The organism is Rhodococcus sp. UYP9, from assembly GCF_040547235.1.
GTDB lineage: Bacteria > Actinomycetota > Actinomycetes > Mycobacteriales > Mycobacteriaceae > Rhodococcoides.
Genome location: NZ_JBEPPH010000003.1, coordinates 230,257 through 345,599, shown reverse-complemented (window position 1 = coordinate 345,599; position 115,343 = coordinate 230,257). Strand labels below are relative to the sequence as shown.

The window sequence follows — 115,343 nt, the reverse complement described above, 5'->3', positions numbered from 1 at the left end:
CGTGCTCCGGCCCGGAGACTGCGGCCTCGACGATGTCGATATCGATCCTATTCTTCGAGATCTCTGCCAAAGGCTCGTTCACGGCAATTCGCCTTCCTGTGTTTCGGCATGCAGACCATCACCGGCAACCTGCGCGAGCAGATGGTCGAGGATCGGCCCGAGAACCGAGAGTCCGTCCTTGACGCCCCCGGGTGACCCAGGCAAATTCACGATGACGGTCGTTCCTGCAAGCCCGGTCAGTCCACGACTCAATGTCGCATGAGGAGTGACGGTGGTCCCCTTGGCCCGAATCGCGTCGGCGATCCCGGGGAGTTCGCGATCGAGAACTGCTCGCGTCGCCTCCGGAGTGGCATCGGTCGGTGATACGCCCGTACCCCCGGTGCTGATCACCAGTGACGGCGCACCGGTCAAGGCGTCGTCCAGGCCGGATGCGATATCGGCGTCGGCAAATACCAGCGGCCCGCGAACAGTGAACTCACGCTCCTGCAACCACCGCACTATCACCGGTCCAGTGGTGTCTTCGCGGGTACCTCGCGCACCACCTGTCGACGCGACGAGTACAACAGCAGATCTAGTTCCAGCGCTGGGTGTTTCGTGGTCCTTCTCGACGCCCCTAGACCATCGCCCATGTTTTCCGCCCTCTTTGCTCAGCAGGCGCACATTGTTCATGGTTGCGGACGGGTCGACGGCCTTGACCATGTCGTGCAGGGTGAGACCGGCGACTGCGACGGCCGTCAGCGCCTCCATTTCCACTCCCGTCGGACCGGTGGTCTTCGCCGTTGCCTCGACAGTGATCGTCGTGTCGGTGAATCCGAAGCGCACATCCACCGAAGACAGTGCCAGTTGATGGCACAGCGGTATCAGCTCCGAGGTCTTCTTGGCCCCGGAAATACCCGCGATTCGAGCCGTGGCCAACACATCTGCCTTCGGCATTCCATCAGCGCGGACGAGGGAGACAACTTCGGCAGTGGTGACCAGTTCGCCTGCAGCGACTGCTATTCGGGTGGTGTCGGACTTGTGTGACACGTCGACCATGCGGGCGCGGCCTTCGGAATCGACATGGGAAAAACTTGTCATAACGGCACCACTGTCACTTCGGACCCTGCGGTCATCTCGGTCACTTCGACGGGCACATCCACCAACACGTCTGCCCATGCCATCGCGGCAACGAGGTGCGAACCTGCTCCGGCGATCAATGTCACGGTTTCTCCCTCCAGCTTCCCTCTCGAAAACTGCCGTTTGCCTGCGACGGAGGTGACGTCTGTCGCCAACTTCGCCACCCGGGTCGGCACCGGCGGTAAGCCTGCAGCGTCACGAAGCACATCACGTGCGAACACCAGAAACGAGACAACGGTGCTCACTGGATTACCCGGAAAGTTCAACACGGGAACGCCGTCGACGACGGCTGTACCTTGAGGTCCGCCTGGCTGCATCCGTACCGGCCCGAATTGTCCGCCCAGTGGGAGCAACACATCCTTCACGACCTCGAAATCGCCCATGGACACCCCGCCGGAGGTGATGATGAGCTCGGATTCGGCGGCGGCAGCGGTGACGATTCGAGTAAAGTCCGCAGGCTCGTCCGAGCTGCGGTGTACGCCCGTGACTTCGGCGCCGTTGCTCCGAAGATGAGATGCCAGTGCGATGCCGTTGGAATCGAAAATTTGGCCGAGCCGAAGCGACGAGCCCGCCTCGACGAGTTCGGCGCCGGTGGTGATCACGGCAACTCGTGGACGACTGCGAACCTGCGTGTGAGACAAGCCGACTGCGGCAAGGACTGCAATGTGACGAGGTTCGAGAAGCTGGCCTGCGTGGATCAGCGTGGTACCGGCGATGACGTCGCTGCCCTGCTCGCGAATGTAGTCACCGGGTTGCCGGGACACCTCGATCGTGACGGAATGCTCGTCACCCGCAGTCGTGTGCTCGACGGGCACGATGGTGTCCGCACCTTCCGGGACCGGGGCGCCGGTCATGATCTTGACGCTGGTCCCGGGTTGCACTGCACTCGGCCCCGTCGCTCCCGCGGCCACTGTGCCCGCAACCTCGAGGGTCACCGGAACCGTGGTGATCGCCGACGAGTGGACTGCGTATCCATCCATCTGCGAATTCCTGAACAGTGGAAGATCGACCGGCGAAGCGACGTCGGCGTAGGCCACACGGCCCAGTGCATCGCTCAGCAGGACCGACTCCGCGGTGCGTGTCTTCAAGGGATCGAGTAGGCGTCGAACGTGAGCGGCGTGGTCCTCGACCGAGGCCGCGCTCATGCTCCGCTCGCCTTCGGGGCCGACGTGGCGCGGGTCTTCATATAGTCGATCCTAGGCGTGCGTGTTTTCGAAATTGGAGACGGCCGAGGCCCCCCGTTCTGTGAGGAACGGCATACTGGACCACGTAGCGTTGTCGGAGCGAGGATTCGCTCTAGTTTCACGAGGAGGGTGCACATGACCGTCAGCAGTGTCGTCGGACTCGGTATCCCCTCGGTGAAGGGCCCCGAATCTTCCAATAACGCCGAATCTTCGAAGAGCCCTGCGGTGTTCTCGGTGGACGACCGGCCCGAGGTACCGGTTCTGATAGACCGGTTCGGCCGGGTGGCGCGCGATCTGCGGGTGTCCATCACCGAAAAGTGTTCGCTCCGTTGTACATATTGCATGCCTGAAGAAGGTCTGCCTGTCATTCCGGCCGAGAACCTGCTCACTGCCGAGGAGATCGCGCGAGTAGTATCCCTCGCGGTACATCGGCTCGGGGTCGAGGAAGTGCGCTTCACCGGGGGTGAACCGCTGATGCGGGCCGATCTGACCGACATTCTCGCCCGATGCGCACAGCAAGTGCCCGGCATTCCTCTTGCGATGACCACCAACGCCATCGGTTTGGAGCATCGGGCGGAGAGCCTCGTCGCAGCCGGACTGAGCCGAGTCAACGTCTCGCTCGATTCCATCGACCGCGCGCATTTCGCCGAACTCACCCGACGCGATCGTCTGCCGTCCGTCATGGCGGGAATCCGGGCAGCGAAGCGAGCCGGGTTGAACCCTGTCAAAGTGAACGCCGTACTCATGCCGGAGACGCTGCACGGTGCAGGCGACCTGCTCGAGTGGTGCCTGAACGAAGGCGTGGCCCTCCGATTCATCGAGCAGATGCCGCTAGACGCCGATCATGAATGGGCTCGTTCCAACATGCTCGACGCGCAGCAACTGCTCGATGTGCTCTCCACCCGTTTCGACCTGACCGAGGTCGGTCGCGAGGATCCGTCTGCGCCGGCCGAGGAGTGGGCAGTCGACGGAACCGACGCCACCGTGGGCATCATCGCGTCCGTCACCAGGTCGTTCTGCTCCGACTGCGATCGAACTCGGCTCACCGCCGAAGGAACAGTGCGGTCGTGTCTGTTCAGCGACGAGGAAACCGACCTGCGGGCGGCCATGCGCGGGGGAGCAACCGATGACGAACTCGCTGCACTGTGGCGGGGCGCAATGTGGAACAAATGGGCAGGACACGGAATCGACGCCGAAGGTTTCGTTCCTCCGACGAGAAGTATGGGAGCTATAGGTGGTTGAGGTTCGTTACTTCGCCGGTGCGGCGGACGCGTCGGGATGTGCCGTCGAGACTTTCGATCTGCCCGTGGGCAGCGATCTCGCGGCGTTGAAAGCTGCGGTAGCTCACAGGCACGGCGGAAAGGTGGCCGATGTTCTGCGCGTGTCTGCGTTTTTGATCGGTGACGATCTCACGCGCGATCCCACCGCGACGTTCGGTGACCGAGTCGACATCCTGCCACCGTTCGCAGGCGGCTAGCCCGAGGGCTCAGTTCTCGGTGGTCCACCAATCGTCGAACGGTGTGACGGGAACCGCGCGCTTGTGCCTGGAGTTCAAGAACATCCTTTCCAGTTTCTCGGCAACCTCCTCGGTCACGTCCTTGCCTTCGAGGTAGTCGTCGATTTGCGCGTACGTCACACCCAGGGCCTCCTCGTCGGGGAGTGCTGGACGATCGTCCTCCAAATCCGCAGTGGGCACCTTCTTCCACGTGCTCTCCGGTGCATCGAGTTCTCGCAGCAGCTCGGCCCCCTGACGCTTCGTCAGTCCGGTAAGAGGTGTGATGTCCACTCCGCCGTCGCCGAATTTGGTGAAGAATCCGGTGATCGCCTCGGCAGCATGATCAGTGCCGACCACGACGTAGCCGAGTTCGCCTGCGAGTGCGTATTGCGCCACCATGCGTTCGCGAGCCTTGATATTGCCGCGCACGAAGTCGCGAACCTCGTCGTTGCCCAGGGCGTCCGCCACCGAGGCGGCGGCTGCGTCGGCCGATGCTTTGATATTGACGGTCACGGTCCGGTCGGGATCGATGAACGACAGCGCGATGGATGCATCGTCCTCGTCGGCCTGCACACCGTAGGGGAGACGCACAGCAAGAAATCCGGCTTCGGCGCCTTCGCTGCGAAGTTCGGTGACCGCGCGTTGAGCCAGCTTTCCGGCCAAGGTGCTGTCCTGACCGCCGCTGATGCCGAGCACGAACCCTGTGGCAGGTGTCGAACGGAGGTAGTTCTTGAGAAAGTCGACGCGTCGGGTGATCTCGGAGGCAGGGTCGATGGTCGACTGGACCGCGAGTTCACGTTGGATTCGAGTGCGCAATTCCGAACGGATGAGAGACATCACGCCATCTTAGGTGCGCTCCGTACACTGCACGTGATGACAGCGAAGACCTTTTCGAAGTCCGATCGCAGTGCCCACCCTGACTTCTTCGCAGCCGAGGCCGCCGGGCTTGCATGGCTACGGGCGGGCGGCGGCGCGACCGTCGATGTGCTGGACGTCGGACCGACACATATCGATCTGGCCCGACTGGATCTCGGATCGCCGACGCAGGCCGCGGCCCGCGCGTTCGGGGCTGGGCTTGCCACCGTTCACAGTAGCGGAGCTCGTGGGTTCGGTTGTCCTCCAGATGGTTTCGATGGTCAGTTATTTATCGGGGCAAGGCCGATGTCGAGCGTCGAGCACCCGTCGTGGGGCTCGTTTTACGTCGAGGAGAGGGTTCGTCCGTTCCTGCGGGTAGCGCTGGAGGTGGGAAACGTGACGCAGAGTCAGGCGGCTGATATCGAGCGTGCGTGTGAGCGAGTTCGTGCGGGCTGTGTCGACGACGGCGAGCCGCCGAGCCGCATTCACGGAGATCTGTGGACCGGAAACGTCATCTGGACCGATTCCGCCGCGGTGATGATCGATCCGGCAGCGCACGGCGGCCACCGTGAAACCGATCTGGCAATGCTGGAACTGTTCGGCTGTCCACTTCTGACGGACATCGTCGACGGGTATCAGTCGGTGTTTCGACTGCGCGAGGGCTGGGAGACGCGTATTCGGTTGCACCAGTTACACCCTTTGGCCGTGCACGCAGCGGGACACGGCCCGTCGTACGGTGCGGCACTTCACCGTGCTGCGGAGGCGGTGGAGCTGCTCTCCTGACGGGTTGCTCGACGGACCAGGTCTTCCCAGCCGTCGGCAAGCCGTTGCTTCGACATGCCGAGGTCGCGGAATTGGTGCAGGACGAGTGTTGCTTCGAGCGGTGTCAGGAGTCCGTAAGCGAGGAGTTCGAGGTCGCCCTCCACGTGGGCAGTTCGGAGGAGGTTGAGAACGTGCGTGTAGTTGACCCTGTGTGCAGGTGCGGAATATCGCAGTTCAGGTGAGTTTTCGGCTGCGCGCATGACCTCTCCTTGGACTTCGACGAGGTTCAAGCGGGCGCGCCCGAACGCGACCAATCGGTCGATCGGGTCTGCCCCTGGGCCCAGCGGTGGGGGACCGAACAGGAAGCCGTGTTGCAGCTCCTTCTCGGTGTGGTCGACCAACGCTTGCATGAGTCCGGATCGGCTTCCGAAGCGGCGGAAAACTGTGCCTTTGCCCACACCGGCTCGGGCGGCCAGTGCGTCCATCGTGACAGCGTCCGCCCCGACTGTGGCGACGAGTTCGGTGGCCGCGTCCAGTAAGAGGCGGCGGTTACGTGCGGCGTCGCAGCGCTCGGTTTCCTCGCCGGCGATGGGGAGCATGAAATCGGTCACAAGCGACACCATACCTGCTCCCGGAACAGAAGTGGACCGGAGTCCGCTTGCGATGGTAGGAATGCACTTACACCCGCAGTCCAACTTCCGAAGGAATTTCTTTCATGTCGCAAGCGCACTTACTCGTTCTCGTCGGCAGTCTTCGCGTCGACTCCGTGAACAAGCAGATTGCAGAGACCGCCGCCGCGCTCGTGCCCGAGGGTGCCGACGCGCTCGTGTACGAAGGACTTGCGGATGTGCCGTTCTACAACGAGGACCTCGACGTCGAGGGCAAGGTGCCTGCGGCTGCACTGAGTCTGCGTGCAGCAGCCGAGGGGGCCACCGCGTTTCTCCTCGTCACTCCTGAGTACAACGGCACCATTCCCGCGGTCTTGAAAAACGCCATCGATTGGCTGTCTCGTCCGTATGGGGTGGGTGCCGTACAAGGAAAGCCGGTTGCTGTCATTTCCGCCTCGCCGAGCGGTAACGGAGCCAAGTGGGCTCATGACGACACCCGTAAGTCGGTCGGCATCGCGGGCGGAAAGGTTCTCGAGGACGTCGTGCTCACCATCGGCGGCACCATGGACAAGTTCGGTTCCGCGCATCCCCGTGAAAACGCAGAGGTGTCGGCACAGATTTCCGCTGTGGTGGCCGAGTTGGTCAAGGCATCGCACGAGCTCGTCGACGCCTGATTCGAAGCGCGCCGATCCCGGAGCGAACTGCTCGGTGGAGGCGTCGTGGCCGAGCCCCCGAATGTTGTGTTCGGGGGCTCTCTGCTGCCTACGGGTCGCAGATTTCACCCTTCAGGTGCAGCGTGTCGACTTGCGGTTGCATGGACGGCTCATTGGCGGCTGCGCGGCGTATGCGCACCAGGAAAAGTTGTGATGCACGACACGCCGAAGGGCCTCGACTTTTGGTCCATCTCGAGAGCGTGACCAGCGAATGTCATGCATGTTGTTCGCAACATCTCGTGTTCTAGCTATAAGTCGGACACTAGGTGTAGTGTCTGAACAACCGAGAGGCCACAACGCTCCCCGCCAAGAAAACCGGTACGGAGCCCGTGAAATCCCGCTCGGAACTGCTCGAATCCGGGTTCGTATCCGGAATCGACACACAGACGAAAAAGAAGTCCGAAAAGCTATTCCGCAGTGCATCACGAGCATCTCGGTGAACTCCGCGATGCTGGACAGTGAGAAGGGAACCCCATGAGCGTCACCGTCTACACCAAGCCCGCTTGCGTTCAGTGCAATGCCACCTACCGCGCCCTCGACAAAGAGGGTATCGAGTACTCGATCATCGATATTTCACAGGACACCGAGGCCCGTGACTACATCATGGCGCTCGGCTACCTGCAGGCGCCGGTCGTCGTTGCCGGCGACACTCATTGGTCGGGATTTCGCCCCGATCGCATCAAGTCGCTCACCGCAAGCGTTGCTTGAACAGAAGACGGAGATGAGCAGGTGTGACGTTCACCGGTCTCGATTCGGCTCGGCTTCCTGCCTCGACGCACCCACTGGTGTACTTCTCCAGTGCGTCGGAGAACACTCATAGATTCGTCACCAAGTTGGATCTTCCGTCGAGTCGGATACCGATTCACCGGCCGGACGAATTTCGGGTGGATCAGCCGTACGTTCTGATCGTCCCGACCTACGGCGGTGGCACCACATTTGCCGGCCGTGACACCAACTACGTTCCCAAGCAAGTGATCAAGTTTCTCAACGACAAGCACAACCGGTCCTTGATCAGAGCAGTCATCGCAGCTGGTAATACCAACTTCGGTGACTCGTTCTGTTTTGCGGGCGATGTCATCTCACAGAAGTGCGCTGTTCCTTACCTTTATCGCTTCGAACTGATGGGGACCCCCGAAGACGTAGTTCGTGTTCGGGACGGTCTCGGCGATTTCTGGGAGCGGGAGTCGCGACGAGCGGCGCACACCTACTGACATCAGTACGAGTTCAGCAGTACAAGACGCACGAAGAAAGTGGAGCACCCGCCGTGGCACCGACAATCACCGATACAGCACCCGCCCAGACAACCGTCCGCGCGGATGGTGATCTGGACTATCACGCGCTGAACGCGATGCTGAATCTGTATGGCCCCAATGGGGAGATTCAGTTCGAGAAGGACCGCGAAGCGGCCAACCAATATTTCCTGCAGCACGTCAACCAGAACACCGTGTTCTTTCACGATCTGGATGAAAAGCTGGACTATTTGGTCGAGGAAAACTATTACGAGGCAGAGGTTCTCGATCAGTACTCCCGCGAGTTCGTCAAGTTCCTCATCAACCACGCCTACTCGAAGAAGTTCCGCTTCCCGACGTTCCTGGGTGCATTCAAGTACTACACCTCGTACACGCTGAAGACGTTCGACGGCAAGCGCTACCTGGAGCGGTTCGAAGATCGCGTCTGCATGGTTGCCCTGACTCTCGGTGCAGGTGACGAAGCCCTTGCCACCGATCTGGTCGACGAAATCATCGCAGGCCGTTTCCAGCCCGCGACTCCCACTTTTCTCAACTCCGGTAAGAAGCAGCGCGGCGAGCCGGTTTCGTGCTTCCTGCTGCGCATCGAAGACAACATGGAATCGATCGGTCGATCGATCAACTCCGCACTGCAGCTGTCCAAGCGCGGCGGTGGAGTTGCGCTGCTGCTCAGTAATATTCGTGAAGCCGGCGCGCCGATCAAGCGAATCGAGAATCAGTCCTCGGGTGTCATTCCGATCATGAAGCTGCTCGAGGACTCCTTCTCCTACGCGAACCAGCTCGGTGCGCGTCAAGGTGCAGGCGCTGTGTACCTGCATGCGCACCATCCCGACGTCTACAAGTTCCTCGATACCAAGCGCGAGAATGCGGACGAGAAGATTCGTATAAAGACGCTCTCACTCGGAATCGTCATCCCGGACATCACGTTCGAATTGGCGAAGAAGAACGAAGACATGTATCTCTTCTCGCCGTACGACGTCGAGCGGATCTACGGGGTGCCGTTCGCGGACATCAACGTCAGTGAGACGTACTACGAGATGGTCGACGACAAGCGGATCCGCAAGACGAAGATCAAGGCACGCGAGTTCTTCCAGACGCTCGCCGAGCTGCAGTTCGAATCCGGATACCCGTACATCATGTTCGAGGACACCGTGAATCGGGCCAACCCGGTGAAGGGCAAGATCACTCACTCGAACCTGTGCTCGGAAATCCTGCAGGTCTCGACCCCGTCGACATTCAACGACGATTTGTCGTACAGCCACGTCGGCAAAGATATTTCCTGCAACCTCGGCTCGCTGAACATCGCCAAGACAATGGATTCGCCAGATTTCGGCAAAACCATCGCAGTGGCAATCCGCGGGCTCACGGCCGTGTCCGATCAGACTCACATCTTCTCGGTTCCGTCGATCGAGCAGGGGAACAACGACTCTCACGCAATCGGCCTCGGCCAGATGAACCTGCATGGATATTTGGCGCGCGAGCGGATTCACTACGGATCCACCGAGGGCATCGACTTCACGAACATTTACTTCTACACCGTGGTATTTCATGCCATCCAGGCGTCCAACCAACTCTCGATCGCGCGCGGTGAATACTTCAAGGGTTTCCCGGACTCCAAGTACGCATCGGGTGAATTCTTCGACAAGTACACCGACGAGGTCTGGGAGCCTGCCACGTCCCGCGTCGCCGCGTTGTTCGCCGACGCCGGTGTGCACATTCCGACGCAGGCCGACTGGTCCGCGCTGAAGGCGTCGGTGCAAGAACACGGCATCTACAACCAGAACCTGCAGGCAGTACCGCCGACGGGATCGATCTCCTACATCAACAACTCGACCTCCTCGATCCACCCGGTTGCCTCGAAGATCGAGATCCGCAAGGAAGGCAAGATCGGTCGCGTCTATTACCCGGCGCCGTACCTGAACAACGACAACCTGGAGTTCTATCAGGATGCGTACGAGATCGGGTACGAGAAGATCATCGACACCTACGCTGCGGCAACGCAACACGTCGATCAGGGGTTGTCCTTGACGTTGTTCTTCAAGGACACGGCCTCGACCCGCGACATCAACAAGGCGCAGATCTACGCATGGCGTAAGGGAATCAAGACTCTGTACTACATCCGCCTTCGTCAGATGGCGTTGGAAGGCACCGAGGTTGAAGGTTGCGTGTCCTGCATGCTGTGAAGCTTTCGTTGTCGTAGACCTTGTGTGTACCTGTCGGATACGCACAAGGTCTACCGCGCACATCTTGTGCTGAGGTTCAACTCTCGCCACAACAGGTAGTGTTCAGGTAGGCCAATATTGGCAGTGTTACACCGGTAGTGAAGGAAGCATCGTGAAACTCATCGATCGTGTCTCGGCCATCAACTGGAATCGCGTCCAGGATGACAAGGACTCGGAGGTGTGGGAGCGCCTGACCAGTAATTTCTGGCTGCCGGAGAAGGTGCCGGTTTCGAACGACATTCCGTCGTGGGCGACGCTGAATGCAGTCGAGAAGCAGTTGACGATGCGGGTGTTCACCGGGCTCACTCTGCTGGACACGATCCAGGGGACAGTCGGAGCGGTCAGCCTCATTCCCGACGCGATCACCCCGCACGAAGAAGCTGTCTACACGAACATCGCGTTCATGGAGTCGGTGCATGCGAAGAGCTACAGCTCGATCTTCTCCACACTGAGTTCCACGCGAGATATCGACGACGCGTTCCGGTGGTCCGAAGAGAACGTCAACCTGCAACGTAAGGCCGAGATCGTCCTGAAGTTCTATCACGGTGACGATCCACTCAAGCGAAAGGTCGCGTCGACCCTGCTCGAGTCTTTCCTGTTCTACTCGGGCTTCTACCTGCCGATGTACTGGTCTTCACGAGCCAAGCTCACCAACACCGCCGACCTGATCCGGTTGATCATCCGTGACGAAGCTGTGCACGGCTACTACATCGGATACAAGTATCAGCGGGGTCTGGAGAAGGTCACCGAAGCCGAGCGCGAAGAACTCAAGAACTACACGTTCGAGCTGCTGTTCGAACTGTACGACAACGAGGTCGAGTACACCCAGGATCTCTACGACGAGATCGGGCTCACCGAGGACGTCAAGAAGTTCCTGCGATACAACGCGAACAAGGCACTGAACAACCTGGGATACGAAGGGTTGTTCCCGAAGGACGAAACCGACGTGAACCCAGCCATCTTGTCGGCGCTCTCACCCAACGCCGATGAGAATCACGACTTCTTCTCGGGCTCGGGCTCGTCGTATGTCATCGGTAAGGCAGTCAACACCGAAGACGACGACTGGGACTTCTGACCTAGGGACGGTGTGGTGTGTTCGGCAACCGGACGGTAGCCGAACACACCACACCGGGTGCATCAAGTACGAAACCAGGCCTCCACCGAGTCGTCGAGTGCTTTGTCGATTCGCAAACGTGAAGTCTCCGAGAGGGTTTCCGGTAGCGCGTCGGACGCGAACCATTCCACTGCCAAATTTTCGTCGTCGGCGACGTACGCTTCCCCTCCAGTGCGGCGGGCTAGGAAAGTGAGATCGAGGTACTGCGCTTGGTCGCCGTTCGGGTAAGTGATCGGCCCGGTGACGTCGACGCTCGTCAACCGAATCAGTTCCGCATCGATCCCGGTCTCCTCGGTGATCTCGCGTAGTGCCGCGGGTCCGGGTTCTTCGCCGGGTTCGAGAATGCCCGACACCACTGCCCAGAGGCCGTTGTCGCGTCGCCTCGTGAGGAGTATCCGGTCGTTTTCGTCCAGGACGACTGCGCTGACGCCGGAGAGCCAGAGCGGGGCCGTACCCACTCGTCGCCGGAGCGAGAGGACGAACTCGGGTACCGGCACCTCAGGAAGCGTATGCGTTGAGGGAGTTCTGCACGTCCGCAAGAATCGCCCGCGCCGCGACGATGCCGCTCCCGGACCACACTGTGTCGTCTACGGCGAACACGCGGCCGTCCTTCACCGATCCGAGCTCGAGCCACGGATCGCTGCGCAGGACCTCGGTTCCGAACGATTCGCCCTCTTCGCCGTCGAAGCGCACGTAGACGATGTCGCCTTCTGCCGCGAGCAGATCGTCGGGCGCGACGGTGACTTCACCATCGCGTTGGGCGGGTGGGCGCTGAACGCCGATCTCCGCGAGCACCTGGCCGGCGAAGGACGTCGTGGAATCGGTGACGATGGAATCGGGAAGGAAACGCACGACGGAGGCTTGGGTCTGGGTGGCATCGATGTCGCGGCCGGCCCGCTGAGCGTCGGCACTGAATCGAGCGAGTTCGTCGAATCCGGTCCGACCACGTCCGAGGGCAGCAGCCGATTGCAAGAACGTGCCCTTCCAACCATCATCGGAGCTCGTGAAGACGGTGGGTGCGATATCGCTGAGAGCCGCGTAAGTATCCCGGCCCAGTGAATCGGACCCGATGATGAGGTCGGGGGCGAGAGTGGCGACCGCGTCGATGTTCGGAGCGCCGAGAGTTCCGACGCTCGGAACTCTCGCGATGCCCGGTCCTAGATACAGCTCTTGGTCACCGTCTCCACGAAAGTCGGGGTCGAGCGTCGACGCGCCGACGACTCGTTCCCAGACGCCCACCGCGCAGGTGGCATCGAGCGAGGCTGCGTCGAGCACCACGATGCGCATGGGGTCGGCCGGAACGTTGCTTATTCCTTCGCTGTGGCCGACCGGTCGTACCGATCCTTCTATGCCGGTCGGATCGAGCGGAGCAGGCTCGGGGCATAGACCAGCAGTCTTGCGGTCGTTGCCGACCACACCAGCTCCGGCGATATTGGTCGTGCTCCGGACAATGGTCGACGCGTCGTCCGAGGACGAGGGGGGAGTGGAGCACCCGGCTGTGAACAGGGCGACGCCGATGGCCAGAATCAGCCCGGCGCGCGGAGTCGAAGTCACGGTCGACAGGCCTGAGGTAGTGGACAACTCGTGCGTTTCCTAACGGGAGTGGGATGCGCTCACACCTTATCGGTCCGCAGCCGTCGGCCCCTTCACATGGTTGTGTGCGCGTGGATTGGTTTCGTTGTTCGGAGGTTCGTACAATCGAATACGACACACGGTAGGACCGGTTCGGCGCTGCTCTGTGGGACGGTCTACGATTCGTGGAGCGCAAGACACCAGGACGTCGCCTCGTGGTTCGAGGTACGACGCGCATTCAGGAGGATCAGTGACTGCCCTAGCGCCTAGGCCCACTCCCGCTGTGGAAGCGGTGAGGCCTTTTCCGCCGCGGATGGGACCCAAGGGTTCATTCGTTCACAAGGCGGTGACGACGACAGATCCCAAGGTGTTGGGGATCATGTACATCGTGACATCGATTGCGTTTTTCCTTGTCGGTGGCTTGATGGCGTTGCTCATGCGCGCCGAGCTGGCGGTACCGGGGATGCAGTTCCTGTCGAACGAGCAGTACAACCAGCTGTTCACCATGCACGGCACGATCATGCTGTTGCTCTACGCGACACCGGTCGTGTTCGGCTTCGCCAACTACATTCTGCCGCTGCAGATCGGTGCGCCGGACGTGGCGTTCCCGCGGTTGAATGCTTTCTCGTATTGGCTCTACCTGTTCGGTGCGTTGGTCGCCTCGGCAGGATTCATCACCCCCGGTGGTGCTGCTGACTTCGGTTGGACCGCATACACCCCGCTCTCGAGTGCATTGCATTCGCCGGGTGTCGGTGCAGACCTGTGGATCATGGGTCTCGCGATCGCTGGTCTCGGCACCATTCTCGGTGCTGTGAACATGATCACGACGGTCATCTGCTTGCGGGCGCCAGGTATGACGATGTTCCGGATGCCCATTTTCACGTGGAACATCTTGGTCACCAGCATTCTGATTCTTCTTGCTTTCCCGTTGTTGACGGCGGCACTGTTGGGATTGGCAGCCGATCGACATCTCGGTGCGCATCTGTTCGACCCGGCGACCGGTGGAGTGTTGTTGTGGCAGCACTTGTTCTGGTTCTTCGGCCACCCCGAGGTGTACATCATCGCGTTGCCGTTCTTCGGGATCGTGTCCGAGGTGTTCCCGGTCTTCTCGCGTAAGCCGATGTTCGGATACACCACCTTGATCTACGCAACGATTGCCATCGCTGCTCTCTCGATCGCGGTGTGGGCCCACCACATGTACGCCACGGGTGCGGTGCTGTTGCCGTTCTTCTCGTTCATGACGTTCTTGATCGCGGTGCCCACCGGTGTGAAGATCTTCAACTGGGTCGGCACGATGTGGCGGGGTCAGGTGACACTGGAAACCCCGATGCTCTTCGCTATAGGTTTCTTGATCACCTTCCTCTTCGGCGGTCTCTCCGGTGTTCTGCTCGCCAGCCCGCCGATCGACTTCCACGTCACCGACACCTATTTCGTAGTGGCGCACTTCCACTACGTGGTTTTCGGCACGGTGGTGTTCGCAACGTTCTCGGGCATCTACTTCTGGTTCCCGAAGATGACCGGCCGGATGATGGACGAGACGCTGGGCAAGTGGCACTTCTGGCTCACGTTCCTCGGCTTCCATGGCACTTTCCTGGTCCAGCACTGGCTCGGTAACGAGGGCATGCCGCGTCGCTACGCCGACTACCTGGCCTCCGATGGATTCACCACGCTGAACATCATCTCCACCATCGGTGCGTTCGTGCTCGGTGCTTCGACACTGCCGTTCGTATGGAACGTCTTCAAGTCCTATCGCTACGGCGAGGTGGTCACCGTGGACGATCCTTGGGGCTACGGCAACTCGCTGGAATGGGCCACATCATGCCCACCGCCGCGGCACAACTTCACGGAACTTCCGCGAATCCGTTCCGAGCGTCCGGCGTTCGAACTCCACTACCCGCACATGGTGGATCGGTTGCGTGCCGAGGCTCATGTCGGCCCGGGCAATCACGGTGGACAGACCACCGAGGTTCTCGAGCAGGCGCGTCGAGCTCCTCTCGCTACCAGCGACCACGAGCACTCAGGCGACACGGATCCCAAGTAAGTACCCGATCGATCTGAAGAGCCCCTCCCGGTATCCGGGTGGGGCTCTTCGCTTGCAACAATCATCGGGCAGACCAATCAAACTTTCGGCTCCTCTGCAGAGCGGGGTCGTGTGAAGGGAGAATCGGTGGCGTCATCGGACACCGCTGTACTCGTGACGGTGACAGGCCCGGACAAGCCGGGTGTCACCTCGGTCCTGTTCGCTGCGCTCTCACGGCACGACGTCAGCCTCCTCGACGTCGAGCAGGTCGTCATCCGTGGACGGCTCACGCTGGGCGTGTTGTTGACCTGCCCGAACGATCCCGAGGACCTGCAGGAAGAACTCGAAGAAGCCATGTCGACGGTGGGTGTTCACGTCGATGTCGAGATCGACGCGGACCCTGTCGGCAAGCACTCGTTGGCGACCCACGTGGTGGTCGTTCTAGGTCGCCCCGTCACAGCGCGGGCGTTCAGCACAATTTCTCGTGAACTGGCACGCCAAGGCGCCAACATCGACTCGATCCGTGGCATCGCCGACTACCCGGTCACGGGACTGGAACTCCAGGTGACGGCGACCGACACGACTCCCGATGCAGACCGCCGACTTCGGACCGGTCTGTCCGAGATCGCTGCCGGAGTCGGATGCGACGTCGCGGTGGAACGCAGCGGGATTTCTCGGCGGTCCAAACGCCTCATCGTCTTCGACGTCGACTCCACCCTCGTGCAGGGGGAGGTCATCGAAATGCTGGCGGCGAAGGCCGGCCGTGAAGAGGAGGTCCGCGCCGTCACCGAAGCAGCAATGCGTGGCGAGATCGACTTCGCGGAGTCCCTCACTCAGCGGGTGGAGGCCCTGGCAGGCCTGGATGCCTCGGTCATCGAGGAGGTAGGAGACGCGCTCGAGTTGACCCCGGGCGCTCGGACCACCATCCGCACCCTGCGCCGACTCGGATATCACTGTGGCGTTGTCTCGGGTGGATTCCGTCAGGTCATCGACGGTCTCGCACATGAACTCGAACTCGATTTCGTCAAAGCCAATACGCTCGAGATAATCGATGGAAAGTTGACCGGTCGGGTGATCGGCGAGGTCATCGACCGGGCCGCGAAGGCGACGGCATTGCGGGATTTTGCCGCGCAATGCGGTGTTCCGATGGAGCAAACGGTAGCTGTCGGTGACGGCGCGAACGACATCGACATGCTCACCGCAGCTGGGTTGGGCGTGGCGTTCAATGCCAAGCCCGCGCTGCGCGAGATCGCCGATACCGCGATCTCGCACCCCTATCTCGATGCGGTGCTCTTCATGCTCGGTGTGACGCGTGGAGAAATCGAGGCTGCGGACGCCATCGACGGTGGCGTGCGGCGCGTCCCGATCCCATGACCGAACCCGTGACCGAACCGGTGGACGCGCCAGTCCCGCCGCGAAGCTCTTTCGCCGAGCGTCACGCTGTGCTGGCCCTCGGATACGGGGGCATTCAAGACCCGCCCGACCCGGCGGATGTTCTCGCGATGCCGATCGTGCTTCATATTTCCAAAGCGGATCCGCCGATGCGCAGCGATCTGTTGGCGGCAGCGGCGATCGCAACGGTGCGGATCTGTCTCGATGAACGCGCCGGTCCGGGCGGCGAATGGGACGAGCAGTTTCGGGCGTGGACTTCGGCACGCATCAGAAAGGTGGCTCGTCGCGCCCGCGGCGCCCAATGGGAAGCCGCTCTCGCAGTCGACGGTGTCACCGCCGAAGTCGGTGCAGCCCAGGCCCGCGCGTTGGTCCCCGGGCGCGTCGGCGATCTCGACTCCCGAATCAAGAAGTTGCAGATCGGCGGGACCGATCTCGAGCACGACGATCCGGGGCCGCCTCGGCCAGCTGTGCCGGTGTTGTGGATCGACCGGTCGTTGGAGATGACGGTGGGAAAGGCCGCTGCACAGGTAGCGCATGCATCGATGTTGTTGGCGGCAGCGATGAGTGTCGAGCAAGCTCAGGCGTGGGCAGGGCAGGGTTTCGAGTGTTCGGTCCGAGACGCCGATCCAAAGCAATGGGCGAAGGCTCGTGCGCTCGTCGATGGAGATGGTGGAGGCGCGGTCGCAGTACGCGATGCAGGCTTCACCGAAGTGGCCCCCGGTTCGATGACCGTCATCGCACTCGCATCACCCTGACACCGGTAGAGGGTCCACTGGCTCGCGACTGGATGTTTGTGCCGCTACCAGTCTGGCGGACACTCGATGGATGTCTTGGATCGTCTCTGTGCTCGCCCGTGCTCGCCTGATCCACCTCGGGCGAAGACTCGTAGCGCTCTACGTGGGTTTGTGTCTGTACGGGTTCTCGATGGCGCTGATGATCACCGCCGGTCTCGGACTCGATCCGTGGGATGTACTACATCAGGGCCTGAGCGTGCACGTGCCACTGAGTTTCGGAGCGATCACCGCAGCGACCGGAGTTGCTGTGTTGCTTGCCTGGATTCCATTGCGGCAGAAGCCAGGACTGGGAACCATCAGCAATGTGGTGGTGATCGCGGTAGCAGTCGACCTGTCGATTCGATGGCTCCCGACATTCGACGCGATCGCCGTCCGAGCGGCCATGATGGCGACCGGCATCGTCGTCAATGCGTTCGCGACGGCCCTGTACATCGGCGCAGGAATGGGCCCCGGTCCACGAGACGGCCTGATGACCGGATTGGTCGCACGAACGGGGCTCTCGGTTCGCCTCGTCCGGACGTGTATCGAGCTGACCGTCGTCGCAACCGGCTGGATGCTCGGAGGAACCGTAGGTATCGGAACCGTGCTGTACGCCTTGGGGATCGGGCCACTCGTTCAACTGTTCATGCACTACCTGCCGTCGCTGCGCAGTACGAGGACCGTCGAACCAGTAAGGGAGATGGCCGATCCGGCGGGCAACGACGTCGTATCGGCGGGAACCCCGGTGGCGGTGGAGGAGTCGAACACGGGAACGAATCTGCTTGCGGCCCAGGAAGGACAGGCCAGTTCGATGTCGGTCGGTCCACCCGAATGCACGATCAACAATGAACTTGCATCCAGGACGGGCTGCCCGTCGGGATCGTAGGACCGAACGTCTGCGCCGTCCACCCATGCTTGCAACGTGCGCACCGAGTCGTCGTTCCACGAGTGCGAGGTCAGCTCGGCGCCATCGGCACCGAACCAGACCAGATCCGGCCTGCCCGATGGAGTGTCACGGCCTGTGAAGAATTCCTGTTGGCGCAGTGATGGAGCGCTGCGCCGGATTCGGAGGAGTCTGGCGACGAAGGCGATCAGGTCGTCGTCGACGTCGGACCAGTCGAGTGCCCACGATTGCGCAGCGGGTGCGTCGGTGGGAACGCAGTAGGCATTGTTGTTGCCGAACTGGGTGTGGCCGAACTCGTCACCTGCGAGGAGCATCGGAGTGCCGGTCGAGAGCATCAGCGTGGCGAGGAGTGCGCGGACATGACGGCCGCGTTCGGCGAGGATGACCGTGTCGTCGGTGGGACCCTCCGTTCCGTGATCGAGAGAGTAGTTGTTGTCGGTCCCGTCGCGATTGTCTTCGCCGTTCGCCTCGTTGTGTTTGGTTGAGTAAGAGACGAGATCGGCAATGGTGAAGCCGTCGTGTGCGGTCACGAAGTTGATCGATGCCCAAGGCTTGCGGGAACCACCGCCGTAGATATCTTCCGAACCTGCCATGCGGGAGGCGAGTTCGCGAACACCGGTGTGGCCGGCCCAGAATCGGCGCACGGTGTCGCGGTATCGATCGTTCCATTCGGACCACAGACTCCCGAAATTGCCGACTTGGTACCCGGCACCGGTCGCGTCCCACGGCTCGGCGATCAGCTTCGTACGCGAGAGAACCGGATCGGTCGTGATCGCGGTCAATAGCGGAGCGCGGGGATCGAATCGCCAGCCTCCTGGCCGGCCGAGGGTGCTGGCAAGGTCGAATCTGAATCCGTCGACGCCCATCTCGGTAACCCAATATCGAAGGCTGTCGCACACCATCCGAACCACGGCAGGGGACGCCGAGTCGAGCGTGTTGCCGCACCCGGTGAGGTCGACGTCGTAGCCACGTCCGTCCAGTAAGTAGTAGCCGGGGGCATCGAGCCCACGCCAGCTGATCGAGGGTCCGTCGACCCCGGACTCGCAGGTGTGGTTGTAGACGACGTCGAGGACGACTTCGATTCCGACGGAATGAAATGCTCGCACCATTGCCTTGAACTCGTCGATCTCGGCTCCCGGTACCGCTGCGAAACGGGGGTCGGGTGCGAAGTAGGCGCCGGTCGAGTAGCCCCAATGGTTGCGCTTGCCGCGGGCGCGTACACCGGGTTCGGTGAGCATCGCCTGAACCGGGAGCAGTTCGATGGTGGTCACACCGAGTCGGGTCAGATGTTCGAGCACAGCGGGTGCGGTCAGTCCGAGATACGTTCCGCGATGTGCGGCGGGAACGGCCGGGTTCGTTGCTGTGTATGAACCGACGTGCATCTCGTAGATCACTGTCCGATCCCAGGGGACGTCCGGAGCAGAACCGGTGTCGACAGTGGATCGGCCGGTGACGACGGAAAGTGGGATCGAGCCCAGGGAATCGATTGTGCTCGGGTGTCCGAACGGATCCTCGTCGTAGGGGAGTAGGGCCTGGGCCGAACCGAGGCTTCCGGTGATCTTGCGGGCGGCGGGATCGATCAGGATCTTGTGCGCATTGAACCGGCGGCCGGTGGAGGGATCCCAGCGCCCGTGCACCCGGTATCCATACCTCTGTCCCGGTCCGACGTCGGGAACGATGCCATGCCAGATCCCGTAGGTGCGGCTGCGCAGTTCGACCCTTCGCTCGGCTCCGTCCGGATCGATCAGGCATACCTCGATGCCGTCCGATTCGGGGGAGTGGACCGCAAATTGCGTACCACCGGCGTGGACGGTTGCACCGAGGGGGAGCGGCGATCCTGGCGGCGGAGTCTCTTCGCGCCAGGCGAGATGAAGGTTGGACGACACGCCTGCAGATCCTGCCGTGAAAGCCCGACGAATGTGGGACAAGATAGACACGTGTCTGAACCGGATCCCGATTTGCTCATCGATTTCAACAATGTTCTCGTCAGGCGGGGCGGGGTAACACTCGTCGGTCCCGTCACCTGGCAGGTAGAACTCGACGAACGCTGGGTCGTACTCGGGCCCAACGGGGCCGGCAAGACCTCGCTGCTGCGCATTGCAGCCGCCGAAGTGCACCCGACCTCGGGAACGGCTCACGTTCTCGGTGAAGTGATCGGCAAGGTCGATGTCGCCGAACTGAAAACTCGAATCGGCCTCTCGTCGTCCGCGTTGGCGCACCGCATACCCCCGGACGAGATCGTGCGCGATCTCGTGGTCTCCGCCGGCTACAGCGTGCTCGGCCGCTGGCGTGAGCGCTACGACGAGATGGACACCGAGCGGGCAGTGGAGATGTTGGAAAGCCTAGGGGCCGAGCATCTGGCCGATCGCACTTACGGAACGCTGTCCGAGGGCGAACGCAAGCGGGTGCTGATCGCGCGAGCGCTGATGACCGATCCGGAACTGCTGCTACTCGACGAGCCTGCTGCTGGGCTCGATCTGGGCGGCCGCGAAGAACTCGTCGCACGGTTGGCGGACCTGGCTGCCGATCCTGACGCTCCGGCAACGGTCCTCATCACCCACCATGTCGAGGAAATACCACCTGGCTTCTCTCACGCACTGCTGCTCAAGGAAGGGGGGGTCGTTGCTCAGGGACTTCTCGATGACGTCATCACCGCGGAGAATCTGACCGAAGCGTTCAGCCAGTCGATTGCGCTCGATCGTGTCGACGGGCGATTCTTCGCTCGTCGAACCCGCACGCCCGGTCAGCATCGCCGCTGAACGCGGCAGACCCGGTGCCGGGTAGGTTCTCGAACATGACATCAACTGGTGTGTCGGTGCCCGAGCAAGTCCCCGTCCGCGACGCGTCGACCGTCATCTTGGTTCGAGATGGTGCGCTCGGTATCGAGGTGTTTCTGCTCGAACGCGTCGGTGGAATGGCGTTCGCCGGCGGTATGACCGTCTTTCCGGGTGGTGGCGTCGACTTGTCCGACGCGGACGCCGACGTGGCGTGGTCCGGCCCCGGGCCGGCGTGGTGGGCGGACAGGTTCGGTGTCGACGAGCGCAAAGCGACAGCGCTCGTGTGCGCCGCAGCTCGCGAAACTTTCGAGGAATGCGGAGTTCTTCTCGCAGGCCCCACGCCGGACTCGACCGTCGCCGATACCAGTTGTTTCGCAGAGGATCGCGGCAAGTTGGAGCGGCGGGAGCAGACCTTCGGCCAGTTTCTCACCCGCAACGGGCTCGTGCTGCGGGCCGATCTGCTGCGGCCGTGGTCGAACTGGATCACTCCGATCGGAGAGAAGCGTCGTTACGACACGAGATTCTTCGTGGCAGTGCTTCCGGACGGTCAGGAGGCAGACGGAGCGACCAGTGAAGCGGCATCGGTGGGATGGCGTTCGTCGACGGCGGCATTGGCGGACTGGCGTCGCGGAGAGACGATCTTGTTGCCCCCGACGTGGAGCCAGCTGTCAGGACTCGAAGGCTTCGACTCGATCGCCGATATTCTCGACTCGTCGCCCGATATTTTGCCGATCCAACCCGATTTGCATCGGGTCGACGGAAAGATTCGGGTCGATTTCCCAGGCCAGGATGGGTACTACGCGGACAGTGCGCATCCGTGGTCGGATAGAAAACTCTAGGTCGGTCGTGGCGCCTACCCCTGAGTTCGCAGACCGCGAGCACAGGTAGCGTGTGTTCCCATGGCTGAGTTCGTAACTTTAGAGGTCGAAGACGGTATCGGAACAATTCGGTTGGCTCGTCCACCCATGAATGCGTTGAATCGGCAGGTCCAGGAGGAACTGCGGGCAGCAGCCCGCGCGGCGACCGTCGATTCTTCGGTCAAGGCGGTCATCGTGTACGGCGGCGAGAAGGTCTTCGCGGCCGGTGCCGACATCAAGGAGATGGCAACGCTCACCTTCGGTCAGATGAGCGACATCGCCGGTGAGCTGCAGTCGGCGATCGGGTCCTTGGCCGACATTCCCAAACCTGTCGTCGCCGCAGTCACCGGATACGCACTCGGTGGCGGACTCGAAGTAGCGCTGAGCGCGGACCGCCGAGTCATCGGAGACAACGTCAAACTGGGTGTGCCGGAAGTGCTGCTCGGCGTCATCCCCGGCGGCGGCGGCACACAGCGTCTCGCTCGCCTGATCGGGCCGAGCAAGGCCAAGGATCTCGTGTTCACGGGCCGTTTCGTCGGTGCGGAGGAAGCACTGCGCATCGGTCTCGTCGACGAGGTCGTGGCCCCGGACGAGGTGTACAACGCGGCGCGAAAGTGGGCTTCCCAATTCGTCGGAGGCGCGTCCAGGGCGTTGGCAGCCGCCAAAGCATCGATCGACCAGGGGCTCGACGCCGACTTGAACACTGGCCTGAAGATCGAGGCCGGCCAGTTCGCATCGCTCTTCGCCACGGCCGATCGCACCATCGGGATGGAATCTTTCATCGCGAACGGACCTGGCAAAGCCGAGTTCACCGGCGAGTGAAAAGATACAAGAAACTAGAACTTGTTCATTTCCTACCGGATAGTAGGCTGCCCTCATGACTGCAAGCCCCCACGACGGCAAAGATTCGTCGACCGGCAGCGCTGACACCAGCCTGCGAGCTGTCCCCGACGCTTCGAGCGACCCGACGCCCAACCCACATGCCACCGCCGAGCAGGTGGAGGCGGCACGGTCCGATACCAAGCTCGCCCAGGTGCTCTACCACGACTGGGAAGCCGAAACGTACGACGACAAATGGTCGATCTCGTACGACGAGCGTTGCATCGACTACGCGCGTGGTCGATTCGATCAGGCTGTCAGTGGGCAAGCAGGCGCCCAGGAAGCGCTGCCGTACGGACGAGCACTCGAACTCGGGTGTGGCACCGGTTTCTTCCTTCTCAACCTCATGCAGGCCGGTGTGGCCGAGAAGGGCTCGGTCACGGACCTGTCGCCCGGAATGGTCAAGGTTGCATTGCGCAACGCAGGCCATTTGAATCTCGACGTAGATGGCCGGGTCGCCGATGCCGAGACGATTCCGTACGAAGACAACACGTTCGATCTGGTCGTAGGACATGCGGTGCTGCACCACATCCCCGACGTCGAGCAGTCTCTTCGTGAGGTGCTGAGAGTGCTCAAGCCCGGTGGGCGTTTCGTGTTCGCCGGTGAACCCACAACCGTCGGCAACTTCTACGCCCGCTGGCTCGGCCGGCTGACGTGGGAGGCGACCACTCGCACGACCAAGCTGCCTTTCCTGAGCAGCTGGCGCAAGCCGCAGGAGGAGCTCGACGAGTCGTCCCGCGCAGCGGCGCTCGAGGCAGTTGTCGATCTGCATACGTTCGATCCAACGGATCTCGAGAACATTGCCGTGTCGGCAGGGGCCGTCCACGTCCAGGCTCGGACCGAAGAATTTGCAGCAGCTCTGCTCGGTTGGCCGGTCCGCACTTTCGAGGCCGCCGTGCCTGCAGACAAGCTCGGATGGAACTGGGCCAAGTTCGCGTTCGGTAGCTGGAAGACGCTGAGCTGGCTCGATGAGAAGGTGCTCACGCACGTCGTTCCGCGTGGATACTTCTACAACGTGATGATTACCGGAGTGAAGTCGGACTGATCCAGCGTTCACCCCGGTACTGCACATGGCTTATCTTTTCGGCGACGCCGACATCGACTATCTCGTCAGCGATGTCGGCGTCGCTGCGCTGGCAGATGTCGACCGCTATGCGTTGACGCCGAAGTCGATGTTGGCCGACATCGGGGCGATCAGGTCGGCGCACTCCGATCATGTCGCAGCTCTCGTGGAAACGGTCACGCTTCGTCGTCGCGCTCGCGTGAAGTTGACCGACGCCGAACGATGGCTGTTGACCGACGATGCCGTTCAACAGGCGACACCGTCACTAGTCGCCGATCGTAGGGCTCGCCGTTTGGCAGGAAGAGCAGTGCACGATGTGACGTGTTCCATCGGCACCGAATTGGCCTCCCTGACCGGTGCAGGCAACGACACTGTGATCGGCAGCGATCTGGATCCGACGCGGCTGCGGATGGCCGCGCACAACGTGCCTGGCGCGGCCCTGCTGCGCGCGGACGCCCTGACCCCGACCACGAGGGGCACGGTGATCCTTGCCGATCCAGGACGCCGTAGCGGTGGGAGACGAACACTCGATCCCGCGGCACTCGAACCTCCGCTCCCGGCGCTTCTCGACGCGTATGGCGGGCGCGATCTGGTCGTCAAATGTGCACCCGGCTTGGATTTCGACCGACTCGACTTCGCCGGTGAGATCGAGGTGACATCACTGGATTCCGGGGTCCGAGAGGCTTGTCTGTGGTCGCCCGGTCTCACACGGCCCGACGTACGTAGACGTGCATCGGTGCTCTCCTCGACGGGATCGTCCTACGAGATCACCGACGCGGAGCCCGATGACATCGAGGTCAAAGCTCCAGGGGCATGGATCGTCGACCCCGACGGCGCGGTCGTCCGCGCAGGTTTGGTGCGACACTATGCGGCCAGACACGGACTGTGGCAACTCGATCCCCGGATTGCGTACCTCACCGGAGACTCGGTGCCGGACGGGGTCAACGGATTTCGCATCCTGGAGCGAATCAAGTACTCGGAGAAGACGCTGCGCCAAGCTTTGACTGCTCAAGGATGTGGAGCTGTCGAGATTCTCGTGCGCGGCGTCGACGTCGACCCGGCCCTGCTGCGTCCCAAACTCAAGCTGCGAGGTGAGACCGCCTTGTCGGTGATCATCACCCGAATCGAGCGTGCGGGAGTCGCGTTCATCTGCGAAGCACGCCGACCGGGCGCGCCGGTCAGGACGCGTAGGTGAAGATCTCGCCCAGGTAGGTCGAGGTGACGACCTCACCGTCCGGTCCGATCGAGGTACCTACGGTGAAACCTGTTGCGTCCGGAAGGATCTGCTCGGAGTTGGTAGTCCCGGATTGAGCATCGAGGTTGGTGAGTGCCAATTCTTCGCCGCGGCGGACTACCGTCTGTACGGTACCGTCCGCGCTCTGGACTGGAATCCCGGCTTGCTGCAGGTCATTTCGCGACCACACGAGAGTGGCGTGGTCTCCGTCGTCCTGTAAGGCTTGCATGCCGCTGTCTCCGCCCGTCGGAACTATCAAGCCGGTGGAGGAGACCGACGGCGATCCCGAAGCGCCGAAGGCTGCGCCCTGCGTCCACTTCACGGTGCCGTCCGAGGTGTTGTAGGCGCCGACTCGGCCGTCGACGTCGGCGATGTACACGGTGGAGCCGTCCTGCGACAGGACCGGGCTCGAGGTCACCCCTGCGGGGAGCAACTCCGAAGACCATCGCTCGGTCAGAGCGGGGGTGGCGTTGGCGTCGTACTGGAGTGAGACCAGCTGTGGCGCAATGGCACCGGGCCGCCACAGGACGAGGTAGATCGAGGACGATTCGAGGTCCACCGCGGGGGCTGCGCCGACGGGGCAGGACGCCGATCCGGTTGCGCAGTCGGCAAGTCCGGAGTCCGGTGGGAGGAAGTTCGTGTTGGGGGATTCGAGGAAATCTGGGGTATCGATCAAGTCGTGGATAGGAACGGTCAACTGTCCCGTCTGTGTGTTCAGAACGTTGACCTGACCCAGCTGTGTCACCGCGAGCACGCTTCCGTCGCCGAGGAATTGGGCGGTGCGCGGGACGCCGTAGACCGGTGTGCGCCAGCGCAACTGACCGTGATCGTTGAAGGAGGAAAAAGCACCGTCTTCGCCGACGTACACGTTCGCTACCGAGTCCACGAGCGGGGTGGACACGGCTACGGAAGGCGCGAGTCGGTTGCACCAGCGCTTGCGACCGGAATCGATATCGAACGAGAAAAGGTTGCACCCAGCGTCGGTGTAGGTCGAGACGAACATCTGACCGCTTGCGGCAATCGAAACCGGCGACACCACAGCGCCACCGAGCGGACGCGACCACGCGAACGACACCGCGGACAAGTCGGTGTGTTCGGTGGTGTTGCTGTTTCGTGCGTCGCCGTGTGCGACGGGCCAACTCCCCGGCGCGAACGCGTCGATGGTCCCGGTCCCGCTCGAGCAGGCACCGACGGTCAAGATGCCGACAATCGCAAGGGTCGCGATTCGCACGCGGTCCGCTCTGCCGCCAAGCACCTTGTGATCTCCTTCGTGTCCGGTCTCTGCTCATGATCTTCGCGGGAGGGGCCGGGGGAGGCGCCGCACTCGTCGGGACAGAGACTATCGCGGCCGAGGTGTCGATCTCGCGTCGCGGCCTCTCTGGCGATCCCGTGGTGTCCGACGTATCGACGGCCGTCGGAAAGCTCGGACGGCCAAGTTGGATTGCGCGAGCACCGAAACTAGGGTGAGGCGTTATGACGAGCATGTGGAACGCACCGCTGCGTACGCGGTGGCGTGGTTCGAGACGACGCGACCCCGACCAGGCACAGTTCCTCACGCTCGACTCACTGCGATGGATCCGCCGAAACAAGGCATACACGCCGTGGTACCTCGTCCGGTACTACCGTCTCGCCCGGTTCAAGATGGCGAACCCGCACGTGATTCTGCGGGGCATGGTGTTCCTCGGTAAGAACGTGGAAATCCACTCGACTCCAGAGCTGTCGCGGCTCGAGATCGGTCGATGGGTCCACATCGGCGATGGCAACGCCATTCGGAGCCACGAGGGATCGCTGCGGATCGGTGACAAAGTGGTCTTCGGCAAGGACAACGTCGTCAACGCCTACCTCGACATCGAGATCGGTGCGTCGACACTGGTCGCGGACTGGTGCTACATCTGCGACTTCGATCATCGGATGGACGACGTCACGATGCCCATCAAGGATCAGGGAATCGTCAAGGGGCCGGTCCGAATCGGCCCGGACACCTGGATCGCGGCCAAGGTGACAGTGCTGCGGGAGACGCGCGTCGGGCGAGGCTGCGTTCTCGGTGCACACGCCGTCGTCAAGGGCGATATACCCGACTACAGCATTGCTGTGGGTGCGCCCGTCAAGGTCGTGCGCAATCGGAAAGTGGACTGGGAAGCGGGTGCGGCCAAGCGTGCCGAGTACATCGCCGCTCTCGAGGACATTGCCCGCAAGAAGGCGCTCACTGCGGCCGAGGCGGCTCGGGACGACTCAACCACGTTCGGGTAGCGCACGCTCGACGATATTCGGCCGTGCAAGCGGGAACCGAACCTTGCGCTTTGCCGAAAGATAGACCTGCGCTGTCGATTCGGCCACGTGTTTCCAGTCGAAATCGACGGTGAGGCGTTCTCGCGCCGCCGAAGCACGTGTCTGGGCTGCATCGGCGTTGTCGAGCACGTTCCGGACGGCGGCCGTCAGCCCGGCGACATCCGCCGGTTCGAACGACAAGCCGGTCTGCCCGTCCACGATCGCCTCGCCCAGCCCACCCGCGGTCGATGCGACCAGCGGTGTGCCTGCTGCCGCAGCCTCGAGCGCGATTATCCCGAAAGGTTCGTATCGGCTCGGGAGCACGATGGCGTCGGCACTGTGGAGGGCACCGAGTAGATCTGCGTGACCGAGGGTGCCGAGGAAAGAGACCGCACGAGCGACGCGGTGGGTCCGTGCCAGCTGTGCCAACCAGGTGAATTGGGTTCCCTCCCCGGCAATGTGCAACGTGGTGCCGGGGTGAGAGCGTCTGATGCGGGGGAGTGCGGCGATGGCATCCTGAATGCCCTTCTCGTACTCGAGTCGACCGACGTAGAGCAGTGTCGCCGGTGTCGACCGCGGCACCCGTAGCCGGAAGTTCCACGCACGAATGTCGATACCGTTCCTGATGACGGTGACCGCGGCGTCTGGAATGTCGAAAAGTCGGGTCACCTCGTCCTTCATGGACGCAGAGCAGGCGATGACGGCGTCGGAGTCGTTGGCGAGCCACCATTCGATCGAGTGCACCTGCCGATTGACAGGACCCGAGATCCAGCCGCTGTGCCGCCCTGCCTCGGTGGCGTGGATGGTGGACACCAGAGGGACGTCGTAGTGCTCGGCGAGGGTGATGGAGGGGTGAGCGACGAGCCAGTCGTGTGCGTGGACGACGTCGGGTTGCCAGCCCTCACCGAGCCCTGGTTTACCCAACGCGATTCCTGCCCGAACCATGGCGTGACCCATCGCCAGCGTCCATGCCAGCATGTCTTCACCGAAGACGAAGTGGGCAGGATCCTCGGCCACCGCGACCACGAGAACGCCGTCCTCGATGTGATGCGAGGTCGGATGTGTGGATGCGTCGGTACCGGTGGGGCGGCGTGAGAGAACGACGACCTCGTGGCCTGCGCGCACGAGTTCAGTGGCGAGATGATGGACGTGTCGACCGAGCCCGCCGACGACGACCGGTGGGTACTCCCACGACACCATCAGAATCTTCACTTCGACGTTCCCCTCCGTACGACCACGTGTGAAAGTGTGCATGTGGCCTACCGACGACCACCGGGTAGGCGCCGGGCATCGAGCGCGGGAAACAGTCCGTCTGCTCGATTCCACTGCGCCGCGAGCCGCATTGCTGCCGCGTCGTGCCCCTGGTTCACCGCGTCGGCGATCTCCCGGAGAGCGTGCGCGTGGACGTGCGCGCGTTCGCGGGCATAACCGGCGGCAGTGTCCTTGCTGACCATGAAGGCCCAGTCGCTGGCTACCGCCATGAGTGTCTCACGCAGCATCTGGTCGTTGATCCGGTTACGCAATTCGGGCTGTCCCGGAATCGATGCGTTGTCGCGAGAGCTGTCGACGATATCGAGTGCGGCTGCCACGACCTCGGCGTTGAGTGCAACCAAGTCTTCGACGGCATCTCCCGCCCAGACCCGCCAGTCCTTGCCCGAGCCCCACGACGAGTCCTCCAGCTCGACCGAGGACCCGACGTAGCCCCTCGATCGGGCATCGTCGAGGGTGCCGACGTCGATGCCGGCTTCGGGTAGTGCTCGCAGAACCCGTTCGAGCCAGACCGGACCCTCGAACCACCAATGGCCGAACAGTTCGGTGTCGAACGCGGCCACCACGAGGGCCGGTCTTCCGGCACGAGCGGTTTCGGCGCGTAGGCGTTGTCGTATCGCATCGACGAAATCCACCACGTGACGATCGATGGCTGCGGATGCGAGCTCCGGGTCGTACGGCGCCTTGTCCGCCGAGTCCACGTTTCGACCCGTCACCCGCGAAGATTTGAGTCCGGTCGCGTGGTCGTAGGTGTGGAAATCGCGATAGGCGCTGTGCCCCGGGTATCCGGATTTGGGCGACCACACCCGATAGCTCACCTGAAGATCCCGCCCGAATGCGACGACGTCGGAGTCTCGGACGGATCGGCCCACTGTCGTGTCGCCGCGCAACGCCGGCCCGTCGACCATGAAGTGGGTGACCCCTGCCGCGTCGTATTCGACTTCCATGCCAGGTGTGTATGCGCACTCCGGTGCCCAGAGCCCGTTCGGTCTCGTGCCCCAGCGTGTCTGCGCATCCGAGAGCCCCTCCTCCAGTGAGAACTGGCGCAGGCGTGGATCCAGCAGCGGAGTGAAGGGGTGGGCGAGTGGACCACCGAGAAGTTCGATGGTGCCCGCATCGACGAGTCGACGAACGACCGCGGAACCGCCGTGACGCCAGTGCGTTTCGAAAGTGTCCAACGCCGATGCGGCAGCGCGATGTTCGCGGATCGCCAGCATCCTATCGGTCGACTCGTGGGCGCGCAGTTGCCAATTGCCGAGCCAGTGGTGCATTCCGGCGAGACTGTGCGGATCGTCGAGTTGCGCAGCGAGCACCGGGGTGATGCCCAAGGACAGCAAGTTGTGACGTCCCTCACCTGCCAGGCGCGTCAGCATCTCGGTCAAGGGCAGATACGACGCGGCCCATGACTGATACAGCCATTCCTCGCCGACGGGCCACCGGCCGTGGTTGGCGAGCCAGGGGAGATGGGAATGAAGTACCAGGGAGAACATCCCGGGTTCTTTCACCCGCTTACCGAACTCATGTGTGCCGAGTCGGGTTTCACCGCGATCGCAACGAGGTCGAGACTGGCGTCGATATCGTCCGGAGTGAGATCGAAATCAGCTGTCGTCACGGCAGCGACGTCCGCAGTCAGTTCCGCAGGCCATGGCTGGCCTGCGAGAGCGCGTTCGATCTGCGCATCGATGAACGAACCGCCGTGCTTGACGTCCAGCGCGCGCAGGCCCGCGCCGTGGTGGACCCCGGTCATCACCTCGACGCCGAAACGAGCATCTTCGAGGAGTTCGGTGAGTTCGGCCGCGTTCAGTTCGCGGGTGTGAAACGGATTGAGCGGCGTGTCGCGGCCGGGGGAGAACGTGATGCGGTTGGGCGTGGAGATCAGCAGCAGGCCGCCGGGAGCCAGCACGCGGAAGCACTCGTCGAGAAACTGCGCTTGGTCCCAGAGATGTTCGATGACCTGAAAGTTGACGACGACGTCGACGGAGGAATCTTCGATGGGCAACTGTGCGAGGTTGCCGCGCAGCATTGCGATTCGGGGATAGCGAGCAGCCACGTGCGCTGCTGCGGATGCGTCGTAGTCCAGCCCGATGACCGTCTTCGCGAGCGCGGCAATCATGTTGGCGCCGTAGCCTTCTCCCGAGCCGGCTTCCAGGACAGTGCGGTCGACGCAGTGGCTCGCCAGGCGCTCGTACACGATTTCGTGTCTACGGAACCAGTAGTTTTCCTCCGCTATGCCGGGGACCGTCCGTTCCCCGGTGAGAGGGAGCGGCTGAGCCGCATCGGTTGCCGGGTTCATCACCGTGGGTGTCGCTGCCGAGGCTGCGTTCGAAGAATCGCTCACCGACGAGAGGTTAGTGCCTACGGGATCGGTTCGGCGGAGAGTGGTCACTTGGTCCGGTGCGGTCGGATGTATGGTCAATCGGGAAACGTCGTAAGTTACCCGCCAGTAACTTGGCATGGGGTAATCTTCGGCAGAGTCGTAAGAACTGCACTGCGGTGCTGCACCGAAGCGGCAACGCATTAACACCGAACGAACATTCGATACAGCGGAACATGACCAGGAGGTCGACGCAGACCCATGACGAACATCGTTGTTTTGATCAAGCAGGTTCCCGACACGTGGTCCGAGCGCAAGCTGACGGACGGCGACTTCACTCTGGATCGTGAAGCAGCCGACGCAGTGCTCGACGAGATCAACGAGCGCGCAGTCGAGGAAGCTTTGCTCATCAAGGAGTCCAAGGGCGGCGAGGTGAAGGTCCTGTCCGCAGGCCCCGACCGCGCGACCGACGCAATCCGCAAAGCACTCTCCATGGGTGTCGATAGCGCTGTCCACCTCAACGACCCGGCCCTCCACGGCTCGGACGCGATCCAGACGGGCTGGGCCCTCGCGGCTGCGCTCGGTCAGATCGAGTTCGAAAACGGTGAGCCGACAGAGCTCATCATCGCGGGCAACGAGGCAACCGACGGTCGTACCGGCGCAGTTCCGGCGATCATCGCCGAGTACCTCGGGATTCCTCAGCTGACGCAGCTCCGCAAGCTGACGATCGACGGTGACACCGTCTCCGGTGAGCGCGAGACCGACGAGGGCATCTTCGGCCTCGAGGCCACCTTGCCTGCGATCGTCAGTGTCACCGAGAAGATCAACGAGCCGAGATTCCCGTCCTTCAAGGGAATCATGGCAGCGAAGAAGAAGACTGTGCAGACGCTCACGCTGGCCGAGATCGGTGTCGATCCCGAGACCGTCGGCGTCGAGAACGCCGGCACCACTGTGACTTCGTCCACTCCGAAGCCTCCCAAGACTGCGGGCGAGCGGGTCACCGACGAGGGCGACGGCGGCGACAAGATCGCGGCGTACCTCGTGGGCCAGAAAATCATCTGAGCACACACCCGAAGCAACGCAGACCACAAGAGGAGAGCAAGAAATGGCAGAAGTACTTGTGCTCGTCGAGCACGCAGAGGGAACGCTCAAGAAGGTCAGTCTCGAGCTCATCACCGCGGCACGCGCACTCGGTGAGCCGTCGGCAGTCGTAACCGGTCCGGCCGGCACTACCGACAAGCTGGCCGACGCACTGGCAGAGGCCGGTGCCGAGAAGATCTACGCCGCCGAGTCCGAGGACATCGACGGCTTCCTTCTCACACCGAAGATCGATGTCCTGTCGAGCCTCGCGGAGTCCGTGAGCCCGGCAGCGATCATCACTGCGGCCAGTGCCGAGGGCAAAGAGGTTGCAGGCCGCCTGGCTGCACGCCTGGGATCCGGGCTGCACTCCGACGTCGTCGCCGTGAACGGTGACGGCAGCGCCGTGTACTCCATCTTCGGTGGCGCGTTCACCGTCGAGGCCAAGGCCAACGGCGACGTTCCCGTCATCTCGGTTCGCCCGGGTGCAATCGAAGCCGAGCCGAAGGCCGGCGCAGGCACCCGCGAGGCCGTCGAGGTACCAGCTCAGGAAGAGGGCGTGACCAAGGTCACCTCGCGTGACCCGATCGTCGGCGGCGACCGTCCGGAACTGACCGAGGCGAAGGTTGTCGTCTCCGGTGGCCGTGGCGTCGGTAGCGCAGACAAGTTCAGCGTCATCGAAGAACTGGCCGATTCGCTCGGTGCCGCCGTCGGCGCATCGCGCGCAGCGGTCGACTCCGGCTACTACCCGGGCCAGTTCCAGGTCGGCCAGACGGGCAAGACCGTCTCACCGCAGCTCTACATCGCTCTCGGAATTTCCGGTGCCATCCAGCACCGCGCGGGCATGCAGACTTCGAAGACGATCGTCGCGATCAACAAGGACGAAGAGGCACCGATCTTCGAGATTGCCGACTACGGCATCGTGGGCGACCTGTTCAACGTTGCACCGCAGCTCAAGGACGCAGTGAAGAAGCACAAGGGCTGACAGGCTCTGTAATTGCCGAAGAATGTCCCCGCCGTCCTCGCGACTGCGGGGACATTCTTCTATGACGACCTGTTCACAGAAGAAGCAGTTCACACAACGGCTTCGGACGCGTTACCTGCTGGATGCGCTGACGCCGCACCCAGTCGTTAGACACAGCATCATGGCCACCTCAGTCATGAATTTGCACCTCTCGACCGCTCCCGTCACCGACCGATACACGGTGGTGATGGAAACCGACAAAGACCACCGCGAAGCCGCGCAGCGCCTTCGCTACGACGTGTTTGCCTCCGAACCGGGCTTTCGAATGCCGAGTAATTCCGATGGACGCGACTTCGACCGATTCGATGAACACTGCGACCACATACTCGTCCGCGACAATCGGAGCGACTCCTTCGTCGGGTGCTATCGAATGCTCCCTCCCGACGCTGCGATCCGGGCTGGTGGGTACTACACCGCGACCGAGTTCGACATCACCGCGCTGGACCCGGTGGGCGCCAGGGTCGTCGAAATGGGCCGAGCCGTCGTGCATCCCGACCACAGATCGGGATCCGTTCTGGGTTTGATGTGGGCCGGAATTCTGCACTATCTCGAGGTCACCGGGCTGGAATCGGTGATGGGTTGTGTGTCGGTACCCATGCAGTGCGGGGATGCGGAACTGCCCGGTGCGAACATTCGTGGGGTGCGTGACTTCCTCCTCGATCGGCATGGATCCCCGCTCGATCGGCGGGCTGTGCCATACAACCCCGTGGTCGTCGAGGGAAGATCGCTCGACGACATAGCGAGCCCTGTCCGGATCTCGATTCCGCCGCTGTTGAAGGGCTACCTGAGGCTCGGCGCCACGGTATGCGGGGAACCCGCTCATGATCCGGCATTCGCAGTTGCCGATTTTGTTGCGCTCCTCGGTCTGCAGCAAGCGAATACGCGCTACCTGGACCGGCTTCGTAGCGCTGCGGAATCGTTCGAGAGGAAGTCGAGCGCGTGAGCGAGCACTCGTGGATGCCGTCGAGTCCGTGCGGAGACCGCTGCATTCCGCGCAGCGCGGAGTCCATCCGGCGGATCGGAGTGGTGGTGCGCGCCGCATCGGCATTGTTCGCCATCGGATTGGTGCCGCTGTTGATTCTGATCGGTCTGTTCTGGCCACGTGTCCGAAGCGGCGCAGCGATAATCGGCGCGAGAGTGTTGTTGGCGGCGGTCGGCATCGGTCTCCGAGTGGAGGATCTTCGATCCGACCGAGAGGCCTCGCGCACGCGGAACGGTTCGCTGGTGGTCGCAGGCCATGTCTCCTGGACCGACATCCTGGTGTTGACCGCGATTCGCCCCGCCAGATTCGTCGCTCGGGGAGATCTGGTCGACTGGCCCGTCCTCGGGCTCCTGGCGCGGTCGATGAAGGTGATTCCCATCGATCGAGGAAGGCTTCGCGCGCTTCCCGGGACAGTCGATCAGGTATCGGCCACGCTGCGCGACGGTGGCTCGGTCATCGTTTTTCCCGAGGGGACGACGTGGTGCGGTCTCGCCTACGGATCGTTCCGGCCCGCCATGTTCCAAGCCGCGATCGATACCGAGACCTGGGTGCAGCCGGTTCGGCTGCGATATGTCGACAGCTTTCGCGATCGGACGACGACGTCGACGTGCTTCGTCGGGGACGAGACCATCGGTCGGTCGATCGGACGTATTTTTCGGTTGAGGGGCATAGTGGCGGAGGTCGCATTGGTCGCCCCGCAGGCCCCAGGACACGACCGACGCGACCTCGCGCGTCGATGTGAGGACTCGGTCAGGGCCGATGACGTGCACGACCGGCGCCTTCATCCAATAAATGAGCGCGTGGACATCGATCCGAAGGCCACGTTCACGCGCAGGTGACGCACTCCGGTCCCGGTATCGCGTGCAAAGGGCAACGGCGAGGACCCGCTATCCTGGTAATCGTTATGCCTTCTGCCCGCAGTTCGGCTGCTATCAACTCGACGAGTCCTCCCGTCTACCTCGATCACGCAGCGACGACACCGATGTCCGCCGCCGCGATCGAGGCGATGACTGCTGCTTTCGCTACCGTCGGCAACGCGTCGTCCTTGCATGGCTCGGGCCGTGCGGCCAGACGCCGTGTCGAGGAGTCTCGTGAATCGATCGCTGCAGACCTCGGCGCGCGGCCTTCGGAAGTGATCTTCACCTCAGGTGGCACCGAGAGCGACAACCTCGCTGTGAAGGGAATCTTCACTGCCCGACGCGACGAAGACTCCCGTCGTACCAGGATCATCGCCTCATCCGTGGAGCACCACGCCGTGCTCGACGCGGTGGAGTGGCTCGTTGCGCACGAGGGCGCTCAGGTGACGTGGCTGCCGGTCGACGAGTCGGGATGCGTGCATCCCGACGTACTTCGCGCCGAACTCGATGTAAGCGCGAGTGAGACGGCGCTGGTCACCGTCATGTGGGCGAACAACGAAGTCGGCACCATCATGCCGATCCGAGCTCTCGCACGTGTTGCTCGCGAATTCGATGTGCCGATGCACAGTGACGCCATTCAGGCAGTTCCACATCTGCAGGTCGACTTCGCTGACAGCGGGCTGTCCGCGCTCAGTATCGCGGCGCATAAATTCGGTGGCCCGCAGGGCGTCGGAGCGTTGCTGCTCGGCCGGACCGTCCCCTGCGTTCCGCTGTTGCACGGTGGCGGCCACGAACGTGACGTTCGATCGGGCACCCACGACACAGCCTCTATCGTCGCCATGGCTGCAGCGCTGAGGGAGGCCGTCGACAATCGTGAGCGGCAGCACGAAGAACTGTCCCGGCTGCGCGATCGCATGATCGCCGGGGTCCGCGCGATCGATCCCGATGTGATTGTCAACGGCGCCGCAGGCGAAGGTGGCCTGGCAGGTATTGCACATTTCACATTTCCTGGTTGCGAGGGCGATTCGCTGTTGATGCTGCTCGATGCCGCCGGGATCGAATGCTCGACGGGGTCTGCGTGCACGGCAGGCGTTGCAAGCGCCAGTCATGTGTTGATAGCGATGGGGGCGGACCCGTCGACTGCGCGGGGGTCGTTGCGGTTCTCGTTGGGAGCCGGGTCTTCCGACAGTGACATCGACGCCCTCCTGGCGGCTTTGCCTCAGGTAATCGAACGTGCCCGCGCTGCGGGACTTGCGAGCGTAGGAGCTCGGGGAGGACATCGCTGATGCGTATTTTGGCAGCAATGAGCGGCGGAGTCGATTCGGCGGTGGCGGCGGCTCGGGCCGTCGACGACGGACACGATGTCGTCGGTGTACATCTGGCATTGTCCAGCGAGCCCGGGACGCTTCGCACGGGCTCACGTGGGTGCTGCTCGAAGGAGGACGCCGGTGATGCACGCCGCGCTGCAGACGTCCTCGGAATCCCGTTCTACGTCTGGGATTTCGCCGACCGATTCAAAGAAGACGTCATCGACGACTTCATCGAATCCTATGCCGCAGGCGAGACTCCCAATCCGTGCTTGCGCTGCAACGAGAAGATCAAGTTCTCTGCGCTGGCCGACCGCGCACTGGCACTCGGCTTCGACGCCGTCGCAACCGGTCACTATGCGCAACTGCACGATGGTGTCCTGCGTCGAGCGGTCGATGCCGACAAAGACCAGTCGTATGTACTTGCCGTTCTCACCGAGAGCCAACTCTCTCGCGCGATGTTCCCGATCGGCGACACACCGAAGTCGGAGATCCGCGCCGAAGCGGCCGAGCGGGGACTCGCTGTCGCCGACAAGCCGGACAGCCACGACATCTGCTTCATTCCCTCGGGTGACACCCGAGCATTCCTCGGTGCCACGATCGGAATCAGGCCGGGCAAGGTCGTCGACGCCGACACCGGCGCCGAGCTGGCCGACCACGACGGAATACATGGATTCACCATCGGGCAGCGCAAGGGCCTGGGTGTCGAGGGACCTGCAGCAGACGGGAAGCCGCGCTACGTGACGGCGATCGAAGCCGAGAGTGGCAACGTGATCGTAGGATCGGCGACGCGGCTGGATGTCTGGGGCATCACCGGAGAGCGCGCGGTATGGACGCAGGGAACCGCGCCGATCGGGCCGATCGAGTGCGTCGTGCAGGTTCGTGCGCACGGCGGCCTGACCGACGCCGTAGCCGAGGCCACCGCCGACGGTGGCATGGACATTGCTCTTCGTGCACCGCTCACTGGCGTTGCGCGGGGACAGGCTGCCGTTCTGTATCGCCGGGATATGGAGGGAGACATCGTGATCGGGAGCTCCACGATCTCCGGTACTCGTTCCGAGAACGTGTGACCGCGGGCGTTTTCAGCTCCCTCTCGACCGGTATCGGATCGTGGCCCGGTGTCGACGTTCGTGAAGCCTGCGCCGTCGTGCTCGGGGAGCTACCGGTTCTGCCTCATCTCGTAGAACTCCCAGCCCGTGGCATCGGAGCCGACATGATCGGTCGTACCGGTGCCATCATGGCGGACATCGAACTGGATGTCCGAACTTCGGGTTACCGTGTTGCTCAGCGTAAGTCGCTCACCGGACGGCGTGCTGCGGACCTACTGCGCGAGGATCTCGATATTCTCGAAGAGCTTTGGGAGACGGGTGGTTTCGCGTCCTCGGACCGCCGGTTGAAAATTCAGGTCGCCGGCCCGTTCACCATGGCTGCGCAGGTGGAGCTTCGGTCGGCCCATCGCGTGCTGACCGACCGTGGTGCGGTGCGCGACTTCGCTGGATCGCTGGCAGAGGGGGTCCGGCAACACTGTGCGGAGATATCCTCGCGCCTCGGCGTCGAGGTAGTCGTCCAACTCGACGAGCCGAGTCTTCCTGCGGTGCTGGAAGGTTCACTGAGTGGGGTGACGATGCTGGATTCGGTGCGCGCTATGCCGGAGCCCGACGCGCTGGATCTGCTCGACACCGTCATAGCTGGTATCGGCCTCCCGGTTGCCGTCCATTGTTGCGCTCCTGCCGCTCCGCTCGAGTTGATTCGTCGGAGTGCTGCGCAGGCCGCGGCAGTCGACGTCTCCTTGCTGCGATCACGCGATCTCGATTCTGTGGGTGAGTTTCTGCAGGCCGGAAAAACGTTGATGTTGGGGTTGGTGCCCGCTGTCGCCCCGGATCGGACACCGAAATGGCGTGAGGTGGCGACACCTGCGGTGACGCTCGTCGACCGGCTCGGGTTTCCGCGGTCCGTGCTCGCGACGCAGATGTCGGTAGTACCTGCGTGCGGTCTTGCGGAGGCGACGCCCGAGTGGGCTCGCACTGCGCTGGCTCTGGCGAAGGACGTCGCAGACGCCTTTCAGGATGCGCCCGACTCCCTGTAGCGCTTTCGGTGCGCCGACGTCGTCAACGGTGTCGGTCGGGTCCGTTAATCTTTCGGGGTGGACGAAACGACTGCTGTACCGCGTTCTGCTGCCGAGCGTTCGATCGACAATCCGGCGGGGGAGTCGGCGGGCACTCCTGCCTCGGGCGCCGATCGTGAACGGTGGCAGGCCCTGGCCGAGGAAGTTCGAGGCCACCAGTTTCGGTACTACGTCCGCGATTCGCCGATCATCTCCGACGGTGAGTTCGATGTTCTGCTGCGGGAACTGACCGAACTCGAGCAAGCGCATCCAGATCTTCGGACCCCTGATTCGCCGACGCAACTGGTCGGCGGAGGATTCGCCACCGACTTCACGGCAGTCGATCATCCCGAGCGAATGTTGAGTCTGGACAATGTATTCGACTACGAAGAGCTTCGCACCTGGGCGAAGAGAGTCGAAGCGGAAGCCGGCCCGAATCTCCATTACCTGACCGAAGTAAAGATCGACGGCGTCGCGCTCGATCTCGTGTACGAGAACGGAAAACTGGTTCGCGGCGCTACCCGCGGTGATGGTCGTACCGGTGAGGACGTCACCCTCAATGCTCGAACGATCGAGGACATACCGGAGACTCTCGTGGCCACCGCGGACCACCCGATCCCGGCGTTCCTCGAGGTCCGCGGCGAAGTCTTCTTCCGTCTCGAGGATTTCCGGGCGCTCAATGCATCACTGGTCGAGGAAGGTAAGCCGCCCTTCGCCAATCCTCGGAATTCCGCTGCCGGCTCCTTACGACAGAAGAATCCGGCTATCACTTCCAAACGTCGGCTGGGGATGATCTGCCACGGCCTCGGACGAATGGAAGGATTCTCGCCCGATTCGCAATTGCACGCGTACGAGGCGTTGAAGGCCTGGGGGTTGCCCGTCTCCGTTCATACGACACGCGTTCAGGGGATCGACGCTGTCGTGGAGCGAGTGGCCTACTGGGACGAGCACCGGCACGACGTCGAACACGAAGTCGACGGGCTCGTGGTCAAGATCGACGACATGGGTCTGCACCGCCGACTCGGTACTACTTCACGTGCGCCGAGATGGGCGATTGCGTTCAAGTATCCGCCCGAGGAGGTCACCACGACGCTCCTCGACATCAGGGTGAGCGTCGGTCGAACCGGCCGGGTCACTCCGTTCGCCTACATGAAACCGGTGCTGGTCGCCGGATCGACCGTGTCGTTGGCGACCTTGCACAACGGTTCCGAGGTCAAGCGCAAAGGCATCTTGATCGGGGATACCGTCGTGATCCGTAAGGCGGGCGAGGTCATTCCCGAGGTGCTCGGCCCGGTGGTGGATGCCCGTACCGGTGAGGAAACCGAGTTCGTCATGCCGACGCATTGCCCCGAGTGCGGCACGCTTCTGGCACCCGCCAAGGAGGGCGATGCCGATCTGCGGTGTCCCAACTCGCAGTTCTGCCCCGGCCAACGACGCGAACGGTTGTTCTTCGTCGCCGAGCGTGGCCGTTTCGACATCGAAGGTCTGGGATACGAGGCCGCGTCGGATTTGCTCGCGGCGGAGGTGGTTCTCGACGAGGGAGATATCTTCTCGTTGACGGAAGAGGATCTGTTGAAGACCTCGATCTTCCGAACCAAGGCGGGCCTGTTGTCCGCCAATGGACGCCGGTTGTTGGACAATCTCGATTCCGCGAAAGATCGTCCGCTGTGGCGGGTACTGGTCAGCCTGTCGATCCGACACGTAGGCCCGTCGGCCGCTCGAGCGCTCGCAGGTGAGTTCGGCAGCCTCGACCGAATAGAGGCCGCCTCCCAAGAGGAATTGGCCGCTGTCGACGGCGTCGGTAACACGATCGCGACGGCGGTGTCGGAATGGTTCTCGGTGCCCTGGCATCGCGAGATCGTCGACAAATGGCGTGCGGCAGGTGTGCGGATGGAAGACGAACGAGATTCCTCGATAGTGCGCAACCTCGAAGGACTCTCGATCGTCGTGACCGGATCGCTCGAGAAGTACTCGCGCGACGAGGCAAAGGAAGCGATCCTCGTTCGCGGCGGCAAGGCAGCCGGCTCGGTGTCGAAGAAGACTGCATTCGTCGTTGTCGGAGAGGCACCTGGAACCAAGCACGACAAAGCCGTCGAGCTGGGGGTGCCGGTGTTGGACGAAGCGGGGTTCACGACGCTGCTCACCGAGGGGCCCGACGCTGTCCGGCCGGCCGAACCGGAGTAGGACGGACGATCTAGTTCAGAACAGTGGCGACGATGCCGGCCAAATATCCGAGGCGGGCTACTTCCGACGGCCTGAACTCTGGACCGCCGGGGCGTCCGAGCATCAATACTGTTCCGGTCGAGCCCAGCGGCGCGGCAGCCAGTGTCGTGTCCATGTCTCGCCACACCTTGGGGACCCAATCGGCATCGCCGTCGAGGCTTGCCGGACGTGTGAGCGGCATCCAGGGCATCTCGGTGGCGTGGGTTTCGGGGGCGCCCGAGCTGCCGACGACTCGAAACGATCCGTGTTTGTTCGTCGCCACCACGACGCTCCACCCGACGCGCAATACTCGTGGTGCGCCGTCGACGAGTACCTGAAGTCGATCGTCGGACGCCGCTGCGACGCGGTCGATGAGTTCCAGTTCACGGTGGGTGTCCAGCACTCCGGTGTACGGCCTGATGGAGTCGACTCGGACATCGGTCACATTCTCCGAAGCAGTGATCAACGTGTCCGGCAGAGATCCGGGCGCCACCTCCACGACGAGGTCGTCCACCGCGTAGCCGTCGCCCCGTTCGATCACGTCGAGGGACAGGATGTCCGCGCCGACGGAACCCAACGCGACTGCGAGTGCACCGAGACTGCCTGGTCGATCGGGCAGTTGGACGCGGAGCAGGTACGACATGTCGCAGCCTTTCGGTGGCGTGTGGCGGAAGAGTTCGGTGCCGTCAGCTATCGGAACTTAACCGACCCGATGCGCCGCATCTGTACAGCGCCGCGCGCAATCCTCGCACTGTCTTGGATCTGAGGTCGAACTGCAGCCCCGCACGTAACCGGGGCGACATATACCGCGGTGTCGACCGAGGAGAGTGAACGCTGAATGCGACGACTGGATGGTCAGCTACTACGCTTGCACACGGTCGCGTACCTGTGCGGCTTGCTCTTGACTTGTGTGAAAGGGGTCTACGCGGTGCCTGATATCTCCCGCGACGAGGTGGCTCACCTCGCCCGGCTGTCCCGGCTGGCTCTCAGCGAAGCCGAATTGGACGAGTTCGCCGGCCAGCTGGATTCGATTCTTCACTACGTGAAGACGGTCGCGGAGGTTGCGGCGGACGACGTCCCACCGACGGCCAATCCCAGTGCTATCACCAACGTGACGCGACCGGACGTGATCGTGCCGGGTCTTACCCCCGAGCAAGCGTTGTCGAGTGCGCCCAACGCAGAGGGGAATCGGTTCGCCGTCCCGCAGATTCTGGGAGAGAACGAATGACCGATCTGACTGCTCTCGACGCCTCCGAACTGGCGTCGCGTATTCACTCTCGTGAAGTCTCGGCAGTGGAGGTGACGCAGGCTCACCTGGACCGTATCGACAAGGTCGACGGTGAGTTCCACGCATTCCTTCATGTCGCCGGAGCCGGTGCCTTGGTATCCGCCAAAGAGGTCGATGCTTCGCTCGCTGCCGGGGATGCGCCCGCATCCGCGCTCGCCGGGGTGCCGCTTGCGCTCAAGGACGTGTTCACCACGACCGATATGCCGACGACGGCTGCGTCGAAAATTCTCGAGGGATGGATCTCTCCCTACGATTCGACGGTCACCTCCAAGCTTCGGGCCGCGGGTATCCCATTGTTGGGCAAGACCAACATGGACGAATTCGCGATGGGCTCGTCCACCGAGAACTCGGCCTACGGACCGACCAAGAACCCGTGGGACACCACACGCATCCCGGGTGGCTCCGGAGGCGGAAGCGCGGCAGCGCTGGCCTCGTACCAAGCCCCGCTCGCCATCGGCACGGACACCGGCGGTTCGATTCGTCAGCCCGCTGCCCTTACCGGCACGGTCGGCACCAAGCCGACGTACGGCACGGTGTCTCGCTACGGGCTCATCGCCTGCGCGTCCTCGCTCGATCAGGGCGGCCCCTGCGGGCGCACAGTTCTGGACACCGCATTGCTGCACGAGGTCATCGCTGGGCACGACCCACGCGATTCCACCTCGGTCGACACCGTTGTGCCGTCGGTCGTTGCGGCAGCACGCGAAGGTGCCCGAGGGGACCTTTCCGGTGTTCGTGTCGGCGTCGTGAAGGAATTGCACTCCGACAGTTATCAATCCGGTGTCATCTCCTCCTTCGATGCCGCCGTGGCAACTTTGACCGGTCTCGGTGCCGAGGTGGTCGAGGTGTCGTGCCCCAGTTTCGTGCATGCCCTCGCCGCGTACTACCTGATTCTGCCTTCCGAGGTGTCCTCGAACCTTGCCCGTTTCGACGGTATGCGATATGGCGCCCGCGCTGGTGACGACGGAAGTAACAGTGCCGATCAGGTCATGGCCATCACGCGCGCCGAAGGATTCGGCGCAGAAGTCAAGCGTCGCATCATGATCGGTACCTACGCGTTGTCCGCCGGGTACTACGACGAGTACTACGGTCAGGCACTCAAGGTCCGCACTCTCATCGCGCGGGACTTCGACGCCGCCTACGAGAAGGTGGACGTGCTGCTGTCGCCGACGACACCGACGACAGCGTTCCCGTTGGGGGACAAGGTGAACGATCCGATCGCGATGTACCTCAACGACCTGTGCACGTTGCCGACCAACCTTGCCGGCCACTGCGCAATGTCCGTGCCTTCGGGTCTGGCGGCCGAGGACGGGTTGCCTGTCGGCTTGCAGATCATGGCACCGGCATTCGCCGACGATCGCCTCTACCGGATCGGTGCGGCATACGAGGTTGCTCGCGGCCCGCTGAAGTAACGCGATCATGAGGTCGTGGCCGCGTGGTTTCGCACATAACGTGGTTCATCTACGTATCGAGGGTCAGTTCGTCTCGATAGCGACGGTCGCGGCGATAGCGGCCGTGATGATGGTGGCGGTCTTGCTGTGGGTTCGCCTCGGTCGCGGAGGGGGCGGTTTCGTTCGCACCGGAGATACCGCGATCGGTGCGGCCGGACTCGCTGCTGCAGTCCTCGTCGTCCTGGCTACTGCAGCTCAATTGAACGTGCACACCTTCGAGTACCCCACACTGGCGGCGGCGCTGGGCCATCCACCGGTAGTCGCGGCTGAGTTATCCGCGCTGGAGAAGCCGGCATCCTCGGTGGTCGAGAGCCGACCACTCGAGGATGCGTGGCAACAGTCCATTACTTGGCGAGGGTCCGACGCCCTGCCCGATCACGGCAATGTCATCGAAGCGGATATTCCCGGCACCGCATCGGGTTTCTCCGCACGCCCAGCGTCGATCTACTTCCCTCCCGCTTACTTGTCGGACCCCCGCGCCGATCTGCCGGTCCTGGTACTGCTGACCGGCCAGCCGGGACACGTAGTCGACTGGCTGGCCGGCGGCCACCTCGCGCGCACGATGGATACGTTTGCCGCCGCCCACAACGGACTCGCCCCGGTCGTGGTGGTCGCGGACGCTCTCGGTGACACCGAGGCGAACCCCATGTGCATGGATTCCGATCTCGGGAACGCGTTCACCTACCTGTCCGTCGACCTGCCGACGTGGGTGAGTGGACATCTGCAGGTGGCCTCCGATCCGCGAGAGTGGGCGATAGGCGGTTACTCCTACGGTGGAACCTGCGCGCTGCAGACTGCGGTGCTCGCACCGGCCGTGTATCCGACGTTTCTCGATATCTCGGGTGAGGACGAACCGCGGCGAGGGACGCGAGAGGAGTCGATCGCGGCCGCTTTCGGCGACAACAGTGAGGAATCGGTGCGACGCTTCGATTCCGTGGCGCCGCTGACGGTTCTCGACGAGCGTTGTTTCGGCTCCAGCGCAGGGGCCTTCGTGGTGGGGACCGGCGATACCGAATTTCGACCGCAGACCGAACGTGCTTTCGCCGCCGCGAAGGTAGCCGGAGTCGACGCGCATCTTCGCGAGCTTCCCGGTGGGCACTCGATGGACGTATGGGCACCAGCTTTGGAAGCCGAAATGGACTGGCTCGCAGCACGTATGGGGCTGACTTCTTAGCATCCGGGCATCGAGGTTCCCTGGTCGGTGCCGTATCGGTGGCCGTGCCCAGCAGGGGTGCCGAGTGCGGAGAACAGGTCCACCGTCGTCTGGACGAAGCTGACGCCCGGTATCCATTGCGGTATCGGCGCGTCGCGGCGGGCGAAGCTCAGATCTGGTTTCGATCCGACGAGCTCGGTGGACCACCAGAGAACCGGGTCGGATGTGTTCGCCATCATCACCGCATTTCCGGGGGCAACCTCGTGCGCAGGTGGGCCTGCCCACAGCGCTCCACACAGTGTCGTCGGCACAGTGTTTCGCTGGAGCGTCGCTGCGGCCGAACTACCGCCGATGGACCCGAGGCTTTGCCCGTAGAGATAGAGGTTCGGCCGCGCATCGAGCGGTATCTCGCGGACACGGCGCGATACCGCCTCGAGCAATGCCGTCGCGGACGCCTTGGCCAGCGGTTGTGCGAAAAGGAATGTAGCCCAACTGGGTTCATGTGATACTGAGCCGCGACGGTAGCGACGTCCCCGTCGAACCGTGTTTCGAGTCCGGTGACGGCATTCTCGTCGATCCATCCGGAACCGGTCGGTACAGCGACGACGATGTGTGAGCGGTCGAATCCACCTGCGCGGTCGAGCTCGCGTACTGCCAACTCGGCGCGTGCCTCGACGTCGGTGGACGCTTGGACTCCGATGTAGGCGCGTACGGTCGAAATATCAGTACCGCCCGCGGCGAAAATGCGGCCTTCACGGCCCAGATCGTTCCAGGTGATAAGCGATGCAGCACTGCCGGACCGAGAACGCGAATTCGGAATCGGCAGGGAAATGTCGACGAGCGAATTCGCTACAGCGGACCGTTCGGCAAGGCTGGAGAAGGCCATCGGTACCGCGATGAAGTAGGAGCCGATCAGGAGGACTGTCAGCATGACAATCGCCTTCACTCGTCCAAGGCGTAGATATCCGCGAGTGGTCGCGAGAAAGAGCACGATCAGAATCGCCGAGACGGAGACCGAACCGCACAGTACTTCGACCCAATGCAACCGGCTTGCTGCAGGCATGCCCATGGACGAGCGCAGGGAGCTCTGCCACCTCGCTGCGGCAACTCCTGCGAGAGCTACCGAGACAACACTTGCCGCAGCCGCCACACGTCGGGCTCCGCACTGCGGGGCGACCGGCACGAGTCGGCGGAGAAGTCGGTGGAGTCCAGCCGACAGTCCGAGGCCGAGGGCCGCCATGACTCCAGTGACCAGTGCTTGTGTCAGCGAAGACCTGGGCAGAAGTCCCGGGGCAAGCGATGCTGCAACCATGCCTCCGACGATCAGCGATGTCGCGACGCGAGGAACAGCGAGTCGGGGCTCGGGAGCAGTCCGAAGTGCAGCAGTGGGGCGCAGGCGGACGGACGTGGTCATGATGACACTGCCTGGCGGGCGCGACGAGAAGGACAGGGCGACAAGGCGCCCAGCGTCGCGGCCGACAGTGCGGTAACGACAGCGCCGGCAAGCAGGAACGGTAGTGCAGGTTCCGGAATGGGTGTCCCGTCGTGCTGACGCCATGAGTTCAAACGAACCGAGGATGCGGCAACCTCGGCCATGCCGTCGCACACTGCCCGAGAAAGAACTTCGGTCCGCTGCGCACACGCGGCGTGCATATCTGCTGCAAGCTTCGAATCGAGGCTTCGTCGGGCAGAGGAGGGAAGCCTGTTGCCGTGAATCGCGCCGTGGCGTAGCAGATCGTAGCCGAGATCATGTGCTGCGCAGGCAGATTCGAACTCATCGGGCAGCGGTATCGGCGACGAGCAGCTCCCACCGGGATTCACCAGCAAGTCATGTTCGATGGTAGGGGAGTAACCGAAGTCGCCGACGAAGGCGGGCGGCACTTTCGATGCCGCGTCGGCTGCGTCGTGCATGGTCAGTGCCTCGATAGCAATCGTGGTTTCGGTACGCACCGTCGATCCGGATGAAGCGTCGGCACTCGCCTTTGGTACCGAGAACGCCACGTTCGCAGCCAGTGCTGCGCACACCGCCGCCACCGTGACCAGGTGGTTCGTTCGTCTTGTTTCGCTGGGCGTCCCGGCCGTTTGCTTCATAGTCAGAACGCTATGAACGGGTTGCGCCAGGCGTCCTCGCCCTGCGGTGCTGGTTCTGCCCGACACCGACACCTGAACGTCGACGCTGCGCTGATACCTAGGGGTTGGTGCTCTCTCACTCCTCAGTACGATGACTTTTCGGGTCAGGGTTCCTAGTGTTCACACCTGTGGGCAGAAAAATACTCTTCAGAACGCGCCGGACGAACGGCGCACGGACGGGCGCCGTTGCGCGCGTCGTTTCCTATATCGGTCCGATTCGGCTGGTGGATATCGCGATCGTGGTGATCACTGCCGTTCTCTATGCGGTGGCGTGGCCGACGCTCGCTCTCACCCATCAGGTTCCAGCCCCGATCATGCCGATCATCGCTGCGCTCGCTGCGTTTCCGTTTGTCGCGGTCCGCACCAATCCAGCACTGGGATGGGCTGTTTCGGCAGGCTCTGGATTGATCATCCCGGTCGCGTTTTCGCTGCAGCCGGGGTGGGAGTATCCCTGGCAGGTCGTGCATATCATCGTTTTGCTGACTCTTCTGTTCGCGGTGAGCTTGCGATGTGCAGTGCCGATCGTTGCGGTCGCCTGGGTGTCGACCGTGTTGCTTTTCGTTGCCGACATGCCCGGATCCGACGGGATCGGCTGGGCGGTGGGCCTGACGGCGATCACGATCTTCGGCCTGCTGATCCGCTGGCTGATCCTCTCGCGTAGACAACTGGCGAAGCAAGAGGAAGTAAACGATCTCGAGCGGACACGGCGCACAGTGTTGGAAGAGAAAGCCAAGATTGCACGCGACCTGCACGACGTGGTTGCCCACCACATGTCGCTGGTCGTTGTTCAAGCCCAGACCGCACCTTTTCGTCTCGACGATGTATCACCCTCGGCTGCAGCTGAATTCGATGCGATCGGCGCCACCGCACGCGAGGCGCTCAACGAAATACGTGGAATGCTCGGGGTACTTCGAAGCGATGGGGAACAAGCGGCGGATGCGCCGCAACCCGGAGCGGCCGACGTCGAGTCACTGCTCGAAGGCAGCCTCCGCGCAGGGGTCCGATTGAGCTGGACATCGACCGGAGATCCGGCGGTCATGTCGGATGCAGCAGGTCTCGCGCTGTACCGCATCGTGCAAGAATCGCTGTCCAATGTGGCCAGGCATGCCCCTGGGGCGGAAGTTCGAGTGCGGCTTACCTACGACCGAGACCCGGTATCGATGGAGGTCGTCAACGGACCTGCACCTGGCAACGGAACTGCGGTGATCGAATCGGGCACCGGCGGACATGGTGTGCGCGGTATGCGCGATCGCGCGATGGCCGCATCGGGGTGGCTGGATGCAAGGATTCTTCCCGACGGCGGATTCGAGGTAGTCGCGCGGTTGCCGCCACGCGTCACCGCCCCAGCGGCAGACAGGTCGGCATAGGGTGTCGCCTGTGGCCATCACCGTTTTCATCGCCGACGATCAGGCCATGGTTCGGCAAGGATTCGGCGCACTTCTAGCCGCGCAGTCCGACATCAGCGTCGTTGGCGACGCAGACAACGGCGCTACCGCGGTGACCGAAGTCGAACGTCTGAGACCCGACGTCGTATTGATGGATGTGCGGATGCCGCAGATGAACGGACTGGAGGCCGCCCGGGCGATCCTGCGCGGCTCGCATGACCCACCGGTGCGTGTCTTGATGTTGACGACGTTCGACATCGACGAGTACGTGTACGAGGCACTGGCTGTCGGTGCGAGCGGGTTCATGCTCAAGGATGCGCCTGCCGAGGAGTTGATTCGCGGCGTTCGCGTCGTCGCGGCCGGTCAGGCTCTGTTGGCGCCGTCGGTGACGAGGCGGCTCATCGCAGACGTGACCAAGAGACTTGGTTCGCTGCGATCGCAGCCGGCGAAGTTGGCCGTCCTCACACCCCGCGAACGCGAGGTCCTCGAACTGATCGCACAGGGCCTGTCGAACGGCGAAATCGCCGAGGCACTCTTCGTAGCGGAACAGACCGTCAAAACGCACGTCGGCAAAGTTCTCGGCAAACTTCACTTGCGCGATCGAGCCCAAGCGGTTGTGCTCGCCTACGAAACTGGAGTCGTCACACCCGGCTGATGTTGCCCATCGTGCTGCCGAAGCGGAAACGAACCGGCAAGATTACGGTGGACGGTATGGATTCGAGGAGAGGCGAGAATGCTATGCGCATCGGAGTTCTGACCGGCGGTGGTGATTGCCCAGGTCTCAATGCGGTGATCAGAGCAGTGGTGCGCACTGCGGATGCGCGATACGGATCGACCGTCGTGGGATTTCAGGACGGATGGCGCGGCCTGCTCGAGAATCGGCGTGTCCAGCTTCGCAACGACGACCGCAACGATCGGCTGCTGACCAAGGGCGGCACGATGCTCGGAACGGCGCGTACCAATCCCGATGTGCTTCGGGCCGGGCTCGACAGAATCAAGGAAACGCTCGAGGACAACGGAATCGATGTCCTCATCCCGATCGGTGGTGAGGGCACTTTGACTGCCGCACACTGGTTGTCGGAGGAAGGGGTACCCGTCGTCGGGGTGCCGAAGACCATCGACAACGACATCGACTGCACCGATGTCACATTCGGGTTCGACACTGCTCTGACGATCGCCACCGACGCCATCGACCGTCTGCACAGCACCGCGGAGTCCCATCAGCGGGTCATGCTCGTGGAAGTAATGGGCCGTCACGCCGGCTGGATCGCGCTGCATGCAGGTCTCGCGTCGGGATCTCACATGACGCTGATCCCGGAGCATCCCTTCGATGTCGACGAGGTCTGCGATTTGGTGCGTAAGCGCTTTCAGCGCGGTGATTCTCATTTCATCTGCGTCGTCGCCGAGGGCGCCAAGCCGAAAGAAGGATCGATGTCGTTGCTCGACGGCGGCATCGACGAGTTCGGACACGTCAAGTTCACCGGAGTTGCCCACCAACTGGGCCAGGAGATCGAGCGTCGGATCAACAAGGAAGTGCGCACCACGGTCCTGGGTCATGTCCAGCGCGGCGGCACACCCACTCCATATGACCGGGTGCTGGCGACAAGATTCGGGGTCAATGCAGTCGACGCTGCTCATGCGGGCGATTTCGGTCAGATGGTATCGGCGCGTGGCACCGAAATCGGTCTGGTATCGCTTGCCGAGGCGGTCAAGCAACTCAAACGAGTGCCCGAGAGTCGGTACATCGATGCAGCGGCGTTCTTCGGATAGAGCACCGCCTGTTCGTGTTCATACCTCACCGTCCGATCCCGATCGGCACCCGTGGTTACTCGCACGATGTTCCGAGCGCATAAACTCCTGTCCATGACTGCTGCCATGGTCGATCTGATCGATTACGACGACGTGCTGACCCGTTTCGACCCCGTACTGGGTATGGAGGTTCACGTCGAGTTGGGCACAGCCACCAAGATGTTCTGTGGATGCCCGACGGCGTTCGGCGCCGAGCCGAACACTCAGGTGTGCCCGGTGTGCCTGAGTCTTCCGGGCGCGTTACCCGTCGTGAACGAGGCGGCCGTGGAATCTGCGATCCGCATCGGGCTGGCCTTGAACTGTTCGATCACGCCGTGGGGAAGATTCGCGCGCAAGAACTACTTCTACCCCGATCAGCCCAAGAACTATCAGATCTCCCAGTACGACGAGCCGATCGCGACCGAGGGCTACCTCGACGTGTTGCTCGACGACGGCAGCACCTTCCGCGTCGAGATCGAGCGTGCTCATATGGAAGAGGACACCGGAAAGTCCACTCACGTCGGCGGCGCCACCGGCCGGATCGAAGGGGCGAGTCACTCGCTGCTCGATTACAACCGTGCCGGAGTTCCGCTGGTCGAAATAGTCACCAAGACCATCACCGGCACCGGCGCCCGTGCACCAGAGGTCGCTCGCGCGTACGTGACTGCGCTGCGCGATCTGCTGAAGTCGCTCGAGGTGTCGGACGTCCGGATGGATCAGGGCTCACTACGTTGTGATGCCAACGTGTCGTTGATGGAGAAGACAGCAACCGAGTTCGGTACGCGTACCGAGACCAAGAACGTCAACTCCCTCAAGAGCGTGGAGGTGGCGGTCCGCTACGAGATGCGCCGTCAGGCCGCCGTGCTTGTCGCTGGCGGCGAGATCACCCAGGAAACGCGTCACTTCCAGGAAGTGGACGGCACGACGACCAAGGGTCGCAAGAAGGAGACCGCCGAGGACTACCGGTATTTCCCGGAGCCGGACTTGGCGCCCGTTGCGCCCGACGCTGCGTGGATCGAGGAACTGCGCGGCACACTTCCAGAGTTGCCGTGGTTGCGCCGAGCACGGATCCAGGCCGACTGGGGCGTCTCCGACGAAGAGATGCGAGACCTCGTCAACTCCGGCGCACTCGAACTTGTGGCTGCGACGGTCGACGCTGGTGCACCACCGCAGGCAGCGCGCTCGTGGTGGGTCTCATACCTGAGCCAACAGGCCAACATCGCCGGCATCGAATTGGGCGCACTCGCGATCACACCCGCTCAGGTGGCCGAGGTTGCCGCACTGGTCGAAGACGGCAAGGTCAACAACAACGGTGCTCGTCAGATCGTCGACGGTGTCCTCGCCGGTGAAGGTGAACCCGCGGCAGTCATGGCTGCCCGCGGCCTCGTCGTGGAGAAGGACGAGGGGAAGCTCCAGGCCGCGGTGGATGAGGCTCTGGCAGCGAATCCCGGTGTCGCGGAGAAGATCCGCAGCGGAAAGGTGCAGGCCGCTGGTGCAATCGTCGGTGCTGTCATGAAAGCTACTCGCGGACAAGCCGATGCGGCTCGGGTGAAGGAACTGGTACTTCAAGCTTGTAGCTGAGTTAGAGTCGGTTCATGCCGTCGGCGGGAGCATCCCTTTTCTGGATCTCACTGATCGCGGTGCTCGCGCCGCTCGTGGCAGGGTTCGTACCGCGTCGGTTACTGCCGGAAGTCGTTCTTCTGTTGGTGTTCGGAATGCTGGTGGGGCCGAACGTTCTCGGTCTCGCAGTCGACGGCGCCGAAGTGGACTTACTGCGCGAGCTCGGCCTCGGCATGCTTTTTCTCCTCGCAGGTTTCGAGATCGACGTCTCGGAAATCACCGGGCGCGGGGGCCGTCGAGCGCTGGTCACATGGCTGGTCAGTCTGGCGGCAGCATTCGGAGCGGTATTTCTGCTCGGGCAATCCGGTATGGCCACCGCGGAGATCGCGGTGGCCATCGCATTGACCTCGACGGCTCTCGGAACCTTGCTGCCGATCCTCAAGGACAGTGGTCTACAGAACACACCGCTCGGACGCACTGTGATCAATCACGGAGCGATCGGCGAGCTCGGTCCGGTGATCGCGATGGCCGTCCTGCTCGGTTCACGCGGAGACGTGAAGTCGATCGTGATTCTCGCGCTGTTCGTCGCTGCAGCCGTCGCCGTCGGCTTCGTCCCGGCGCGATTGCTTCGCGAAGGCTCCGATCTATTGGCGGTGATTCGTCGAGGTGCCGGCACCACCGCACAGACGACGGTCCGCCTTACGATGTTGCTGCTGATCACGCTGATCGCCATCGCTACGATCTTCGGGCTCGACATCATTCTCGGTGCCTTTGCCGCCGGGTTCATTCTGCGGCGGGTCGTACCGAGCGGCGATGAACAACTCGAGACCAAACTCGAGGGCTTGGCGTTCGGGTTCCTGATCCCGGTCTTCTTCGTGACCTCAGGGATGTCGATCGACATCGGTGCGGTGCTCGCGGAGCCTGGAATTCTCCTTGCGTTTCTGGCTCTTCTCGTCCTGATTCGGGGTGTTCCGGTATTCATCGCAACCAGGTTGGATCGACAGGAAAAGTTCACCACCCGCGAGCAGTTCCGCGTCGCGCTCTACGCGACGACCGGCCTCCCACTCATCGTCGCGGTCACCGGTGTAGCGGTCGACGCGGGGGAGATGTCCACGGCCAGTGCCTCGATACTCGTTGCTGCAGGCGCGATTACAGTGTTGGTGCTCCCACTGGTCGCAACCCTCCTCGCCTCGGATCCTCCGAAGCTCGACCAGTCACCTCACGAGGTACACCCACGAGAACCCTCCTGACGCCATCGACGCGGGCGGCGTCGGCGGACAGCGAGGCCGGATCCAGAATGTCTGCCGAGGCCTTCATTCATTGACGGTCAACTGCGATATCCAATACCAGTCCGACATCCATCCGATGGGTGTACCCACTGCGCATTTCACCGCGGTAGAACCACCTCGGACTTCGCGTCACGGCCCGCAGAATGTCCGAACCCTCGATTGGCTCCCAGCCTTGGCCTTCGACTTCCTGGTATGTCTGCGATCGGATCTTGATTCCGATGACGAGGCCGATGGTCAAGGGAATTTCGTTCGGAGTTGAGCCCCCGAGCAGTGTTCCTGACAGCACACCGCGTATGTCACCGGTCAGAAGTACTTCAGGATCCTGTGGGGCGTTTATCCAGTACACGACAGTCCCTCCGGATTCGAGAGTCCGGCGGTCGGGTGCCCAAGTCGGATTTCGAGGGAAAGGCCGAGCGTAGGGCTCGTCTGCGGTGCGAAAGCTCAACTTCAAAGCGGCTTTTAGGCCGACAACTGGCGGCGGGGTTGCTCCGTCTTCGATGTCCAGGTTGTCGATGTCAACGGTCAAGACATCGACCACTGATTCGACCGGTGTTGGGTCGGTGAAGCGATGCATCGATTGTGTCCCGTGCACTCGGAGGAGCCGACGGACGAAGCCGTCGGGCACGGGATTACCTTGCCCTCGAGATTACTCGGTTCGTGGCCGACACCGTCCGGTCAGGGATCTTCTTTCGGTGTCTCACCGAAGCACCGCCTCAGAACCAGACGAATCTGGGACGGATCCGCTTTTCGGGCAGCTACCGAGTGCGGCTTCGGTCATTTTCTTCGTTCATCGAGAGCTGCGTCGCCGAGATCCGCAGCGGCCTTCAATTCGAGACCCCGATGCAGTTCGCGCAACGCCTCGATCGCCGAGGTCCGGTTCGTTGTCGATTCGATCGCAGACTCCATGCCCATCGCTGACCGATCTCACTGTCGAGCAACCGCACGAGCTTCGACATCCCAACCCCCTTGGTCATCCCAGCACAACATCAACGAAGTGTCTCAACAGACTCGAGGACACCCGCAGTGGTAGGCCATCGTCCCACTGACCCTGTGCGGTCGTAGCTTTCGTAAGTACTCGCTGGTCGATCGCGGTCGATATCGGCCTCGAGACGAATTGTTTCCGCTGTCGCATGCCGTTCCTGCAAACAGAACCCAAGCCAATACCGTTGCAGTCCAGGCCAAGTCGAACGCCAGCGGCACGGTGGGGTCGATGGGGACGTATTCCGTCCGACGAGCGGGATTCTAGGAGTTCGCCAGCACCGTTTCCACCAGTTTCTCAGCTGCCCGGGTGCAGTCGTTGCGGGTGTAGTCCAGTAGGCGCATGTCTTCGGCTCCGGGTTCGTATGCGAGTGTATTTCCGCGTCCCTGGATGATGGCGGCGTCCGGTAGCAGCGGGTGCGCCTCGTCGCGTTCGGCGATGATGCGTGTGCTGCCGGCAGCGTCGACGAGCATCTGGAAGAACTGCTGATAGGAGAGATTCTGGTCGCCTATCAGGTATGCCGCGCCAGGAACGGCATTGCGTAGAGCTCCCCAAATCGCCTCGGCCAAAGAGTCGACAGACATGTAGTTCGTGCCGCCGGTAGGGGCGAAGTCCGGGATGTCCGGTTCATTTCCGGCTGCCCACGACACCATCCGTCGGTACCGCGCTGTCGATGCGCCCGGCATGACACCGATGATCGATGGCGGGTTGAGGGTGGAGACGACGAATGATTCGTCCGCAAGAGCGCGGGCCCCTTCGTCGGCAGCCTTTCGGGCGGCGATGTAGGGGTTGTCCGCGGCAAGCTCGGGTCGAAGATGGTGATAGTAGCTACCCACTTGGACGAACCGTTTGACACCAGCTTGCTTTGCGAGCGCGGCGAAGCGTGGGACGCCGACGCTTTGAGTCTCCTCCCAGAAGCGTTGGTCGTCGCTGTTCGCCGGTTTGTGCCGCACGTCTTGACCCGCGGCGAAGACGATGCCGTCGAAGACCGAGAGCTGATCTGCGGTGAAGGTGGGGACTGTGTAATCACCCGCGAGGAGCGGGAACTCAGCCGCGGGCGAGTTTTCCGATAGCGGCCCACGGGCCGCCACTGTGACGTCGTTACCGCTTCGGCGTAGGTGGAGGGCGGTGTGCGCGCCGATCATGCCGGTGCCGCCGATAACCAGGATCTTCATCGTGAGGTGCCTTTCGAAGGGGTGGGTTCAGGGATTACGCGGACGGTTGGTCCACCCGCCGGAATGACGCGGCACCCAGCCGCCTGCAGCGTGGGTGCCGCCGTCGACGTGCACAGTGCCGCCGGTGACGAAACGGGACAGTGAGGAGGCGAGGAACAGGGCCACACCCGCGACGTCGTCCGGCCGACCGGGACCGCCGAGCGGTGACCAGGTGGGCCAGAGCGACTGGTCTTCTTCGGGCACGAGCGTCGCGTAGGGAACCTGGATCGACTCGATGAGATCCGGAGCGATCGCGTTGACTCTGATCCCGGACGGCCCGACTTCCGCGGCCAACGACCGAGTGAACTGCGTGAGCGCGGCCTTGTACGCGGAGTAGACGGTCTGACCCGGAATCGCTCGGTGGGATTCGACCGTCGTGACGTTGATTATCGAGCCGCCCCCGCCTTCGATCATGCCGGGAAGCAGCGCGTGCGTGAGGCGGAGGATGTGCGCGAAGTTGATCTCGTGCAGTTCGTCCCACAACGACGGCGCGTTCTCGACGAACGAGCCCTGTGGTTGCAGAAAATGGCCGACATTGTTCACCAGCACGTCGGGGTTGAATCGGCAAACGTCGGGAAGGACGGAGGACTCGCGAACGTCCCAGTCGAGTGCGGTGAGGGAGCCCCCTGCCTCTGCATCGAATTCGAGCGACCCGAGCTGAGCGTTGTCCACGACAAGGACATCGGCGCCGTGGGAAGCGAAGGTGCGTGCGATCGCGGCTCCGATACCTCCTGCTCCACCGGTGACCACGGCGCGACGGCCGGCCAGCATCGTGCTGGATGGGAATGGCTGCGGATTTGGCATAACTCTGATTACAAGGGATCGCCTCTAGGAGTACCAGGTGAATTCCCGCTCGATGGAAGAATCCGCATTCGTAGTCGCTCAGGGTGCTATCACTGAAGGCTGCGGCAGTTATGAGCGTCTTTCGCTGTTCGCGCACAACGAAACGGAGAGCGCATGCAACCCCACGGCTCGGATCAGCCTCCGACTGGTGTCCTACGACGCGCAGCGCGAATCCTCGACACCTTCGAAGCTCAGGCAGGTGGGTTGGCGGGCGGACTGAACCTGACACAGGTTGTTGCGGCCACCGGGCTGCCGGTTTCCTCGGTCCACCGGGCATTGGAGCAGATGGTGTCCCTTCGGTGGCTGCATCGTCAGGGCATGGAGTATCGCCTCGGCATGCGTCTGACCGAACTCGGCTCCGCGGCGGCGGATGCCGATGCGCTTCGACAAGCTGCGCTGCCAAGTCTGCGGTGGCTGCACCACAACACCGGATTCGTCGTCCACCTGGGCGTACTCGATGGCACGGACGTGGTCTATCTGGAGAAGATCGGTGGAGAATCGATTCCGGACATCAAGTCACGGGTGGGAAGCCGAATGCCCGCACATTCTTCTACGATCGGAAAGGCGCTGTTGGCGCTCGACAGGACGGTCGATGCGGAGAGATCGGAGATCGACCAGGTGCGCGAGTCGCGCATCGCCTACGCACGGGAACGATGCATAAAGGGGTTCAGCTGTGTTGCGGCGCCGATCGGTCCGCAGAGGTGGGGTGACGCGGCCGCGATCTCGGTTTTCGGCGCGACAGCACGGGTCGACACCGATGAACAACTACGAATGTCGTTGCAGGCGGCTGCTGCCGACATCTGGCGCCGATTGAATACGCAGAGATCGCCGATGAAAGCGAGCGTCCTCGATGCCCGCGCACCTCGATGTGGACTGCCGCGTTGAGCAGTGCGCGCAGAGTCGGTCCAGCCCACCAGATCGAACTGCCATAGGTTGCGGCACGATCTGGTGGGCGCGGACCAACGATGCCGCATTTTCCGGATGTGGCTCCGCTCAGACGAGATCGCCGAAACGCCCCTCTACGGTGGCCGCTCTGATCGACGCACGCATGGAATCGCACCCGCGAGTGAGCGACGCGACATCGTCTCGATCTGCGAACGGCGCCAATACCGGGCAGCTCGCCACCGCGTCCGCGGTCCATTGCACCGAGGTGTGTTCCCAGCTGAACTTCTCCGCGAGCACGCAGACCCCACACTCGCTGCACTGTATGGATTGCATCGACTCAGCCCTGCACTGCCGCGCGGCGGGCGAGGTTCTCCTCGACCTCCTGTTTCCATGACTCCACCGGCCTGGTGGTGTCGAGCTCGAACTCGAACCGGTCGGTCATGTCCGGGGTGATGTCTGCGACATCGACGTAGAACTGTTCGTACCAGCGACGCAATTGGTAGACCGGGCCGTCCTGCTCGCACAACAGTGGGTTGTCTATGCGCGTTTTGGTTCGCCAGATCTCGACATCCTGCTCGAAACCTTTGCTGATGAACATGCTCATCCCATCGGCAAGTTTCTCCGCGGCGTCCACCGCTAGATGCTGGGAAGACTCGACGATCACCCCGTAAGTCAGCACGAAGGAGTTGGCGTCGATCGGGTAGTGGCAATTGAGCAGGACAGCGTCCACGTCGAAACCCTCGTAGTGGTAGGTCAACTCGGTGATCATGAAGGCTGGGCCGTAGTAGGCGGCAGCAGACGAGTTGCCGAGCACCTGTGGTTCGCCAGGCTTAGCGGGGCGTCGGACATCCTGGCGCGCAACACCGTTCATGTATTGAGCAGCGGCATGGCCCTCGAAGACGTTGCGGAAGAACGTCGGGAAGGATCCGTGGACGTAGAAGAAGTGCGCCATGTCGACGTTGTTGTCGATGAGTTCGCGGACGTTCGTATGCACGATCGTCTGTTTGAAGCCCTTCCAGTCCGTCCAGTCGTCGGCCAGCACACCGGGGATGCGCGGTGGCTGCACTTCAGCCGGTGGCGGGTTGCCCTCGGGGTCGTTGTAGATGAACAGGAGGCCGTCTTGGTCGAGGACCGGCCATGCGCGGGTGCGAGCCAGCGGTGGTACGCGGCGCGCGTACGGGATGTCGGTGCACCTACCGTTGCCACCCCACCGCCAGTCATGGAACGGGCAGGCGATCGAATCGCCTTTGACCTGTCCCTGGCTCAGGTCGCCGCCCATGTGCCGGCAATAGGCGTCGAGAACTCTGAGCTCGCCGGCGCTGTCGGCAAACACGACGAGCTTTGTACCGAAAGCGTTGAGAGAGTGCGGCTTTCCATCGTCGAAGTCGCGGGACAGGCCGATGCAATGCCACCCGCGGGCGAACCGATCCGGTGCCGCATCACTTTCGATTTCGCGAACCTTGTTGCTGCTGTCAGTCGTAATCGTCATCGGACGATCTCCTTCACTGTTGGTCAACCGGTGACGTGAGCAGTGCTGCTCGCGTCGGACCCTGCACCGATGGGTCAGGCGAAATTCGCGCAACAGCAGCCGGCGTATGCCAGAAATGGCCGCGCTGGTGACACCGAAGGCGATATGTTGAGCAACACAATGATTAAGCACATGTGATTAATCTGTCAAGGGTTAAAATTCGAAGCATGCCCTCCGACGCGCTGCTGCTAGCTGCTGAACGTATGTTCGCCGAACGCGGGGCGAGTGTTCCGTTGCGTGACATCGCAGCTGCCGCAGGTCAGCGAAACAACTCAGCTGTCCACTACCACTTCGGCGATCGCGACGGGCTGGTTGCAGCGATCGTTGTGCGCCGACTCGAAGCTGTCGAGACAACCTGCTCGACACTGTTGCCTCGACTCGATAAAGGAGATCTTCAAGCGCTGGTGGCGGCGCTGGTCGCATCGCTGCTCGATGCTTCGATCGAGAAGGGCGGACACCACTATTTCCGGTTCCTCGAGGTCATGCGCAATCAGATCAAGCCGTGGCCTACCCCGCCTGGCGGGTCAGCGTGGAACACGATCACCGAATGGATCTCAGATCTACTCGACGGAGCCACTACCGCTGAGTGCGCCGGCCGGATCTCGGCTATGGCCACTGCGATGTTTTCGTTGCTTGCCGACTACGAGCGGAAAGTCGATGAGTCAGGCGATGCTGGTGGTACACGCCCAGAACAGATCGTCGTCATGTTGGTAGGACTGTTGAGGGCGCCATTCGTCACACCACTCGAGGAACTGAAGACGTGACTGGGATCTGCCGCACCCACCGCTGCGCCTCGGAGTCCTAGTCGAACCCGCCGCCGCCGGCCGGAATGGGAATCTTGACTACCCGATCGTCGTTGGGGCCGGGAGCGTCACCGTTCTTGTTGACGGTGCCGGCCCAGATCTGACCGTCAGGGGCCATTGCCGCACCGTTGAGTTGGCCGTAACGATCCTGGACGAGCAGTGTCGGGGCCGCGGTGACCGAGCCGGTGTCCTGATCGGTCGCGAGCACTGCCATCGCGCGAGCAGTGGTCAGTGATACCGCGACGGTGCCGGGTCCGGCCGCGCATCCCGCGACGCCGGGGCGGTCGGGCCACGTCCAGACCGGCGAGATCACCGTACCGAGAGGATCGATGCGCTGCAGTCGATCCTCGATGGCTGTGCGATCGGTGACCCAGATGCTGCCTGTCGGATCCAGGCACACGTCTCCTGCTGTTCCGATTCCGCTGAGCGCGACCTGAGGCGGGGGCTGCGTCGCCGACGGTGTGAGGGACTCGACACGTAGGAGCTTTCCGGCCAATGACGCGGGATTCGTTGCCGCAGAAGGGTTTCCCGCATCTCCGGTCAGGACGAGCAGTTGGTTCGGGCTGTAGAAGTCGAGGGCGCCGCGATTGCCTTGGCTCCCTTTGGGAATGCCGGTGAGGACCGCCTTGGGTGTGTCGCCGACTGCGATTCGTACGACGCGGTTGTCCGAATCGGAAGTGATGTAGGCGTAGATCAGCCCGTCTTCGGTATAGGTGGGGGATAGGGCGAGGTCGAGAAGTCCTCCGTCGCCTTGGGCGTCGACGTCGATCTGTGCGATCTGGATCGGAGACTGCCCCGCAGTCACTTGCATGATGCGTCCTGTGCGACGCTCGGGCACCAAGGCGGACATCCCGCCCGGCAACACCACGAGACCGCCGGTCGAGTCCAAGCAGGTGGCGACGACGTTGGGGTCTGGGTCCACACAAGGCCCCGCTGGCGGCGCCTGTCCGCCGGGTTGCGTCGAGGTCGGCGGTGCATCGGGATCCACCGGGTTTATCTCCGCGGCACCGAACGACGGTTCCGGGCTGAAGGGTGTCGACGCCGACTCGTCGAACCGCGCACATCCGGTCGCGATTACTGCCGTCACCGCGAGGATGGCTGCTGCAGTTCGGGTCGGCCTCATCGTCTGAAGGGTACTCAAAAGCGAGAGGGCCATCGCGCGGCGGCCGCATTTGTGCCGCCGCGCGGAGGCGAATGAGCCTGGATCGGCGACGCGGCGATCTAGTGTTGAGCGCGTGACCGACAAGCCTCGTGACTCCGACGCATCCGACTCCGGCTACGAACCGGCGCCGAGCCCGTACGACCAACCGACCGAACAGCTGACGCCGACGACTCGGTCGACACCGACCCCGCCCGTGACATCCGCTGGTCCCGGTAGCAGTGGATCGGACCGCAGTGGATCGGATCGGATGCCGCGTACCGATGAGGATCTGGACTTCGGCGAGCGAGGCTCCGGGTCGTATCCGACCGAGCAGATACCGTCTTTTCGGCCGTCCAAGTACGACGAGCCGATCGCCCCGGATTCGCGATACGGCTCCGGTTCCTACTCGGAGCAGCCGACGGAGTTCATCGAAACACCAGCGGCCAACACTCGTGGGAGTGGTGCCGCCGAGGTGGCCGCACCGGTCCCCGAGCCGATCACCCGGACCGAAACCGTCGAGATCCCTGCGCGAAGAGGAACGACGGATCTCGGTTTGCTCCTACTCAGGCTGGCTGTGGGTGGAATTTTCCTGGTCCACGGGCTGCAGAAGCTCATCGGCCTGTGGAACGGTCCGGGTCTCGACGGGTTTCGCACACTTCTCGAGGACTCCGGCTACGAGCAGGCCAATCTGTTGGCCATCGCCGGTGCAGTCGGTGAGACGGCCGGTGGTGCGCTACTGATCCTCGGCTTGGCGACGCCGTTAGCCGGGGCTGCGGTTCTCGCTGTCGCCATCAACGCGTGGTGCTTCAAGCAGGCTGCCGAGCCCGGCCTCGCATTCTTCGCGCCGGACGGCGTGGAATACGAAACTTTGCTCGGTGTTGCAGCGGCGGCGATCATTTTGACCGGCCCGGGCAAGATTGCCTTCGACGGTCGTCGAGGCTGGGCAACGCGACCGCGCTTCGGCTCGTTCATCGCGCTCGTACTCGGCATCGCAGGCGGCGTGTGCTTGTGGATTTTCCTGAACGGTGCCAACCCGCTGGTGCAGTAGGTCTTCCAACAGTGAAGGGCCCGGATGCGCATCGAGCGCAACCGGGCCCTTCATTGTTTTCGCTACTCAGGGGACGTATCGAACAGCGCCTTTGTCGGCGGAAGTGGCCAGAGCCGCGTAGGCGCGCAATGCCGTGGTGACCGTTCGCTGCCGGTCCACCGGCTGCCACGGCCGTTCGGACGCATTCATTTTCGCTCGTCGCTCGTCGAGAATCTCGGCGTCGACGAGTATTTCCAGTGTGCGCGTGGCGACGTCGATGCGTACCTGGTCCCCATCCTGAACGAGACCGATGGCGCCTCCTGCCGCTGCCTCCGGAGAGATGTGGCCGATGGACAATCCGGATGTTCCGCCGGAGAATCTTCCGTCGGTGATCAGTGCGCAGACCTTGCCGAGTCCGGCTCCCTTCAGGAATGCGGTCGGGTGCAGCATCTCCTGCATTCCCGGGCCGCCCTTGGGGCCTTCGTAACGTACGACCAGGACATCTCCTGCCTTGATCTTCTTCTGCAGGATCGCCGAGACCGCCTCTTCTTGCGACTCGACGACCAGCGCGGGGCCCTGGAAGGTGAACAGCTCTTCCTCGATCCCTGCCGTTTTCAGGATTGCGCCGTCGAGTGCGACATTTCCGCGTAAAACGACCAGGCCGCCCTCGACGGTGTAAGCGTGTTCCTTGTCACGAATGCATCCTCCGGCCGCGTCGGTATCGAGCGAAGACCATCGGTTGTCGGTCGAGAACGGTTCGACGGTGCGCACTCCGCCCGGTGCGGCGTGGAACAACTCGATCGCCTCGTCCGAGGCGGTACCCGAACGTATGTCCCAGGTGTCGAGCCACTCTTCGAAGCTATTGGTGTGGACGGTGGATACGTCGGTTTCGAGAAGTCCTGCACGTCGCAGTTCGCCGAGTAACGCCGGAATTCCGCCCGCACGGTGTACGTCTTCCATGTGGTAGTCCGAGTTGGGGGAGACCTTGGACAGACACGGCACCTTGCGGCTGATGTCATCGATGGTGTCCAGATCGAAGTCGACCTCGCCTTCCTGCGCAGCAGCGAGCGTATGCAGAACGGTGTTGGTCGATCCCCCCATCGCGACGTCGAGAGCCATCGCGTTTCTGAATGCCGCCGGAGTGGCGATATTGCGGGGCAGAACGGAGGAGTCCTCGTCGCGGTAATACTTGAGTGCCGCTTCGACAATGGTGGTTCCGGCACGGGTGAACAGTGCGCGCCGCGCCGAATGCGTGGCCAGCGTCGAGCCGTTTCCCGGCAATGCGAGCCCGAGTGCCTCGGTGAGGCAATTCATCGAATTGGCGGTGAACATTCCCGAGCAGGATCCACAGGTCGGGCAGGCGCTGCGCTCGATCTCGTCGAGTCCGTCCTCGGACACGGCATCGTTGGCCGATGCCGAGATGGCGGTGATCAGGTCCGTCGGAGCTTGCGCGACGCCATCGACGACGACGGCCTTGCCTGCCTCCATCGGCCCCCCGGAGACGAAGACTGCCGGAATGTTGAGGCGCATGGCGGCATTGAGCATGCCCGGGGTGATCTTGTCGCAATTCGAGATGCAGACGAGTGCGTCGGCGGTGTGCGCGTTGGCCATGTATTCGACGGAATCGGCGATGATCTCGCGGCTGGGCAGCGAATACAACATGCCGCCGTGACCCATCGCGATTCCGTCGTCGACGGCGATGGTGTGAAATTCGCGAGGCACTCCGCCTGCGGCACGGACGGCGTCCGCGACGATCTCGCCGACATTCTTCAGATGTACGTGGCCGGGCACGAACTGGGTATAGGAATTGGCGATTGCCACGATCGGTTTGCCGAAGTCGGAGTCCGTCATTCCTGTTGCGCGCCACAGCGAGCGAGCGCCCGCAGCGTTGCGTCCGACAGTGGTTACTCGTGACCGTAGCGGGGGCATGTCTTCGATTCCTCAATCTCGGAGCGGATTATCGCGCCGTCGAGATTACTCCCGCGCTAGGAAGTGTCCGTCTCTGGCGCGATCTCCGGGGCCTGTTCTGGATGTTCGGTATCTCGCTCGGCGTCGGCTCGGGCCGAGGCGTAGGGATCGGTGATTCGTCCACCGCTTGCAGCCGCCAACTGGGGTAGTCGATCGAACCGGACGAGGGGTAGTGACTTCTCGGTCTTGTCGGTCAGGACAACGCGGGCCCAGCGACGGTCGGGGAAGTGAATTCCTCGAACTCGGTCCCATTCGATGAACTCCGAACCCACGATCCGACGCACCGCGAGGCCCTGCTCGCTGACGGTCGTGCGGACTCGGAGGACCCAGATGGCGACCGCCACGGGAACGAGGAACAGCCAGCCGAACGCGGCGGGCCAACTCGCTGCCGGGAACGACACGCCGAACAGAAGAAGGACAACGCCCACCAACGCGAGCTTGGGGAGTCGGATGACCTGCGGAGACGGATCGGGGGTGTGGGATGATGAGTCCGGTGGTTCGGACTGCTGTGAGGATGACACCCCTTCATCTTCGCATTGCAACTGCGCGATCTCACATAATGGGATTGCGTCGTGACGAGTTTGACTCTTCCCTATGCGCGCGCCTACCGTCGAGCACGTGAAGCGGAATTGGATACTCGTAATCGGCCGGCGCGTCAACGCCTGAGCCGGTTGTTCAAACTCGCATCGACGCGCCACCCTCGTACAGCTACTGCTGACGGGGGTTTTTTCTTGCCCAGAGATCGCCCAGAACTCGAAATTCCTGAGGAAGCAGCAGTGAGCGCACCAACCGCACGCCCAGGGCCCACGACTCGTAAGTCGGGCACAGTCAACAGCTCGTCGACGTCCGAAACGCCGACGGCCGGATCCATCGACGGATCGCGTCGTCACGTCGCGCCCGAGAAGGTGACCGGCGCACAGTCCGTCGTCCGAGCGCTCGAAGAACTCGATGTCGACACTGTCTTCGGCATTCCGGGAGGGGCAGTACTTCCGGTGTACGACCCGCTCTTCGATTCGAAGAAGGTTCGACACGTCCTGGTTCGCCATGAGCAAGGCGCCGGACATGCCGCGACCGGTTATGCGCAAGCCACCGGCCGTGTCGGCGTGTGCATGGCGACCTCCGGCCCCGGAGCGACCAACCTTGTCACTCCGCTCGCCGACGCTCAGATGGACTCGGTTCCGATCGTTGCGATCACCGGTCAGGTCGCCCGGTCGCTCATCGGTACCGATGGTTTCCAGGAAGCCGACATCTCGGGCATCACGATGCCGGTGACCAAGCACAACTTCTTGATCACCGACGGCGCCGACATCCCGCGCATCATGGCCGAGGCGTTCTACCTCGCTGCCTCGGGGCGTCCCGGTGCTGTGCTGGTCGATATCCCGAAAGATGTGCTCCAGGCGCAGACCACCTTCTCGTGGCCGCCGGAGATGCGTCTGCCCGGCTACCGGCCTGTCACCAAGCCGCACGGAAAGCAGGTCCGCGAGGCCGCGCGCTACATCGCCGATGCCAAGCAGCCGGTCCTCTACGTCGGCGGCGGCGTCATCAAGTCCAACAGCTCCGCCGAACTGCTCGAGCTCGCCGAGCTGACCGGGATCCCGGTCGTCACGACGCTCATGGCCAGGGGAGCGTTCCCGGACAGCCATCAGCTCAATCTCGGCATGCCTGGAATGCACGGGACAGTCGCTGCCGTCGCTGCGCTGCAGCGCAGCGATCTGCTCATCACTCTCGGCGCGCGCTTCGACGACCGCGTCACCGGTCAGTTGTCCACGTTCGCCACCAATGCCAAGGTCATCCACGCCGACATCGATCCGGCCGAGATCGGTAAGAACCGCTACGCGGACGTCCCGATCGTGGGCGACTGCAAAGAGGTCATCACCGAACTCATCGAGGCCATCCGCGCGGACCGGGCGACCGGAACGACGCTCGAGCTCGCCGACTGGTGGGTCTATCTCGACGACATCCGCAAGACTTACCCGTTGAGCTACGACCGTCCGACCGACGGTGCGATGTCGCCGGAGTTCGTCATCTCCTCGGTCGGTAAGTTCGCCGGACCGGATGCGATCTACTGCGCGGGAGTGGGCCAGCATCAGATGTGGGCCGCCCAGTTCATCAAGTACGAGAAGCCGCGCACATGGCTGAACTCGGGTGGACTCGGAACCATGGGTTACGCGGTTCCCGCAGCGATGGGCGCAAAGATGGGATTGCCCGACGCCGAGGTGTGGGCGATCGACGGTGACGGCTGCTTCCAGATGACCAATCAGGAGCTTGCTACCTGCGCAGTCGAAGGCATCCCCATCAAGGTCGCCGTGATCAACAACGGCAACCTGGGCATGGTGCGCCAGTGGCAGACCCTGTTCTACGAAGAGCGGTACTCCAACACGAACCTGGGTACGCACGGCGCCAAGCGCATCCCGGACTTCGTCATGCTCGCCGAAGCGCTCGGGTGTGTCGGACTGCGGTGCGAGCGGGAAGAGGATGTCGAGGATGTGATCGCACAGGCCCGTGCGATCAACGACCGTCCGGTGGTCATCGACTTCATCGTCGGTGCCGACGCGCAGGTGTGGCCGATGGTCGCAGCAGGCACCGGAAACGACGAGATCATGGCTGCCCGCGGCATCCGGCCACTGTTCGACGATGACGAGGCTATGGGCGCCGAGCCTGCCGTGATCGAAGAAGCCATGGCACGCGAGCAGGCGCACGGCGAAGCGAAAGGCACCGACAAGTGAGCACGAGCCATACCCTCAGCGTTCTCGTCGAGGACAAGCCAGGCGTCCTCGCCCGAGTCGCGGCATTGTTCTCGCGACGCGGATTCAACATCTCCTCACTCGCCGTGGGCGGGACCGAGATCCCCGAGATCTCGCGGATGACGATCGTGGTCACTGTCGACGAGTTCCCGCTGGAACAGGTGACCAAGCAGCTGAACAAGCTCATCAACGTCATCAAGATCGTCGAGCAGGACGACGATTCTTCGGTGGCCCGCGAACTGGTCCTGATCAAGGTGCGAGCCGACTCGAGCGTGCGTAGCGAGGTCATCGAGACCGTGAACCTGTTCCGCGCCAAGGTTATCGACGTGTCGCCCGAGGCGGTCACGGTCGAAGCAACGGGAACGAGGTCGAAACTCGATGCGTTGCTCAAGATGTTGGACCCCTATGGAATTCGAGAAATAGTCCAGTCGGGAGTCGTTGCCGTCGGACGTGGACCGAAATCGATCACCGCGTCGCGCTAGCGACCGCAGTGACGAACTAGCGTAAAACCCAAGAGGAAAGGTAGTAACCAGTGGCAGTCGAGATGTTCTACGACGACGATGCTGATCTGTCGATCATTCAGGGCCGCAAGGTCGCTGTTATCGGCTACGGAAGCCAGGGCCATGCGCACTCGCTGAGCCTGCGCGATTCCGGAGTCGATGTGCGCATCGGCCTCAAGGAAGGCTCGAAGTCTCGCGCCAAGGCCGAGGAGCAGGGCCTCGAGGTCGGCACTCCCGCCGAGGTCTCCGCATGGGCCGACGTGATCATGGTGCTCGCACCGGATACGGCTCAGGCATCGATCTACAAGGAAGAGATCGAGCCGAACCTGAAGGACGGCGACGCGCTGTTCTTCGGACACGGACTCAACATCCACTTCGATCTGATCGAAGCTCCCGACTTCGTCACCGTCGGCATGGTCGCCCCGAAGGGCCCCGGCCACCTCGTGCGTCGTCAGTTCGTCGACGGCAAGGGTGTCCCGGCGCTCATCGCCATCGATCAGGATCCCAAGGGTGAGGGCCAGGCGCTCGCACTGTCCTGGGCCAAGGGCATCGGCGGCACGCGCGCCGGAGTCATCAAGACCACGTTCAAAGAAGAGACCGAGACCGATCTCTTCGGCGAGCAGGCCGTGCTGTGCGGTGGCACCGAGGAACTGGTCAAGGTCGGTTTCGAGGTCATGGTCGAAGCCGGTTACGCGCCGGAGATGGCGTACTTCGAGGTGCTCCACGAGCTCAAGCTCATCGTCGACCTCATGTACGAGGGCGGCATCGCTCGGATGAACTACTCGGTGTCCGACACCGCTGAGTTCGGTGGCTACCTGTCCGGACCGCGCGTCATCGACGCCGGCACCAAGGAGCGCATGAAGGCAATTCTGGCCGACATCCAGTCCGGTGAGTTCACCCGTCGTCTCGTCGCCAACGTCGAGAACGGCAACACCGAACTCGAAGGGCTGCGCAAGGCCAACGCCGAGCACCCCATCGAGGTCACCGGCAAGAAACTGCGTGGTCTGATGAGCTGGGTCGATCGTCCGATCACGGAAACAGCCTGATCGCAGCCGAATTCGTTCGGTAGTACCTGCTTGACAAGAGGGGCGCCCCACGCACTGACCAGTGCATGAGGGCGCCCTTCTTCCCGGGTCGTGAGGGCGACACCGATGCGCCCCACCTCGGCATCTAAACTTGTGCCGCACCACGCCATTCTTCATTCCGATCGACAGCATCATTTCCGATGACATAGGGAGTACTTCACGTGAGTCAGCCAGGCCGTCCTGTCGTTCTGATCGCCGATAAACTTGCGCAGTCCACAGTCGAGGCACTCGGCGACGGCGTAGAGGTCCGTTGGGTCGACGGCCCGGATCGCCCCGCACTTCTCGCGGCAGTCCCCGAAGCCGACGCCATCCTCGTCCGGTCCGCAACCACGGTCGACGCCGAGGTTCTCGCCGCCGGCACGAAACTCAAGATCGTTGCTCGCGCGGGTGTCGGCCTCGACAACGTCGACGTGCCTGCCGCCACCGAGCGTGGCGTCCTCGTGGTCAATGCCCCGACGTCGAATATCCACACCGCTGCCGAGCACGCTGTGACGCTGTTGCTGTCCGCTGCTCGCCAGATCCCCGCTGCCGACGCCACGCTGCGTCAGCACGAGTGGAAGCGCAGCAAGTTCAACGGTGTCGAAATCTTCGGCAAGACAGTGGGAGTCGTCGGACTCGGCCGTATCGGCCAGCTGTTCGCTCAGCGCATGGCTGCTTTCGAGACGCATGTCATCGCGTACGACCCCTACGTCTCCGCTGCTCGCGCAGCCCAGCTCGGAATCGAACTCGTCAGCCTCGACGAGTTGCTGACACGCGCCGACATGTTCTCCGTGCACCTTCCGAAGACACCTGAGACCAAGGGCATCATCGGCAAGGAAGCCCTCGCGAAGACCAAGCCGGGTGTCATCGTCGTCAACGCCGCCCGCGGCGGTCTCGTCGACGAGCAGGCGCTCGCCGACGCCATCACCAGCGGACACGTGTTCGCTGCCGGAATCGACGTCTATGCGTCCGAGCCGTGCACCGACAGCCCGCTGTTCGAGCTGCCGCAGGCCGTCGTCACCCCTCACCTCGGAGCATCGACCACCGAAGCTCAGGACCGTGCGGGCACCGACGTCGCGAAGTCTGTATTGCTCGCTCTCGCAGGTGAATTCGTTCCCGACGCAGTCAACGTCAAGGGCGGCGCAGTCGGCGAAGAGGTATCGCCTTGGCTCGAGATCGTCCGCAAGCAGGGCGTGCTTCTCGGCGCACTCTCCGAAGAACTTCCCTCCTCGTTGTCGGTCGATGTGCGCGGCGAGCTCGCTGCCGAAGACGTCGAGATCCTCAAGCTGTCGGCACTGCGCGGCCTGTTCTCCGCTGTCATCGAGGACTCGGTCACCTTCGTCAACGCTCCGTCACTCGCCGAGGAGCGCGGGGTCACCGCCGAGGTCACCAAGGCGCCCGAGAGTGAGAACCATCGCAGCGTCGTCGACATTCGCGCCGTATACGGCGACGGAACCGTCCTCAACGTCGCAGGCACACTCACCGGCACCAAGCAGGTCGAGAAGATCGTCAACATCAACGGCCGCAACTTCGACCTTCGCGCCGAAGGCAAGAACCTGATCGTCAACTACGCAGATCAGCCCGGCAGCCTCGGCCGTATCGGCACACTGCTCGGTGATGCCGGAATCGACATCCAGGCCGCAGCGCTCAGCCAGGACACCGAGGGCGAAGGTGCCACGATCCTGCTCCGCGTCGACAAGGACGTGCCGTCGGAGCTGAGTGCAAGCATCGCCACCGCAGTCGGCGCATCGACGATCGAACTCGTCGACCTTTCCTGAGCACCGTCTCATCCCGAACGCATTACACAGAACGAGGAGTTCAATGAAGCTCGCCGTCATCGCTGGAGATGGAATCGGCCCTGAGGTCGTCGAACAGGCATTGAAGGTGCTGGACATCGTCGTGCCCGGTGTCGAGAAGACCGAATACGACCTCGGTGCCCGCCGCTACAACGCGACCGGCGAACTTCTTCCGGACTCGGTCCTGGAAGAGATTCGCGGACATGACGCAATTCTCCTGGGTGCCATCGGCGACCCATCGGTTCCCAGCGGAATCCTCGAACGCGGACTGTTGCTCAATGCACGGTTCGCGCTCGATCACCACATCAACCTGCGGCCGTCCAAGTTGTACCCCGGCGTGGTCGGACCACTTGCGGGAAACAAGAGTATCGACGTCGTCGTCGTGCGTGAGGGCACCGAAGGCCCCTACACCGGAAACGGTGGTGCCCTACGTGTCGGCACACCGCACGAGGTTGCCACCGAGGTCAGTGTCAACACTCGCTACGGTGTCGAGCGGGTCGTTCGCGACGGGTTCGCCCGTGCGCTCGGACGTCGCAAGCACTTGACGTTGCTGCACAAGACCAACGTGTTGGCCTTCGCCGGCAGCCTGTGGGCACGCACCGTCGAAGAGGTCTCTTCGGAATTTCCCGACGTCGAGGTTGCCTATCAGCACATCGATGCCGCGATGATTCACCTGGTCACCGACCCGGGCCGGTTCGACGTCATCGTCACCGACAATCTTTTCGGTGACATCGTCACAGACCTCTCCGCTGCCGTCAGCGGCGGCATCGGCCTGGCAGCCAGCGGAAACATCGATGCCACCGGCACCAATCCGTCGATGTTCGAGCCGGTCCACGGCAGTGCGCCCGATATCGCGGGCCAGGGCAAGGCCGACCCGACTGCGGCAATTCTGTCCGTCTCGTTGCTGCTGGCACACCTGGGCGATACCGCAAACTCCGAGCGGGTGGAAGCTGCGGTCGCAGCGGATCTCGCCTCACGTGGGGCGGTCGTCGCGAGTACCCAGGAGATCGGCGACCGGATCGCCGGCAAGTTGTAAATTTCATAGCTTCGAGTCGAATGCCTCTCACGTGCACCTTCTGGGTGCGGTGAGAGGCATTCGTTCGTTCTCGGTCTCTACTCGTTGCTCTCGTGATCTTCGGGGATGACGGGGACGGACAAGGCAGGGAAGACGGCCGAGACCAGGAATGCCAGCGGAAAGCTCACTGCGGCGAGGGCGCCGAACGCCGGCGGTACGAGAGACGCCGCGATGTACTGCCCGGTGTTCTGGACGCCGAGGGTGCGCCCGCTCCAATAGGATCCCGAGAACTCGGCAACGGCAGTAAAGGCCAACCCGTTGGGTGCAACGGTGACGATCGAAGCCACGACCAACAGTGCGATGGAGATCGGGGAGTCCAGCCAGTCAGTGACGGCGAGCGCGAGCATGCTCACGGTCGTCGAGATCGCGACCCATCGCAACGGACGCATTCGGCTTCCGACTCGGTCCGACAGTGCGCCGACTCCCATTCGACCGAACGCTCCGAGGACTTGGGTGACGGTCACCAAGATGCCTGCCGAGGCTGCCGACCATTCGCGATCGGTCATGAGCCAGACGAGCGCATAGGTCCACACGACGTACTGAGGCACCACGAGCAGGATCGAGGTGGAATGAATCCGCCAGAGTTGAGAACTGGCCCTGTACGGGTTTTCAAGTAGTCCCCGTTCGGCTGCATCGGCTCGCGTCGGGCGTGGGGGATCGACGACGGCCAGGCACAGCACGGCTGCCAGTGCGCAGATGACTGCGGGGGCCAACAGTGCCGCCGCGACGCCGTGGTCTCGCGCGATGGGCGGTATCGACAACGCAGCGATGGCGACGCCCAGTGGTACCGACATCTGGCGAATTCCCATGGCGAGGCCGCGTCGTTGGGGCGGGAACCATCCCACGACGACGCGTCCGGATGCACTGTTTGCGCTGGCTGCGGCCATTCCGCCGATCAGCAGGCACAGGCCGAGCATCTCGAACGAGGTGGTGAAGTACGCCGCGAAGCTGGCAGCCGCAGTGAGGCTGAGCCCAAGAGTGAGTACGAGGCGTTCGCCGATGCGGTCGACGAGCATGCCCCACGCGATCAGCGTGAGCATGATGCCCACCGTCGGCATCGCGACGAGCAGTCCAGCACTGGGCAGGCTCAACCCGCGATCCTCGTGCAGAGCCGGAATGAGAAATGCAGCACCGTTGATGAACACCGCGCCTGAAGTCTGCGCAAGCATTCCGAGCGCGAGCATGAACCACTTTCTCGCGCTGTCGGTGTCCAGCACGTGATCCGTTGTAGTCATGGCCTCATTTCCTATCCCACTATGTGAACTTTGAATCTTGGTATCTGAAATGCAGGTGCGACGTTACACCCGTATCGCATGCTGCATCGGACGGCATGGACGCCGCGTAATGGAAGGTCGATAGACTTTCGACATGCGTCTGGGTCGAATTGCAAGTCCTGATGGTGTGGCATTCGTGAGTATCGAGGGCGAGGGTGATGAACGCACCGCCAAGGAGATTGCCGAACATCCCTTCGGCACACCGACTTTCACAGGCCGGTCGTGGCCACTGGCCGACGTTCGTCTGCTCGCGCCGATCCTTGCCAGCAAAGTCATAGCGGTCGGAAAGAACTACGCTGCACATGTAGCCGAGATGGGCGGGGAGGCTCCCAAGGATCCCGTTATCTTCATCAAGCCGAACACCTCGATCGTCGGGCCGGGAGCGCCCATCATGTTGCCGGCTACCTCGAACGAGGTTCACTACGAAGGCGAGCTGGCCATCGTGATCGGGCGTCCGTGCAAGGACGTGCCTGCAGCGAAAGCTCTCGATGTGATCCTGGGTTATACCGTCGCGAACGACGTATCTGCTCGCGACCATCAACGGCACGACGGTCAATGGACCAGGGCCAAGGGGCACGACACGTTCTGCCCGCTCGGGCCTTGGATCGAGACCTCGCTCGACGCCTCCGACCTCGAAATCACGACCGAGGTCGACGGCGAAGTGAAACAGCGCAGTAGGACGTCGTTGCTGCTGCACGATATCCCTGAGATCATCGAGTGGGTCTCGGCCGTCATGACTCTGCTGCCCGGCGACGTGATCCTCACCGGTACCCCCGAGGGCGTCGGTCCGATCACCGCGGGACAGTCCGTGTCGGTCACGGTCGAGGGCATCGGCACGCTGACCAACCCCGTCGCCGCCAAGAACTGACGATCCTTTCACCTTCCCCTCGAACGCGAGCGAGCTATGACCTCCAACGAAGTACGAGTCCGATTCTGTCCGTCACCGACCGGAACCCCGCACGTGGGCTTGATCCGCACGGCACTGTTCAACTGGGCGTTCGCGCGCCATCATGGTGGTGCTTTCGTCTTCCGCATCGAAGACACCGATGCAGCGCGTGATTCCGAAGAGTCGTACGCGGCGATTCTCGACGCACTGCGATGGCTCGGACTCACCTGGGACGAGGGCCCGGAGGTCGGTGGGCCGTACGAACCGTATCGGCAGTCGCTCCGGCGTGATCAGCATCTCGATGTAGTCCGGCAGTTGCTCGAAGCTGGGGAGGCGTACCACTCCTTCTCGACCCCCGAGGAGGTCGAGACCCGCCACAAGGCCGCTGGGCGGGACCCCAAGTTGGGTTATGACAATTTCGATCGGGATTTGACCGACGAGCAGCGCCAGAAGTTCCTCGACGAAGGCCGCAGCCCCGTCGTTCGGTTGCGTATGCCCGATCACGACCTGTCGTGGACGGACCTCGTCCGTGGGGAGACGACTTTCAAAGCAGGGACCGTCCCGGACTTCGCGCTCACCCGCGGTAACGGGATTCCGTTGTACACGTTGGTGAATCCGGTGGACGACGCCTTGATGAAGATCACACACGTGCTTCGCGGTGAGGACCTACTGTCCTCGACCCCGAGACAGTTGGCGTTGTACGAGGCGCTCATCCGGATCGGTGTCGCGGACAGCACACCCGAATTCGGCCATCTACCGTTCGTGATGGGCCCGGGGAACAAGAAGCTGTCCAAGCGCGATCCTGAATCCAATCTCTTCATCCACCGTGACCGCGGATTCGTGCCCGAGGGGCTGCTGAACTACTTGGCGCTTCTCGGCTGGGGCATTTCCGACGACCATGACGTCTTCTCTCTCGAGGAGATGGTGGCGGCGTTCGACATCTCCACGGTGAACTCGAACCCGGCTCGATTCGACCAGAAGAAGGCCGATGCCATCAACGCCGAGCACATTCGGCTGCTCGAGCCTGCGGATTTCGCAGCGCGACTGCGCACGTTCCTGACCGAGCAGGGGCATTTGCCCGAGCAGGTCGACGAGGAGCAGTTTGCCGTGGCCGCCGATCTCGTGCAGACACGCATCGTGGTGTTGTCGGACGCCTGGGGACTGCTGAAGTTCCTGTACGTCGCCGACAATGACTTCGGGGTGGACCCAGCGGCGGCGGCGAAGAATCTGACTGCCGATGCCGGACCCGTTCTCGACGCGACCATCACGGCATTGACCGAGTTGTCTTCCTGGCGCACGGCAGATCTGGAGGCGACGCTCAAAGCGGCACTGATCGACGGCTTGGAACTCAAGCCGCGCAAGGCTTTTGCACCGGTCCGCGTCGCGGTGACCGGATCGCACATCTCTCCGCCACTGTACGAGTCGATGGAACTCCTCGGGCGCGAGAAGACGCTCGCGCGACTCGGCGCTGCGCGCGCCTCCATCGGCTGATCGGCGCGGTAACCGGGTGTCTATCGCCGCACGGGTGGACCGAGTCCAGCGTCGCCACCCGGTCCTCGGCTTTCCGCTGGCGGTGATCTACAAGTTCGTGGACGATCAGGGCGGCTATCTCGCTGCCCTGATCGCCTATTATGCGTTTCTGTCGCTCTTTCCATTGCTGTTGCTCGGATCGACCATCCTAGGAATCGTGTTGGCCGGTGATCCGCGGTTGCAGCAACAGATTCTGGATTCGGCGCTGAGTCAGATTCCTATCATCGGTGACGAGGTCGGTGAACCGGACAAGATCGGCGGCGGAAATCTCGGTCTGATCATCGGTGTCCTGGGTTCGCTCTACGGTGGGCTCGGGGTCGCCGTAGCCGTTCAGAATGCGATGAATGTTGCGTGGGCAGTACCGAAGAACCTTCGCCCGAACCCGATTCGTTCACGAGTGCGCGGGCTTGCGCTACTCAGCACGGTCGGGGTCGCCGTCCTGGCTATCACTGCCGTCAACGTTGCCAGCTCTGCCGGTGTCTTCGGCCGCATCAACGGCAGTGTGGTGCTGATTGCGTCCATTCTTCTCAACATCATCGTCTTCACCGTCGCTTTCCGGCTGGCGACGGCCCGCGACTTGTCGATCTCGAACGTGCTTCCGGGGGCTATCGTGGCCGGGGTTCTCTGGCAGATTCTGCAGACATTCGGCGGCGTGTACATCAGATATGTCGTGGGCCGAGCGTCGATCACCAACGGGGTATTCGCGGTAGTGATCGGACTTCTGGCGTTCATGTACATTGCTTCGGTCCTCATCGTCTTCGCCGTCGAGATCGATGTAGTTCGGGTGGAAAAGCTTTACCCCCGTTCACTTCTGACGCCGTTCACCGATGACGTGATCCTTACCGAGGGCGACCGTCTCACCTACACCGGGCAGGCGGAAGCGCAACGCAGCAAGGGGTTCGAGGAGATCGAGGTGACCTTCGACGGGCATGGATCCGACGAAGAAGCTCAGTCCTCCGGATCGGCGTAGCAAGCTCTCACCGCGATATCCATCGGGAATCGAACTGCTGTGTTGCCGAAGAGAAGCCGTGTGGCATTGAGTGCGGCGTCTTCGATGTGCCGACGAGCTGTGACGCAGTCGCGACTGTGCACGACTACCTCGTCGTGTTGAAAGAAGACGAGTTCGCCGGACCCCGGTTCGGCTGCCAGCCTCTTTCGTAACTCGGCCAACAGGCATACTGCCCATTCCGACGCGGTCGCCTGCACGAGAAAGTTTCGGGTGAATCGCCCGCGCGCATGTGCATCGCCGTGTGCCCACCACTCGGCCGACGGTCGCGGACACGCGCGCCCGAGCCACGAATGGACGACCTCCCCGCGTTCACCGCTCCGAGCGGCCCGCTCGAGGTAATCCACGGCCTCGGGGAACCTGCGGCGTAGCAAGGCAAGAAGGGACCGCGACTCACCTGAAGTGGCGCCGTACAAGACCCCGAGGATGGCAACTTTCGTTTTGTTTCGGTCGCCGCCGAAGGCCGCCTGTGCGACGGGGGCGTACAGATCTTCGGTACCGGCAGCCTCGGTCATTGCGGGATCGGCCGACATCGCAGCCAATATCCGTGGCTCGAGCTGTCCGGCGTCAGCGATGACGAAATCGTGGCCAGGCTCCGCTATCACGCTGGTGCGCAGGGGTTTCGGAAGTTGAAGTCCACCACCACCGCGGCTGGCCCAGCGACCGGACACCACCGCACCGGGCACATAGACTGGGCGAAACCGGTCCTGCCGAACCCATGCCTTCGACCATGCCCATCCGTTGGTACCGAACAACTTCGATAGATCCCGGTGGCGAAGCAACAGGGGAACTGCCGGGTGATCGACGGCGCTGAGAACGTGGGCACGCGTCGAGGTCAGTTCGATATCGTCCCGGGCAAAAGCGGCGATTACTTCCAGGTGTGAACTCGGATTGACTCGGCGACCGAACACAGCGCTGATCTCGGATTCGAGCTCGATGATCGCGGGCGGCAAGTCTCCGTCGCGAGGGCGTCGGCCGAGCATCGTCTCGAGGTATCGATCGTGTGCGTCGGCAGAGAATGGCAAACCGGCGTGGCTCATCTCCGCAGCGGCGAGTGCCCCCGCGGATTCTGCAGCGAACAAGAGTCGGAGGCCGGTCGATGTCGCGCTTTCCGCTACGTGCCGGCGATGCAAGTCGAGGATCGATTCGGAGCTCGGATATGCGTATGCGTCGAACAACCCCGGGCGGTCGTCTTCGGGCGCAGTCGTGGGTGGGGGGACCTCGCCGCGGCGGACGGCGAGGATCCCTTCCACGAGGGAAAGATCGTGACAGCGGTCGACGTGTACCCCTGCCTCCAGCAGGGGGCCATAGGTACGCGCAGTGGACTCCCAAATCCACCTGGGACGATCTGCGGTCTCGATTCGGTACACGGCTGCAGCGAGGTCGGTGCATTCTTCTCGCTGCCCGGACAGGCGCCCGTCGTCGTCGGTGGGGAAGAGGTGATGAACGGTGCCCGTCGGCACTACGACAACTTTCACTCGCATCTACCGTCGTTGATCACAAGATCGAGTGTCCGCTAGGACGTTCGAGGTCGTTCCCGCGGGTCCAGAGGACGCTCTGGTGCGTAGTTCGAGACTCTGACCAGCCGATTTGGAGAAACCCGGGTGTCCTTTGATAGTCTCTATTCCGGCCCAGAACGCAGTGCACATGTTGGTTGTGTGGACGTCGTAGAAGGTCATTGGGGTATGGTGTAATTGGCAACACAGCGGTTTCTGGTACCGCCATTCTAGGTTCGAGTCCTGGTACCCCAGCAAGCGTTTCGGTGGTGATTTTGTTACCGAACGTCAGCCGGTTAAGCTGGCTAAGCTCTCATCTGGTCGTACACAGTTGATTGTGCTTGCAACCGAAGTCTGGTTGCATTCGAAGAAGTTCCTGGCCCCGTCGTCTAGCGGCCTAGGACGCCGCCCTCTCAAGGCGGTAGCGCGGGTTCGAATCCCGTCGGGGCTACAACGAACAAAAGACCCTCTCACCGGTTCGGTGAGAGGGTCTTTTCGTTCTGTGCGAGTGGGTCTACGTCTACGAACCTAGACGCTCTTGCGTCGGAACATCCGCTGATGATCGGCGGGGCCGTGGGCGTTGTTCACCTTCGGTCCGCCATCCTTGTGCTCGACCGCGGTAGCCGACTTGTGATTCTTCTTTTCCAGGGCCTCGCGAAACTTCTTCTTCGTGTCTTCTTTGCTGGGTTCTGTCATGATCGCTCCTTGCACGTCGGTGACGAGAAAAAGGTACCGCAGAATCGGAGCGGAGATTGACGCCTCTGTCTCCACTCTCACCCGCTATACGTGTTCGGCCGTGGATCCACCCAGTGGAATAGCGGGTAGGCCGAGCTTGCGGTGATCCCACGAGCAGGTGCGGTCGACCACGACCCTGACTGCAATCCGCTTCTTCATCATCTGCTCCACCATCGGACGCACCTGTTCCGAATACGGCCCGGTGTACCGTTCCCACACGCTTATGCCTACTGCAGAGATCGATTCGGGGTCGTCGAGTATCTCCGCTGTCCCTTCGAAGGAGACGCCGCGGAGAGTGTCATAGGTGTTGCCGTCCTCGACGAGCACCGTGATCCGTGAGTCACGACGTATGTTGACGGCCTTCTGAGACTTTGCCTTGGTCTCGAACCACACCTCGCCGTCGATGACGCCGTACCACATTGCTACGAGGTGAGGCTGTCCATCGGCTCCGATGGTGGCGAGAGTCGCAACTCGACTTCTGTCGATGAACGTCGCGATTTCGACGTCGGTCATTATTATCTGCGCGCGCTGACTAGTTCCCACGCTCATTGCTTATCAGAGAACGGGGCATCGAAGATCGTAGATTCCGAATATGTTCGTGTCAGAGCCGTTTGTGTATCGCCTCGGCAGCAGCGAGTAGATCTGCGGCCCAACGCGCGCCGGGCCTACGGCCGATTCGGTCGATGGGCCCTGAGACCGATACAGCGGCGATGACATTTCCTGCCGCATCTCGAACCGGTGCTGCGACGCTGGCGACTCCTGGCTCACGTTCCCCGGCACTCTGAGCCCAACCCCGCCTGCGGACTTCGATCAGCACACGTTCCCCGAATTCGGCATCCGGCAGAACGGTGCGTTGGGTTTGCGGATCGGCCCAAGCGAGTAGAACTTTCGCGCCGGAGCCTGCCGACATGGGAAGGCGGGCACCGACGAGAACCGTGTCGCGCAGACCTGTCGGCGGTTCCATCGAGGCAACGCAGACCCGTACGGTGCCTTCGCGCCGGTAGATTTGCACGCTTTCGCCCGTGATTTCGCGCAAGCGCGGAAGGACGGACGCTGCTGCGTCGAGCAAGGTGTCGGTGGCAGTCGCCGCAAGTTCGGCCAGTCCCGGCCCGGGCCGGAAGAGCCCGTGCGCGTCACGCGCAACGAGCCTGTGGACTTCGAGACCGACGGCCAGGCGATGTGCGGTGGCGCGGGGGAGCCCGGTTCTGATGCAGAGATCACTGAGCGTGCAGGGTTCCGCGGCAACCGCATGGAGAACCCCCATCGCTTTGTCCAGAACGCCGATGCCGCTATGCTGTCTCATAGACCGATACTAGCGTCTCGCATCGTGGGAATGCACATTGCGGAATGTGCTCGCTCGCGGCGGGAGATACGTAATGTCGGTGCGATAGCGCGACGTGGGCCAGCCCGTAGTCCACCGGCGCGACATACATCAGGAAAAGGTTGGTGGCATTGATGGCCGGCACAGCACGCACTCTGGCAGAGAAGGTATGGGATCAGCACGTCGTCGTTCGAGGCGGCGGCGAAGGGGGCTCCCGGGAACCCGATCTCATCTTCATCGATCTCCACCTCGTTCACGAGGTGACGAGTCCGCAAGCGTTCGACGGTCTTCGTCTGGCCGACCGCCCGCTGCGTCGACCGGATCTCACCATCGCAACCGAGGATCACAACGTCCCGACGGCCGATATCTTTGCGCCGATCGCGGATCTCGTCTCGCGCACCCAGGTCGACACTCTTCGTAGGAACTGTGAAGAATTCGGAGTTCGCCTGTACCCCATGGGCGATCTCGATCAAGGAATCGTGCACATCATCGGACCTCAACTCGGTCTGACGCAGCCGGGTATGACAGTTGTCTGCGGAGACAGTCATACCTCTACCCACGGTGCATTCGGGGCGATAGCGATGGGAATCGGAACCAGCGAGGTCGAGCATGTGATGGCCACTCAGACTCTGTCGCTGAGGCCGTTCAAGACGATGGCGATAACCGTGGACGGTGAATTGGCGCCCGGGGTGACGAGTAAGGATTTGATTCTGGCCGTCATCGCCAAGATCGGGACGGGTGGCGGGCAGGGATACATACTCGAATACCGCGGCGAAGCCATTCGAAAGCTTTCGATGGAAGCTCGAATGACCATCTGCAACATGTCGATCGAGGCAGGTGCGCGTGCCGGGATGATCGCACCCGACGAGATCACGTACGAGTACATCAAAGGCCGGCCGCATGCCCCGCAGGGAAGCGACTGGGACGCCGCTGTTTCGGCGTGGGAGGAACTCGCAACGGACGCGGACGCAGTCTTCGACAACGAAGTTCACATCGATGCTTCCAGTCTGACTCCGTTCGTCACGTGGGGTACGAACCCCGGTCAGGGTGCGCCACTGGCAGATCGGGTGCCGAACCCGGCCGACATGACCGACGAGGGAGAAAAGCTCTCGGCCGAGAAGGCGTTGGCGTACATGGGTCTCGAAGCGGGGACGCCACTTCGAGAGGTGTCGATCGACACAGTGTTCGTCGGTTCGTGCACGAACGGACGAATCGAAGATCTGCGTGCCGTCGCGGGAGTCCTGGAAGGGCGGACGGTGGCGAAGGGGGTGCGCATGCTGGTGGTGCCCGGATCGATGCGGGTTCGCGCCCAGGCCGAAAAGGAAGGTCTCGGCGACATCTTCACTGCCGCAGGAGCCGAGTGGCGCCAAGCGGGATGTTCGATGTGCCTGGGAATGAACCCCGATCAATTGGCTGTAGGGGAGCGATCGGCGTCGACTTCCAATCGAAATTTCGAGGGTCGGCAAGGCAAAGGCAGCCGTACGCACCTTGTCTCGCCATTGGTCGCGGCCGCCACCGCGGTCAGAGGGACACTGTCGTCCCCTGCCGATCTTGATTAGTTCTTTCGCTCGAGCCGCCTGATCGTTCGTCAAACGTAGGAGATTTTTCGATGGAAGCCTTTATCCGCCACCAAGGAATCGGCGTGCCTCTGCGCCGTTCGAACGTCGACACCGACCAGATCATTCCTGCGGAGTACCTGAAGCGGGTGACGCGCACCGGTTTCGAAGACGGACTCTTCGCAGCATGGCGTAACGACCCGGAATTCATTCTCAATGTGAGCCCTTACGACCGAGGCTCGGTTCTGGTTGCCGGCCCCGACTTCGGAACTGGATCTTCCCGCGAGCATGCAGTGTGGGCGCTATCGGACTTCGGATTTCGGGTCGTCATCGCATCTCGTTTCGCCGACATCTTTCGTGGGAACGCTGGAAAGGCGGGGCTTCTCGCGGCAGAAGTCGAGCAGAGCGACGTCGAATTGATCTGGAAAGTCCTCGAGGAACAGCCCGGTCTGGAAATTCTTGTCGACCTCGAATCGAAGACCATAACGGCCGGAACCTTGGTGGTGCGCTTTGCCATTGACGACTACACGAGATGGCGTCTGCTGGAAGGTCTGGACGACATCGGACTGACATTACGCCAGGTAGAGGCGATCTCCGAGTACGAAAAGTCAAGGCCTTCATGGAAACCTGCGACGCTTCCGGCACGTATCGAGGAACCTTTGGAAGGGTGACGAGGGAGCGCTCCGACACGCTGTGTGGCCCTGTCACATTGCGCGACACGTGATGAGAAATGGCGTGGCGCATAGACTCTTGACGACTTGGGGTTTACCGTTGTAGTAGTCGGTCCGACGATGGACCACAATATTGCGGAGGAATTCCATGAACAAGGCAGAGCTGATTGACGCCCTGACCGAGAAGTTGGGGTCGGATAGGCGGAGCGCCACAGAGGCTGTCGAGAACATCGTCGACACCATCGTGCGTGCGGTCCATCGCGGCGAGAGCGTAACCATCACTGGTTTCGGCGTCTTCGAGCAGCGTCGTCGTGCGGCGCGTGTCGCCCGCAACCCGCGCACCGGTGAGACGGTTCGGGTAAAGCCGACCAATGTCCCCGCATTCCGTCCGGGCGCTCAGTTCAAGGCAGTGATCGCCGGCGGACAGAAGCTTCCCGCAACCGGACCCGCAGTAAAGCGTGGATCCGCTTCGGCGCCAGTCAAGAAGACTGCTGCAGCGAAGAAGACGGCCGCCAAGAAGGCCGCAGTCAAGACCACGGCACGCAAGACCACTGCCGCGGCCAAGAAGGCTGCACCGGTCAAGACCGTCGCAAAGAAGACAGCGCCGGCCAAGACCGTCGCGAAGAAGGCAGCTCCCGCCAAGACGGTGGCACGTAAGACAGTGGCCAAGAAGGCTCCCGCGAAGGCGCCTGTCAAGAAGGCCACGACCACTGCGGCAGCGAAGAAGGCTCCGGCCAAGACTGCAGCGAAGAAGGCTCCGGCCACTGCTGCAGCGAAGAAGGCTCCGGCCAAGACTGCAGCGAAGAAGACCGCGGCAAAGAAGGCCCCGGCAAAGCGCGCAGCTCGCAAGTAGTTCGTCGATTCAGTAATCGACGAACGGACAGAGAGCAGGGCCCAAGCAGATACTGCCTGGGCCCTGTTTTCGTGTGTGAGGATCTACTGGTTCAATCCCCGGCCGGAATCACCGGCAATGGACTGGCAAGGTGGTCTGCTGCAATCAACCGACCACCGTGGAGTGAAAGTACCCAGACGCTGCCCTTGCGGTTCCGGTTCGGCGGGAGTTTCACGCCGTCCTCATCGGCCCACGACTGCAACAGATCCGGGATGACTTTCCCCTGGCTGCAAATTGCTCGGACACCACCCGCCGACGCGATCGCACGTGCACGCTCGCGCGCACCCGCGGGATCCTCCCAGTAGCCTTCCTCGGAGAGGAGCGGCTCCAAGGTGATCTCTTCGCCGAGCCGATCGGCCAAAGGTTGCACTGTTTGAACACAACGTCGCCTGTCGGCGGAGTGGACGCCGTCGGCTCCGAATGCCAAGAGCTGAGCGACCAGTGCGTCGGCCTGAGATTGTCCGACCTTGTCCAGCGGCCGCAACGTGTCGTCGCCTTTGTATCGTGAGCGTCGCCCGGCGCGCCCATGTCTGACGAGAAGGACGGTGTCGGTGTCGGGCGGCTTCTCGAGAAATCTACGGAGGATCTTCCGATCCATCGGGTACGACAACTCCTCCGATGCCTCGGTCGGTGAGACCCAGCGGAGCTCGTCGACTTCGTCGTTCGGTTCGAACTTGCCGTCGTATGCTTCTGCCGCCCAGTAGTCGACCTTCTTTATCCGTCTATGCCCGGGAACGGGATACGTGACCTTCGACAGGTATCGCCCGAAGCGTGCGGCGAACCCGGTCTCCTCCTCGACCTCTCGGACGGCCGCCACCACCGCAGTCTCTCCTGGATCGATCTTCCCTTTCGGAAAAGACCAGTCGTCGTACTTCGGCCGGTGAACGAGTGCGACGCTGATCTCTCCGTTCACGCTCTGAGATTTTTGCCACAGAACCGCCCCGGCGGCAAAGATGTTGGCAGGCAGTGGCGTGCTGCGGTTTGCCATTACGAAGCCTGGTTTCGACGACTACGCATCAATTCCTGTTGGTGTTCACGGACCTTCTCGCCATGGGCGGGGGACGCTGCCCAGCCTCCGTCCGCTCTCAGTTCCCAGCAACGAGTCGTCGGATCCAAAGCAGACTCGAAAATTTCGTCCAGCTGATGAGTGAGGCGTGGATCCTTCACCTGCGCCATGACTTCGACTCTACGGTCGAGATTTCGGTGCATCATGTCCGCGCTTCCGATCCAGAACTCATCGGCACCCCGAAAATTCAGTACACGCGAGTGCTCGAGGAATCTACCGAGAATGGAACGTACTTCGATGTTCTCACTCAGGCCGGGTACACCCGGCTTCAGTGCGCAGATTCCGCGTACGACGACCTGAACCGAGACACCGGCCGCCGATGCGCGATAGAGCGCATCGATCACTTGCTCGTCGACGAGGGCGTTGGCCTTGAGCCGAATTCCCGCCTCGCCGCCCGCCAGCTTGCGCTCGATCTCGCCTTCGATACGTTCCACGATGCCCCGGCGCACCCCGTAGGGAGCTACGAGGAGGTTGCGATAACTGGTCTTTCGCGAGTACCCCGTCAAAGAGTTGAACAGATCCGTGAGATCGGCGCCGATCTCGGGCGAGGAGGTCAACAAGCCCACGTCCTCGTAGATTCGAGCGGTCTTCGGGTTGTAGTTGCCGGTTCCGATGTGGCAGTACCGTCTGATCACAGAGCCTTCGCGGCGAACCACCAAGCACGTCTTGCAGTGCGTTTTCAGTCCTACGAGTCCATAGACGACATGGACCCCTGCCTTTTCGAGCTTGCGCGCCCATTCGATGTTGGCTTGCTCATCGAATCTTGCCTTGATCTCCACGAGTGCCACCACCTGCTTGCCCGCACCTGCGGCATCGACGAGAGCGTTGACGATGGGGGAGTCGCCGGACGTTCGATACAGAGTTTGCTTGATGGCGAGAACCTGGGGGTCGGCCGCAGCTTGCTCGATGAAGCGCTGAATGCTGGTGGAGAAAGAGTCGTAGGGGTGATGTACCAGTACGTCCCCGTCGCGAAGGGTGGAGAAGACACTTTTGGGAGTTTCACGTTCCCCGAATGCCGGATGCGTTGCAGGTACGAAAGGCGCATCCTTAAGGTTCGGCCGGTCCACGCCGTACACCTGCCACAGGCATGAGAGGTCGAGCAAGCCGGGCACCTGAATCACGTCACCGGGGTCGACATCCAACTCTCGCAGCAGCAATTCGAGCATGTGCTCGGTCATGTCGTCTGCGATCTCGAGTCGAACGGGAGAGCCGAATCTGCGACGCGCGAGTTCGCGCTCCAATGCTTGGAGGAGATCCTCGTCTCGATCTTCCTCTACCTCGAAGTCGGCGTTGCGAGTGATGCGGAAGGCGTGGCTTTCCACTACGTCCATACCAGGGAACAGCACATCGAGATGTGCGGAGATCACTTCCTCCATCGACAGAAACGCATCGATGCGATGGCTGCCGTCGCCGCGTCGTACTCGGACGAAACGATCGACGTTGTCCGGCACCTTGACGCGTGCGAAGTGCTCACCCGAGGTGGCGTAGTCCTTCACTGTCACAGCAAGATTGAGGCTCAACCCGCTGATGTAGGGGAACGGGTGAGCCGGGTCGACGGCGAGCGGGGTGAGGACCGGAAACACTTGTTCGTGGAAATAACCGGACAGACGCTCCCTCTCATCCGCATCGAGATCGGACCAGCGGATGATCGCGATGCCCTCGGAAGTCAGCTCGGGGAGTATGGCGTCGAGGAGGACGCGAGCATGGCGGTGTGCAAGCTGTTGAGTGCGCTCACCGATCAGAGCCAATTGTTCACGCGGTGTGAGACCGTCCGCGGAGCGGACCGACAACCCTGTCTCGTCGCGGCGCTTCAGGCCTGCCACTCGCACCATGTAGAACTCGTCCAAATTGGACGCGAAGATGGCGAGGAACTTCGCTCGCTCCAGAAGCGGTAGAGATGAATCCTCCGCGAGAGCGAGGACGCGGGAGTTGAAGTCGAGCCAGCTCAATTCCCGGTTCAGGTACCGGTTCTCGGGCAGTGCGTCCGCGGCGTCCAGAGAATCGAGCGCAGTAGTCGCAGGAAGCGACGTCGGATTACCTGGCGTCGGGTTCGTCGGCGGTGCACTCGACTGCACTGTGTCGGTGCTGCCGTCCGACTCTGACGATCCGGCGGCGGCGGCTGGTCCTTCACTGTTGCTCACCGTCCGATCATCCCCCATTCGGGTGGACTGTGAAACTCGGATCGGTGAATTGTCCGGGTCTACTTGGTCGGCGATACCTCACCAACCGAGCGAGTGCAGCACTTCCGTCGTTTTGCGACCCACACCCAGTTCGAAAGCGAGCCGAACGTCGGAGATCGTATCGACGTCCAGACGCAGTCCTGGCCAGTGGCCGTCGAGGTCGAGCGCACCGGAATCCTGATGACGTTGCGCCGATGCCGGGCCGAACAGCGGGTCGAAACGACCCGAACTGCCCTTGAGGATCAACGCTGCTGTGCCGGTTCCATGATGGTCGCTGACTATGGATCGGCCATTCGGTCGAGCACGCGCGTACGCCTGCGCCAATTCCTCGCTGCGCAGTGCGGGCAAATCGGCTTGGAGTGCAACGATGTCGAGTCCATCCTGCGCCCGGATTGCCGATGCAGCAGTGGAGAACGCAGAGTTGAGCCGTGTGGACGAGTCCTCCGAAGGATCGCTCGACGGCTCCCGCGCAACGCGCGCGCCCATGCTTTCGGCGATCTTTGCGACCGCGGGATCGGGAGTGACCACCGTGATCCCGACGACCGAGTCGACGGCCCGAGCGGCCTCGGCCGTATCGCGAAGCATCGCCACGACGAGCCGTGCACGATCGGCAGCGGTGAACGAGTCGGCCAACCGAGACTTGGCGCTAACCAGGTCCCTGACGGCAATCACCACGTGCGCTCTTCCCATGACGGTCCATTCTGTCAGCGACTCGAGTATCAGTGGAGTTCGGCCTCGGCAACGCCTCGGACAGATACTGTGGTCCGGCGTGGTCCACATGATTTCTTGGCAACCAAAGAAGGTGGCGTTCGATGACCAAAGCAGCGGTACTCGGTTCTGGATCGTGGGGAACCGCATTCGCGAAGGTGCTCGCGGACGCAGGCACCGACGTCACGATGTGGGCCAGACGTCCGGAGTTGGCCGAGTCGATCAACGATAGTCACGAGAACACGGACTATCTTGCGGGAATCACACTGCCGTCTTCGATCTCGGCGACGAGTGATCCAGGCCGTGCACTGGACGGTGCGGATATCGTCGTTCTCGCCGTACCGTCACAGTCGCTTCGGGACAACCTCGCCGTGTGGACCGACTCGATTCCAGCCGATGCAACCTTGCTCAGCCTCGCCAAGGGGATCGAGACCGGGACATTGCTACGTATGAGTCAGGTCATCAGTCAGGTGACCGGAGCCGATCCGAGCCGAATCGCAGCGTTGTCCGGCCCGAATCTCGCTCGGCCCATCGCCGAGGGACAGCCGGCCGCCACGGTTATTGCATGCTCGGACTCCAGACGTGCTCTAGAGGTTCAAAAGTCCTGTGCCACTGGATATTTCAGGCCGTACACTAATTCGGACGTCATCGGGGTCGAGATCGGTGGTGCGTGCAAGAACGTGATCGCGTTGGCGTGCGGCATGGCCAGCGGAGTCGGGTACGGCGAAAACACGCTCGCCTCGATCATGACTCGTGGTCTCGCCGAGATCATCAGGCTCGGTTCGGCGCTCGGGGCGAAACCCGCCACCCTTGCAGGCTTGGCAGGCGTCGGTGATCTGGTGGCGACCTGTTCGTCATCGCTGTCACGAAATCGATCCTTCGGGGAACGGCTGGGCGTCGGTGGGTCGATGGAGAGTGCCCAGGCGGCAGCGAACGGTCAGGTCGCCGAAGGCGTCAAGTCGTGCACCTCGGTGCGGGCTCTGGCGGAGAGTTACGACGTCGAGATGCCGTTGACCGACGCGGTGCACCGCGTGTGCCACAGCGGACTGTCGGTCCCTGATGCAGTGGGTCATCTGCTCGGCCGTCGGATCAAGCCCGAGTAGCGTCGGCGGGCCACGTCTAGGCCCCTCTTCGGGGTGACGGTACGGTTTCGCCGTGAGCAATCCTCGTACCAGAGTCGCCCTGATCTTCGGTGGTCGGAGCAACGAGCACGCCGTTTCCTGCGTATCCGCAGGTAGCGTGCTCGACAACATCGACCGTGAACGATACGACGTGATTCCCATCGGTATCACCACCGATGGTGCATGGGTTCTCGGTGCCACCGACGTCGACGAACTTGCCATCCACGGACGGTCCCTGCCGTCGGTGGACAAGAACGGTACGGCTCTGGCGTTGACAGCGGACCCCACCCGGCGCGGCGCCATCATCGGTCTGGGTGACGAGGACGCAGGAAAGATCTTGGCGTCGGTGGACGTCGTGTTTCCCATTCTGCACGGCCCGTACGGCGAGGATGGCACGCTGCAGGGTCTCCTCGAGCTCGCCACAATTCCCTACGTCGGGCCTGGAGTCTTCGCCAGCGCCGCAGGCATGGACAAGGAGTTCACCAAGAAGCTACTGGCATCGGAGGGGTTGCCGGTCGGCAAGCAGATCGTGCTCAGACGAGGCACCGACGCACTGACGGCCGACCAACAGGAGTCGCTGGGCCTGCCTGCGTTCGTCAAGCCGGCGCGTGGGGGATCGTCGATCGGTATCACGAGAATCGTCGCATGGGACCAGCTTCCGGCAGCGGTGGCAGAGGCTCGCCGACATGATCCGAAGGTGATCGTGGAGGCCGCAATTCACGGACGTGAAGTCGAGTGCGGAGTCCTCGAGTTTCCGGATGGATCCATCCGAGCAAGCGTCGTGGCGGAGATCAGAATGCCCGACGCCCTAGCCGACGATCACACGTTCTACGACTTCGACAGCAAGTACCTGGACAACGTGTGTGAATTCGACGTTCCGGCACTTCTGACCGAGGACATCAGCGCATCCATCCGGGCTGCAGCAGTCGACGCATTCCGTGCCTTGGACTGCCAAGGTCTGGCCCGCGTCGACTTCTTCGTCACAGATGACGGACCGGTGATCAACGAGATCAACACGATGCCGGGATTCACCTCGATCTCGATGTTCCCGAAGATGTGGAACGCAACCGGCGTCGATTATGGAACGCTGATCGACACCCTCATCCAGACCGCACTCGCGCGCGGCACCGGGTTGAGATAGTTCGGTTACCTACCGAAGTGGGGCTGGATCGAGAGGTGTCTGCGCGAGTGAGTCCGAAATCGCAGTAGAGGCATCTTGCAGCGGCGTGGGTCCGGACCCGTTCGGCACGGTCAGCGCCACGTACACCGGGCGATCTACTGCAAACCACGTGCTCGCCTCGATGCCCGAGTCGGCGCCGGAGACTTCGAACCACTGAACGCCGTTGATCACCTGTAAAGGCGCTGCGACATCGAATCCGTCGGGGCGGTTCAGGCCGCACCGCAAGACCACGGGCTCGGATGTGTCGTCGTCGAGCGCCCAGGCTCGGGTTGCGAGCGGTGCCGGATCGGCGAGCTCGACGGTCGCATAGTCGCCGAGTGATGCTGGTAAGGCATCGACGAGTGCGCTGCAGTCGGCACTGTCTGCAGCAGGAGCGTCGACCGGCCCAAGGGCCTCGGGTGCCCGCGTCGAGGTTCCGGATATCGATACCGCAGCCACGATGAACCCGACCATCAGGGCAACGGGAAGTGCGATCGCGGTCGCGATTACCGCGGGATGGCGCTTGTCGGGCGCGGGCTCGGGGGTGGGCTCGGGCGCGTGATCGTCGGTATTCATCGTCCTCGGTGTCATCAGGAGTCGTTGTCGGACATTCGACAGCTCAGCCTACTGGTGATCGGCCCGTCCGAAATCCGCCACCGTGACACCCAGGTAGTGTCGCGGTGGTTTCTCGCGCGCGTCGAAAGTAGTCAGGTCTCTGCTCGGCCGCAGCTGAGAGGTACCGCAGGGTCGGCGGCAAGCCTGCCGCACCAGATGTAGGAGGAAGATCATCGACGACGAAGATCGTGTCGAAGTCCGGCAGCGAACCGTTGCCGAGATCGGCGAATTCGCGGTTATCGAACGCGCCACTCGCGGGCGCGTGCAGACCGCGGACTCGATCCTGGGTCCGGGCGACGACGCTGCCGTTGTCGCCGCACCGGATGGCAGGGTCGTCGTGACCACGGATATGTTGGTGCAGGGCAGGCACTTTCGTCTGGACTGGTCCAGCCCGGTCGATATCGGCCGGAAGGCAATCGCACAGAACGGTGCGGACATCGCTGCGATGGGAGCGCGGTGCACCGGATTTCTCGTTGCTCTGGGGTGCCCGGCCGACACGTCCATCGACGTCACAGATGGCGTGACCGAAGGGCTGTGGCGGGAGGCGAGCCGAGCAGGCGCCGGAATCGTCGGTGGTGACCTCGTGCAGAGTGACAGCTTGGTGATTTCGATCACCGCGCTCGGGGACCTCGGCGGAAGATCTCCAATCCTGCGGTCCGGGGCGGAATCGGGCAACGTCGTTGCCGTCAGCGGACGGTTGGGGTGGTCGGCAGGCGGTCTCGCTGTGCTTCTCGCGGGATCGACGCGGCATCGCAGCCTCGTGGAATTCCATCGCGCTCCGCAACCCGACTATCTTCAGGGGATCTCCGCCGCGGTCGGTGGTGCGACATCTTTGACCGATGTGTCCGACGGGTTGATCGCCGATCTCGGCCATATCGCCCAAGCATCCTCGGTCGCCATCGATCTCCACAGTGAATCGATCACCCTGGACGAGGAGATCGTCGACGCCGCACACGATCTCGGGTCATCCGCGCTCGACTGGGCTCTCAACGGTGGAGAGGATCACTCGTTCGTAGGCACCTTCCCGGCGGATGCCTCGCTCCCCGCCGGGTGGATTCGGATCGGCTGGGTCCGCGAGGGTGCCGGGGTCACCGTCGACGGTCGGAAGTTCTCGGGCGGGAACGGGTGGTCGAGTTTCTCGACCTGACAGTCGAGGGTCGACTGCGCTGCCGTCGGCGGCTTCACCTGGGTCGGCCAAGTTTTTTGGACCTGTAAGTTGCAGGACATGGCAATCTACGCGCTCGGCGACCGTGAACCGCAGATACATCCCGACGCCTACGTGCATCCTGACGCTGTGATCATCGGAGCTGTGACACTGGCCGCAGGCTCGTCTGTCTGGCCGGGAGCAGTCCTTCGCGGTGACTACGGAACTATTTCGGTCGGCTCTTACACCAATGTGCAGGACGGAACGGTCTTGCACTGCACGCCGATCCACCCGACCGTGATCGGATCGAACTGCGTCCTCGGACACAACGCTCATGTGGAAGGGGCAATTATCGGTGACGATTGCCTGATCGCTTCCGGCTCGGTGGTCCTCAACGGCTCGACGATCGGTGCTGGTTCGATCGTCGGCGCCGGCGCGGTGGTTCCGTTCGGATTCGTAGTTCCAGAGCGACGGATGGCTCTGGGGGTACCCGCGAAAGTCCGCGAGGGATACGAGGTTCCGCTCGGTCACCTCGACATCAACGTGAAAATGTATGCGGCCAATGCCACCTACTACCGCGACTCGCTTCGGCGGTTGGACGTATGAGCGGTAGGACACTCACCGACATCGTCGAAAGTGGTTGGGCCACAGCACTTGCACCGGTGGAGGACCGGATCTCGGCAATGGGGGACTTTCTTCGAAACGAAATCACCGAGGGACGCACCTATTTACCGTCCGGTGAGAACGTGCTGCGCGCGTTCACAAGGCCTTTCGCCAACGTCCGTGTTCTCGTCGTCGGCCAGGATCCGTACCCGACACTCGGCCACGCTGTCGGACTGAGCTTCTCGGTTGCTCCCGACGTTCGCCCCGTCCCGCGGAGCCTCGCCAACATCTTCAAGGAGTATTCGAACGATCTCGGATTTCCGACGCCATCGAGCGGAGACCTGACGCCATGGGCGGATCAGGGGGTTCTCCTCCTCAACAGAGTCCTCACCGTCGAACCAGGGGTCGCCGCGTCGCACCGCAAGAAGGGGTGGGAAGCGGTGACCGAGCAGGCGATTCGAGCACTCGTAGCGCGCGAGGAAGCAGAAAGGCCGTCGGGACTCGTCGCTATCTTGTGGGGTCGCGACGCGGCCACACTCAAACCCATGCTGGGACGGACTCCCATCATCGAGTCCGTGCATCCTTCACCGTTGTCGGCATCGCGAGGATTCTTCGGCACCAAGCCGTTCAGTCGCACCAATGAGCTACTGATCGCCGGCGGATACGAGCCTATCGACTGGCGGCTTTCCTGACTGTGTGCGAGTCAGGAAAAATCGGGTCGACGCTTCTCGACGAAAGCATCGACACCTTCGCGGCCTGTGTGTCCAACCGCCGCCGCGGAGATCGACACGGCCTCGGCCTCCAATTGCTCGGCCAGAGTCCGGTGCTCCGAGTGCGCCAGCAACTCTTTCGCGCCGCGGTAAGCCGATGTCGGCCCGGCGGCGAACGTTCGAGCCAACCGCTCGGCCTCGCTCACGATGATGTCGTCGCCGACGAGCCGGCTCAGTAATCCGAGTCGCACGGCCTCTTCGCCGTTGAGGATCGAGTCGTTCAGGAGAATGTCACGCGCTCTGACCGAGCCCACGATGCGCGGCAAAGTCCAGGTCATCCCGCCATCCGGGGTGAAACCGATTCCTGGGTAAGCCGGACGCATCTTGGTTGCCCGCCCGCCGATGGCGACATCGGCGTGACAGACCAAACTCATCCCGGCACCTGCTGCCCATCCGTGCACACCGGCGACGACGGGAACTGTCGTGGCCGCCAGTTCCAGGACGAAGGCATGGAAGCCGTCGGCCACGGCGCGGACGTAACTTCCGCGATCGTCCGCTGAAGCGAAAGCTCGCACGTTGCCGCCCGCGCAGAAATTGGGGCCGGTACCGACGAGAAGAACGCATCCGACGCGAAGATCACCTGCGTTCACCGACCGAAGTGCCGCAGCCCCTTCGGTCATGGCATCGCCACTGAGCGAGGTGCCTGCAGCATCGGTCGACACGATGATCTTCAGGACGCCGTCAACCAGTTCGACATGATTCGTGCTTTCGAAGTTCGTCACAATCGCACTGTATCCGGCCGCATCGGTCGGCATCGACGGTGCCCTGACGATCGAGAAGCGATCGCGAGGACATCCTTGCTGAACTGCCGTGGCAGACAAGACAACTATGGCCTCACTGCTCCGAGAGCAGTGAGGCCATAGTCGAGTCTCGTGGGCGAAAGTCAGCCCCGAACCACCTTGCCTGCCTTGAGGCAGGACGTGCAGACGTTCATACGCTTGTTGTTGCCGGGGGCAACCTGTGCATGAACGGTCTGGATGTTCGGGTTCCAACGACGGTTGGTCCGTCGGTGCGAGTGCGAGACCGACTTACCGAAGCCGGGCCCTTTGGCGCATACGTCGCAGACGGCAGCCATAGTCGCGAACTCCTTGATAGATGATTGATCATTAACGTGCGGGCGATTGCTCCGAATAACTTCAGCAGACAGTACGCCGAACCACACCGGGCAACCCTGCAAGAATAGCGGGCGTAGCGGGAATTAACCAAACCGCGTCCAGACTCCACGTCGTGAGAGACGCTCGACGGAGTGCCGACCAGTGCCTGCAGTAGCTCGAGTCTAGGCTGACTCGTCGAAAGATGCTGGGTCATGGAAGGTCGGTGGCGCAGCCGAAACGAATGTGGGTTCTTTCAGCGAGAACTGGGGGCGAACAGGTGGTTGACGTGGTCGAGCACGGTGAGAAGTCCATGGCCGTCGGCAGTCCCATGTCCCCGCCCATGTCCTCTCTGGGGGTCGAGGGCATTCGGCTGTGGGCCTATAGATGTGTCGACGGCCTCACTGCTCGGTGCGACGAGATCAACGAACTGAATGTCTTCCCGATCGCGGACTCCGATACCGGGACCAATCTCGTGTTCACCATTCGTGCAGCGGTGGAGTCGATGCGGACCGCAGGCGCGGACGCCGATATCGCTGCCGTTTCGGCAGCGCTGGCACAAGGCTCCATAGCCGGTGCGCGGGGGAATTCCGGGGTGATCGTGTCTCAATTGCTGCGTGCCGTTGCAGAGGTTGCGGCCGACGGTGAGTTCGATGGAGCCGCGCTCACCCGTGCACTGGTTCGGGCGGCCGACCTCGTCGTCGACGTCGTGAGCGTTCCGGTGGACGGGACGATCGTCAGCGTGCTCGGCAGTTCGGCTTGCGCGGTCGCAAACCTCGATCAGCCGTGCGATATCGCAGCAGTGGCGCGCTGCGCGGCCGAATCGGCAGCCGTGGCACTCGACCGCACGCGCCACCAACTGCCGGCTCTTCGAGCAGCAGGGGTCGTCGATGCAGGCGCACTCGGTCTTCTCGTGATGCTCGACGCGCTCTGCGGTGTCGTGACCGGAAGCGAGCCGCCGCCGAGACAGCGCTACCACCGGCAAGTGACGACCGAGACCAGTCGCGCCGTGATGCCGAGATCGAACAATCGCCTCGATTCGGTGCAGGTGGGAGAGGCGATCGTCGGATACGAGGTCCTCTATCAGCTTTCCGATATCGACGACGACGCTGCGATCGAGTTGCGGCGAGCGCTGACAGAGATCGGTGATTCGGTGGTCGTCGCCGGTGACGGCAACGGTTCGTGGTCCGCTCATGTTCACACGGCCAATGCTGGTCTGGCCGTCGATATAGGCTTAGGTGCCGGGCGGATACACGGTGTGCGCATTGCAGCCTTCGGTACAGGGGAGGGCTGTGGCACGGCGGCTTCGACTCCGGACGACGGCGGGGAAGTCATCGGTCGAGAGATATTGGCGGTGGTCGCAGGTGAGGGTGCCGAGCAGCTGTACCTCGCCGAGGGCGCACACGTACTTCGTTGCGACACAACAGAGATAGGACCCACACAGTTGTGCGCGGCGATCGTCGGATCCAGGCACACGGAGGTCCTCGTTCTGCCGAACGGGGCATTGTCCGCCCAGGAGTTGGTGGCCGTCAGCGTCGCTTCACGCAACGCCGGCAAGGACGTTTTGATGCTTCCGTCGTCGTCGATGGTTCAAGGCCTGGCGGCACTCGCCGTCCACGACCCGACCAAAGAGGGAGTGGACGACGCATTCACGATGTCCGAAGCGGCGGCCGGGACCCGGTGGGCTTCGGTCCGAATCGCCGAGGGACGCGCCCTGACGTGGGTCGGGACATGTGAACCCGGTGACGGCCTCGGTTTGGTCGGGCGGGAAGTGGTGGTTATCGGGTCCGACGCGATCACGGCCGGATGTAGCCTGCTCGATCAATTGTTGTCGGCGGGTGGTGAGATGGTGACCATGCTGCTGGGGGAGTCCGCAGATGCCGAATTCGGTCAGCGGTTGGCCGCGTACGTCGCCGAGCATCATCCCGTCGTGGAGTTCGTCACCTATCGCGGAGGGCAGCCAGGAGACATGGCTCAACTCGGCGTGGAATGAGAACTTCGCACGAGAACCGGATCGAGAAGGTAAGGACGACAAGCGAGAATGGTGGCACTCTCGGATCGGCTCGACGGGGTCCTCGGCGACAAGGTGGCCGGGCCCTTGGCAGAATTGTTCGCGCTCGAGACCGTCGAGGATCTCTTGCGGTACTACCCACACCGTTACATGACGCAGGGCGCCGAACTGAGCGAAAAGGAACCGCCGGAGGGCGAGCACATCACCATCGTCGCGACGATCGCATCGGCAACGTTGCGAACGATGAAGGCGCGCAAAGGGCAGTTTCTTGCAGTCTCTCTCGCCGCGGAAGACCAGCAGATCGATGCGACGTTCTTCAGCCCCCACAAACTCAAGCATGTCCTCACCCCGGGAAGACGCGGAATGTTCTCGGGCAAGGTCAAGTATTTCGGCAGGCGATGGAATCTGACCCACCCGAGTTACGTGATTCTCGGCGGGGACGAGGATGACGGTGCGGTGCTCACCGAAGGTCGAGTCGTGGGTGGTGGATCTTTGGCAGGTTTGGCGCGTGGCTCGCTCGATTCGTCCGGCAGTGTCGACATGTCGGTGTTCGAGCGCACATTCGTTCCGATCTATCCCGCAGCGAAGGACGTGGAGAGTTGGACGTTCATGCGCTGCGTCCGTCAAGTTCTAGACCAGTTGGACACCGTCGAGGACCCACTTCCGCCGGAGGTGCGTTCGGTGCGGGGTCTGGTGGACCTCGACACCGCACTGCGTTGGATCCACTTTCCGGAATCAGCAGAAGAAAAGGACCAGGCCCGAGCCCGTCTGAAGTTCGATGAAGCACTCGCAGTGCAGCTCGTTTTGGCAGCACGCAGACAGGATGCGTCGAGCAGGATTGCGCCCGAATGTGCGCCACGTGTGGACGGGATTGCGGCGGAGTTCGAGCGTCGACTTCCGTTCACGTTGACTGCAGGGCAGTTGACGGTGGCGGCGGAAATCTCTGCTGACTTGTCTCAGGGACATCCGATGTCGCGATTGCTACAGGGTGAAGTGGGATCGGGTAAGACAGTGGTTGCCCTACGGGCAATGCTGCAGGTGATCGATTCAGGTCATCAATGTGCCCTGTTGGCCCCTACCGAGGTTCTGGCGTCGCAGCACGCACGATCCATCTCGGCGATGCTGGGCTCGTTGGCGGCTGCCGGCGAACTCGGATCCCACGAGCTCGCCACCAAGGTCGCACTGCTGACCGGTTCCATGTCGACGGCGGCCAAGCGGACAGCGCTGCTGGATGCAATTACCGGAGACGCCGGAATCGTGATCGGGACGCACGCGCTCATCCAAGATCGTGTCGAGTTCATGGACCTCGGCATGGTCGTCATCGACGAACAACACAGGTTCGGCGTAGAACAGCGGGATGCGCTCAGATCCAAGGCGCGAAACAACAGAAGTCCCCACCTGCTCGTGATGACGGCAACGCCGATTCCGCGGACCATCGCCATGGCCTCTCTGGGTGATCTCGAGACGTCCGTTCTGGCCGAGCTCCCGCGCGGACGCGCACCGATCAAGACCAGCGTGGTTCCGGCATCGCAGAAGCCGAGTTGGGTCGATCGTGCGTGGGAACGTATTCGTGAGGAAGTCGGCGCGGGCCGACAGGCGTACGTCGTCTGCTCTCGGATCGGTGACGACGACGCGGAGGGTACTGGGAAGCGTCCGCGAACACGTGCAGCCGGCCCCGACGACGATCGCGCACTTCCCGAGACCAAATCTGCCCTCGAGATGTACGACATGCTCACCGGTGGCCCGTTCGCCGATCTCCGTGTCGGAATGCTGCACGGCCGGATGCCCGCGGAGGAGAAGGACGCCTCGATGCAGGACTTCACAGCAGGCGAGATCGATGTGTTGGTGTGCACGACTGTGGTCGAGGTCGGCGTCGACGTACCGAATGCCACGGTCATGGTGATCGTCGACGCAGATCGGTTCGGAATCAGCCAGTTACATCAGTTACGGGGTCGCATCGGCCGTGGCGGTCACCAGGGTCTGTGCATCATGATCAGCCAACTCAGTCCGATGGGTGCTTCGTTCTCGCGTTTGACAGCGGTGGCTGCGACCAATGACGGATTCGAGTTGGCCAATCTCGATCTGACTACGCGCCGAGAGGGCGATGTGCTCGGTGCAGCACAATCGGGGACCGTGACCAGCCTTCGCCTGCTCTCACTCATCGACGACGAAGACGTGATCGCCGACGCCCATGCGTGCGCAAGGTCGCTGTTCGAGTCGGATCCGACGATGGCGGATCATCCTGGCGTCGCGTCGATGATGAAATCCGCGTGGCGGTCGGACCGAATCGACTATCTGGAGAAGTCCTGACGGGTCTCTGCACCGTTTAAGACGCCGGAATGTCTCATATCTCGAGATGGCGGACGCTGTTGGTGGACTTGTCGGCGGTAGGTTTAGCGCATGTTCTCCAAAGTGTTGGTTGCCAATCGTGGCGAGATTGCTATCCGTGCATTTCGCGCGTCGTACGAGTTGGGTGCCGCTACTGTGGCTGTCTTCCCGTTCGAGGACCGTAATTCGGTTCACCGGACGAAGGCGGACGAGGCGTATGAGATCGGGGAGAAGGGCCATCCCGTCCGCGCGTATCTGTCGGTGAAGGAAATCGTCGCTGCAGCACAGCGCAGCGGTGCCGATGCGGTGTATCCGGGGTATGGGTTCCTGTCGGAAAATCCTGATCTCGCTGCTGCGTGCGCGGCGGCGGGCATCACGTTCGTCGGGCCTTCGGCCGAGGTGCTCGAGTTGACGGGCAACAAGGCCCGCGCGATTGCCGCGGCCAAACGCGCTGGTCTCCCGGTCCTGGCCTCGTCCGAGCCGTCTTCCGACATCGAAGAATTGGTAGCGGCCTCGGAAACGATGACCTTCCCCTTGTTCGTGAAGGCAGTGGCCGGCGGCGGCGGTAGGGGTATGCGCCGGGTAGCCGAGCCGGCGCAGTTGCGTGAGTCGATCGAAGCGGCGGCGCGTGAGGCGGAGTCGGCGTTCGGTGACGCGACTGTGTTCTTGGAGCAGGCGGTTATCGATCCGCGTCACATCGAGGTGCAGATCCTGGCGGATGGGCAGGGCAACGTGGTGCACCTGTTCGAGCGGGATTGTTCTCTGCAGCGGCGTCATCAGAAGGTTATCGAGATGGCACCTGCGCCGAATCTCCCTGGGGAGCTTCGTGATCGGATGTGCGCCGACGCGGTCGCTTTCGCTAAGGAGATCGGGTACTCGTGCGCGGGCACGGTGGAGTTCCTCCTCGACACTCGGGGCAACCATGTGTTCATCGAGATGAATCCGCGTATCCAGGTGGAGCATACGGTGACCGAAGAGGTCACCGACGTCGATTTGGTACAGGCACAGTTGCGCATTGCCTCGGGGGAGACCCTCGCCGATCTGGGATTGGCCCAAGAGAACATCGTGTTGCGTGGGGCGGCACTGCAATGCCGAATTACCACCGAGGACCCGTCGAACGGTTTCCGACCCGATACCGGCCGTATCACCGCGTACCGCACCCCGGGTGGTGCCGGTGTGCGATTGGACGGTGGAACGACACTCGGTGCCGAAGTCGGCGCCTACTTCGATTCCATGCTCGTCAAGTTGACGTGTCGAGGCAGAGATTTCGATACCGCGATTGCGCGTGCGCGTCGCGCGGTGGCGGAGTTCCGTATTCGCGGCGTAGCAACGAATATCCCTTTTCTGCAGGCAGTTCTGGTCGATCCGGACTTCACTGCGGGGAGAGTGACAACCTCGTTCATCGAAGAACGTCCGCAACTGCTGACCTCGCGTACCTCCGGGGACCGCGGAACGAAGATTCTGACGTATCTGGCGGATGTGACCGTCAACAAGCCGCACGGGGAGCGCCCGTCGCCGGTGTACCCGCACGACAAACTTCCCCACGTCGATTTCTCGGCGCCGATACCCGACGGTAGTAGGCAGCGCCTGTTGGCGTTGGGGCCGGAGGGTTTCGCTCGTGATCTGCGCAATCAGAAAGCACTCGCGGTCACCGACACGACATTCCGGGATGCACATCAGTCGTTGCTCGCAACCAGGGTACGCACGTCAGGGTTGTTGATGGTCGCACCGTACGTAGCCCGCACGACGCCGGAGTTGCTCTCGATCGAATGTTGGGGCGGGGCGACATACGATGTGGCACTGCGTTTCCTGCACGAGGATCCGTGGGAACGTCTGGCTGCGTTGCGTGAGGCGGTGCCCAACGTTGCGTTGCAGATGTTGCTACGGGGCCGTAATACGGTGGGCTACACCCCGTATCCGGAGAAAGTGACCCGCAGCTTCGTCGCGGAGGCGACGGACACAGGTATCGACATCTTTCGCATCTTCGATGCGTTGAACAACGTCGACCAGATGCGTCCGGCGATCGACGCGGTTCGTGAGACGGGTACCGCGCTGGCCGAGGTCGCGTTGAGCTATACCGGTGACCTGTCGAATCCGAACGAGACGCTGTACACGCTGGACTACTACCTGAAGCTGGCGGAGCAGATAGTCGACGCGGGTGCCCATGTGCTGGCGATCAAGGACATGGCCGGTTTGCTGCGTGCCCCTGCCGCACGGACGTTGGTGACGGCGTTGCGGAGCAATTTCGATCTTCCGGTGCACGTGCACACCCACGACACTCCCGGTGGTCAGTTGGCGACGTACCTGGCGGCGTGGGAGGCGGGCGCCGATGCCGTCGACGGTGCGAGTGCTTCGATGGCAGGTGCAACTTCGCAGCCCGCGTTGTCTGCGATCGTGGCTGCTGCTGCGCACACCGAGCGAGATACGGGCCTGAATCTGGCCGCAGTATGCGATTTGGAGCCGTATTGGGAGGCGTTGCGGAAAGTGTATGCGCCCTTCGAGTCGGGTTTGATGGCTCCGACGGGACGGGTGTACACCCACGAGATTCCGGGTGGGCAGCTCTCGAATCTCCGTCAGCAGGCGATCGCATTAGGTTTGGGCGACAAGTTCGAAACTGTGGAAGAGAATTACGCTGCTGCGGATCGGATGTTGGGGCGTTTGGTCAAGGTGACGCCCAGCTCGAAGGTTGTCGGCGATCTCGCGCTCGCTTTGGTCGGCGCCGATGCGTCGGCAGAGGAGTTCGCGGAGAATCCCGGAAAGTTCGATATCCCTGATTCGGTGATCGGTTTTCTGCGTGGCGATCTCGGAATGCCTGCGGGCGGATGGCCGGAACCGTTGCGTTCGAAGGCTTTGGAGGGGCGAAGTGAGGGCAAGCCCGAGACCGAGCTGACCGTCGAGGAGGAACGGAGTCTCGATGGGACGTCGGCGACGCGTCGGGAGATGTTGAATCGGTTGCTCTTTCCGGGTCCTAGTGCGGAGTTGGCGGAGCATCGGGAAAAGTACGGCGATACCTCGCGGTTGTCGGCGAATCAGTTTTTCTACGGTTTGCGTCAGGGAGATGAGCATCGTGTTCGGCTCGAGAAGGGCGTGGAGTTGCTGATCGGGCTGGAGGCCATTTCCGATGCCGATGAGCGAGGGATGCGCACGGTGATGTGCATTCTGAACGGTCAGTTGCGTCCGGTGTCGGTTCGTGATCGTTCGATTTCGAGTGAGGCGCCGACGATCGAGAAAGCGGATCGGTCCAATTCCGGTCATGTTCCGGCACCGTTTGCTGGTGTGGTGACGTTGGTAGTGGCCGTCGGGGACGAGGTCTCGGTGGGAGAGACGGTTGCCACGATCGAAGCGATGAAGATGGAAGCCGCGATCACCGCATCCAAGGGTGGGAAGGTCAGCCGCCTGGCCATCGGCGGTGTCCAGCAAGTCGAGGGCGGGGATCTGCTCGTCGTGATAGGCAGCGGCGAAGGCACTTCGGTGAACGACTGACGGGGTGTGGACACGGCGGCCAAAAGGAACTCGACACCGAGTAGCCTTCTGTAACTGAGTAACCTTCTGTAGATGACCCGGATCGTGGCAGGCATCGCAGGAGGCCGAACCCTGAAAGTCCCGCCTCGCGGCACGCGTCCAACATCGGACCGTGTCCGCGAGGCGTTGTTCAGCTCGTTGGACTCGCGTCTGGATCTCGACGGCGCTGCCGTGCTCGATCTCTATGCCGGGTCGGGCGCCCTTGGATTGGAAGCACTTTCACGCGGTGCGTCGACTGTCGTGATGGTGGAGTCCGATCCGCGAGCGGCAGAGGTGATTCGGGGTAACGCCGCCGGCATCGGGTTGCCCGGGGCGTCCGTTCGATGTGCTCCTGTCTCCGCAGTGTTGGCAAGCCAGGCCGACCGTCGTTACGACCTCGTGTTGGCCGACCCTCCCTATGCCATCGCCGATTCCGCGGTTGCGCAGATGCTCGTCGAACTTCTCACGAACGGTTGGTTGGCACCGGAAAGTCTTGTGGTGTTGGAACGCTCGTCCAGATCGGCGGAAACCGCCTGGCCCGAAGGCTTGGTGGCGGAGAAGGTCAAGAAGTACGGCGAGACGCGAATCGAAATCGCCGGACTGGCACGGTGATAGCGTGAGCGCCATGACTGGAGCAGTGTGTCCTGGATCCTTCGACCCGGTGACCAATGGCCATATCGATGTGATCACCAGGGCTGCGGCGCAGTTCGATGAGATCATTGTCACCGTCATGATCAACAAGAGCAAGCGCGGCCTGTTCTCTGTCGACGAGCGCATCGAGCTTCTCGGCGAAGCGACGGCCCATCTGAAGAACGTCCGGATCTCCTCGTGGCACGGACTGCTCGTGGACTATGCGAAGCAGGAGGGCTTCACTGCGATCGTGAAGGGTCTGCGTGGAGCAAACGATTTCGACTACGAACTTCAGATGGCCCAGATGAATCAGCGATTGACAGGTGTGGACACCCTTTTCATCCCCGCGAATCCATCGTTCAGCTTCCTGTCCAGTTCGCTGGTCAAAGAGGTTGCTACCTTCGGTGGAGACGTCGCAGGAATGGTCCCCGAGAATGTTCACTCCAGACTACTGAGCCGCATCGCCGAGCGCGCCGCCGAATAGATCGGGCGACACACCGAGGCGAGTGCGACGCGCAGGCAGCAATCACCAGGCAAACTGGAAGTGCACTTACCGCACGTTTCTTCGTAGTTTCTATCGATTGGGGTTACCGGTGTACCGCGTATTCGAGGCACTCGACGAACTCGTCGCCATTGTCGAGGAGGCGCGCGGTGTCCCTATGACGGCCGGCTGCGTTGTTCCTCGCGGCGACGTCCTTGAACTTCTCGATGATGTGCGCGACTCGATTCCCGGTGAACTCGACGACGCGCAAGACGTTCTCGATCACAAGGACAAACTGGTCACGGACGCTCGGGCGACGGCAGAGAAAACTGTCACCTCGGCCAACGACGAAGCCCAGGACACCGTCGAGAATGCGCGCGATTCCGCTGACCGAATATTGGCGGATGCGAAATCGCAGGCCGATCGCATGGTTGCCGAGGCGAAGGCTCACGCTGAGCAACTCGTCGACGATGCGAACGACACCGCAGAGCGTTCGGTCGAAGCAGGAAGGCGTGAGTACGAGACGCTGACGACGCGAGCGCGGTCGGAGTCGGAGCGTCTCATCGAGTCGGGTCAGGCTTCGTACGATCGATCGGTCGCAGACGGAGCCGAGGAGCAGGCGCGGTTGGTCGATCAAACCGAGGTCGTGCAGGCCGCACGTACAGAATCCGCGCGCATCGTCGACACTGCGCATGCCGAATCAGACCGAATGCGCAGTGAATGCGACGTCTATGTCGATACCAAGCTGGCGGAGTTCGAGGAGTTCCTCAGTGGCACTATTCGCTCTGTGGGGCGTGGCCGCCAGCAGTTGCGAACCGGATCGGGTGTCCCGGACTACGGCCCGGATCCGTCCGGCGAGGGGCGTCGTCCGCGCAGGTAGATCGTCCAGATTTGCTCATGCCTGAGTCTGTGCGTACCGTTGTGTGGTTGCCCAAAGGTTGTCCGGGCCCGGCGCGCCATGTCGGTGCGGTTGGTCCAACAGCTCCAAGGTGATCGAATCAATCGTCTGAGCAGGAAGATTACTGTGTCTACCCGTCGTAATACCCCTCGTGCCGAAGCAGGCACGGGATTCGTGCTGGACATCGACAACCTGAGCCGTCGGCCCGGGTCCATGACAGAGATCCAGCGGACGATTGTCGCGCCCACGCGAATCGGCCTCGATGCGATCGCCATCGAAAAGGGGTCGCCGGTCGATCTCGATCTTCGCCTCGAAGCTGTATCGGAGGGTGTGCTCGTTACCGGCACCGTCCGCGCAGACACTGCGGGCGAGTGCTCGCGGTGCCTGGAGCCTGTTTCGGGGGCGGTGGATGTGTACCTCACCGATCTGTTCGCTTACCCGTCCAGCGTCACTGAGGACACGACCGACGAGGAGGAGATTCATCGCGTAGTCGATGATCAGATAGACCTACAGCCAGTCGTCGTGGATGCGGTCGGATTGGAGCTTCCATTGCATCCTCTCTGCCGTGAAAACTGTCAGGGATTGTGCTCGGAATGCGGCATCAACCTGGCGATTGCGGAATCTGGACATAATCATGAGATAGTTGATCCTCGCTGGGCTGGACTTGCAGCCAAATTTGGCGTGGATCCAGTATCGAGCACCGAACTTGTGAACAACGAAGCCGAGGAGAAGTAGAAGTGGCTGTCCCGAAGCGTAAAATGTCGCGTTCCAACACGAGGTCGCGTCGTGCACAGTGGAAGGCCACAGTGCCTACGCTTGTCACGTGCCCCAACCGTGGATGCGGCGAGAAGACACTGCCCCACATTGCGTGCCCCTCGTGCGGCACCTACAAGGGCCGACAGGTAGCAGCAGCTGTCTGATCTTCAGCACATGACATCGAAGAGCAGTTCTACTCACCTGAACGGCTCGACAGCTGACAGCGGCGGGGACGACCGAGAGTCGCTCCTCGCCGCTCTTGGCGTCGTACTTGCTGAACCCCTGTTGACTCTGGCATTGACCCACCGGTCGTACGCGTACGAGCGTGGTGGTCTGCCTACCAACGAGCGGCTGGAATTCCTGGGTGATTCGGTTCTCGGCTTGACCGTGACCGAGGAGCTCTACACTGCTCATCCGGAGAAATCCGAAGGCGAGTTGGCCAAGATTCGTGCCAGCGTCGTGAACATGCATGCTTTGGCCGAGGTGGCACGCGAACTCGGTGAAGGCGGCCTCGGCCGTCATCTCCTGCTCGGCAAAGGCGAGGAACAGACCGGTGGTCGTGACAAGCCCAGCATTCTGGCCGATGGCATGGAGTCCCTGTTGGGCGCGATTCACCTCCAGCATGGGATAGAGGTCGCACGTCGTGTCGTTCTGACCCTGTTCGCACGTTTACTGGACCGAGCACCACGCTTGGGCGCCGGCCTGGACTGGAAGACCAGTCTTCAGGAGCTGACTGCTGTGGAATCGCTTGGCGTGCCCGTATACGAAATCTCCTCCACGGGACCAGACCACGACAAAGAATTCACCGCGACCGTCGTCGTCGGCGGTAAGCCACTCGGCGTAGGTGTGGGTCGATCCAAGAAGGAAGCCGAGCAGAAGGCAGCGAGTACTGCCTGGAAGGACATCTCCGACGGAAACGGGAGCTCTGCCGCCGTCGAGCCCCCCTCCGTAAAGCCCTCCTCCGTAAAGCCCTCCGCCGGCGCACTCGATTCGCCCGCCACCGACGTCGCTACCGCCCCGCACGCGGAGTAGCGGATACCCGATGCCCGAGTTACCCGAGGTCGAAGTAGTGCGCCTCGGTCTCGAATCGCACGTAGTCAACACAACCATCGAATCGGTGGAGGTACTGCACCCTCGCGCGGTCCGGCGTCACTTTGCTGGTGCGCGGGATCTGGAGGCTCAGCTACACGGCCGCCGTATCGTGTCGGCGGAGCGTCGCGGCAAGTATCTGTGGCTTCCACTCGATGCGCATGACGACGCGATAGTCGTGCACTTGGGAATGAGCGGCCAAATGCTCGTGCAGCCACCGTCGGTGCCTGCCGAGAAGCACCTCCGCATCCGTGTGGGGCTGGATAACGGAGCCGAACTCCGATTCGTCGATCAACGAACTTTCGGTGGTTGGGCCATCGCGCACCTCGAATCTGTCGACGGGTCCGTGGTTCCAGAGACCGTGGCACACATCGCACGAGACCCGGTGGATCCGTTGTTCGATGCGGAATCCGTCGTGAACGTGTTGCGGGGCAAACACACCGAGATCAAGCGCGCCGTACTCGACCAAACGGTGCTGTCGGGCGTGGGCAACATCTACGCCGACGAGGCACTGTGGCGCGCCAAGATTCACGGCAACCGAATTGCAGAGACCTTGTCGAGGCCAGTTCTACGCACACTGTTGACCTCGGTTCACGCGGTGATGGGTGAGGCTCTCGCGCAAGGCGGCACATCCTTCGACGCGCTGTATGTCAATGTCAACGGCGAATCGGGATACTTCGATAGGTCGTTGGATGCGTACGGCCAAGAGGGGCTGCCATGTTCGCGTTGTGGTACCCCGATCCGGCGTGAGAAGTTCATGAACAGATCGTCGTACAGCTGTCCCACCTGCCAGCCGCGACCTCGAAATACTCGGACCTGACGCTGCCCTGACTGCCGTTCACTCTAGAATCGACTCTCATGGCTGATGAGAGCACACCGACGGCACTGTGGGTCGAACGGACGGGGACGCGTCGATACACCGGAATGAGCTCGCGAGGAGCCGAGGTGTTGATCGGTTCGGAATCGGTCGACGGGGTTTTCACCCCTGGCGAGTTGCTCAAGATCGCGCTCGCGGCATGCACCGGGATGAGTTCGGATCTCCCATTGTCGCGCCGCCTCGGTGACAATTACGACTCGAAGGTGACGGTGTCTGGCTCTGCCGATCGCGAGAACGAACGCTACCCGGAGTTGCGTGAGGTACTCGCGGTCGATCTCAGCGAGCTCGACCCCGATGCGCAGCAGCGATTGCTGGTCGTCGTCGAGCGCGCCATCGACAAGGTGTGCACCGTCGGACGCACGTTGAAAGCAGGCGCTGAAGTATCTCTCGAAATCGACGTGGACGGCTGACGATGGGGATTCCGACGTCGATGGCGATCGACTCGCTCGTCCTCTACTGCACGGTTCCGACAGAACGGTCCGAAAGTTGACCTCTACGTGTGAGATCCGGTTGACCGCTTGGGTGCACGGTTCGGTGCAAGGCGTCGGGTTTCGATGGTGGACCCGTTCGCGCGCCCTCGAACTCGGACTGAGCGGCCACGCGACGAACAGCGCGGACGGTCGAGTGCTCGTCATTGCCGAGGGTGCACGAGAAAGCGCCGAGCGCCTCCTCGCATTGCTTCGTGGAGGAGATACGCCGGGCGTGGTGACCCTCGTCGTGGAGAGCTGGGATCGGCCGCGTGGTGGGCTCAACGGCTTCGTCGAGCGGTGATGAAGGGACGTATTCGGACCGTGACGCTCCAGATCTCGTACGCGCAGGTGAGGTACACCCGGTACTCTGAAGCGCCATGCATCTCAAGAGTCTGACGCTCAAGGGCTTCAAGTCCTTTGCTTCGGCGACGACTCTTCGTTTCGAGCCAGGTATTACCTGCGTCGTCGGGCCCAATGGGTCGGGGAAGTCCAACGTCGTGGACGCTCTCACCTGGGTGATGGGGGAGCAGGGAGCGAAGGCTCTACGTGGCGGCAAGATGGAAGATGTCATCTTTGCGGGCACGTCGGGACGTGCACCGCTGGGGCGTGCGGAAGTGACGCTCACGATCGACAACTCCGACGGAGCGTTGCCCATCGACTACTCCGAGGTGTCGATCACCAGGCGAATGTTTCGTGATGGGGCAGGCGAATACGAGATCAACGGAGCCTCGTGTCGACTGATGGACGTTCAGGAATTGCTGAGCGACTCCGGCATCGGACGCGAAATGCACGTCATCGTCGGGCAGGGGCGGCTCGCTGCGATCCTCGAATCCAGGCCGGAAGATCGACGGGCGTTCATCGAAGAGGCTGCGGGCGTTCTCAAACACCGTAAACGCAGAGAGAAGGCGGTCCGCAAGCTCGACGCCATGCAGGCGAACCTGGCTCGACTGACCGACCTGACCACCGAGCTTCGACGTCAACTCAAGCCTCTCGGTCGTCAAGCCGAAGTCGCTCGTCGCGCGCAGACGGTCCAAGCGGATCTTCGCGACGCCCGGCTGCGTATCGCGGCCGACGACTTGGTCGGCCGACGTGCAGAGTTTGCCAACCAGACTCAGGACGAAGCTGCCGCCCGCGAACAGTACGCGACTGTTCAGGACACGCTCGAGGCAGGCAATGTCGCACTCGGAGAGCTCGAACAGTCGGTTGCACGGTTGACTCCGAGCGCGGAGGCCGCCGGGCAAATCTGGTTTCAGTTGTCCGCACTCGCCGAACGAGTCAACGCCACCATCCGAATCGCGAAAGAGCGTGCACGTCATCTCGATTCGGCTTCGTCGACGGGCCGTGGTCAGGACCCGGACGAACTCGAAGCTCAGGCGGATCGTGTCGCCGAAGAAGAATTGGAACTCGTCGAGGCCGTCGAGATCGCACGCGAGTCTCTCGAGGCTGCACGCGAACAGCTGGCCGAACGTGAGGCTGCGGCGTCCGAGGCCGAACGCGCTCATATGGCTGCGGTGCGTGCGGTCGCCGATCGCCGAGAAGGATTCGCCCGGCTTTCCGGGCAGGTCGACACCTACCGAACCAAGGCCGATTCCACCGATGCAGAGGTTGCTCGGCTGTCCGTGGCGATCGACGAGGCTCGTGAGCGCGGAGACATTGCGCAGATGGAGTTCGAGAGCGTCCAGGACCAGATAAGCGGGCTCGACGCCAGTGAATTGAGTCTCGACACGCAGTACGAACGAGCCGTGATGGCGCTCCGAAGTGCGGACGCGCGCGTGACCGAACTGCAGAACGAGGACCGTGTTGCGGGGAAAAAGGTTGCCTCGTATCAGGCTCGAATAGAAGCGTTGAAGATGGGACTCGAACGCAAGGACGGAGCCAGTTGGCTCATCGAGAACTCTCAGCCTGGACTGTCCGGTTTACTTTCCGACCGCATCAGCGTGGAAACGGGCTTCGAGGTGGCGGTGGCGGTGGCATTGGGCCCCGTAGCCGATGCCGCTCACGCCGAATCGTTGACGAGCGCACTCGATGCCGTTCTGGCACTGCGCGATGCGGACGGTGGACGTGCAGCTGTCGTCTTCGGTGATGTCACGCCTTCCGCGAATCTTCGCACCGTCCAGTTGCCGCATGGCGCGTGGTGGGCGCTCGATGTGATTCAGTTCCCCGATGCGCTTTCCGGTTCGATGAGTGCGTTGCTCGACGGCATCGTAGTAGTCGAATCTCTCGACGACGCCGCGGCATTGGTGCAGTCGTCACCTGGACTCAGGGCAGTGACGAAGGCCGGGGATCTTCTCGACACAGGATGGGTGACGGGCGGCTCGGACAGGCGGCCGAGCACCATCGAGGTGCAGTCGGCGATCGATACCTCGACAGTCGAACTTGCTGCCGCAGAACGACATTCGGCCGAGCTCGAGGCTGCACTGTCCGGAGCTCTCGCCGAGCAATCCGATCGCCGTGAATCCGCCGAACAAGCGCTGGCCGCGCTCAACGAGTCCGATGCTGCGATTGCAGCGGTGTACGAGCAGCTAGGTCGCCTCGGTCAGCTGGCGCGATCGGCACACGCAGAATCCTCGCGCTTGACCGAGCAACGAAATCGAGCAGAAACCGGTCGGGAAGAGGCTCTGACTGCGTTGGCGGAGCTCGAGGAGCGGCTCCGGTTGGCCGAGGACGAGCAGGCCGGGACCGACAGTGGATCCGATTCGGGTGAATCGATCATGGCGCGTGAGATGGCTGCCGCCGCATTGTCCGAGGTTCGATCGGTCGAGGTCGACGCACGTCTGAATGTCCGGACAGCCGAGGAGCGGGCGCAGTCCGTCCGGGGTCGCGCGGACTCGATGCGTCGAGCTGCCCGCGCCGAACGTGAGGCTCGAGCACGGGCCGAACGGGAGTTGATAGGGCGTCGACACGCTGCAGCGGTCGCGCAAGCGGTTGCGTCCGCCGGTGATCGCGTAGCCGAACGGCTCGCCGGCGTCGTCGCTGCCGCTGCCGCTCGTCGTGACGAGCTTGCTGCCCAGCGTGCCACCGCTGCAACTGAATTGGACCGGGTCAAAGAACAGGTTCGAGCTCTCCAAGCCCAGCTCGCGTCGATCACCGACGCAGTCCACCGCGATGAAATTGCTCGCGCGCAGGCTGCACTCAGAATCGAGCAGCTCGAGGCGACTATCCTCGAACAGCACGGCATCGGACTCGACGACCTGATCGCCGAATATGGACCGGAGGTGAGCCTGCCACCGACGGAACTCGAGATGAGTGAGTACGAGGCCGCCAAGGAACGTGGAGAACAGGTGGTGGCACCCGCCCCGATACCGTTCGACCGGGGGTCTCAGGAAAAGCGGGCGAAGCGTGCCGAACGGGACTTGGCGACCCTCGGAAAGGTGAATCCCCTCGCACTCGAAGAATTCGCTGCGCTCGAAGAGCGATACAACTTCCTCTCCACACAACTGGAGGACGTCAAGTCCGCCCGCAAGGATCTGCTCGAGGTGGTCGCCGATGTCGACGAGAGAATCCTGCAGGTCTTCACCGAAGCGTGGTACGACGTCGAACGTGAGTTCACCCAGGTGTTCGCCAAGTTGTTCCCAGGGGGAGAGGGAAGACTGATCCTCACCGAACCAGGGAACATGCTCACCACAGGTATCGAGGTCGAAGCACGCCCACCAGGAAAGAAGGTCAAGCGACTGTCCCTGCTGTCCGGCGGCGAGAAGTCCTTGACCGCCGTAGCGATGCTGGTGGCTATTTTTCGAGCGCGACCGTCTCCGTTCTACGTGATGGACGAGGTCGAAGCGGCACTGGACGACACGAACCTCCGACGTCTGATCGGCTTGTTCGAGCAACTTCGCGAGAAGTCGCAGCTGATCGTCATCACCCACCAGAAGCCGACGATGGAGGTTGCCGACGCACTGTACGGAGTATCGATGCGCGGCGACGGCATCACGACGGTGATTTCGCAACGCCTCAACCGCAACCGAGTCGAGACGATCGGCAGCGTGACGGCCCCCGATGTCAGCGAGTCGGATCTCCTCGGGGCACCGGTCCCAGATGACCGTGTCCGTGAAAATTCCGTGCCTGCAGCCGAAGTTTCTGTGCCGGAAGGCTCTGAGTCCTCGAACTGAGTTCGAGTGATGTGCTGTGCACTTGCCCGCCAGGGTGCCGGTTGGGTGGCGAAGACGCTCCTGACAGGATGGACGCGTGAGTAGCGAAGCATGGATCATCGTCGCGGCCGTTCTGGCCATCCTGGCCGTGGGGCTCGTAGTCGGGCTCGTGGTGTCGCGTCGTCGGCGAATATCGCTTACCTCTTCGGAGACACCGAAGATCGAGGAGGGCGAGAAAGACAAGTCGGGTGGATACAAGGCCGGTGGCGGATTCTCGTTCAGCCAGGGAAGCGCGGTTGCAGAGCCGGATCTTGCGCCGAAACCCCTGCCTGAGCCTCTACCCGAGCCCAAGCCTGTGGCCGCGCCGGAGCCTCAGCCTTCCCCGGAGCCCCAGCCTTCTCTGGAGCCCCAGCCTTCTCTGGAACCTGAGCCTTCTCTGGAGCCAGAGCCTTTTCTGGAACCTGAGCCGTCGGCAGAGCCCGAGCCGTCTTTGGAGCCTCAGCCGTCTCCGGAACCTGAGCCGTCCCCGGAGCCCGAGCCGGCGCCTGCTCTGGATTCCGATTCGGAATCCGCCGCGCCGATTCTCGACGAGATTGCTCCTACCGATGGGCGGCTGGATCGCCTCCGCGGTCGACTCTCTCGTTCGCAGTCCGCGATCGGTAAGAGCTTGTTGGGCATCCTCGGCGGTGGCGACCTCGATGAGGATTCGTGGGAAGAAGTCGAGGACACACTGCTGATCGCTGACCTCGGTTCGTCCACGACCAACGAGATCATGACCTCGCTGCGCGAGCAGATGGCGTCGCGCAGCATCCGCACCGAGGCCGACGCCAGAGCGTTGCTGCGCGAAATCCTCATCAAGCAGTTGCACCCGGAGTTCGATCGGTCGATCAGAGCGCTGCCGCATGAGGGCACTCCCGCTGTTCTACTTGTCGTCGGTGTGAACGGGACCGGCAAGACGACCACGACAGGCAAGTTGGCCCGCGTGCTCGTTGCGGACGGGCGTCGGGTCCTGTTGGGTGCCGCGGATACGTTCCGCGCCGCTGCGGCGGACCAATTGCAGACGTGGGGCGAGCGTGTGGGTGCCGACGTCGTTCGCGGCAAAGACGGCGCCGATCCGGCTGCCGTTGCCTTCGACGCAGTGAGTCGAGGTATCGAACAGGGGGTCGATGTCGTTCTTGTCGACACCGCCGGACGTCTCCATACGAAGTCCGGATTGATGGACGAACTCGGCAAGGTCAAGCGGGTAATCGAGAAGCGAGCGCACGTCGACGACGTGTTGCTGGTGCTGGATGCGACCGTGGGGCAGAACGGTCTGATGCAGGCACGCGTATTCGCCGAGGTAGTGAACATCACCGGGGTGGTATTGACCAAGCTCGACGGTACTGCCAAAGGTGGCATCGTCTTCCAGGTGCAGCGTGAACTCGGAGTGCCGGTCAAGCTCGTCGGACTCGGGGAGGGCGCCGACGATTTGGCACCTTTCGAGCCCGAGGCCTTCGTCGACGCGTTGCTCGGCTGACCGGATCGGCTCGGTCGATCTGAGTCCGGAGTGCGTCGGGCGGTAAGTAGTCGGCCGAATTTTCGGTTTCTCGGAATTCGATGAAAACTACGAAACGCCTGCACGAAATGTTATTGCAACAATTCTGGTCCATCCGTTCACACGAGTGAAACACCAGAGTGTCATGGATGAAACTTCGTGAAACCACTCTTCTCTCAGACGGTGCACCATCCGGTGCGCACGAGAAGGAGGGTGTACGTGAGTCCCGAGGAATTGTTGGCCAACTCCGGCAATGCTGCCTGGATGCTGACAGCAGCATCGTTGGTGCTGCTGATGACGCCAGGTCTGGCGTTTTTCTATGGTGGTATGTCGCAGCAGAAGTCCGTACTCAACATGATGATGATGTCTTTCGGGGCAATGTTCGTCGTCGCACTCGTCTACGTCCTATGGGGATGGTCGATGTCGTACGGAACCGAGAACATCGGCGGGGTGTTCGCGAACCCCTTCGAGTTCTTCGGTTTGAAGGATTCGATCACCGATGCGGACGGAAACTTCCTCGCCGGCGCCTGGGGCTACCCGAACGTCATCGATATTGCCTTCCAGGTGACGTTCGCGATCATCACGGTCGCACTCATCAGCGGTTCGCTCGCTGGACGCGTCAAGTACGGCACCTGGCTGGTGTTCGCCGGCGTCTGGGTCACCTTGGCTTACTTCCCCCTCGCACACATGGTGTGGGGCGGCGGATTGCTCTCCGGTTCGGAGGACGGCTTCGCGGCGAAAATCTTCGGCACGACCGACGACGGCGACGGCGGACTCGTTGCGGCTGTCCCGCCGATCGACTTCGCTGGTGGCACCGTGGTCCACATCAACGCGGGAATCGCCGGTCTGATTCTGGCGCTCATCATCGGCAAGCGCGCAGGATTCGGTCGAGTTGCGTTTCGGCCGCACAATCTCCCGTTCGTCATGCTCGGTGCGGCTCTGCTGTGGTTCGGTTGGTTCGGATTCAACGCAGGCTCCGCTTTCGCTGCTGACGGGTTCGCGGGTCTGGCCTGGGTCAATACCACTACTGCTGCGGCAGCCGCGATCGCCGGCTGGCTCGTCGTGGAACGTATCCGTGACGGCCATGCCACCAGCCTCGGTGCTGCTTCGGGCATCGTCGCAGGCTTGGTTGCCATCACACCCGCTGCGGGCGCCCTGACCCCGATCGGATCGATCTTCCTCGGCGTCATCGCCGGAGTACTCTCCGCTCTGGCCGTCGGCCTCAAATTCAAGTTCGGCTACGACGACTCGCTCGACGTCGTCGGTGTCCACCTCGTATCAGGTCTGTGGGGCACCATCGGAATCGGCTTCTTCGCGTCCGAGACCGGGCTGTTCTACGGTGGCGACTACAAGCAGTTGGTCGTCCAGACGGTCATCGCTCTTTCTGCCGTGATCTTCACCGGTGTCATCACCGCGATCATCGCGTTTGCGCTCAAGCCACTCGGCTGGCGCGTGTCGGAAGAAGGCGAAGCCAAGGGTATCGACGAAGCTGAGCACGCTGAGACTGCGTACGACTTCGCTTGACAGGGTAAAGATAGGGGGCGAGAAGTCGCTCCGAATACAACCGAGCATTCGTGAGCTTGTGAAGGGAAGCACAAATGAAGCTGATCACGGCAATCGTCAAACCGTTCACCTTGGAGGACGTCAAGACAGGCCTCGAACAAGCCGGCGTGCTAGGCATGACGGTCAGTGAAGTCCAGGGTTATGGACGTCAGAAGGGCCACACCGAGGTCTACCGTGGTGCCGAGTACTCCGTCGACTTCGTTCCGAAGGTACGCGTGGAGGTCGTCGTCGACGACGCCGCAGTGGAGAAGGTCGTGGAGGTAATCGTCGAAGCTGCACGTACCGGCAAGATCGGTGACGGCAAGGTATGGGTTTCGCCGGTCGACTCGGTCATCCGAGTTCGTACCGGTGAACGTGGCGCCGATGCGCTCTGACCCCAACGGGTCGCGGGCAGGGGGCCCCGATTCTGGAGCGAAAGCTACAGGGTCGGGGCCTTCGGTCTCGAAGGGCCCGATGGTCTCGAAGGGCATGGTCTCGAAGGGCATGGCCTCGAACGGAACCGTGTCCAAGAGCACCAGTGACGCAGCCGCAGATCTGGCGCGAGCGAGAAAGCAGCTGCTCGACGACGGAAGCCGGAACCGTCGCCTCGACGCGCCCTCGCTTCGACAAGCTTTGGTCGATCTGCACGAGTTCTGGTTGACCACCAAGGGCGCCGAGCTCGGTATCAAACCGGATTCCGGATTCGCAATCGTTGCGGTGGGTGGACTGGCGCGTCGCGAAATGTTGCCCTATTCCGATCTCGATCTGATTCTTCTTCATGACGACATGCCGGCCGGACTCGTCGCCGATGTGGCGGACAAGCTCTGGTATCCGTTGTGGGACGCACACATCAAGCTCGATCACAGCGTCCGTACCGTTCCGCAGGCTCTGCAGGTTGCAGCGTCGGACCTGACTGCTGCTCTCGGAATGCTCGAAGCGCGGCACATTGCCGGTGATGTCGAATTGAGCAATTTGCTGATCGGTGGTGTTCGACGAGAGTGGCGGACGAATATCCGTTCTCGCTTCGAAGAGTTGATCATTCAAACTCGGTCTCGTTGGGCCCGAAGCGGAGAGATCGCCCATCGTGCCGAGCCCGAACTGAAGAGTGGCCGTGGAGGGTTGCGCGACGTTCAGCTACTCGATGCGCTGTCCATTGCACAACTCACCGACGGTATGCCGGGGCTCGGGCCGGAGTCGCCGGGCGGCGGACTTGCCTTCGCACATGGCCGTTTGCTCGATGTCCGGACCGAACTGCACCGAGTTGCAGGCCGAGCACGCGATCAGCTTCGTGCGCAGGACGCCGACGAGATCGGCGCGGCATTGCGTATCGGCGACAGATTCGATCTCGCTCGCGTACTCAGCGATTCGGCTCGCACCATCAGCTACTCGGTGGATGTCGGCCTTCGCACCGCCGGCAATTCCCTGCCTCGGCGCGGATTGTCACGCCTCCGGCGGGTTCCGGTTCGGCGCCCGCTCGACGAGGGTGTCGTCGAACATGGCGGTGAAGTAGTACTTGCGCGTGACGCTCGTCCGAACAAGGATCCCGGGCTGATAATGCGGGTTGCCGCTGCCTCCGCGCAGACGGCAATGCCGATGTCGGCCTCGACGTTGAATCGCTTGTCCGAAAGCGCACCCGAGTTACGCGAACCGTGGCCGAAGGAAGCGTTCAACGACCTGTTGGTGCTGCTGGGGTCAGGACGCCGAGCTATCGCCGCGATCGAGGCGCTGGATCGGACCGGCCTGTGGGGTCGGCTGATTCCGGAATGGGGAGCCGTTCGTGATCTGCCGCCGCGCGATGCGGTGCACACGTGGACGGTCGACCGGCATCTCGTGGAAACTGCTGCGTACGCAAGCGCTTTGACGACACGTGTGGCCCGACCGGACCTGCTCGTCCTCGGAGCTTTGATCCACGACATCGGGAAGGGGAGGGGCGGAGACCACAGTGTGGTCGGCGCTGAACTCGCGACACAGATCGGGAACCGGCTGGGGCTATGGCCTTCCGACGTCACGTTGCTGTCGAAAATGGTGCTCCACCACCTGCTGCTTCCGGACACAGCGACTCGTCGCGACCTCGACGACCCAGCCACCGTGGAGAAGGTGGTGCAGACCCTCGGATCGGACACTGTCCTTCTGGAGCTGCTGCACGCTCTCGCCGAAGCAGATTCGTTGGCGACCGGCCCTGGCGTGTGGGGTGATTGGAAGGCCTCACTCATCCGCGAACTGGTTCGGCGATGTCGCTTGGTCATGGCAGGGGAGAGCTTGCCGACTGCTGACCCGCTCGATCCCGCCCACATCGCTTTGGCGGAGAAGGGAGGAGTTCACGTCGATCTGCAGCCGACCGAGGGTTCGCACACGTTCGTGGTCACCGTGATCGCTCCGGACAATCCTGGTTTGCTGTCCGACGCAGCCGGCGTTTTGGCACTGCAATCCTTGCGAGTGCTGTCGGCTTCGCTCGGTAGTCATGAGGGGACTGCCGTGAATTCTTTTGCGGTCGCACCACTGTTCGGCTCACCGCCTCAGGCCGGTCTGCTGCGTCAAGAAATTATTCGCGCGCAGTCCGGTGAGCTCGATCTGCTCGGCATGCTCGACGCGAAGGAACGTGATGCTCGGCCGGAGAACCTGGACGGCGAAGTCGATGCGGCAGTTCCGGTTCTGTATGCGCAGGCGCCCCCGAGAGTCCTGTGGTTCGACGGAACCGAGCCTGGTCAGGTGGTCCTCGAATTGCGCGCCGAGGATCGGCTGGGCTTGCTTTGTCGACTGGCCAGCGCGCTCGAACGCTGCGGTGCACACGTCCGCTGGGCGAGAGTGACGACCCTGGGAACGTCGGTCATCGATGCGTTCTGCATCGATCTGGCAGGGTCGGACAGCCGTGATACTCGCGAAGAAATCGAGCGAGCGGTACTCGCGGTCGTTCCGGCCCCCGAACCGCCGAAACCGACGGTGAAGCCGGAGGGCACCTGAACGCTGGTTCGGGTGGTCAGAGACGAATCCTCCAGAGAGTAGTGATATTTCATAAAGATTCGGTTACGGTCTGTGCGGGCGAGATCAATTTGTTATGTTCACGCCATCGAACGAAAGTACGACTTCCGGTCGTTTCACGACGCTCGAGATTCATGCACGCCGACGACTGATGAGGTATTAACTGTGGGATCCCACCGGCGGTCGAACATGTACGTTCCGATCGAGATGGACATCGATGCACCGCGCGGGCGTCACAGGGCACACGTAGAGAAGAACGAAGCAGGACTGCGGGCCGCGACGATCGTTCTGGCTACCGGCGCGATCGTCGCGGGAGCTGCACAATTGGGGGCGGGTACCGCCGCCGCTGCCCCTGCACCGGAGGCTCCGACGGCAGGGTTGCCGTTCGAGATTCCGCAGAATCTTCTCCCCGGAGGCTTCGAGTTGCCGGCGGGTATCGAGCTCCCGGAGAACATTGCGCTCCCACAAGGTCTTCAGCTTCCGGACACGTCCAACCTGCAGGGCTTCGGAATTCCTGACGTCGGAGCCGCAGCCCAAGA

At 62.5% G+C, this 115,343-nt stretch carries 104 protein-coding genes, 2 tRNA genes and 3 pseudogenes (2 of these 109 only partly in view); 74 read left to right on the top strand and 35 right to left on the bottom strand.

Annotated elements, in window-relative coordinates; genetic code table 11:
* The 3 genes in view from ABIB36_RS11345 to ABIB36_RS11335 are tightly spaced (each overlapping or abutting the next) and all read right to left on the bottom strand, a layout consistent with a single transcriptional unit that may run on beyond the window.
* Positions 1-82, bottom strand: the start of a protein-coding gene (locus ABIB36_RS11345; protein ID WP_084346919.1) for a molybdenum cofactor biosynthesis protein MoaE. The gene continues 332 nt to the left of window position 1, outside the view; 82 of the gene's 414 nt are visible here — the first part of the coding sequence; the start codon lies at positions 80-82; its stop codon lies off the left edge, out of view.
* Positions 79-1,077, bottom strand: a complete 999-nt coding sequence (gene moaCB / locus ABIB36_RS11340; protein WP_084346920.1) for a bifunctional molybdenum cofactor biosynthesis protein MoaC/MoaB — start codon at positions 1,075-1,077, stop codon at positions 79-81. Before moaCB ends, ABIB36_RS11345 begins: the two co-directional genes overlap by 4 nt.
* Positions 1,074-2,261 (bottom strand): molybdopterin molybdotransferase MoeA, encoded by a 1,188-nt coding sequence (locus ABIB36_RS11335; RefSeq protein ID WP_084346921.1) that lies wholly within the window; start codon positions 2,259-2,261, stop codon positions 1,074-1,076. Before ABIB36_RS11335 ends, moaCB begins: the two co-directional genes overlap by 4 nt.
* 174 nt (positions 2,262-2,435) lie before the next feature.
* Here ABIB36_RS11335 and moaA point away from each other — a divergent pair, with 174 nt between their 5' ends.
* Together moaA and ABIB36_RS11325 are read left to right on the top strand one after the other, a co-directional pair.
* On the top strand, positions 2,436-3,542 hold the full coding sequence (moaA, locus tag ABIB36_RS11330; RefSeq protein ID WP_084346922.1) for a GTP 3',8-cyclase MoaA: 1,107 nt from the start codon (positions 2,436-2,438) through the stop codon (positions 3,540-3,542).
* Positions 3,535-3,777 carry a MoaD/ThiS family protein gene (locus ABIB36_RS11325; protein ID WP_084346923.1) on the top strand — a complete coding sequence of 81 codons (243 nt, stop codon included), beginning with the start codon at positions 3,535-3,537 and terminating at the stop codon, positions 3,775-3,777. The genes moaA and ABIB36_RS11325 overlap by 8 nt, the downstream gene beginning before the upstream one ends.
* A gap of 9 nt (positions 3,778-3,786) precedes the next feature.
* Here ABIB36_RS11325 and nadE read toward each other — a convergent pair whose 3' ends face one another.
* Positions 3,787-4,632 carry an NAD(+) synthase gene (nadE, locus tag ABIB36_RS11320; protein WP_354559420.1) on the bottom strand — a complete coding sequence of 282 codons (846 nt, stop codon included), beginning with the start codon at positions 4,630-4,632 and terminating at the stop codon, positions 3,787-3,789.
* Positions 4,633-4,668: 36 nt separating this feature from the next.
* Between nadE and ABIB36_RS11315 the strand changes: the two genes are divergently transcribed.
* A complete protein-coding gene (locus tag ABIB36_RS11315) occupies positions 4,669-5,433 on the top strand; it encodes a fructosamine kinase family protein (protein ID WP_084346925.1) in 765 nt (254 codons plus the stop codon).
* Here ABIB36_RS11315 and ABIB36_RS11310 read toward each other — a convergent pair.
* Positions 5,397-6,023, bottom strand: coding sequence for a TetR/AcrR family transcriptional regulator (locus tag ABIB36_RS11310; protein ID WP_354559422.1), 627 nt, complete (start codon positions 6,021-6,023; stop codon positions 5,397-5,399). The two genes, ABIB36_RS11315 and ABIB36_RS11310, sit on opposite strands and share 37 nt — an antisense overlap.
* A 104-nt stretch (positions 6,024-6,127) precedes the next feature.
* Between ABIB36_RS11310 and ABIB36_RS11305 the strand changes: the two genes are divergently transcribed.
* From ABIB36_RS11305 to nrdF, 5 genes are all read left to right on the top strand, one after another.
* Entirely contained in the window at positions 6,128-6,694 is a 567-nt protein-coding gene (locus ABIB36_RS11305; RefSeq protein WP_084346926.1) for an NAD(P)H-dependent oxidoreductase, read from the top strand.
* Between the two features lie 513 nt (positions 6,695-7,207).
* Entirely contained in the window at positions 7,208-7,441 is a 234-nt protein-coding gene (nrdH, locus tag ABIB36_RS11300) for a glutaredoxin-like protein NrdH (RefSeq protein WP_084346927.1), read from the top strand.
* Positions 7,442-7,515: 74 nt separating this feature from the next.
* Positions 7,516-7,944, top strand: coding sequence for a class Ib ribonucleoside-diphosphate reductase assembly flavoprotein NrdI (gene nrdI / locus ABIB36_RS11295; RefSeq protein WP_084346965.1), 429 nt, complete (start codon positions 7,516-7,518; stop codon positions 7,942-7,944).
* A gap of 53 nt (positions 7,945-7,997) precedes the next feature.
* The gene (gene nrdE, locus ABIB36_RS11290; protein WP_084346928.1) at positions 7,998-10,163 is read left to right on the top strand and encodes a class 1b ribonucleoside-diphosphate reductase subunit alpha; all 2,166 of its coding nucleotides are present in this window, start codon (positions 7,998-8,000) and stop codon (positions 10,161-10,163) included.
* A gap of 151 nt (positions 10,164-10,314) precedes the next feature.
* Entirely contained in the window at positions 10,315-11,277 is a 963-nt protein-coding gene (gene nrdF / locus ABIB36_RS11285) for a class 1b ribonucleoside-diphosphate reductase subunit beta (protein ID WP_084346929.1), read from the top strand.
* Positions 11,278-11,339: 62 nt separating this feature from the next.
* Here nrdF and ABIB36_RS11280 read toward each other — a convergent pair whose 3' ends face one another.
* Both ABIB36_RS11280 and ABIB36_RS11275 read right to left on the bottom strand, forming a co-directional pair.
* The gene (locus tag ABIB36_RS11280) at positions 11,340-11,813 is read right to left on the bottom strand and encodes an NUDIX hydrolase (RefSeq protein WP_084346930.1); all 474 of its coding nucleotides are present in this window, start codon (positions 11,811-11,813) and stop codon (positions 11,340-11,342) included.
* A 1-nt stretch (position 11,814) separates the two neighbouring features.
* Complete coding sequence (locus ABIB36_RS11275) at positions 11,815-12,870, bottom strand: ABC transporter substrate-binding protein (protein WP_256895614.1); 1,056 nt, start codon at positions 12,868-12,870, stop codon at positions 11,815-11,817.
* Positions 12,871-13,138: 268 nt separating this feature from the next.
* On the opposite strand from ABIB36_RS11275, the gene ctaD reads away from it, so the two are divergent.
* From ctaD to yczE, 4 genes and pseudogenes are all read left to right on the top strand, one after another.
* Positions 13,139-14,929, top strand: coding sequence for an aa3-type cytochrome oxidase subunit I (gene ctaD / locus ABIB36_RS11270; RefSeq protein WP_354559426.1), 1,791 nt, complete (start codon positions 13,139-13,141; stop codon positions 14,927-14,929).
* Positions 14,930-15,055: 126 nt separating this feature from the next.
* Positions 15,056-16,282 (top strand): phosphoserine phosphatase SerB, encoded by a 1,227-nt coding sequence (gene serB, locus ABIB36_RS11265; protein ID WP_084348921.1) that lies wholly within the window; start codon positions 15,056-15,058, stop codon positions 16,280-16,282.
* The gene (locus tag ABIB36_RS11260) at positions 16,279-17,055 is read left to right on the top strand and encodes a peptidyl-tRNA hydrolase (protein WP_084348512.1); all 777 of its coding nucleotides are present in this window, start codon (positions 16,279-16,281) and stop codon (positions 17,053-17,055) included. The genes serB and ABIB36_RS11260 overlap by 4 nt, the downstream gene beginning before the upstream one ends.
* Positions 17,056-17,125: 70 nt before the next feature.
* Positions 17,126-17,734, top strand: a pseudogene (gene yczE, locus ABIB36_RS11255) (membrane protein YczE); the annotation flags it as partial.
* Here the strand turns inward: yczE and glgX are convergent.
* The gene (glgX, locus tag ABIB36_RS11250) at positions 17,725-19,863 is read right to left on the bottom strand and encodes a glycogen debranching protein GlgX (protein ID WP_354559429.1); all 2,139 of its coding nucleotides are present in this window, start codon (positions 19,861-19,863) and stop codon (positions 17,725-17,727) included. The pseudogene yczE and the gene glgX sit on opposite strands and share 10 nt — an antisense overlap.
* A 51-nt stretch (positions 19,864-19,914) precedes the next feature.
* On the opposite strand from glgX, the gene ABIB36_RS11245 reads away from it, so the two are divergent.
* Genes ABIB36_RS11245 through ABIB36_RS11225 form a run of 5 tightly spaced genes read left to right on the top strand, consistent with a single transcriptional unit; the run spans position 19,915 to position 24,748 of the window.
* A complete protein-coding gene (locus ABIB36_RS11245) occupies positions 19,915-20,736 on the top strand; it encodes an ABC transporter ATP-binding protein (protein ID WP_354559431.1) in 822 nt (273 codons plus the stop codon).
* A 35-nt stretch (positions 20,737-20,771) separates the two neighbouring features.
* Entirely contained in the window at positions 20,772-21,593 is an 822-nt protein-coding gene (locus ABIB36_RS11240; RefSeq protein ID WP_179142397.1) for an NUDIX hydrolase, read from the top strand.
* 60 nt (positions 21,594-21,653) lie between these two features.
* The gene (locus ABIB36_RS11235; protein ID WP_084348515.1) at positions 21,654-22,433 is read left to right on the top strand and encodes an enoyl-CoA hydratase/isomerase family protein; all 780 of its coding nucleotides are present in this window, start codon (positions 21,654-21,656) and stop codon (positions 22,431-22,433) included.
* Between the two features lie 55 nt (positions 22,434-22,488).
* Positions 22,489-23,535: a class I SAM-dependent methyltransferase gene (locus tag ABIB36_RS11230; RefSeq protein WP_084348516.1), complete on the top strand. Its 1,047-nt coding sequence runs from the start codon at positions 22,489-22,491 to the stop codon at positions 23,533-23,535.
* Between the two features lie 25 nt (positions 23,536-23,560).
* Positions 23,561-24,748, top strand: coding sequence for a THUMP-like domain-containing protein (locus ABIB36_RS11225; RefSeq protein WP_084348517.1), 1,188 nt, complete (start codon positions 23,561-23,563; stop codon positions 24,746-24,748).
* Here the strand turns inward: ABIB36_RS11225 and ABIB36_RS11220 are convergent.
* Positions 24,732-26,042 carry an outer membrane protein assembly factor BamB family protein gene (locus tag ABIB36_RS11220; protein WP_354559435.1) on the bottom strand — a complete coding sequence of 437 codons (1,311 nt, stop codon included), beginning with the start codon at positions 26,040-26,042 and terminating at the stop codon, positions 24,732-24,734. The two genes, ABIB36_RS11225 and ABIB36_RS11220, sit on opposite strands and share 17 nt — an antisense overlap.
* A 32-nt stretch (positions 26,043-26,074) precedes the next feature.
* Here ABIB36_RS11220 and ABIB36_RS11215 point away from each other — a divergent pair, with 32 nt between their 5' ends.
* A complete protein-coding gene (locus ABIB36_RS11215) occupies positions 26,075-26,254 on the top strand; it encodes a hypothetical protein (protein ID WP_084348518.1) in 180 nt (59 codons plus the stop codon).
* 6 nt (positions 26,255-26,260) lie between these two features.
* A complete protein-coding gene (locus ABIB36_RS11210) occupies positions 26,261-27,037 on the top strand; it encodes an acyltransferase (RefSeq protein ID WP_084348519.1) in 777 nt (258 codons plus the stop codon).
* On the opposite strand, the gene ABIB36_RS11205 is transcribed toward ABIB36_RS11210, so the two are convergent.
* Genes ABIB36_RS11205 through ABIB36_RS11195 form a run of 3 tightly spaced genes read right to left on the bottom strand, consistent with a single transcriptional unit; the run spans position 27,020 to position 30,617 of the window.
* Positions 27,020-28,267, bottom strand: coding sequence for a glycosyltransferase family 4 protein (locus tag ABIB36_RS11205; RefSeq protein ID WP_354559437.1), 1,248 nt, complete (start codon positions 28,265-28,267; stop codon positions 27,020-27,022). The genes ABIB36_RS11210 and ABIB36_RS11205 overlap by 18 nt on opposite strands.
* A gap of 47 nt (positions 28,268-28,314) precedes the next feature.
* Positions 28,315-29,814 (bottom strand): 1,4-alpha-glucan branching protein domain-containing protein, encoded by a 1,500-nt coding sequence (locus tag ABIB36_RS11200; RefSeq protein WP_354559439.1) that lies wholly within the window; start codon positions 29,812-29,814, stop codon positions 28,315-28,317.
* Between the two features lie 11 nt (positions 29,815-29,825).
* A complete protein-coding gene (locus ABIB36_RS11195) occupies positions 29,826-30,617 on the bottom strand; it encodes a class I SAM-dependent methyltransferase (RefSeq protein WP_143542239.1) in 792 nt (263 codons plus the stop codon).
* Between the two features lie 282 nt (positions 30,618-30,899).
* Here ABIB36_RS11195 and ABIB36_RS11190 point away from each other — a divergent pair, with 282 nt between their 5' ends.
* The 8 genes from ABIB36_RS11190 (at position 30,900) to ligA (ending at position 40,173) form a co-directional block, all read left to right on the top strand.
* Positions 30,900-31,700: an electron transfer flavoprotein subunit beta/FixA family protein gene (locus ABIB36_RS11190; RefSeq protein ID WP_084348522.1), complete on the top strand. Its 801-nt coding sequence runs from the start codon at positions 30,900-30,902 to the stop codon at positions 31,698-31,700.
* A gap of 43 nt (positions 31,701-31,743) precedes the next feature.
* Positions 31,744-32,700, top strand: a complete 957-nt coding sequence (locus ABIB36_RS11185; RefSeq protein WP_084348523.1) for an electron transfer flavoprotein subunit alpha/FixB family protein — start codon at positions 31,744-31,746, stop codon at positions 32,698-32,700.
* A 160-nt stretch (positions 32,701-32,860) separates the two neighbouring features.
* On the top strand, positions 32,861-33,682 hold the full coding sequence (locus ABIB36_RS11180) for a GNAT family N-acetyltransferase (protein ID WP_354559442.1): 822 nt from the start codon (positions 32,861-32,863) through the stop codon (positions 33,680-33,682).
* Entirely contained in the window at positions 33,679-34,560 is an 882-nt protein-coding gene (locus ABIB36_RS11175) for a lysophospholipid acyltransferase family protein (RefSeq protein WP_354559443.1), read from the top strand. The genes ABIB36_RS11180 and ABIB36_RS11175 overlap by 4 nt, the downstream gene beginning before the upstream one ends.
* Before the next feature lie 65 nt (positions 34,561-34,625).
* Positions 34,626-35,864, top strand: coding sequence for a cysteine desulfurase family protein (locus tag ABIB36_RS11170; RefSeq protein WP_354559445.1), 1,239 nt, complete (start codon positions 34,626-34,628; stop codon positions 35,862-35,864).
* A complete protein-coding gene (gene mnmA, locus ABIB36_RS11165) occupies positions 35,864-36,955 on the top strand; it encodes a tRNA 2-thiouridine(34) synthase MnmA (RefSeq protein ID WP_354559447.1) in 1,092 nt (363 codons plus the stop codon). Before ABIB36_RS11170 ends, mnmA begins: the two co-directional genes overlap by 1 nt.
* Positions 36,952-37,971: a methionine synthase gene (locus tag ABIB36_RS11160; protein WP_354559449.1), complete on the top strand. Its 1,020-nt coding sequence runs from the start codon at positions 36,952-36,954 to the stop codon at positions 37,969-37,971. Before mnmA ends, ABIB36_RS11160 begins: the two co-directional genes overlap by 4 nt.
* Positions 37,972-38,073: 102 nt before the next feature.
* Positions 38,074-40,173, top strand: coding sequence for an NAD-dependent DNA ligase LigA (gene ligA / locus ABIB36_RS11155; RefSeq protein ID WP_354559704.1), 2,100 nt, complete (start codon positions 38,074-38,076; stop codon positions 40,171-40,173).
* A gap of 10 nt (positions 40,174-40,183) precedes the next feature.
* On the opposite strand, the gene ABIB36_RS11150 is transcribed toward ligA, so the two are convergent.
* Positions 40,184-40,834, bottom strand: coding sequence for an ACT domain-containing protein (locus ABIB36_RS11150; RefSeq protein WP_084348528.1), 651 nt, complete (start codon positions 40,832-40,834; stop codon positions 40,184-40,186).
* Between the two features lie 285 nt (positions 40,835-41,119).
* On the opposite strand from ABIB36_RS11150, the gene gatC reads away from it, so the two are divergent.
* Genes gatC through ABIB36_RS11135 form a run of 3 tightly spaced genes read left to right on the top strand, consistent with a single transcriptional unit; the run spans position 41,120 to position 44,101 of the window.
* On the top strand, positions 41,120-41,419 hold the full coding sequence (gatC, locus tag ABIB36_RS11145) for an Asp-tRNA(Asn)/Glu-tRNA(Gln) amidotransferase subunit GatC (RefSeq protein ID WP_084348927.1): 300 nt from the start codon (positions 41,120-41,122) through the stop codon (positions 41,417-41,419).
* Positions 41,416-42,888, top strand: a complete 1,473-nt coding sequence (gatA, locus tag ABIB36_RS11140) for an Asp-tRNA(Asn)/Glu-tRNA(Gln) amidotransferase subunit GatA (protein WP_354559452.1) — start codon at positions 41,416-41,418, stop codon at positions 42,886-42,888. The genes gatC and gatA overlap by 4 nt, the downstream gene beginning before the upstream one ends.
* Positions 42,889-42,895: 7 nt before the next feature.
* Positions 42,896-44,101, top strand: a complete 1,206-nt coding sequence (locus tag ABIB36_RS11135) for an alpha/beta hydrolase (RefSeq protein WP_354559454.1) — start codon at positions 42,896-42,898, stop codon at positions 44,099-44,101.
* On the opposite strand, the pseudogene ABIB36_RS11130 reads toward ABIB36_RS11135, so the two are convergent.
* Both ABIB36_RS11130 and ABIB36_RS11125 read right to left on the bottom strand, forming a co-directional pair.
* A pseudogene (locus ABIB36_RS11130) lies at positions 44,098-45,320 on the bottom strand (alpha/beta-hydrolase family protein). The gene ABIB36_RS11135 and the pseudogene ABIB36_RS11130 overlap by 4 nt on opposite strands.
* A gap of 170 nt (positions 45,321-45,490) precedes the next feature.
* Positions 45,491-46,171, bottom strand: a complete 681-nt coding sequence (locus tag ABIB36_RS11125; RefSeq protein WP_143542225.1) for a phospholipase A2 — start codon at positions 46,169-46,171, stop codon at positions 45,491-45,493.
* A 245-nt stretch (positions 46,172-46,416) separates the two neighbouring features.
* Here ABIB36_RS11125 and ABIB36_RS11120 point away from each other — a divergent pair, with 245 nt between their 5' ends.
* From ABIB36_RS11120 to ABIB36_RS11100, 5 genes are all read left to right on the top strand, one after another.
* Positions 46,417-47,577 (top strand): sensor histidine kinase, encoded by a 1,161-nt coding sequence (locus tag ABIB36_RS11120; protein WP_256895946.1) that lies wholly within the window; start codon positions 46,417-46,419, stop codon positions 47,575-47,577.
* Positions 47,578-47,587: 10 nt separating this feature from the next.
* Positions 47,588-48,250: a response regulator gene (locus ABIB36_RS11115; RefSeq protein WP_354559456.1), complete on the top strand. Its 663-nt coding sequence runs from the start codon at positions 47,588-47,590 to the stop codon at positions 48,248-48,250.
* Positions 48,251-48,333: 83 nt separating this feature from the next.
* Entirely contained in the window at positions 48,334-49,365 is a 1,032-nt protein-coding gene (locus tag ABIB36_RS11110) for an ATP-dependent 6-phosphofructokinase (RefSeq protein ID WP_084348930.1), read from the top strand.
* Between the two features lie 93 nt (positions 49,366-49,458).
* Positions 49,459-50,964: an Asp-tRNA(Asn)/Glu-tRNA(Gln) amidotransferase subunit GatB gene (gatB, locus tag ABIB36_RS11105; RefSeq protein WP_084348534.1), complete on the top strand. Its 1,506-nt coding sequence runs from the start codon at positions 49,459-49,461 to the stop codon at positions 50,962-50,964.
* A gap of 14 nt (positions 50,965-50,978) precedes the next feature.
* The gene (locus tag ABIB36_RS11100) at positions 50,979-52,193 is read left to right on the top strand and encodes a cation:proton antiporter (protein ID WP_354559458.1); all 1,215 of its coding nucleotides are present in this window, start codon (positions 50,979-50,981) and stop codon (positions 52,191-52,193) included.
* A gap of 67 nt (positions 52,194-52,260) precedes the next feature.
* Here ABIB36_RS11100 and ABIB36_RS11095 read toward each other — a convergent pair whose 3' ends face one another.
* The 4 genes from ABIB36_RS11095 to ABIB36_RS11080 all read right to left on the bottom strand — a co-directional run bounded on the left by ABIB36_RS11095 (position 52,261) and on the right by ABIB36_RS11080 (position 55,229).
* Positions 52,261-52,857 (bottom strand): hypothetical protein, encoded by a 597-nt coding sequence (locus ABIB36_RS11095; protein ID WP_354559460.1) that lies wholly within the window; start codon positions 52,855-52,857, stop codon positions 52,261-52,263.
* Between the two features lie 149 nt (positions 52,858-53,006).
* The gene (locus ABIB36_RS11090) at positions 53,007-53,138 is read right to left on the bottom strand and encodes a hypothetical protein (protein WP_354559462.1); all 132 of its coding nucleotides are present in this window, start codon (positions 53,136-53,138) and stop codon (positions 53,007-53,009) included.
* Between the two features lie 336 nt (positions 53,139-53,474).
* Positions 53,475-54,386, bottom strand: coding sequence for an NAD-dependent epimerase/dehydratase family protein (locus ABIB36_RS11085; protein WP_354559464.1), 912 nt, complete (start codon positions 54,384-54,386; stop codon positions 53,475-53,477).
* A gap of 27 nt (positions 54,387-54,413) precedes the next feature.
* Positions 54,414-55,229, bottom strand: a complete 816-nt coding sequence (locus ABIB36_RS11080) for an SDR family NAD(P)-dependent oxidoreductase (RefSeq protein WP_354559466.1) — start codon at positions 55,227-55,229, stop codon at positions 54,414-54,416.
* Between the two features lie 153 nt (positions 55,230-55,382).
* On the opposite strand from ABIB36_RS11080, the gene ABIB36_RS11075 reads away from it, so the two are divergent.
* Positions 55,383-56,153 carry an IclR family transcriptional regulator gene (locus tag ABIB36_RS11075; RefSeq protein WP_354559468.1) on the top strand — a complete coding sequence of 257 codons (771 nt, stop codon included), beginning with the start codon at positions 55,383-55,385 and terminating at the stop codon, positions 56,151-56,153.
* A gap of 108 nt (positions 56,154-56,261) precedes the next feature.
* Here the strand turns inward: ABIB36_RS11075 and ABIB36_RS11070 are convergent, their stop codons facing one another.
* On the bottom strand, positions 56,262-56,486 hold the full coding sequence (locus ABIB36_RS11070) for a hypothetical protein (protein WP_084348546.1): 225 nt from the start codon (positions 56,484-56,486) through the stop codon (positions 56,262-56,264).
* 4 nt (positions 56,487-56,490) lie between these two features.
* Positions 56,491-57,642: a 3-ketosteroid-9-alpha-monooxygenase, oxygenase component gene (locus ABIB36_RS11065; protein WP_354559470.1), complete on the bottom strand. Its 1,152-nt coding sequence runs from the start codon at positions 57,640-57,642 to the stop codon at positions 56,491-56,493.
* Between the two features lie 206 nt (positions 57,643-57,848).
* Between ABIB36_RS11065 and ABIB36_RS11060 the strand changes: the two genes are divergently transcribed.
* The gene (locus ABIB36_RS11060) at positions 57,849-58,445 is read left to right on the top strand and encodes a TetR/AcrR family transcriptional regulator (protein ID WP_354559473.1); all 597 of its coding nucleotides are present in this window, start codon (positions 57,849-57,851) and stop codon (positions 58,443-58,445) included.
* A gap of 37 nt (positions 58,446-58,482) precedes the next feature.
* Here ABIB36_RS11060 and ABIB36_RS11055 read toward each other — a convergent pair whose 3' ends face one another.
* Positions 58,483-59,607, bottom strand: a complete 1,125-nt coding sequence (locus ABIB36_RS11055) for a PQQ-dependent sugar dehydrogenase (protein WP_354559475.1) — start codon at positions 59,605-59,607, stop codon at positions 58,483-58,485.
* Positions 59,608-59,719: 112 nt separating this feature from the next.
* Here ABIB36_RS11055 and ABIB36_RS11050 point away from each other — a divergent pair, with 112 nt between their 5' ends.
* A complete protein-coding gene (locus tag ABIB36_RS11050) occupies positions 59,720-60,673 on the top strand; it encodes a DoxX family protein (protein ID WP_084348548.1) in 954 nt (317 codons plus the stop codon).
* A gap of 66 nt (positions 60,674-60,739) precedes the next feature.
* On the opposite strand, the gene ilvD is transcribed toward ABIB36_RS11050, so the two are convergent.
* Entirely contained in the window at positions 60,740-62,581 is a 1,842-nt protein-coding gene (gene ilvD / locus ABIB36_RS11045; RefSeq protein ID WP_084348549.1) for a dihydroxy-acid dehydratase, read from the bottom strand.
* Positions 62,582-62,637: 56 nt separating this feature from the next.
* Positions 62,638-63,141: a PH domain-containing protein gene (locus tag ABIB36_RS11040; RefSeq protein ID WP_084348550.1), complete on the bottom strand. Its 504-nt coding sequence runs from the start codon at positions 63,139-63,141 to the stop codon at positions 62,638-62,640.
* A 255-nt stretch (positions 63,142-63,396) separates the two neighbouring features.
* Here ABIB36_RS11040 and ABIB36_RS11035 point away from each other — a divergent pair, with 255 nt between their 5' ends.
* The 5 genes from ABIB36_RS11035 (at position 63,397) to ABIB36_RS11015 (ending at position 69,760) form a co-directional block, all read left to right on the top strand.
* A complete protein-coding gene (locus tag ABIB36_RS11035) occupies positions 63,397-65,346 on the top strand; it encodes an acetolactate synthase large subunit (RefSeq protein WP_354559478.1) in 1,950 nt (649 codons plus the stop codon).
* Positions 65,343-65,846, top strand: coding sequence for an acetolactate synthase small subunit (gene ilvN, locus ABIB36_RS11030; protein ID WP_084348552.1), 504 nt, complete (start codon positions 65,343-65,345; stop codon positions 65,844-65,846). The genes ABIB36_RS11035 and ilvN overlap by 4 nt, the downstream gene beginning before the upstream one ends.
* Positions 65,847-65,908: 62 nt before the next feature.
* A complete protein-coding gene (gene ilvC, locus ABIB36_RS11025; protein ID WP_179142434.1) occupies positions 65,909-66,910 on the top strand; it encodes a ketol-acid reductoisomerase in 1,002 nt (333 codons plus the stop codon).
* Positions 66,911-67,110: 200 nt separating this feature from the next.
* Positions 67,111-68,706, top strand: coding sequence for a phosphoglycerate dehydrogenase (gene serA, locus ABIB36_RS11020; RefSeq protein ID WP_084348554.1), 1,596 nt, complete (start codon positions 67,111-67,113; stop codon positions 68,704-68,706).
* 43 nt (positions 68,707-68,749) lie between these two features.
* Entirely contained in the window at positions 68,750-69,760 is a 1,011-nt protein-coding gene (locus ABIB36_RS11015) for a 3-isopropylmalate dehydrogenase (RefSeq protein ID WP_354559481.1), read from the top strand.
* 77 nt (positions 69,761-69,837) lie between these two features.
* Here ABIB36_RS11015 and ABIB36_RS11010 read toward each other — a convergent pair whose 3' ends face one another.
* Positions 69,838-71,034 (bottom strand): MFS transporter, encoded by a 1,197-nt coding sequence (locus ABIB36_RS11010; protein WP_354559483.1) that lies wholly within the window; start codon positions 71,032-71,034, stop codon positions 69,838-69,840.
* Between the two features lie 133 nt (positions 71,035-71,167).
* Here ABIB36_RS11010 and ABIB36_RS11005 point away from each other — a divergent pair, with 133 nt between their 5' ends.
* From ABIB36_RS11005 to ABIB36_RS10995, 3 genes are read left to right on the top strand one after another with little or no spacing between them, the layout of a single operon-like run.
* Entirely contained in the window at positions 71,168-71,941 is a 774-nt protein-coding gene (locus ABIB36_RS11005; RefSeq protein WP_084348557.1) for a fumarylacetoacetate hydrolase family protein, read from the top strand.
* A gap of 36 nt (positions 71,942-71,977) precedes the next feature.
* The gene (gene gltX / locus ABIB36_RS11000; protein WP_354559485.1) at positions 71,978-73,450 is read left to right on the top strand and encodes a glutamate--tRNA ligase; all 1,473 of its coding nucleotides are present in this window, start codon (positions 71,978-71,980) and stop codon (positions 73,448-73,450) included.
* Between the two features lie 16 nt (positions 73,451-73,466).
* On the top strand, positions 73,467-74,459 hold the full coding sequence (locus ABIB36_RS10995; RefSeq protein WP_354559487.1) for a YihY/virulence factor BrkB family protein: 993 nt from the start codon (positions 73,467-73,469) through the stop codon (positions 74,457-74,459).
* Here the strand turns inward: ABIB36_RS10995 and ABIB36_RS10990 are convergent.
* Positions 74,438-75,979 carry a bifunctional 3'-5' exonuclease/DNA polymerase gene (locus tag ABIB36_RS10990; protein WP_354559489.1) on the bottom strand — a complete coding sequence of 514 codons (1,542 nt, stop codon included), beginning with the start codon at positions 75,977-75,979 and terminating at the stop codon, positions 74,438-74,440. The genes ABIB36_RS10995 and ABIB36_RS10990 overlap by 22 nt on opposite strands.
* Before the next feature lie 195 nt (positions 75,980-76,174).
* Between ABIB36_RS10990 and ABIB36_RS10985 the strand changes: the two genes are divergently transcribed.
* Positions 76,175-76,246 (top strand) — tRNA-Gln (locus ABIB36_RS10985).
* A 123-nt stretch (positions 76,247-76,369) separates the two neighbouring features.
* Positions 76,370-76,442, top strand: a tRNA-Glu gene (locus ABIB36_RS10980).
* A gap of 77 nt (positions 76,443-76,519) precedes the next feature.
* Here the strand turns inward: ABIB36_RS10980 and ABIB36_RS10975 are convergent.
* From ABIB36_RS10975 to ABIB36_RS10965, 3 genes are all read right to left on the bottom strand, one after another.
* Entirely contained in the window at positions 76,520-76,687 is a 168-nt protein-coding gene (locus ABIB36_RS10975; RefSeq protein ID WP_168708266.1) for a DUF5302 domain-containing protein, read from the bottom strand.
* Positions 76,688-76,771: 84 nt separating this feature from the next.
* Entirely contained in the window at positions 76,772-77,269 is a 498-nt protein-coding gene (locus ABIB36_RS10970; RefSeq protein WP_354559707.1) for a PPOX class F420-dependent oxidoreductase, read from the bottom strand.
* A 58-nt stretch (positions 77,270-77,327) separates the two neighbouring features.
* Positions 77,328-78,029 carry an IclR family transcriptional regulator gene (locus ABIB36_RS10965; protein WP_084348562.1) on the bottom strand — a complete coding sequence of 234 codons (702 nt, stop codon included), beginning with the start codon at positions 78,027-78,029 and terminating at the stop codon, positions 77,328-77,330.
* A gap of 152 nt (positions 78,030-78,181) precedes the next feature.
* On the opposite strand from ABIB36_RS10965, the gene leuC reads away from it, so the two are divergent.
* The 3 genes from leuC to ABIB36_RS10950 all read left to right on the top strand — a co-directional run bounded on the left by leuC (position 78,182) and on the right by ABIB36_RS10950 (position 81,127).
* A complete protein-coding gene (gene leuC, locus ABIB36_RS10960) occupies positions 78,182-79,606 on the top strand; it encodes a 3-isopropylmalate dehydratase large subunit (protein ID WP_136169323.1) in 1,425 nt (474 codons plus the stop codon).
* Between the two features lie 50 nt (positions 79,607-79,656).
* Entirely contained in the window at positions 79,657-80,274 is a 618-nt protein-coding gene (gene leuD / locus ABIB36_RS10955; protein ID WP_084348563.1) for a 3-isopropylmalate dehydratase small subunit, read from the top strand.
* A gap of 148 nt (positions 80,275-80,422) precedes the next feature.
* Entirely contained in the window at positions 80,423-81,127 is a 705-nt protein-coding gene (locus ABIB36_RS10950; RefSeq protein WP_084348564.1) for an HU family DNA-binding protein, read from the top strand.
* A 91-nt stretch (positions 81,128-81,218) separates the two neighbouring features.
* On the opposite strand, the gene ABIB36_RS10945 is transcribed toward ABIB36_RS10950, so the two are convergent.
* Genes ABIB36_RS10945 through cofC form a run of 3 tightly spaced genes read right to left on the bottom strand, consistent with a single transcriptional unit; the run spans position 81,219 to position 85,102 of the window.
* Complete coding sequence (locus tag ABIB36_RS10945; RefSeq protein ID WP_084348565.1) at positions 81,219-82,154, bottom strand: NUDIX hydrolase; 936 nt, start codon at positions 82,152-82,154, stop codon at positions 81,219-81,221.
* The gene (locus ABIB36_RS10940) at positions 82,154-84,391 is read right to left on the bottom strand and encodes an RNA degradosome polyphosphate kinase (protein WP_084348566.1); all 2,238 of its coding nucleotides are present in this window, start codon (positions 84,389-84,391) and stop codon (positions 82,154-82,156) included. The genes ABIB36_RS10945 and ABIB36_RS10940 overlap by 1 nt, the downstream gene beginning before the upstream one ends.
* Before the next feature lie 60 nt (positions 84,392-84,451).
* Positions 84,452-85,102, bottom strand: a complete 651-nt coding sequence (cofC, locus tag ABIB36_RS10935; RefSeq protein WP_256895912.1) for a 2-phospho-L-lactate guanylyltransferase — start codon at positions 85,100-85,102, stop codon at positions 84,452-84,454.
* A 122-nt stretch (positions 85,103-85,224) separates the two neighbouring features.
* Between cofC and ABIB36_RS10930 the strand changes: the two genes are divergently transcribed.
* Entirely contained in the window at positions 85,225-86,223 is a 999-nt protein-coding gene (locus ABIB36_RS10930) for an NAD(P)H-dependent glycerol-3-phosphate dehydrogenase (protein WP_084348567.1), read from the top strand.
* A 52-nt stretch (positions 86,224-86,275) separates the two neighbouring features.
* Positions 86,276-87,382 (top strand): D-alanine--D-alanine ligase family protein, encoded by a 1,107-nt coding sequence (locus ABIB36_RS10925; RefSeq protein ID WP_084348568.1) that lies wholly within the window; start codon positions 86,276-86,278, stop codon positions 87,380-87,382.
* Between the two features lie 9 nt (positions 87,383-87,391).
* On the opposite strand, the gene ABIB36_RS10920 is transcribed toward ABIB36_RS10925, so the two are convergent.
* On the bottom strand, positions 87,392-87,991 hold the full coding sequence (locus ABIB36_RS10920) for a DUF3515 domain-containing protein (RefSeq protein ID WP_373270558.1): 600 nt from the start codon (positions 87,989-87,991) through the stop codon (positions 87,392-87,394).
* Positions 87,992-88,184: 193 nt separating this feature from the next.
* Between ABIB36_RS10920 and ABIB36_RS10915 the strand changes: the two genes are divergently transcribed.
* The 3 genes from ABIB36_RS10915 to ABIB36_RS10905 all read left to right on the top strand — a co-directional run bounded on the left by ABIB36_RS10915 (position 88,185) and on the right by ABIB36_RS10905 (position 90,454).
* The gene (locus tag ABIB36_RS10915; RefSeq protein ID WP_502944887.1) at positions 88,185-89,162 is read left to right on the top strand and encodes a thiamine-phosphate kinase; all 978 of its coding nucleotides are present in this window, start codon (positions 88,185-88,187) and stop codon (positions 89,160-89,162) included.
* A gap of 78 nt (positions 89,163-89,240) precedes the next feature.
* Positions 89,241-89,765 carry a gamma carbonic anhydrase family protein gene (locus ABIB36_RS10910; RefSeq protein WP_354559494.1) on the top strand — a complete coding sequence of 175 codons (525 nt, stop codon included), beginning with the start codon at positions 89,241-89,243 and terminating at the stop codon, positions 89,763-89,765.
* The gene (locus ABIB36_RS10905) at positions 89,762-90,454 is read left to right on the top strand and encodes a uracil-DNA glycosylase (protein ID WP_084348572.1); all 693 of its coding nucleotides are present in this window, start codon (positions 89,762-89,764) and stop codon (positions 90,452-90,454) included. Before ABIB36_RS10910 ends, ABIB36_RS10905 begins: the two co-directional genes overlap by 4 nt.
* Positions 90,455-90,465: 11 nt before the next feature.
* Here the strand turns inward: ABIB36_RS10905 and ABIB36_RS10900 are convergent, their stop codons facing one another.
* Positions 90,466-91,287, bottom strand: a complete 822-nt coding sequence (locus ABIB36_RS10900; RefSeq protein ID WP_502944878.1) for an enoyl-CoA hydratase/isomerase family protein — start codon at positions 91,285-91,287, stop codon at positions 90,466-90,468.
* A gap of 128 nt (positions 91,288-91,415) precedes the next feature.
* Entirely contained in the window at positions 91,416-91,607 is a 192-nt protein-coding gene (gene rpmB / locus ABIB36_RS10895) for a 50S ribosomal protein L28 (RefSeq protein ID WP_084348574.1), read from the bottom strand.
* Between the two features lie 347 nt (positions 91,608-91,954).
* Here rpmB and ABIB36_RS10890 point away from each other — a divergent pair, with 347 nt between their 5' ends.
* The 18 genes and pseudogenes from ABIB36_RS10890 to ABIB36_RS10805 all read left to right on the top strand — a co-directional run.
* Positions 91,955-93,616, top strand: a complete 1,662-nt coding sequence (locus ABIB36_RS10890) for a DAK2 domain-containing protein (protein ID WP_502944888.1) — start codon at positions 91,955-91,957, stop codon at positions 93,614-93,616.
* A gap of 48 nt (positions 93,617-93,664) precedes the next feature.
* The gene (gene recG / locus ABIB36_RS10885) at positions 93,665-95,944 is read left to right on the top strand and encodes an ATP-dependent DNA helicase RecG (RefSeq protein WP_354559499.1); all 2,280 of its coding nucleotides are present in this window, start codon (positions 93,665-93,667) and stop codon (positions 95,942-95,944) included.
* 90 nt (positions 95,945-96,034) lie between these two features.
* Positions 96,035-99,445: a pyruvate carboxylase gene (locus ABIB36_RS10880; RefSeq protein ID WP_354559501.1), complete on the top strand. Its 3,411-nt coding sequence runs from the start codon at positions 96,035-96,037 to the stop codon at positions 99,443-99,445.
* A gap of 72 nt (positions 99,446-99,517) precedes the next feature.
* Positions 99,518-100,075 (top strand): 16S rRNA (guanine(966)-N(2))-methyltransferase RsmD, encoded by a 558-nt coding sequence (rsmD, locus tag ABIB36_RS10875; RefSeq protein WP_084348577.1) that lies wholly within the window; start codon positions 99,518-99,520, stop codon positions 100,073-100,075.
* A gap of 13 nt (positions 100,076-100,088) precedes the next feature.
* Positions 100,089-100,577, top strand: a complete 489-nt coding sequence (gene coaD, locus ABIB36_RS10870) for a pantetheine-phosphate adenylyltransferase (protein WP_084348578.1) — start codon at positions 100,089-100,091, stop codon at positions 100,575-100,577.
* A gap of 109 nt (positions 100,578-100,686) precedes the next feature.
* Positions 100,687-101,454 (top strand): DivIVA domain-containing protein, encoded by a 768-nt coding sequence (locus ABIB36_RS10865; protein ID WP_354559711.1) that lies wholly within the window; start codon positions 100,687-100,689, stop codon positions 101,452-101,454.
* 144 nt (positions 101,455-101,598) lie between these two features.
* Positions 101,599-102,207: a YceD family protein gene (locus ABIB36_RS10860; RefSeq protein WP_373270559.1), complete on the top strand. Its 609-nt coding sequence runs from the start codon at positions 101,599-101,601 to the stop codon at positions 102,205-102,207.
* A gap of 2 nt (positions 102,208-102,209) precedes the next feature.
* The gene (gene rpmF / locus ABIB36_RS10855) at positions 102,210-102,392 is read left to right on the top strand and encodes a 50S ribosomal protein L32 (RefSeq protein ID WP_084348580.1); all 183 of its coding nucleotides are present in this window, start codon (positions 102,210-102,212) and stop codon (positions 102,390-102,392) included.
* A gap of 10 nt (positions 102,393-102,402) precedes the next feature.
* Complete coding sequence (gene rnc, locus ABIB36_RS10850) at positions 102,403-103,260, top strand: ribonuclease III (RefSeq protein WP_354559504.1); 858 nt, start codon at positions 102,403-102,405, stop codon at positions 103,258-103,260.
* 10 nt (positions 103,261-103,270) lie between these two features.
* Positions 103,271-104,137, top strand: coding sequence for a bifunctional DNA-formamidopyrimidine glycosylase/DNA-(apurinic or apyrimidinic site) lyase (gene mutM / locus ABIB36_RS10845; protein ID WP_084348582.1), 867 nt, complete (start codon positions 103,271-103,273; stop codon positions 104,135-104,137).
* 38 nt (positions 104,138-104,175) lie between these two features.
* The gene (locus ABIB36_RS10840; RefSeq protein ID WP_084348583.1) at positions 104,176-104,604 is read left to right on the top strand and encodes an OsmC family protein; all 429 of its coding nucleotides are present in this window, start codon (positions 104,176-104,178) and stop codon (positions 104,602-104,604) included.
* Between the two features lie 76 nt (positions 104,605-104,680).
* The gene (locus ABIB36_RS10835; RefSeq protein ID WP_084348584.1) at positions 104,681-104,965 is read left to right on the top strand and encodes an acylphosphatase; all 285 of its coding nucleotides are present in this window, start codon (positions 104,681-104,683) and stop codon (positions 104,963-104,965) included.
* A 76-nt stretch (positions 104,966-105,041) separates the two neighbouring features.
* A pseudogene (gene smc, locus ABIB36_RS10830) lies at positions 105,042-108,614 on the top strand (chromosome segregation protein SMC); the annotation flags it as partial.
* 232 nt (positions 108,615-108,846) lie between these two features.
* Entirely contained in the window at positions 108,847-110,265 is a 1,419-nt protein-coding gene (gene ftsY / locus ABIB36_RS10825; RefSeq protein ID WP_084348586.1) for a signal recognition particle-docking protein FtsY, read from the top strand.
* Positions 110,266-110,547: 282 nt separating this feature from the next.
* A complete protein-coding gene (locus ABIB36_RS10820; RefSeq protein WP_179142436.1) occupies positions 110,548-111,807 on the top strand; it encodes an ammonium transporter in 1,260 nt (419 codons plus the stop codon).
* Between the two features lie 74 nt (positions 111,808-111,881).
* The gene (locus tag ABIB36_RS10815) at positions 111,882-112,220 is read left to right on the top strand and encodes a P-II family nitrogen regulator (RefSeq protein ID WP_019664269.1); all 339 of its coding nucleotides are present in this window, start codon (positions 111,882-111,884) and stop codon (positions 112,218-112,220) included.
* Entirely contained in the window at positions 112,210-114,786 is a 2,577-nt protein-coding gene (locus ABIB36_RS10810; protein WP_354559509.1) for a [protein-PII] uridylyltransferase, read from the top strand. Before ABIB36_RS10815 ends, ABIB36_RS10810 begins: the two co-directional genes overlap by 11 nt.
* 183 nt (positions 114,787-114,969) lie before the next feature.
* Positions 114,970-115,343: the 5' portion of a M23 family metallopeptidase gene (locus tag ABIB36_RS10805; protein WP_084348588.1), read on the top strand. The gene runs 442 nt beyond the window's last position; the window shows 374 of its 816 coding nt (coding positions 1-374); its start codon is at positions 114,970-114,972; its stop codon lies beyond the right edge, outside the window.

Coding starts and splice junctions, on each gene's coding strand:
- moaCB (WP_084346920.1), bottom strand. CDS start 1,077: ATGACAAGTTTTTCCCATGTCGATTCCGAAGGCCGCGCCCGCATGGTC.
- ABIB36_RS11335 (WP_084346921.1), bottom strand. CDS start 2,261: ATGAGCGCGGCCTCGGTCGAGGACCACGCCGCTCACGTTCGACGCCTA.
- moaA (WP_084346922.1), top strand. CDS start 2,436: ATGACCGTCAGCAGTGTCGTCGGACTCGGTATCCCCTCGGTGAAGGGC.
- nadE (WP_354559420.1), bottom strand. CDS start 4,632: ATGTCTCTCATCCGTTCGGAATTGCGCACTCGAATCCAACGTGAACTC.
- ABIB36_RS11315 (WP_084346925.1), top strand. CDS start 4,669: ATGACAGCGAAGACCTTTTCGAAGTCCGATCGCAGTGCCCACCCTGAC.
- ABIB36_RS11305 (WP_084346926.1), top strand. CDS start 6,128: ATGTCGCAAGCGCACTTACTCGTTCTCGTCGGCAGTCTTCGCGTCGAC.
- nrdH (WP_084346927.1), top strand. CDS start 7,208: ATGAGCGTCACCGTCTACACCAAGCCCGCTTGCGTTCAGTGCAATGCC.
- ABIB36_RS11260 (WP_084348512.1), top strand. CDS start 16,279: ATGACCGAACCCGTGACCGAACCGGTGGACGCGCCAGTCCCGCCGCGA.
- ABIB36_RS11240 (WP_179142397.1), top strand. CDS start 20,772: ATGACATCAACTGGTGTGTCGGTGCCCGAGCAAGTCCCCGTCCGCGAC.
- ABIB36_RS11235 (WP_084348515.1), top strand. CDS start 21,654: ATGGCTGAGTTCGTAACTTTAGAGGTCGAAGACGGTATCGGAACAATT.
- ABIB36_RS11230 (WP_084348516.1), top strand. CDS start 22,489: ATGACTGCAAGCCCCCACGACGGCAAAGATTCGTCGACCGGCAGCGCT.
- ABIB36_RS11225 (WP_084348517.1), top strand. CDS start 23,561: ATGGCTTATCTTTTCGGCGACGCCGACATCGACTATCTCGTCAGCGAT.
- ABIB36_RS11215 (WP_084348518.1), top strand. CDS start 26,075: ATGATCTTCGCGGGAGGGGCCGGGGGAGGCGCCGCACTCGTCGGGACA.
- ABIB36_RS11210 (WP_084348519.1), top strand. CDS start 26,261: ATGACGAGCATGTGGAACGCACCGCTGCGTACGCGGTGGCGTGGTTCG.
- ABIB36_RS11200 (WP_354559439.1), bottom strand. CDS start 29,814: ATGTTCTCCCTGGTACTTCATTCCCATCTCCCCTGGCTCGCCAACCAC.
- ABIB36_RS11195 (WP_143542239.1), bottom strand. CDS start 30,617: ATGAACCCGGCAACCGATGCGGCTCAGCCGCTCCCTCTCACCGGGGAA.
- ABIB36_RS11190 (WP_084348522.1), top strand. CDS start 30,900: ATGACGAACATCGTTGTTTTGATCAAGCAGGTTCCCGACACGTGGTCC.
- ABIB36_RS11185 (WP_084348523.1), top strand. CDS start 31,744: ATGGCAGAAGTACTTGTGCTCGTCGAGCACGCAGAGGGAACGCTCAAG.
- ABIB36_RS11180 (WP_354559442.1), top strand. CDS start 32,861: ATGGCCACCTCAGTCATGAATTTGCACCTCTCGACCGCTCCCGTCACC.
- ABIB36_RS11170 (WP_354559445.1), top strand. CDS start 34,626: ATGCCTTCTGCCCGCAGTTCGGCTGCTATCAACTCGACGAGTCCTCCC.
- mnmA (WP_354559447.1), top strand. CDS start 35,864: ATGCGTATTTTGGCAGCAATGAGCGGCGGAGTCGATTCGGCGGTGGCG.
- ABIB36_RS11150 (WP_084348528.1), bottom strand. CDS start 40,834: ATGTCGTACCTGCTCCGCGTCCAACTGCCCGATCGACCAGGCAGTCTC.
- gatA (WP_354559452.1), top strand. CDS start 41,416: ATGACCGATCTGACTGCTCTCGACGCCTCCGAACTGGCGTCGCGTATT.
- ABIB36_RS11135 (WP_354559454.1), top strand. CDS start 42,896: ATGAGGTCGTGGCCGCGTGGTTTCGCACATAACGTGGTTCATCTACGT.
- ABIB36_RS11125 (WP_143542225.1), bottom strand. CDS start 46,171: ATGAAGCAAACGGCCGGGACGCCCAGCGAAACAAGACGAACGAACCAC.
- ABIB36_RS11110 (WP_084348930.1), top strand. CDS start 48,334: ATGCGCATCGGAGTTCTGACCGGCGGTGGTGATTGCCCAGGTCTCAAT.
- gatB (WP_084348534.1), top strand. CDS start 49,459: ATGACTGCTGCCATGGTCGATCTGATCGATTACGACGACGTGCTGACC.
- ABIB36_RS11100 (WP_354559458.1), top strand. CDS start 50,979: ATGCCGTCGGCGGGAGCATCCCTTTTCTGGATCTCACTGATCGCGGTG.
- ABIB36_RS11090 (WP_354559462.1), bottom strand. CDS start 53,138: ATGGAGTCTGCGATCGAATCGACAACGAACCGGACCTCGGCGATCGAG.
- ABIB36_RS11085 (WP_354559464.1), bottom strand. CDS start 54,386: ATGAAGATCCTGGTTATCGGCGGCACCGGCATGATCGGCGCGCACACC.
- ABIB36_RS11080 (WP_354559466.1), bottom strand. CDS start 55,229: ATGCCAAATCCGCAGCCATTCCCATCCAGCACGATGCTGGCCGGCCGT.
- ABIB36_RS11075 (WP_354559468.1), top strand. CDS start 55,383: ATGCAACCCCACGGCTCGGATCAGCCTCCGACTGGTGTCCTACGACGC.
- ABIB36_RS11070 (WP_084348546.1), bottom strand. CDS start 56,486: ATGCAATCCATACAGTGCAGCGAGTGTGGGGTCTGCGTGCTCGCGGAG.
- ABIB36_RS11065 (WP_354559470.1), bottom strand. CDS start 57,642: ATGACGATTACGACTGACAGCAGCAACAAGGTTCGCGAAATCGAAAGT.
- ABIB36_RS11060 (WP_354559473.1), top strand. CDS start 57,849: ATGCCCTCCGACGCGCTGCTGCTAGCTGCTGAACGTATGTTCGCCGAA.
- ABIB36_RS11055 (WP_354559475.1), bottom strand. CDS start 59,607: ATGAGGCCGACCCGAACTGCAGCAGCCATCCTCGCGGTGACGGCAGTA.
- ilvD (WP_084348549.1), bottom strand. CDS start 62,581: ATGCCCCCGCTACGGTCACGAGTAACCACTGTCGGACGCAACGCTGCG.
- ilvC (WP_179142434.1), top strand. CDS start 65,909: ATGTTCTACGACGACGATGCTGATCTGTCGATCATTCAGGGCCGCAAG.
- ABIB36_RS11015 (WP_354559481.1), top strand. CDS start 68,750: ATGAAGCTCGCCGTCATCGCTGGAGATGGAATCGGCCCTGAGGTCGTC.
- ABIB36_RS11010 (WP_354559483.1), bottom strand. CDS start 71,034: ATGACTACAACGGATCACGTGCTGGACACCGACAGCGCGAGAAAGTGG.
- ABIB36_RS11005 (WP_084348557.1), top strand. CDS start 71,168: ATGCGTCTGGGTCGAATTGCAAGTCCTGATGGTGTGGCATTCGTGAGT.
- gltX (WP_354559485.1), top strand. CDS start 71,978: ATGACCTCCAACGAAGTACGAGTCCGATTCTGTCCGTCACCGACCGGA.
- ABIB36_RS10990 (WP_354559489.1), bottom strand. CDS start 75,979: ATGCGAGTGAAAGTTGTCGTAGTGCCGACGGGCACCGTTCATCACCTC.
- ABIB36_RS10975 (WP_168708266.1), bottom strand. CDS start 76,687: ATGACAGAACCCAGCAAAGAAGACACGAAGAAGAAGTTTCGCGAGGCC.
- ABIB36_RS10965 (WP_084348562.1), bottom strand. CDS start 78,029: ATGAGACAGCATAGCGGCATCGGCGTTCTGGACAAAGCGATGGGGGTT.
- leuC (WP_136169323.1), top strand. CDS start 78,182: ATGGCCGGCACAGCACGCACTCTGGCAGAGAAGGTATGGGATCAGCAC.
- leuD (WP_084348563.1), top strand. CDS start 79,657: ATGGAAGCCTTTATCCGCCACCAAGGAATCGGCGTGCCTCTGCGCCGT.
- ABIB36_RS10950 (WP_084348564.1), top strand. CDS start 80,423: ATGAACAAGGCAGAGCTGATTGACGCCCTGACCGAGAAGTTGGGGTCG.
- ABIB36_RS10945 (WP_084348565.1), bottom strand. CDS start 82,154: ATGGCAAACCGCAGCACGCCACTGCCTGCCAACATCTTTGCCGCCGGG.
- ABIB36_RS10940 (WP_084348566.1), bottom strand. CDS start 84,391: ATGGGGGATGATCGGACGGTGAGCAACAGTGAAGGACCAGCCGCCGCC.
- cofC (WP_256895912.1), bottom strand. CDS start 85,102: ATGGGAAGAGCGCACGTGGTGATTGCCGTCAGGGACCTGGTTAGCGCC.
- ABIB36_RS10930 (WP_084348567.1), top strand. CDS start 85,225: ATGACCAAAGCAGCGGTACTCGGTTCTGGATCGTGGGGAACCGCATTC.
- ABIB36_RS10920 (WP_373270558.1), bottom strand. CDS start 87,991: ATGACACCGAGGACGATGAATACCGACGATCACGCGCCCGAGCCCACC.
- ABIB36_RS10910 (WP_354559494.1), top strand. CDS start 89,241: ATGGCAATCTACGCGCTCGGCGACCGTGAACCGCAGATACATCCCGAC.
- ABIB36_RS10905 (WP_084348572.1), top strand. CDS start 89,762: ATGAGCGGTAGGACACTCACCGACATCGTCGAAAGTGGTTGGGCCACA.
- ABIB36_RS10900 (WP_502944878.1), bottom strand. CDS start 91,287: ATGCCGACCGATGCGGCCGGATACAGTGCGATTGTGACGAACTTCGAA.
- rpmB (WP_084348574.1), bottom strand. CDS start 91,607: ATGGCTGCCGTCTGCGACGTATGCGCCAAAGGGCCCGGCTTCGGTAAG.
- ABIB36_RS10890 (WP_502944888.1), top strand. CDS start 91,955: ATGTCCCCGCCCATGTCCTCTCTGGGGGTCGAGGGCATTCGGCTGTGG.
- recG (WP_354559499.1), top strand. CDS start 93,665: ATGGTGGCACTCTCGGATCGGCTCGACGGGGTCCTCGGCGACAAGGTG.
- ABIB36_RS10880 (WP_354559501.1), top strand. CDS start 96,035: ATGTTCTCCAAAGTGTTGGTTGCCAATCGTGGCGAGATTGCTATCCGT.
- rsmD (WP_084348577.1), top strand. CDS start 99,518: ATGACCCGGATCGTGGCAGGCATCGCAGGAGGCCGAACCCTGAAAGTC.
- coaD (WP_084348578.1), top strand. CDS start 100,089: ATGACTGGAGCAGTGTGTCCTGGATCCTTCGACCCGGTGACCAATGGC.
- rnc (WP_354559504.1), top strand. CDS start 102,403: ATGACATCGAAGAGCAGTTCTACTCACCTGAACGGCTCGACAGCTGAC.
- mutM (WP_084348582.1), top strand. CDS start 103,271: ATGCCCGAGTTACCCGAGGTCGAAGTAGTGCGCCTCGGTCTCGAATCG.
- ABIB36_RS10840 (WP_084348583.1), top strand. CDS start 104,176: ATGGCTGATGAGAGCACACCGACGGCACTGTGGGTCGAACGGACGGGG.
- ABIB36_RS10820 (WP_179142436.1), top strand. CDS start 110,548: ATGCTGACAGCAGCATCGTTGGTGCTGCTGATGACGCCAGGTCTGGCG.
- ABIB36_RS10815 (WP_019664269.1), top strand. CDS start 111,882: ATGAAGCTGATCACGGCAATCGTCAAACCGTTCACCTTGGAGGACGTC.
- ABIB36_RS10810 (WP_354559509.1), top strand. CDS start 112,210: ATGCGCTCTGACCCCAACGGGTCGCGGGCAGGGGGCCCCGATTCTGGA.